87 protein-coding genes, 1 tRNA gene and 1 pseudogene (1 of these 89 running past the window's edge) are annotated in these 82,562 nt (G+C 71.3%); 38 read left to right on the top strand and 51 right to left on the bottom strand.

What is annotated here, in order from left to right; translation table 11 throughout:
• Nucleotides 1-402: 402 nt before the first annotated feature.
• Nucleotides 403-1,017 (top strand): molybdenum cofactor guanylyltransferase, encoded by a 615-nt coding sequence (locus tag ACGGCP_RS01510; RefSeq protein ID WP_392959495.1) that lies wholly within the window; start codon nt 403-405, stop codon nt 1,015-1,017.
• A 351-nt stretch (nt 1,018-1,368) separates the two neighbouring features.
• Here ACGGCP_RS01510 and ACGGCP_RS01505 read toward each other — a convergent pair whose 3' ends face one another.
• Together ACGGCP_RS01505 and ACGGCP_RS01500 are read right to left on the bottom strand one after the other, a co-directional pair.
• Nucleotides 1,369-2,295, bottom strand: a complete 927-nt coding sequence (locus ACGGCP_RS01505) for a rhomboid family intramembrane serine protease (protein WP_392959492.1) — start codon at nt 2,293-2,295, stop codon at nt 1,369-1,371.
• Between the two features lie 9 nt (nt 2,296-2,304).
• Nucleotides 2,305-2,817, bottom strand: coding sequence for a peptidylprolyl isomerase (locus ACGGCP_RS01500; protein WP_392959489.1), 513 nt, complete (start codon nt 2,815-2,817; stop codon nt 2,305-2,307).
• A gap of 158 nt (nt 2,818-2,975) precedes the next feature.
• Between ACGGCP_RS01500 and ACGGCP_RS01495 the strand changes: the two genes are divergently transcribed.
• Entirely contained in the window at nt 2,976-3,296 is a 321-nt protein-coding gene (locus ACGGCP_RS01495) for a hypothetical protein (RefSeq protein ID WP_392959487.1), read from the top strand.
• A 400-nt stretch (nt 3,297-3,696) separates the two neighbouring features.
• Here the strand turns inward: ACGGCP_RS01495 and ACGGCP_RS01490 are convergent, their stop codons facing one another.
• On the bottom strand, nt 3,697-4,818 hold the full coding sequence (locus ACGGCP_RS01490) for a PLP-dependent aminotransferase family protein (protein WP_392960418.1): 1,122 nt from the start codon (nt 4,816-4,818) through the stop codon (nt 3,697-3,699).
• Between the two features lie 353 nt (nt 4,819-5,171).
• On the opposite strand from ACGGCP_RS01490, the gene ACGGCP_RS01485 reads away from it, so the two are divergent.
• Together ACGGCP_RS01485 and ACGGCP_RS01480 are read left to right on the top strand one after the other, a co-directional pair.
• Nucleotides 5,172-5,690 carry a YbhB/YbcL family Raf kinase inhibitor-like protein gene (locus ACGGCP_RS01485; protein ID WP_392959484.1) on the top strand — a complete coding sequence of 173 codons (519 nt, stop codon included), beginning with the start codon at nt 5,172-5,174 and terminating at the stop codon, nt 5,688-5,690.
• Complete coding sequence (locus ACGGCP_RS01480; RefSeq protein ID WP_392959481.1) at nt 5,683-6,840, top strand: thiolase family protein; 1,158 nt, start codon at nt 5,683-5,685, stop codon at nt 6,838-6,840. Before ACGGCP_RS01485 ends, ACGGCP_RS01480 begins: the two co-directional genes overlap by 8 nt.
• A 141-nt stretch (nt 6,841-6,981) precedes the next feature.
• Here ACGGCP_RS01480 and ACGGCP_RS01475 read toward each other — a convergent pair whose 3' ends face one another.
• Nucleotides 6,982-7,245 carry a cell division protein CrgA gene (locus ACGGCP_RS01475; protein WP_392959479.1) on the bottom strand — a complete coding sequence of 88 codons (264 nt, stop codon included), beginning with the start codon at nt 7,243-7,245 and terminating at the stop codon, nt 6,982-6,984.
• 264 nt (nt 7,246-7,509) lie between these two features.
• Here ACGGCP_RS01475 and ACGGCP_RS01470 point away from each other — a divergent pair, with 264 nt between their 5' ends.
• The 5 genes from ACGGCP_RS01470 to ACGGCP_RS01450 all read left to right on the top strand — a co-directional run bounded on the left by ACGGCP_RS01470 (nt 7,510) and on the right by ACGGCP_RS01450 (nt 11,064).
• Entirely contained in the window at nt 7,510-8,571 is a 1,062-nt protein-coding gene (locus ACGGCP_RS01470; RefSeq protein WP_392959477.1) for a class E sortase, read from the top strand.
• A gap of 1 nt (nt 8,572) precedes the next feature.
• Nucleotides 8,573-8,860 (top strand): hypothetical protein, encoded by a 288-nt coding sequence (locus ACGGCP_RS01465; protein WP_392959474.1) that lies wholly within the window; start codon nt 8,573-8,575, stop codon nt 8,858-8,860.
• 40 nt (nt 8,861-8,900) lie between these two features.
• Nucleotides 8,901-9,482 carry an anthranilate synthase component II gene (locus ACGGCP_RS01460; protein WP_392959471.1) on the top strand — a complete coding sequence of 194 codons (582 nt, stop codon included), beginning with the start codon at nt 8,901-8,903 and terminating at the stop codon, nt 9,480-9,482.
• A gap of 230 nt (nt 9,483-9,712) precedes the next feature.
• Nucleotides 9,713-10,138: a hypothetical protein gene (locus tag ACGGCP_RS01455; RefSeq protein WP_392959469.1), complete on the top strand. Its 426-nt coding sequence runs from the start codon at nt 9,713-9,715 to the stop codon at nt 10,136-10,138.
• A gap of 59 nt (nt 10,139-10,197) precedes the next feature.
• The gene (locus ACGGCP_RS01450) at nt 10,198-11,064 is read left to right on the top strand and encodes a YihY/virulence factor BrkB family protein (protein ID WP_392959466.1); all 867 of its coding nucleotides are present in this window, start codon (nt 10,198-10,200) and stop codon (nt 11,062-11,064) included.
• On the opposite strand, the gene ACGGCP_RS01445 is transcribed toward ACGGCP_RS01450, so the two are convergent.
• Both ACGGCP_RS01445 and ACGGCP_RS01440 read right to left on the bottom strand, forming a co-directional pair.
• Entirely contained in the window at nt 11,061-11,720 is a 660-nt protein-coding gene (locus ACGGCP_RS01445; protein ID WP_392959463.1) for a response regulator, read from the bottom strand. The two genes, ACGGCP_RS01450 and ACGGCP_RS01445, sit on opposite strands and share 4 nt — an antisense overlap.
• Nucleotides 11,717-12,868, bottom strand: coding sequence for a sensor histidine kinase (locus ACGGCP_RS01440; RefSeq protein WP_392959460.1), 1,152 nt, complete (start codon nt 12,866-12,868; stop codon nt 11,717-11,719). The genes ACGGCP_RS01445 and ACGGCP_RS01440 overlap by 4 nt, the downstream gene beginning before the upstream one ends.
• A gap of 219 nt (nt 12,869-13,087) precedes the next feature.
• Between ACGGCP_RS01440 and ACGGCP_RS01435 the strand changes: the two genes are divergently transcribed.
• The 7 genes from ACGGCP_RS01435 to ACGGCP_RS01405 all read left to right on the top strand — a co-directional run bounded on the left by ACGGCP_RS01435 (nt 13,088) and on the right by ACGGCP_RS01405 (nt 17,702).
• Complete coding sequence (locus ACGGCP_RS01435; RefSeq protein ID WP_392959458.1) at nt 13,088-14,116, top strand: DNA-binding protein; 1,029 nt, start codon at nt 13,088-13,090, stop codon at nt 14,114-14,116.
• Nucleotides 14,116-14,535, top strand: coding sequence for a DUF6220 domain-containing protein (locus tag ACGGCP_RS01430; RefSeq protein ID WP_392959455.1), 420 nt, complete (start codon nt 14,116-14,118; stop codon nt 14,533-14,535). Before ACGGCP_RS01435 ends, ACGGCP_RS01430 begins: the two co-directional genes overlap by 1 nt.
• 126 nt (nt 14,536-14,661) lie before the next feature.
• Nucleotides 14,662-15,180, top strand: coding sequence for an NUDIX hydrolase (locus ACGGCP_RS01425; RefSeq protein ID WP_392959452.1), 519 nt, complete (start codon nt 14,662-14,664; stop codon nt 15,178-15,180).
• A 314-nt stretch (nt 15,181-15,494) separates the two neighbouring features.
• Nucleotides 15,495-16,031, top strand: a complete 537-nt coding sequence (locus tag ACGGCP_RS01420; protein WP_392959450.1) for a helix-turn-helix transcriptional regulator — start codon at nt 15,495-15,497, stop codon at nt 16,029-16,031.
• A 54-nt stretch (nt 16,032-16,085) separates the two neighbouring features.
• Entirely contained in the window at nt 16,086-16,658 is a 573-nt protein-coding gene (locus tag ACGGCP_RS01415) for an NUDIX hydrolase (protein WP_392959448.1), read from the top strand.
• Nucleotides 16,655-17,173: an NUDIX domain-containing protein gene (locus tag ACGGCP_RS01410; RefSeq protein ID WP_392959445.1), complete on the top strand. Its 519-nt coding sequence runs from the start codon at nt 16,655-16,657 to the stop codon at nt 17,171-17,173. Before ACGGCP_RS01415 ends, ACGGCP_RS01410 begins: the two co-directional genes overlap by 4 nt.
• A gap of 10 nt (nt 17,174-17,183) precedes the next feature.
• The gene (locus tag ACGGCP_RS01405) at nt 17,184-17,702 is read left to right on the top strand and encodes an NUDIX domain-containing protein (RefSeq protein ID WP_392959443.1); all 519 of its coding nucleotides are present in this window, start codon (nt 17,184-17,186) and stop codon (nt 17,700-17,702) included.
• Here the strand turns inward: ACGGCP_RS01405 and ACGGCP_RS01400 are convergent.
• The 3 genes from ACGGCP_RS01400 to gndA all read right to left on the bottom strand — a co-directional run bounded on the left by ACGGCP_RS01400 (nt 17,699) and on the right by gndA (nt 20,800).
• Nucleotides 17,699-18,331, bottom strand: coding sequence for a TetR/AcrR family transcriptional regulator (locus tag ACGGCP_RS01400; protein WP_392959441.1), 633 nt, complete (start codon nt 18,329-18,331; stop codon nt 17,699-17,701). The genes ACGGCP_RS01405 and ACGGCP_RS01400 overlap by 4 nt on opposite strands.
• 52 nt (nt 18,332-18,383) lie before the next feature.
• Entirely contained in the window at nt 18,384-19,181 is a 798-nt protein-coding gene (locus ACGGCP_RS01395; protein ID WP_392959438.1) for an alpha/beta fold hydrolase, read from the bottom strand.
• A 188-nt stretch (nt 19,182-19,369) separates the two neighbouring features.
• On the bottom strand, nt 19,370-20,800 hold the full coding sequence (gene gndA / locus ACGGCP_RS01390) for an NADP-dependent phosphogluconate dehydrogenase (RefSeq protein WP_392959436.1): 1,431 nt from the start codon (nt 20,798-20,800) through the stop codon (nt 19,370-19,372).
• A 192-nt stretch (nt 20,801-20,992) separates the two neighbouring features.
• On the opposite strand from gndA, the gene ACGGCP_RS01385 reads away from it, so the two are divergent.
• The 4 genes from ACGGCP_RS01385 (at nt 20,993) to ACGGCP_RS01370 (ending at nt 24,917) form a co-directional block, all read left to right on the top strand.
• A complete protein-coding gene (locus tag ACGGCP_RS01385) occupies nt 20,993-22,357 on the top strand; it encodes a cystathionine beta-synthase (RefSeq protein ID WP_392959433.1) in 1,365 nt (454 codons plus the stop codon).
• A 74-nt stretch (nt 22,358-22,431) separates the two neighbouring features.
• Nucleotides 22,432-23,079: an SRPBCC family protein gene (locus ACGGCP_RS01380; RefSeq protein ID WP_392959430.1), complete on the top strand. Its 648-nt coding sequence runs from the start codon at nt 22,432-22,434 to the stop codon at nt 23,077-23,079.
• 77 nt (nt 23,080-23,156) lie between these two features.
• Nucleotides 23,157-23,522 carry an ArsR/SmtB family transcription factor gene (locus ACGGCP_RS01375; RefSeq protein ID WP_392959428.1) on the top strand — a complete coding sequence of 122 codons (366 nt, stop codon included), beginning with the start codon at nt 23,157-23,159 and terminating at the stop codon, nt 23,520-23,522.
• Between the two features lie 165 nt (nt 23,523-23,687).
• The gene (locus ACGGCP_RS01370; protein ID WP_392959425.1) at nt 23,688-24,917 is read left to right on the top strand and encodes a glycosyl hydrolase family 18 protein; all 1,230 of its coding nucleotides are present in this window, start codon (nt 23,688-23,690) and stop codon (nt 24,915-24,917) included.
• 35 nt (nt 24,918-24,952) lie between these two features.
• Here ACGGCP_RS01370 and ACGGCP_RS01365 read toward each other — a convergent pair whose 3' ends face one another.
• Nucleotides 24,953-25,999, bottom strand: a complete 1,047-nt coding sequence (locus ACGGCP_RS01365) for a serine hydrolase domain-containing protein (RefSeq protein WP_392959422.1) — start codon at nt 25,997-25,999, stop codon at nt 24,953-24,955.
• A 111-nt stretch (nt 26,000-26,110) separates the two neighbouring features.
• Here ACGGCP_RS01365 and ACGGCP_RS01360 point away from each other — a divergent pair, with 111 nt between their 5' ends.
• A complete protein-coding gene (locus ACGGCP_RS01360) occupies nt 26,111-26,530 on the top strand; it encodes an ester cyclase (RefSeq protein WP_392959419.1) in 420 nt (139 codons plus the stop codon).
• Here the strand turns inward: ACGGCP_RS01360 and ACGGCP_RS01355 are convergent.
• The 3 genes from ACGGCP_RS01355 to ACGGCP_RS01345 all read right to left on the bottom strand — a co-directional run bounded on the left by ACGGCP_RS01355 (nt 26,527) and on the right by ACGGCP_RS01345 (nt 29,421).
• Nucleotides 26,527-27,312: an MHYT domain-containing protein gene (locus ACGGCP_RS01355; protein ID WP_392959417.1), complete on the bottom strand. Its 786-nt coding sequence runs from the start codon at nt 27,310-27,312 to the stop codon at nt 26,527-26,529. The genes ACGGCP_RS01360 and ACGGCP_RS01355 overlap by 4 nt on opposite strands.
• Nucleotides 27,313-27,488: 176 nt before the next feature.
• Complete coding sequence (locus ACGGCP_RS01350; protein ID WP_392959414.1) at nt 27,489-27,692, bottom strand: hypothetical protein; 204 nt, start codon at nt 27,690-27,692, stop codon at nt 27,489-27,491.
• A 67-nt stretch (nt 27,693-27,759) separates the two neighbouring features.
• A complete protein-coding gene (locus tag ACGGCP_RS01345) occupies nt 27,760-29,421 on the bottom strand; it encodes a fumarate hydratase (protein WP_392959411.1) in 1,662 nt (553 codons plus the stop codon).
• 268 nt (nt 29,422-29,689) lie between these two features.
• Between ACGGCP_RS01345 and rpsF the strand changes: the two genes are divergently transcribed.
• Genes rpsF through rplI form a run of 4 tightly spaced genes read left to right on the top strand, consistent with a single transcriptional unit; the run spans nt 29,690 to nt 31,293 of the window.
• Complete coding sequence (gene rpsF, locus ACGGCP_RS01340) at nt 29,690-29,980, top strand: 30S ribosomal protein S6 (protein WP_208497184.1); 291 nt, start codon at nt 29,690-29,692, stop codon at nt 29,978-29,980.
• A 39-nt stretch (nt 29,981-30,019) separates the two neighbouring features.
• Nucleotides 30,020-30,526 (top strand): single-stranded DNA-binding protein, encoded by a 507-nt coding sequence (locus ACGGCP_RS01335; protein ID WP_392959409.1) that lies wholly within the window; start codon nt 30,020-30,022, stop codon nt 30,524-30,526.
• Nucleotides 30,527-30,571: 45 nt separating this feature from the next.
• The gene (rpsR, locus tag ACGGCP_RS01330) at nt 30,572-30,817 is read left to right on the top strand and encodes a 30S ribosomal protein S18 (RefSeq protein ID WP_030160643.1); all 246 of its coding nucleotides are present in this window, start codon (nt 30,572-30,574) and stop codon (nt 30,815-30,817) included.
• A gap of 14 nt (nt 30,818-30,831) precedes the next feature.
• Nucleotides 30,832-31,293, top strand: coding sequence for a 50S ribosomal protein L9 (gene rplI, locus ACGGCP_RS01325; protein WP_270112402.1), 462 nt, complete (start codon nt 30,832-30,834; stop codon nt 31,291-31,293).
• Nucleotides 31,294-31,467: 174 nt separating this feature from the next.
• Here rplI and ACGGCP_RS01320 read toward each other — a convergent pair whose 3' ends face one another.
• Complete coding sequence (locus tag ACGGCP_RS01320) at nt 31,468-31,857, bottom strand: hypothetical protein (protein WP_392959406.1); 390 nt, start codon at nt 31,855-31,857, stop codon at nt 31,468-31,470.
• A 300-nt stretch (nt 31,858-32,157) separates the two neighbouring features.
• Here ACGGCP_RS01320 and dnaB point away from each other — a divergent pair, with 300 nt between their 5' ends.
• Nucleotides 32,158-33,642 carry a replicative DNA helicase gene (gene dnaB, locus ACGGCP_RS01315; protein WP_392959404.1) on the top strand — a complete coding sequence of 495 codons (1,485 nt, stop codon included), beginning with the start codon at nt 32,158-32,160 and terminating at the stop codon, nt 33,640-33,642.
• A 7-nt stretch (nt 33,643-33,649) separates the two neighbouring features.
• Here the strand turns inward: dnaB and ACGGCP_RS01310 are convergent, their stop codons facing one another.
• From ACGGCP_RS01310 to ACGGCP_RS01300, 3 genes are all read right to left on the bottom strand, one after another.
• Nucleotides 33,650-34,966 carry a glycosyltransferase 87 family protein gene (locus ACGGCP_RS01310; protein WP_392959400.1) on the bottom strand — a complete coding sequence of 439 codons (1,317 nt, stop codon included), beginning with the start codon at nt 34,964-34,966 and terminating at the stop codon, nt 33,650-33,652.
• 188 nt (nt 34,967-35,154) lie between these two features.
• Nucleotides 35,155-35,556, bottom strand: a complete 402-nt coding sequence (locus ACGGCP_RS01305) for an ATP-binding protein (RefSeq protein WP_392959397.1) — start codon at nt 35,554-35,556, stop codon at nt 35,155-35,157.
• A gap of 115 nt (nt 35,557-35,671) precedes the next feature.
• The gene (locus ACGGCP_RS01300) at nt 35,672-36,403 is read right to left on the bottom strand and encodes a glycerophosphodiester phosphodiesterase (protein ID WP_392959394.1); all 732 of its coding nucleotides are present in this window, start codon (nt 36,401-36,403) and stop codon (nt 35,672-35,674) included.
• A 172-nt stretch (nt 36,404-36,575) separates the two neighbouring features.
• Here ACGGCP_RS01300 and larB point away from each other — a divergent pair, with 172 nt between their 5' ends.
• Genes larB through ACGGCP_RS01285 form a run of 3 tightly spaced genes read left to right on the top strand, consistent with a single transcriptional unit; the run spans nt 36,576 to nt 39,239 of the window.
• Nucleotides 36,576-37,289 carry a nickel pincer cofactor biosynthesis protein LarB gene (gene larB, locus ACGGCP_RS01295; protein ID WP_392959391.1) on the top strand — a complete coding sequence of 238 codons (714 nt, stop codon included), beginning with the start codon at nt 36,576-36,578 and terminating at the stop codon, nt 37,287-37,289.
• 11 nt (nt 37,290-37,300) lie between these two features.
• Entirely contained in the window at nt 37,301-38,824 is a 1,524-nt protein-coding gene (locus ACGGCP_RS01290; RefSeq protein WP_392959388.1) for a LarC family nickel insertion protein, read from the top strand.
• 40 nt (nt 38,825-38,864) lie between these two features.
• Nucleotides 38,865-39,239, top strand: a complete 375-nt coding sequence (locus tag ACGGCP_RS01285) for a PH domain-containing protein (RefSeq protein ID WP_392959385.1) — start codon at nt 38,865-38,867, stop codon at nt 39,237-39,239.
• Between the two features lie 106 nt (nt 39,240-39,345).
• Here ACGGCP_RS01285 and ACGGCP_RS01280 read toward each other — a convergent pair whose 3' ends face one another.
• From ACGGCP_RS01280 to ACGGCP_RS01265, 4 genes are all read right to left on the bottom strand, one after another.
• Complete coding sequence (locus tag ACGGCP_RS01280; protein WP_392959382.1) at nt 39,346-40,884, bottom strand: multicopper oxidase family protein; 1,539 nt, start codon at nt 40,882-40,884, stop codon at nt 39,346-39,348.
• A gap of 404 nt (nt 40,885-41,288) precedes the next feature.
• Complete coding sequence (locus tag ACGGCP_RS01275; protein ID WP_392959380.1) at nt 41,289-44,462, bottom strand: AAA family ATPase; 3,174 nt, start codon at nt 44,460-44,462, stop codon at nt 41,289-41,291.
• Nucleotides 44,463-44,490: 28 nt separating this feature from the next.
• Nucleotides 44,491-44,730: a hypothetical protein gene (locus tag ACGGCP_RS01270; RefSeq protein WP_392959378.1), complete on the bottom strand. Its 240-nt coding sequence runs from the start codon at nt 44,728-44,730 to the stop codon at nt 44,491-44,493.
• Between the two features lie 142 nt (nt 44,731-44,872).
• Entirely contained in the window at nt 44,873-46,957 is a 2,085-nt protein-coding gene (locus tag ACGGCP_RS01265; protein WP_392960416.1) for an MMPL family transporter, read from the bottom strand.
• A 105-nt stretch (nt 46,958-47,062) separates the two neighbouring features.
• Here ACGGCP_RS01265 and ACGGCP_RS01260 point away from each other — a divergent pair, with 105 nt between their 5' ends.
• The gene (locus ACGGCP_RS01260) at nt 47,063-47,566 is read left to right on the top strand and encodes a MarR family winged helix-turn-helix transcriptional regulator (RefSeq protein WP_392959375.1); all 504 of its coding nucleotides are present in this window, start codon (nt 47,063-47,065) and stop codon (nt 47,564-47,566) included.
• Here the strand turns inward: ACGGCP_RS01260 and ACGGCP_RS01255 are convergent.
• From ACGGCP_RS01255 to msrA, 6 genes are all read right to left on the bottom strand, one after another.
• On the bottom strand, nt 47,539-48,732 hold the full coding sequence (locus ACGGCP_RS01255) for a cryptochrome/photolyase family protein (protein ID WP_392959373.1): 1,194 nt from the start codon (nt 48,730-48,732) through the stop codon (nt 47,539-47,541). The genes ACGGCP_RS01260 and ACGGCP_RS01255 overlap by 28 nt on opposite strands.
• 58 nt (nt 48,733-48,790) lie before the next feature.
• Complete coding sequence (locus tag ACGGCP_RS01250) at nt 48,791-49,420, bottom strand: fasciclin domain-containing protein (protein ID WP_392959371.1); 630 nt, start codon at nt 49,418-49,420, stop codon at nt 48,791-48,793.
• A 56-nt stretch (nt 49,421-49,476) separates the two neighbouring features.
• Entirely contained in the window at nt 49,477-50,967 is a 1,491-nt protein-coding gene (locus ACGGCP_RS01245; RefSeq protein ID WP_392959368.1) for a molybdopterin-dependent oxidoreductase, read from the bottom strand.
• A 132-nt stretch (nt 50,968-51,099) separates the two neighbouring features.
• The gene (locus tag ACGGCP_RS01240) at nt 51,100-51,834 is read right to left on the bottom strand and encodes an anti-sigma factor domain-containing protein (RefSeq protein WP_392959366.1); all 735 of its coding nucleotides are present in this window, start codon (nt 51,832-51,834) and stop codon (nt 51,100-51,102) included.
• A complete protein-coding gene (gene sigK, locus ACGGCP_RS01235; RefSeq protein WP_392959363.1) occupies nt 51,831-52,442 on the bottom strand; it encodes an ECF RNA polymerase sigma factor SigK in 612 nt (203 codons plus the stop codon). The genes ACGGCP_RS01240 and sigK overlap by 4 nt, the downstream gene beginning before the upstream one ends.
• Before the next feature lie 93 nt (nt 52,443-52,535).
• Nucleotides 52,536-53,138, bottom strand: coding sequence for a peptide-methionine (S)-S-oxide reductase MsrA (gene msrA, locus ACGGCP_RS01230; protein ID WP_392959360.1), 603 nt, complete (start codon nt 53,136-53,138; stop codon nt 52,536-52,538).
• Between the two features lie 65 nt (nt 53,139-53,203).
• Here msrA and ACGGCP_RS01225 point away from each other — a divergent pair, with 65 nt between their 5' ends.
• Entirely contained in the window at nt 53,204-53,590 is a 387-nt protein-coding gene (locus tag ACGGCP_RS01225) for a VOC family protein (protein ID WP_392959357.1), read from the top strand.
• 93 nt (nt 53,591-53,683) lie between these two features.
• Here ACGGCP_RS01225 and ACGGCP_RS01220 read toward each other — a convergent pair whose 3' ends face one another.
• Nucleotides 53,684-53,947, bottom strand: a complete 264-nt coding sequence (locus ACGGCP_RS01220; RefSeq protein WP_208497153.1) for a hypothetical protein — start codon at nt 53,945-53,947, stop codon at nt 53,684-53,686.
• 93 nt (nt 53,948-54,040) lie between these two features.
• Between ACGGCP_RS01220 and ACGGCP_RS01215 the strand changes: the two genes are divergently transcribed.
• From ACGGCP_RS01215 to ACGGCP_RS01205, 3 genes are all read left to right on the top strand, one after another.
• A complete protein-coding gene (locus ACGGCP_RS01215; RefSeq protein WP_392959354.1) occupies nt 54,041-55,186 on the top strand; it encodes a cystathionine gamma-synthase in 1,146 nt (381 codons plus the stop codon).
• A gap of 29 nt (nt 55,187-55,215) precedes the next feature.
• On the top strand, nt 55,216-56,583 hold the full coding sequence (locus ACGGCP_RS01210; RefSeq protein ID WP_392959350.1) for an amidase: 1,368 nt from the start codon (nt 55,216-55,218) through the stop codon (nt 56,581-56,583).
• 198 nt (nt 56,584-56,781) lie between these two features.
• Nucleotides 56,782-56,854 (top strand) — tRNA-Ala (locus tag ACGGCP_RS01205).
• Between the two features lie 178 nt (nt 56,855-57,032).
• On the opposite strand, the gene ACGGCP_RS01200 is transcribed toward ACGGCP_RS01205, so the two are convergent.
• From ACGGCP_RS01200 to ACGGCP_RS01140, 13 genes and pseudogenes are all read right to left on the bottom strand, one after another.
• Nucleotides 57,033-58,097, bottom strand: a complete 1,065-nt coding sequence (locus ACGGCP_RS01200) for a hypothetical protein (protein WP_392959347.1) — start codon at nt 58,095-58,097, stop codon at nt 57,033-57,035.
• A gap of 237 nt (nt 58,098-58,334) precedes the next feature.
• On the bottom strand, nt 58,335-59,051 hold the full coding sequence (locus ACGGCP_RS01195) for a hypothetical protein (protein ID WP_392959344.1): 717 nt from the start codon (nt 59,049-59,051) through the stop codon (nt 58,335-58,337).
• 119 nt (nt 59,052-59,170) lie between these two features.
• Nucleotides 59,171-59,311: a hypothetical protein gene (locus ACGGCP_RS01190; RefSeq protein WP_392959341.1), complete on the bottom strand. Its 141-nt coding sequence runs from the start codon at nt 59,309-59,311 to the stop codon at nt 59,171-59,173.
• Between the two features lie 146 nt (nt 59,312-59,457).
• Entirely contained in the window at nt 59,458-60,114 is a 657-nt protein-coding gene (locus tag ACGGCP_RS01185) for a response regulator (protein WP_392959339.1), read from the bottom strand.
• A complete protein-coding gene (locus ACGGCP_RS01180) occupies nt 60,111-61,256 on the bottom strand; it encodes a sensor histidine kinase (protein WP_392959337.1) in 1,146 nt (381 codons plus the stop codon). The genes ACGGCP_RS01185 and ACGGCP_RS01180 overlap by 4 nt, the downstream gene beginning before the upstream one ends.
• Before the next feature lie 12 nt (nt 61,257-61,268).
• Entirely contained in the window at nt 61,269-63,167 is a 1,899-nt protein-coding gene (locus tag ACGGCP_RS01175; protein ID WP_392959335.1) for a serine hydrolase, read from the bottom strand.
• A 220-nt stretch (nt 63,168-63,387) separates the two neighbouring features.
• The gene (locus tag ACGGCP_RS01170) at nt 63,388-64,857 is read right to left on the bottom strand and encodes a non-reducing end alpha-L-arabinofuranosidase family hydrolase (RefSeq protein ID WP_392960413.1); all 1,470 of its coding nucleotides are present in this window, start codon (nt 64,855-64,857) and stop codon (nt 63,388-63,390) included.
• A gap of 603 nt (nt 64,858-65,460) precedes the next feature.
• Nucleotides 65,461-66,060: a TetR/AcrR family transcriptional regulator gene (locus ACGGCP_RS01165; protein ID WP_392959333.1), complete on the bottom strand. Its 600-nt coding sequence runs from the start codon at nt 66,058-66,060 to the stop codon at nt 65,461-65,463.
• A 183-nt stretch (nt 66,061-66,243) separates the two neighbouring features.
• Entirely contained in the window at nt 66,244-67,038 is a 795-nt protein-coding gene (locus tag ACGGCP_RS01160; protein WP_392959330.1) for a strictosidine synthase, read from the bottom strand.
• Between the two features lie 12 nt (nt 67,039-67,050).
• A pseudogene (locus ACGGCP_RS01155) lies at nt 67,051-67,920 on the bottom strand (alpha/beta fold hydrolase).
• A 41-nt stretch (nt 67,921-67,961) separates the two neighbouring features.
• Nucleotides 67,962-68,957: an NADP-dependent oxidoreductase gene (locus ACGGCP_RS01150; RefSeq protein WP_392959327.1), complete on the bottom strand. Its 996-nt coding sequence runs from the start codon at nt 68,955-68,957 to the stop codon at nt 67,962-67,964.
• Between the two features lie 335 nt (nt 68,958-69,292).
• On the bottom strand, nt 69,293-70,420 hold the full coding sequence (locus ACGGCP_RS01145) for a sensor histidine kinase (protein ID WP_392959324.1): 1,128 nt from the start codon (nt 70,418-70,420) through the stop codon (nt 69,293-69,295).
• On the bottom strand, nt 70,417-71,076 hold the full coding sequence (locus ACGGCP_RS01140) for a response regulator (RefSeq protein ID WP_392959321.1): 660 nt from the start codon (nt 71,074-71,076) through the stop codon (nt 70,417-70,419). The genes ACGGCP_RS01145 and ACGGCP_RS01140 overlap by 4 nt, the downstream gene beginning before the upstream one ends.
• A gap of 215 nt (nt 71,077-71,291) precedes the next feature.
• On the opposite strand from ACGGCP_RS01140, the gene ACGGCP_RS01135 reads away from it, so the two are divergent.
• Nucleotides 71,292-72,554, top strand: a complete 1,263-nt coding sequence (locus ACGGCP_RS01135) for a DUF418 domain-containing protein (RefSeq protein ID WP_392959319.1) — start codon at nt 71,292-71,294, stop codon at nt 72,552-72,554.
• Here ACGGCP_RS01135 and ACGGCP_RS01130 read toward each other — a convergent pair.
• The 6 genes from ACGGCP_RS01130 to ACGGCP_RS01105 are packed head-to-tail and all read right to left on the bottom strand — an operon-like array spanning nt 72,547 to nt 76,861.
• Complete coding sequence (locus tag ACGGCP_RS01130) at nt 72,547-73,872, bottom strand: MATE family efflux transporter (protein WP_392959317.1); 1,326 nt, start codon at nt 73,870-73,872, stop codon at nt 72,547-72,549. The genes ACGGCP_RS01135 and ACGGCP_RS01130 overlap by 8 nt on opposite strands.
• A 2-nt stretch (nt 73,873-73,874) precedes the next feature.
• On the bottom strand, nt 73,875-74,858 hold the full coding sequence (locus ACGGCP_RS01125; protein ID WP_392959315.1) for a phosphotransferase family protein: 984 nt from the start codon (nt 74,856-74,858) through the stop codon (nt 73,875-73,877).
• 25 nt (nt 74,859-74,883) lie between these two features.
• Nucleotides 74,884-75,429, bottom strand: a complete 546-nt coding sequence (locus ACGGCP_RS01120) for a TetR/AcrR family transcriptional regulator (protein WP_392959312.1) — start codon at nt 75,427-75,429, stop codon at nt 74,884-74,886.
• Entirely contained in the window at nt 75,422-76,018 is a 597-nt protein-coding gene (locus tag ACGGCP_RS01115) for a sugar O-acetyltransferase (RefSeq protein WP_392960411.1), read from the bottom strand. The genes ACGGCP_RS01120 and ACGGCP_RS01115 overlap by 8 nt, the downstream gene beginning before the upstream one ends.
• 46 nt (nt 76,019-76,064) lie before the next feature.
• Complete coding sequence (locus ACGGCP_RS01110) at nt 76,065-76,535, bottom strand: SRPBCC domain-containing protein (protein WP_392959309.1); 471 nt, start codon at nt 76,533-76,535, stop codon at nt 76,065-76,067.
• Nucleotides 76,532-76,861 carry an ArsR/SmtB family transcription factor gene (locus ACGGCP_RS01105; protein ID WP_392959307.1) on the bottom strand — a complete coding sequence of 110 codons (330 nt, stop codon included), beginning with the start codon at nt 76,859-76,861 and terminating at the stop codon, nt 76,532-76,534. Before ACGGCP_RS01105 ends, ACGGCP_RS01110 begins: the two co-directional genes overlap by 4 nt.
• Nucleotides 76,862-76,971: 110 nt before the next feature.
• Here ACGGCP_RS01105 and ACGGCP_RS01100 point away from each other — a divergent pair, with 110 nt between their 5' ends.
• A complete protein-coding gene (locus tag ACGGCP_RS01100; protein WP_392959305.1) occupies nt 76,972-77,292 on the top strand; it encodes a helix-turn-helix domain-containing protein in 321 nt (106 codons plus the stop codon).
• On the opposite strand, the gene ACGGCP_RS01095 is transcribed toward ACGGCP_RS01100, so the two are convergent.
• Nucleotides 77,289-77,876, bottom strand: a complete 588-nt coding sequence (locus tag ACGGCP_RS01095; protein WP_392959302.1) for a ClpP family protease — start codon at nt 77,874-77,876, stop codon at nt 77,289-77,291. The two genes, ACGGCP_RS01100 and ACGGCP_RS01095, sit on opposite strands and share 4 nt — an antisense overlap.
• Nucleotides 77,873-78,499 (bottom strand): ClpP family protease, encoded by a 627-nt coding sequence (locus ACGGCP_RS01090; protein ID WP_392959299.1) that lies wholly within the window; start codon nt 78,497-78,499, stop codon nt 77,873-77,875. Before ACGGCP_RS01090 ends, ACGGCP_RS01095 begins: the two co-directional genes overlap by 4 nt.
• Before the next feature lie 119 nt (nt 78,500-78,618).
• On the opposite strand from ACGGCP_RS01090, the gene ACGGCP_RS01085 reads away from it, so the two are divergent.
• Entirely contained in the window at nt 78,619-79,149 is a 531-nt protein-coding gene (locus tag ACGGCP_RS01085) for a hypothetical protein (RefSeq protein ID WP_392959297.1), read from the top strand.
• Here ACGGCP_RS01085 and ACGGCP_RS01080 read toward each other — a convergent pair.
• Both ACGGCP_RS01080 and ACGGCP_RS01075 read right to left on the bottom strand, forming a co-directional pair.
• Complete coding sequence (locus ACGGCP_RS01080; RefSeq protein ID WP_392959294.1) at nt 79,146-79,835, bottom strand: response regulator; 690 nt, start codon at nt 79,833-79,835, stop codon at nt 79,146-79,148. The genes ACGGCP_RS01085 and ACGGCP_RS01080 overlap by 4 nt on opposite strands.
• Entirely contained in the window at nt 79,832-81,529 is a 1,698-nt protein-coding gene (locus tag ACGGCP_RS01075; RefSeq protein WP_392959292.1) for an ATP-binding protein, read from the bottom strand. Before ACGGCP_RS01075 ends, ACGGCP_RS01080 begins: the two co-directional genes overlap by 4 nt.
• 100 nt (nt 81,530-81,629) lie before the next feature.
• Here ACGGCP_RS01075 and ACGGCP_RS01070 point away from each other — a divergent pair, with 100 nt between their 5' ends.
• Nucleotides 81,630-82,562, top strand: partial view of a Bug family tripartite tricarboxylate transporter substrate binding protein gene (locus ACGGCP_RS01070; protein WP_392959290.1) — the 5' portion only. It continues 66 nt past the right edge of the window; the window shows 933 of its 999 coding nt (coding positions 1-933); it begins with the start codon at nt 81,630-81,632; the stop codon falls past the right edge of the window.

The raw sequence follows: 82,562 nt of genomic DNA, 5'->3' as shown, positions 1-82,562 counted from the left end.
TCGGCCCACGGCCCACGGCCCACGGCCCACGGCCCACGGCCCACGGCCCACGGCCCACGGCCCACGGCCCACGGCCCACGGCCCACGGCCCACGGCAACTGCATTGAAACCCGACCACTCGACGACCGAGGCACCGACGACGACGAACGACAAATGACAAGGCGGACAAGTCGGTAGAGCGGTAGGGCGGTCGAGCGGTAGGGCGGTCGAGCGGTTGGGCCGATCATCCCCAAGACCAAGACCGCCCATCGCAATCCGCCCCGACCGGCCCTCCCCGAAAAGGCCTCCGAAACCCACAGAGCGAGAAGGAGAACGCATGGCCAACCGCATCCGTAGGAAACCCGACCCGAGCGGACGCGCAGCAGCACCCCGCCACCGGAACGTGATCGCTACGCTGGGGGCATGGTTGAGCACCTGGGCGAGTTCGCGGCGATCATCCTCATCGGCGGTAAGGCCCGGCGGTTCGCCGGGTGTGCAAAGAGCGAACTGGTGGTGGCCGGTTCCACCATCCTGGAGCGGATGCTCGCCGCCACCGAGGACGCGGTGTCCCGCGTCGTGGTGGGCACGCGGCCCGCCGATGCCGGCCCCCTCCCACAGGGGGTGCCCCAGGTCCTGGAGGATCCGCCGGGTTCCGGCCCGGCCCGGTCGGTGCAAGCCGGTCTGGCTGCAGTGCCGGACAACTGCGACCGGGTGGCGATCCTCGGCGGCGACCTGCCGTTCCTGACCTCCGACGCGCTTCGTTTGCTCCACCAGCATGCGAGCGGGGCCGGTCCGGAGAGTGGAGCACTGTTCTGCGACAACGCAGGCCGACGGCAGTGGCTGTGCGGCCTATGGCCCACCGACCTGGTTCGCCGCAACGCGGCCGAAGTCGAGCCGGGAGCCCCGGCGCGGCTCCTGTTCACCGGCATCGAAGTCGAGACCGTCACCTGGGAGCATGCGAGTCCGCCCCCGTGGTTCGACTGCGACACACCGGAAGACCTCGACCAGGCCCGGACCTGGGCCGCCGACCTCAAATAGCGGCGAGAAGCCGCCTGGACGGTCAACGACGACCGTCGGCCAGTCGCCCATAGCGACGGCCTTCAAAACCTTGCACACCAACAATATCGGGGTGGGAGGGGCGGGGGCGGGGGGGGGGGAGGGGCCCCCGGGGATGGCGCTGCGAACCGTCGCCAGAGCCCGAGGCTCGGCTCAGGCCGGACCAGTAGGACCCGTTGCCCGGCAGGGCCGGGAAGGGCCGGGCCGGGCCGGGCCGGGCCGGGTCAATACGGGCCGGGGCGAGTCAAGACCGGCCGGGCCGAGTCAGGGTCGAACCGAGTCGGGCCGGGGCCCGGTCAGGTTGGGTCGGGATGGGTCGTTGGAGGCGTGGCGCTAGACGATGTCGTACTGGTTGTCGAGGACGCCGGTCTGGAAGAACGTGATCGCCGCGAGCGCCACCAGGAACAGGGCGAAGCCGACCCAGTGCAAGTACCGCCGCTCGCGCGGGGTGAAAGTGAGGATCGCGCCGCAGATCGCGCCACCGATCAGGCCGCCCACGTGGCCCGCGAAGCTGAAGCCCATGATGAGCGTCAGAACCAGGTTGAGCCCGAGCAGCACGTACAGCCCTTGGTTGTCGCGCTTGAGCTTGCGGTTGACGAGGATCATCAGGCCGAACATGCCGTACACGGCGCCAGAGGCGCCAGCGGTGAACGTGTCGTACGAGAACAGGTAGACCGCGACCGAACCAGCGAGGCCCGACAGCAGGTAGGCCGTGAGGTATCGCGCAGGCCCGAGGTCGCGTTCGAGGATGCGCCCGAGCAGCCACAGCACCACCATGTTGAACAGCAGGTGGATCACGCCGAAGTGCAGGAACATCGCCGTGAGCATGCGGAAGTAGCCGCCGGCTGCGACGACGGGCGCGGTGATCTCGGTGCCGAAGAGGTCCACGGAGACCAGCGGCTGATAGCCGGGGAGGAAGCCGATCTCGGCGCCGAGCAGGTGCAGCGGCGTCAGGCCAGAGCTGGTCGCCGCGGCGAGGCTGCCCGCCGAGATGACGGCGAGCACGAACACCGCGACGTTGAGGCCGATGAGGACCTTCGTGACGGTGCCCGCCGCGCCCGAGCGGGCGCCGCCGCCGAACGAGGAGCGCGCTTGGCGCATCGTCCGGCGGCCGGCGGCCACACAGTCAGGGCATTGGAACCCGACGGGAGCGTCGATGCGGCAGTCGGCGCAGATCGGCTTGTCGCAGCGGACGCACCGCAGGTACGTCTGGCGGTTCCGGTGGCGATAGCAGGTGGGGGCCGACTGCTCGTCGCTCATCGAGCCTCGTTACTTCTCGATGACGACGGACTCGATGACGACATCGTTGACCGGGCGGTCCATGGGACCGGTCGCGACCTTGCCGATGCGGTCGACGACGGACTGGGACTCCGGGTCCACGACCTTGCCGAAGATGGTGTGGCGGAAGTTCAGGTGCGGGGTCGGGCCCAGCGTGATGAAGAACTGCGAGCCGTTGGTGCCGGGCCCGGCGTTCGCCATGGCGAGCAGGTAGGGCTCGCCGAAGTGCAGGTCGGGGTGGAACTCGTCGGCGAACTGGTAGCCGGGGCCGCCGCGGCCGGTGCCGGTCGGGTCGCCGCCCTGGATCATGAAGCCGTCGATGATGCGGTGGAAGATGACACCGTCGTAGTACGGGCCCTGGCCGGGCTGGCCGGTCTCCGGGTTCTTGTACTCCTTGGTGCCCTCGGCCAGGCCCACGAAGTTCGCCACGGTCTTGGGCGCGTGGTTGTCGAGCAGCTCGATCACAATGTCGCCTGCGTTGGTCTTCAGCGTCGCCTTCGTCATGGCGTCTATGGTGCCAGACCGCCGAGGTTCGTCCAACTTTCTCCCCCGTTTCCCTCGACGGGTGTCACACGCCGGGGCACGATGAGACCTACAGGCACCTAGAGGAGGCATTCACTATGGGCTTCAGCCGACATGCCACGACTCCGACCAAGGAGGCCGTGGACCATTTCACGCAGGGTGTGACCTCGCTGAAGAACGCGGGCTTCGCTGCGGCCAGGGGGACAAGGGAGGCGGCCGCTCCCAAGGTCAACGTCGTGTTGACCAAGGTCGGGCTCCGCAAGCCGCCGGCCCCGAAGTGGCCGTGGGTCGTAGGGGCGATCGGCGCGGGTCTCGCGCTGGGGGGCGCCGCCGCGTACCTGTGGTACCGGCAGCGGACCGAGTCGATCGGGGAGGCGCTCCTCGCGGACGAGCTGCTCGACGACACGGAGCTCGACGACCGGGCCCTCACCGAGGAGCTCGTCGACAGCGTCACCCGCTGACGCCCGCAGTAGCGGCACGTGGCGGGGCCGGGGGCTCCGCCGCAGCGAACTGGATATGGGGGCCACCGGTCGGCGACGGCACCGGCCGGAGCCCGAGTGCGGCCGCGGGGCGGGACCCGCGGCGGCATGCAGATCGGGGATCCGCGGCGACGCGGGTCCCCGAAAGCGTGTGAAGACAACGCCGGACCGGTGCCTCGCCTCGGGGGGAGTGGGCGAGTCCACCGATCCGGCGTCAATGGGGGCGGGATAACGGCCGCACCGCGGCGAACCGCGGTCACGCACCGATCTTCGCTCCCCGTTTCCGTTCTGGGAAGGGCGGCGCGGTGGCGGTTATACGCCATGGCGCATAACCGCCATCCATTGTCGACGTTACGTTCAGAGTCGACTACGGATTGTGCGTCTAGTGGCCCTTCGAGGCCTCGACGGCGCGCGCGAGGCGGCGCACGCCCTCGTCGATCCGGTCGGCCTTCACGGCCGAGTAGGCCAGGCGCAGGCAGCTCTCACCGCCGTCGAGCACGAAGTCGGTGCCCTTGACGACCTGGACGCCCTCGTCGTTCGCGGCGGCCGCGACCTTCGCGCAGTCGACGCCCTCGCCGAGGTCGACCCACAGGAAGTAGCCGCCGTCAGGGACGATGAACTCGGCGTTCGGCAGGTGCGCGCGCAGCGACGCGGACAGCTGGTCGACGCGCTCTTCGAGGGCGGCCTTGACCGTGGCGATCGAGCGGTCCAGTGCCCCGGAGGCCGCGAACTGGTAGATCGTGGCCTGCGCGAACATGTTCGGCGCGATGTAGGTGTTGGTGGCGGCGCCGGCGATCGTCGCGATGATGTCGGCCGGGCCCACCAGGTAGCCGGTGCGCAGGCCCGGGCAGACGGTCTTGGAGAACGAGCACGCGTAGACGACGCGGCCGGACTCGTCCTGCTCGAGCATGGTCGGGAACTGCTCGCCGCGGAAGCGGATGTCGTAGTACGGGTCGTCCTCGAAGATCGTGAAGTCGTACTCGTCCGCGAGCTGGAGCAGGCGGGTGCGCTTCTCGCCCGAGAGCGTCACGCCCGCCGGGTTCTGGAAGTTCGGGATGATGTGCGCGAGGGTCGGGCGGACGCCGCCCTTGAGGATGCCCTCGAGCTCGTCGACGTCGAGGCCGTCGGCCTGGAGCCGCACCGGGTGCAGCTCGCCGCGGCGGTTCCGCAGGCCCAGGAGGGTGCGGTCGTAGGTGGGGCGTTCGACGATCACCGGCGAGTCGGGCTTGACGAGCTCGTCGAACAGGAACGCGTCGGCCTGCATGGAGCCGTTGGTGACCAGCACGTTCTCGGGCTTGACGCCGTGCTTCGCGGCGATCCACTCGCGCAGCGGGACGTAGCCCACGGACGTGCCGTAGCCGGTGACCCCGGCCGGATCGTTGTCGAGCGCGGCCACGGCGGCGGCCTTGAGGCCCTCGGTGTCGACGATGTCGAGCGACGGGGCGCCCCGGGAGAAAGAGATGACGTCGGTGTTCGGCATGACACCAGCGTAAGCGGCCCGCAGGGTGGACGTCGAGCGGCATATGGGCGGCCCCGGGCACACCTCACCGGCCGGCACGGCGGGTCAGGTTCGGGCACGTCGGCGCACGCGGCGGCAGGGCCCTGCCGGGGGCGGGTCCTTGGTGGGGACGGCCGGGGCCGGAGCGGCAGGCGTTTCAGACCGTGCCGGGCGGTTCGCCGCGCGGCCCGCTCGTGCCTGGGGCCGGACCGCGATACGGTGCAAGTGTGGGGCCTCGAAGCCCTGCAAGGCACTTGACGGTTCCGTCGGACATGCGGCCCCGCAAGCGAAAGCGATCCCGCCGTCCCGAACGGACGGGGAGGGCCGCCGCGGGCCGGGCCGAGAAGTTGAGGAGAACGATGACGTCGCTCGACCGCACCCGGGCCCCGTGGCCCTACGATTTCCTGCCCACGCTCCCGTCCTTCACCGTCGTCTCCGACGACGTCGCGGACAAGTCCACGCTCGACCCCGCCCAGGTCGCCGGGAACGACGTGTCCCCGCACCTGGCGTGGTCGGGCTTCCCGGCCGAGACCGCCGCGTTCGCCGTGACCTGCTTCGACCCGGACGCGCCCACCGGCTCGGGCTGGTGGCACTGGATGCTGCTCGGCCTCGACGCGTCCGTCACCGAACTGCCGACCGGAGCCGCCGCCGCGCCGCCCGCGGGGACGGTGCAGCTGCGCAACGACTCGGGCACCGTCGGCTACGCGGGCGCCGCGCCGCCTCCCGGCGACCCCGAGCACCGCTACCTGTTCGCCGTGCACGCCCTGAAGGCGCCGGTCGAGGTCGACCCGGGCGCTTCGATGGCAGTGGGCGCGTTCCACCTGACGTTCAACGCGATCGCGCGGGCCGTCGTCGCGCCGGTGTACCGCAATGACTGAGGCCGTCATCCTCGCCGCCGCCCGCACCCCGCTGGGACGGCGCGGCGGCGTGCTCGCGGGCGTGCACGCCGTGGACCTCGCCGCGCACGCGATGAACGCCGCCCTGGAGCGGTCGGGCCTCGGACCGGACGCCGTCGACGACGTGGTGCTCGGCTGCGTCTCGCAGGTCGGCGAGCAGTCCTGGAACGTCGCCCGCAACGCGGTCCTCGCGGCGGGCTGGCCCGAGGCGATTCCCGGGACCACTGTGGACCGCCAGTGCGGTTCGAGCCAGCAGGCGCTGTCGTTCGCGGCGGCGGCGGTCCTGGCCGGGCACGCGGACGTGGTCGTCGCGGGCGGGGTCGAGTCGATGACCCGTGTGCCGATGGGGTCGAGCGTCGGCTCCGGCGCGGGCGAGCCGTACGGGCCGGTCGTGCGCGAACGCTATGCGGCGCATGTCGACGCGACCGCACCGGTGCTGTTCAACCAGGGCCTCGCAGCTGAGCTGGTGGCCGAGCGGTACGGGATCGGGCGCGAGGCGATGGACGCGTTCGCGCTCGCGAGCCACGAGAAGGCCGCGGCGGCGAGCGACGGCGGGCTGTTCGCCGCCGAGATCGCGCCGCTGGCGGGCGTGGCGGCGGACGAGGGGATCCGGCGGGACACGAGCATGGCGAGGCTCGCCGGGTTGAAGCCCGCGTTCACGCCGGACGGCTCGGTGACGGCGGGGTCGTCGTCGCAGATCTCGGACGGGGCGGCGGCGCTGGTGGTGACCACGGACGAGTACGCGCGGCGGCTCGGCGTGCGGCCGCTGGCGCGGATCGCGGCGGCGTGCGCGGTCGGCTCGGACCCGGTGCTCATGCTCGACGGGCCGATCCCGGCGACGGCGAGGATCCTGAAGCGCGCGGGGCTGGACCTGGACGAGATCGACGTGTTCGAGGTGAACGAGGCGTTCGCGGCGATCCCGCTCGCGTGGCTGGCGGAGACCGGGGCGGACGAGGAGCGGCTCAACCCGCGCGGCGGCGCGATCGCGCTCGGGCACCCGCTGGGCGCTTCGGGGGCGCGGCTGGCCGCGACGATGCTGCACTACATGCGCGACACCGGGTCCCGGCGCGGCCTGCAGGTGATGTGCGAGGGCGGCGGGATGGCGAACGCGACCGTGCTTGAGCTCCTGTAATGGAGTCATCAATTTGGACGGATCACGATATTTCGTGATAAATCCGTCCTTAGGGACCCCTGGCACAAAAGTACGCCAGGGGTCTGACATTTTCTTCTCGAACAAGCTACGAGGGGTACTCGCATCAAGAGCAGGGCGGGGTCAGCGCCACTTCGAGAGGACGAGGAGCGCGGCGACCATGCAGGAGAAGCCGACCGCGAGGTTCCAGTAGCCCCAGGCCCCGACCGGGAACTCCATGCCGGAGAGGTAGAACAGGGTCAGCCAGCCGATGCCGATGACGATGAGGGCGACGGCGGTGATCGGCACCCACATCGGGCTCGGCTCGTAGCTCTCGCCCGAGGTCGAACTCGCACTCGCGCCCGAGCTCGAGTAGACCTTCTTCTTGCGCACACGTGACTTCGGCATCGACGACTCTCCAACTGAGGGACATGTCCGGCGTCCAGGGTACCGCCCGCCGGAGACGGGCCGTCCGCCCGGCATCGCGTAGCTCACACCCGCGGCCCCGCAGCGGTATTGTCCTGCGGGGTCGCACAGCGGAGGCGGACCGGAGCGCCTGGTGCGCACCGCGACACGCGCACGCCGCGCCCGGAACGCGCAGGCACTGCGCAGACCTGCCCGTTCGGTTGATATTCGGGTTCGCGGTACAACCCTAGGATTGCCTCGCGCGTTATGGTTACGAGATCCCCCTACGAAGAGAACACCGGCACTACGGAGGCGAAGTTCCAGGTGAGCGATCAGGACTGGTCCCCCTTCGCGAACGAGCCTCCGCCGCCCCGGCGGCCCTCCCCGGGGCCCGCCGCAGGGCAGGCGGCCGCGCCGCCGACCCCTGGCCGCGCCAGCGTCCCCGCCCCAGCCCCCGTGCCGATCCCCGCCGCCGAGGACCCCGACCGGACCACCGCGCTCCGCCCGCCCGGCCTCGCCAAGAAGTCACTCGTCCCCGAACCGGACGGGACCGCGATCCTCCCGGTCATCCCCGCCGCCGAGACGCCCGCGCCGCCCGGCGCCGACAGCGAGGCCCGCAAGAAGCGCTCGGTCAAGCGCCACCGCAACGACGGCGGCGTCCGCACCACCGTGCGCGGCCTCGGCGAAGTCCTCATCACCCTCGGCGCGGTCGTCCTCCTCTACGCCGGGTACGAGGTCTTCGGCGTGTCCGAGCAGATCAACAACGAGCAGGAGACGCTCTCGGGCGACCTCGACACGATCTGGGACGGCGCGGTCGAGGAGGAGGGCGTCGACGGCGCGCCCGTGCCCGAACTGGGCGACGCGTTCGCACGCATGTGGGCGCCCGACATCAGGGCCGAGTCGTGGACGCTCGTCGAAGGCACCGAGCCGGCCGACATCGAGTACGCGCCCGGCCGCTTCCTCGACGGCGCCTACCCCGGCGAGCAGGGCAACTTCACCCTCGCCGGGCACAACGTGCCCGCGATCTTCTCCGAGATCCGCTCCCTCGAACCCGGGGACAAGGTGGTCATCGAGACGAAGGAGAACTTCTACGTCTACGAGGTCACCGAGCACGAGGTCGTCAACGAGACCCAGGTCGACATCACCGCGCCGGTCCCCGGCGAGCCCGGCGTCGAGCCCGGCGACGAGGACTTCTGGCTGACCCTGTTCACCTGCCACCCCAGGTGGGACAACTACGAGCGGTACGTCGTCTACAGCCAGCTCGTCGAGACCGTCCCGCGCGACCCCGCGGGCGACCTGCCCGACGCTGCCATCGACCCGGAGGCCTGACGTGTACTCGTGGATCTGGCGGAAGCTCCCCGGCGGGCTGCCGGGTAAACTCATCGGCTCGGTCGCCTTGAGCGTCGGGGTCGTCGTACTGCTGTGGTTCGTCGTGTTCCCGGCGGTGCGCCCGCTCATGCCGTGGAGCAACGTCGACCCGGCCGGGCAGGTGAACGTCGAGAACGGCGAGAGCGGCTCGCCCGGCGAGGAGCAGACCTGCACGCCCGGCGTCGACTGCCAGGGCACGGGGTTCGACCCCGAGGACTGGCAGACCGCGGAGTCCCCGGACGGGGAGTAGCGCACGAACGCACAGGTGGGGGCAGTGATGGAAGACGTCGATGCGTAGCGTGCTGGTCGTCGACTTCCGCGACTCGTTCGTCCACACCATCGTCTCCTACCTGCGGGCGCTGGGCGCCCGGGTGGAGGTGCGCCGCTCGGACCGGACCGACGCGGACGAGGCCGTGAAGCTGCGTCCGGCCGGGGTGCTCCTCTCGCCCGGCCCGGGACGGCCCGACGAGGCCCGGCTCGGGCACGAGCTGCTCGACCGGTTCGCGGGCGAGGTGCCCGTGCTCGGCGTGTGCCTGGGGCACCAGGTGATCGCCGAGCACTGGGGCGCGGAGGTGACGCGCGCGGCGGAGCTGCGGCACGGCGAGACCTCCCCCATCCGCCACGACGGCGAGGGCGTCTTCGCCGGGCTCGCGAACCCGTTCACCGCGACCAGGTACCACTCGCTGGCCGTCGAGCCGTCCAGTGTGCGCGAGCCGCTGCGGGTGACGGCCACGAGCGACGACGGGACGGTCATGGGCCTGCGCCACCGCGACCTCGACGTCGAGGGCGTGCAGTTCCACCCCGAGTCGATCCTCACCGAGGACGGCAGCGCGCTCCTGGGGAACTGGCTGCGCCGCCTCGCGAAGGACTAGCAGCGAGCGGGCCGGACAGCGGCCGTCAGGGGTTCGCCAGCGCCCCCTGGCCCGCGCGGTCGCGTTGCGGCCCTTGCGCACCGGGCCCCGCCGAGTGGCAGCCGCGGTCTCTCTGCGGCGCTGCGTCCGGGCTTCAGTCCGGTTCGGGTGGCGCCGGGCGGCGGGCGGGCGCCTAAGCTGTGTGCGCAAGCGGCGCGACGGCGCCGAACGGCGCCCGGGGGACCGCACACATGGCACAAGAGGACTGGCTGCCTCGCCGCAGCGCGGGCGGCTCCGTGCTCGCCGGGGTCCTGCTGCTGGTCGTGGGCGCCTGGCAGGTCTTCATCGGGTACGCCGTCGCGGGCGGCGACGCGTTCGTGTTCACCGGCGGCGGCTACTGGTACCGGGGCGACAGCGCCGGCTGGGGCTGGGTGAACCTCGCGATCGGCCTGGCGGCGGTCGTCACTGGGCTGGGGCAGCTCGGCGCGGGACGGCGCCTGACGCGCTGGGCCGCGCATCCCGCCCCGGCGCTCGCGGTCGCGGCGGTCTCCGCGGTGAACCAGGTCCTCCTCGCCCCGCAGTATCCACTGTGGGCTGGACTGGTGATCGCGGTCGACGTGTTCGCGGTCTGGGAGCTCGCCACCCGCGGCCGGGGCACGGAGGCCGAACGCCTTTGAGGCGTGCCGAGTTGGCGCGAACCGCCCCGTCCCGCCGGGATGCCTGGCACGGTGGGGTCATGGGCGCCAGACTCTGGGAGGCCGCGAAACGGTACGGCGGAGGCAGCCGCGGCGACACCGCGGCGGCCCTGACGTACTACTCCGTGATGTCCCTGTTCCCCGCGATCCTCGTGGGCGCCTCCGTGATCGGCATGCTCGACGAGGACGCCACCGCCGCGCTCCTGGACGGCGTCGCGTCCCTCGCGCCGGGCGCGAGCCTCGACATCATCGAGGACGCGGTCGCCCGGCTCCAGATGAACCCGGCCGCGGCGGGCCTGCTCGCCCTGTTCGGCCTCCTCGCGGCGCTGTGGGCCGCGTCGAACTACGTCGCGGCGTTCTCGCGGGCCCTCAACACGGTCAACGGGACCGGCGAGACGCGCAAATGGTGGACGGTCCTCATCGTGCGGATCGTCCTCACCCTCGTCGTGGGCGCGTTGACGATCGTGTGCGGCCTGGTCGCCGCGACGGGCGGGTCGGTGGCGCGCGCGATCGGCGACGCGCTCGGGTCCAGCGGCACCGCGGTCACCGTGTGGGAGTGGGTGAAGTGGCCGGTCGTCGTCGTCCTCGTCGTGGTGATCGTGGCGCTGCTGTACTGGCTCGCGCCCGCGAAGCGCTCGCGGCTGCGCGAACGCGCGCCCGGGGCGGCGCTGGCGGTGGTCCTGTGGCTGGCGGCGTCGGCGGGGTTCGGGCTGTACGCGGCGAACTTCGGCAGCTACGACAAGACGTACGGGGCGCTGGGCGGCGTGATCGTGTTCCTGGTGTGGCTGTGGATCACGAACGCGGCGCTGGTGTTCGGCGCGGAGTTCAACGCGGCCGCCGACCCGGAGTCCGATACGGCGGGGACGGCCGAGGGCGAGGCCTCGGAGCCGAGCGCGGACAAGCCCTAGGCGCTCTTGGGCTGCACGAGGCCCGATTCGTAGGCGAAGACGACCAGGCCGGCGCGGTCGCGGACGGCGAGCTTCATCATGGCGCGGTGGACGTGCGTCTTCGCGGTCGCGGGGCTGATGAACAGGCGCTCGGCGATCTCGCCGTTGGTGAGGCCGCGCGCGACGAGCGCGACGATCTCGGTCTCGCGGGAGGTGAGGCCCTCGACCTGCCCGGCGAGGCGCGCGGGCGGGTGCGCGACGTACTCGGCGACGAGCTTCGCGGCGATCTGCGGGGACAGGAGCGTCTCTCCGGCGGCGGCCGCGCGGACGCAGCGCAGCAGCTCCTCCGGCTCGGTGTCCTTCACGAGGTACCCGGCGGCCCCGGCGCGGAGGGCGTCGAAGACGTACGCGTCGAAGGAGTAGTTGGTGAGCATGACGACGCGGAGGTCGGCGAGGCGCTCGTCGGCGGCGATGGAGCGGACGGCCGTGATGCCGTCGCCGCCGGGCATCTCGACGTCGAGGAGCGCGACGTCCGGGCGGTACTCCCCGGCGAGGCGGACTGCGGTCGGGCCGTCGGCGGCCTCGGCGACGACGGTCATGTCGTCCTCGGCGTCGATGAGGGCGCGGAAGCCGCCGCGCATGAGCGGCTGGTCGTCGGCGAGCAGGACGCGGATCATCGGTTCCTCGCGGGTTCGGCGGGGGCGGCCTGGGCGGGGACCGCGGGTTCGGGCAGGGGGAGGCGGGCGGTGACGGTGAAGCCGTGGTCGCCGGGGCCGATGTCGAGGGTGCCGCCGAGGGCGTCGACGCGTTCGCGCATGCCGGTGAGGCCGCGGCCGGGCGTGAAGTCGCGGGCGGGGCCGTTGTCGGCGACCTCGACGTGGAGGGCGTCGTCGCCGCGGCGGACGCGGACCCGGACGCGGTCGCCCGCGGAGTGGCGCACGGCGTTCGTCAGGGCCTCTTGGACGATCCGGTAGGCGGCGTGGTCGACCTCCTCGTCGAGCACGGCGGTCTCGTCCACTTCGCACTCGACGTCGATGTGGAAGCCGAGCCCGCTGTAGCGGTCGGCGAGCGGCTTGACGCGGGAGAGGCGGTGGCCCTCGTCGTCGCGGAGCATCGTGAGGGTCTCGCGCAGCTCGCGGGTGGCGTCCTTCGCGGCCGCCTCGACCGCGACGAGCGCGGGCGCGGGCTCCTCGCCCCGCTTGCGGGCCAGGTGGAGTGCGACGCCCGCCTGGACGCGGATGACCGAGATCGAGTGGGTGAGGGAGTCGTGGAGCTCGCGGGCGATGCGGACGCGCTCGTCGGCGGCCTTGCGCTTGACCGCCTCCTCGCGGGTGTGCTCGGCCTCGGCCATGTAGGCGTCGCGCTGGCGGCGGGACTCGCCGGAGATGAGGGCGACGTGGAGCCAGCCGATGACGAGCATGGACTGCTCCATGACCTCGCCGGTGAAGTGGAATCCGGCCCCCGCCCAGTTCCCGAGCATGGTCGTCGCGGAGACGACCATGACGAGGCTGACGGTGAGCTTGCGGTGGCCCCGGTACATCGAGACGGCGATCGCCACCAGCGCGGGGACGGCCGCGAGCGGGCCGACCTCGAGGTGGCCGACCGCGACGAGGGAGGCGACGGTGACGACCATGACCGCGCGCGGGTAGCGGCGCCACAGCGGGAACGCGAGGGGGCCGATCGCCAGGAGCGGCCAGCCGTACCAGGCGAGGCCGTCGCCGACCGCGACGGCCGCGCCCGAGATGAGCGTGTCGCCGAGCAGGATCGCGGCGACGACGAGGTCGAGGCGCAGGCCTGAGAGGCGGCTTCCGGGGGGATTCGGCATGGCTCCAATCCTAGGGCGGGGCCGTCACCTCGGCATCGGCCCGCGGTGCAGCCGTCCCGTACGGCGCAGGGTGTACGCCGGGAGGCCTGGATGCGGCGCTCGTCGCGGGCGGGAATGCCCGCTCGGGGACGACGCGCCGGGGGCCCGCGGCGGGGAGGCTGGAGGCATGACCCGCCGGGCCGGAACCGTTCGGCGGGAAGCGATTCGAGGAGGACCCCCATGCCCCAGATCAGATATGTGGACCCGGTCGACGCCAGACGGGCGGACGGCGTGGTCGCCGAGGTGTACGAGCAGGCGAAGCGGGAGCTGGGCGCGGTCGGCGCGCCGTTCCAGATGCTCTCGCCGGCGCCGGAGCTGCTCGCGTCCATGTGGTCGCTGCTGCGGGAGTCGCTCATGGTCGGCGGCCCCGAGGAGCGGCTCGCGAAGGAGGTCGTGGCGACCTCGATCGCGGTGCGCAACGGCTGCCGGTTCTGCACCGACGCGCACACGGTCCTGCTGCACGCCCTGGGCGAGTCGGCGCTGGCCGAGGGGCTGCGGGCGGGGACGCCGCCGAAGGAGTGGGCGCCGCTCGCGCAGTGGGCGCTGGCCCCGGGCCCGGAGGGGCCCTTCGAGGCGTCGGCCGCGCCGCGGTTCATCGGGACGGCGCTGGTGTTCGAGTTCATCACGCGGCTGGTGCAGGTGCTGGCGCACAACGAGTCGCCGCATCCGGTGACGGCCACGAAGCTGGGCCGGTCGGTGGCGTCGCGGACGCTGCGGACCGCCGTCATGGCCGATCTGGAGCCGGGGACGAGCCTGGCGCTGCTGGAGGACCGGCCCGGCTGGGCGCGGGGGCTGCGGATGCGCGAGCCGGTGTGGGCGGCGGGATCGCCGGTGGGCGTGGCGTACGGGCACCTGCGTGCGTACGCGGCGTCGGCGGGCCCGGGCCTGCTCGGCGGGGACGCGGCCGAGGCCGTGGCGCGCACCGTGGGCGTCCGCGAGGACACGGCCGGGGCGGGCCTGCCGGAGCTGGTGGACGGCGGCGGCCTGGAGGCCGGTGCGGCCCTGGGCGCGCGGCTCGCAGCCGCGGCGGCGATCAGCCCGGGCAGCGTGAATGAGACCTATGTGGACGAATGGCGGGGCGAGAAGCACTCGGACCACTGCGTGGTCCACCTGCTCGCCTACGGCACGATGACGGGCGTCGACGCCCTGCAGGACGAGATCGAGACGCGCGCCGCCGCTGCGGCGGGCATGACTGCTGGAGGGTTCTGATGCTGAAGTTCTACCGGGTGTGGATCGGGCTGCTGCACGTCCTGATCGGCCTCCAGTTCTTCCTGGCCGGGTACGGCGCGATCGGGTCCGGCTCGCCGGACGAGTCGTTCGCGCTGCACATCATGAACGGCCGGGCGATCGCCGCGGTCGCGCTGCTGGGCATCCTGTTCGCGGCGCTGTCGCGGGCGGGCGGCAAGCTCGTCGGCATGGCTGCGGGCGTGCTCGGCCTGGTCGTGCTGCAGTCGCTGATCGCGCTGGTGAGCGTGGCGGGCACGACGCCGGGCCAGATCATCTTCGGCTTCCACGCGATCAACGCGCTCATGATCATGGGCCTGGCGGAGGCCTCGGGGCGGCTCGCGAAGCAGCTGCTCGCCGACCGCAAGCACGCCGAGACGGACGCGGCTCCCGTGGCCGCCTGAGCTTGAAACCGGGAAACCCGGCCCGCGGCGACACCCCGCCGCGGGCCTTCCGCCTGCGCGGACCACGGTGTGCGCCAGCGGTTCTCGGGCCTGAAACGGCTTGCCGCCTGCTCTAGTGTGGGACGCATGGCGAACCCCTCACCCCCGGTCCGGCGGGTCTCCGCGCGCGTGATCCTCGTCGACGAGGACGACCGCGTGCTCCTGTTCTTCAACCGCGACTCGCCGGTGAGCGGCGCGGGCTACTACTTCACCGTGGGCGGCGGCGTCGACGAGGGCGAGTCGCTCGCCGAGGCTGCGGCGCGGGAGCTCTTCGAGGAGACGGGACTGCGGGTCGCGCCGGAGGCCCTCGGCCCGGTCGTGTGCCGCAGGGAGGGGCCCTGGACCACGAACGCGGGGCTCCGGCTCCACGCGGAGGAGTCGTACTTCTTCCTGCGCACCGCCCGTTTCGACCCCGATCTCGACGGCCTCGACGCAGGCGAGCGCAACGAGATCCTGCGCGCCGAGTGGCTCTCGCCCGCCGACCTCGACGCTACGGACGCGACGGTCTTCCCCGTCGGCCTCGCGGGCCTGCTCAAGCGCCTCCTCGCGGGCGAGCGCCCGGAGGACCCGATCGACCTGCCCTGGATCGACCTCACCGAAGACTGAACCTCGCGCGCCACACGGCGTGTCGTTGCGCGGAAACAGCCCTGAACTGTAGTGTTATTGATACATGCCGAGACACCCTAACAAGCACATCCGCGAGGTAGTCGAGCACATGGAAGCGCAGGGCTGGAAAGTCCAGACTTCCAACGGGCACGCATGGGGGCGAGCGTCTTGCCCCGGAGGCAGGAGCGGATGCCGCCCGTTCTCGATCGCATCGACGCCCGGGTCTCCAGAGATCCATGCGCGGCGACTGCGAAAGCTGGTGGATCAATGCCTCCACGAAGTGGAATCGGACTCCGAGAAAGGAGCTTGAGACAGTGACGGTGTACGCCTTCGAACTGCATTTCTCCGCCTCGCCTGGGGAGCACATCATCGACGCGCTCTACGAAGCCGGCTGGGACGACGCCGTTGTCGCGTTCGATCCCGACACCGGCGGTGAAGGGTCCGGGCACTTCGATCGAGAAGCTCCGTCTGCGCTCCAAGCGGTCGTCTCCGCGATCCGGCAAGGCCGGGCCGCGGGGGTCGAGCTCCTCGGCGTCACCGAGGACTACGTCTCGCTCAAGGAGATCGCCGAGCGCACCGGCCGGACACCCGCCGCCGTCGACCACTGGGTCACCGGGCGGCGCGGGCCGGGCGAGTTCCCCGAGCCGCGGGTGCCGCGCCCCCGGGTGAGCCTGTACTCGTGGGCCGAGGTGTCCATGTGGCTGGTCGCGAACGGGCTCGCCTCGCTGTCGCCCGCCGACGTGGAGATCGCGCGGATCTGTGAGATCGCCGACTCGACCCTCCGCACCCGACGGTTGCAGCAGCAGCTTTCGGCCGCTGAGCAGCAGGAACTCGACCGCGCGGTCGCGTAGCGCCGCCGCTGCCCGCCGACCCGCTGCGGCGTCGGCGGGCAGCATACTTGGCTGATGAGTGATGTCCCGGAGGCCGAGGTGGTGCGGCGCCGGTGCGCGCGGGTGCTGCTCGTGGACGAGGACGACCGGGTGCTGCTGTTCTACAGCCGCGACTACATGGGCCCGGGCGTGGAGTACTACGTGACGCCCGGCGGCGGGCTCGACGCGGGCGAGAGCCTGCGGGAGGGCGCGGCGCGGGAGGTGTTCGAGGAGACCGGGCTGCGGATCGACCCCGCCGGTCTCGGCCCCATCGTGGCCGAGACCGAGGGCGACTGGTCGGACAGCCCCGACCTGGTGATCCACTCCCGCGACTCGTACTTCTTCCTGCGCGTCCCGCACTTCGCCCCGGTCCGCGACCGGCTCGAGGAGATCGAGCGGGCCGAGTTCACCGCCGCCCGGTGGCTGACCCTCGCAGAGGTCGCCGAAGCGGACGCGCTCGTGTTCCCCGCACGGATCGCGGGCCTGCTCAAGGGACTCCTGGCCGGTTCGGTTCCCGTTGCGCCCGTTCAGGTCCCGTGGGGCGCTTGGCGATGGGACGCGGATAGGGGCTGGACGGTCACCGAGCGTGCCCCCATACTTGACCGGTGAGCCCGACGAACGAACCCACTCGAATCGACCGGCGAGGAGCCCGGGGCATCATCGTGGATGAACAGGACTGCGTCCTGTTCATCGGCGGATACGCGACCCCGGAGCGCCCCGCCCGCTGGATCCTCCCCGGCGGCGGCATCGACCCGGGCGAGTCCATGCGGGACGCGGCCGCGCGCGAACTCTACGAGGAGACCGGCCTGCGGGTCGCCCCCGAGGACCTCGTCGGCCCGGTCGCCCGCCAGCACTACCGCAAGGTCCGCCCCGACCGCACGTTCACGCAGGAGAACCACTTCTTCCTCGTCCGCGTCGAGCGCTTCGAGGCGAAGGTCACCGGCGGCGACGCCTACGAGCAGGACCTGCAGTTCAACTGGATCCCGGTGGACGAGTTCCTGTCCACCGACGGCTTCGAGCAGGTCGAGCCGCTCCTGCACCTGGTCAAGCGCCTGATCTCCGGTGACGTCCCCGCCGAGCCCGTGCAGCTCGACACCATCGGCCGCCAGCTCGACGCGGCGTGAGGAGCACCCTGTGAGCATCGAGTCCGAGACCGGCGCGGTCTTCCGCACCGCCGCCCGCATCCTCATCCTCGACCAGTACGACGCGGTCCTCCACGAGGGCGGCGACCAGTGCCTGGACGGCGTCACCCGCTGGATCACCCCCGGCGGCGGCGTCGAGGACGGCGAGGACCTGCACGCGGCGGCCGTCCGCGAGACCGCCGAGGAGACCGGTTACGCCGTCGACCCGGCCGCGCTCGTCGGCCCGGTCGCGTTCGGGGTGCTCACCGCGTTCCCCAAGGGCCGCCTGCTGGTCCAGAAGAACTGGTACTTCTTCCACCGCACCGAGCGCTTCACCCCGCGCATCACCGGCGGCGACGCCTACGAGCAGCACTTCGAGTTCGCTTGGCTGCCGATCGAGCAGTGCGGCGCGGCCGACGGGACGCTCCTGCCCGACCGCACCGTCCAGCTCGTCAAGCGCCTGCGCGACGGCGACATACCGGCCGAGCCGGTCGACCTCGGCGGCACCTACAACCCTCGCTGGAGCGATTAGGCCCCGTACAGGCGCAGGAACATCTTGACGCCTTCACTGGTCGTCGCGGCCAGCTCCTCCTCGGTGAACGGGAGCGCCCCGAAGAACGTCCGCTCCGCGACGGGCGTGAACGTCAGCAGCGTGTAGTGCGCCGAGGCCTTCTCCGCGTCGTCGAAGACCAAGTGGCCCTTGGCTTTCAGCGCCTCGAAGTGCCCGGCGACGACGCGCCGCGAGTGCAGCGGCCCGGACTCCATCCACGCGTCGAGGATCTCGCGCGGCAGGTGCGTGACCTCGGCGCGGATGGTCCGGGCGATCGCGGCGTGGTCGTCCCTGGTGAGCACCGCCCGCGTCCGGTCGACGCCGAACTCGACCAGCTCGGCCTCCAGGTCCACGATCTTGTGCAGGTGCCGGTCGGCCAGCGCGGTGATCTCCTCGGCGAGTTCCCGGGACGCTTCGAGGGCGCCGGTGAGGAAGAGGGCTTCCTTGTCGGCGAAGTGGTTGTAGATGGTCTTCTTCGAGACCCCGGCCTCGCGGGCGATGGCGTCCACGGTGGCGCGGGTGTAGCCGTCGCGGCCGAACACGAAGTTGGCGGCGCGCACGATGGCGCGCCGCTTGTCCGGGCGGCCGGTGCGGCCGGTGTCCGCGGTCATCTGGGGCCCTCTCGGTGGGTTCGGTGCGGGCCCCAGTGTATTGACCGGTGCGTCAGGCGAGGAACGTCAGGACCTCCTTGAGGGCGTGTTCGGGCTGTTCGGCGAAGCTGACGTGGCCGCTGTCGAGTTCGGTGTAGGCGCTGCCGGGGATGGCTCGGGCGAGTTCGCGGGTGAGGTCGACGGGGACGAGGGCGTCTTTGGCGTTGCCGACGACGAGGGTCGGGATGGTGATCTTCGGCAGGAGGTCGCGGATGTCGAGGCGCAGGTCGAGGTCGATGTGGCGGAGGGTGCCTTCGTCGGGTGCCATGCCGGCGTTGAGGAGCGCGAGGGTGTCGGCGTCGAGGGTGCCGAGGAAGGTGGGGCTGAACGCGACGGTGGCGGCGAACTGGCCGAAGCGCTGGGGGTCGTCGGCGAGGGACTGCCAGAGGCGGAGGGTCTGCTGGAAGCCGTGGTGGTCGGAGCGGGGGAAGGAGGCCATGCTGACGAGTCGGGCGATGCGGTCGGGGTGGAGGGCGGCGGTGGCGGCGGCGATGGCGCCGCCGAGGGAGAAGCCGATGAGGTCGACGGTGTCGCCTGGGGCGGTTTCGGCTTCGATGACGGCGGCGACTTGGGCGGCGAGGGTTTCGATGTGGAGGGGTGCGCCGTCGTCGGTGGTGCTGGTGGTGCCGGAGAGGTCGGGGACGACGACGCGGAACTGGTCGGTGAGGTAGGGCAGGAGTTGGCCCCAGACGAATTCGCCGCCGCCGGAGCCGGTGCCGTGGACGAGGACGAGGGTGGGGCCGGTGCCTGCGGTGCGGTAGTGGACGCGGGCGGTGCCGACGGTGACGTGGTGGGAGGTGGTGGCGGTCATGGCGTGCTCCTTGCAGGGGGTTTGGAAACCCGTTGGTTTCCTTGTTGCACCCGACAGTACACCAATGGGTTTCCAAAGGAAACCACTGAGTGTAAATATGAGCGGAGTCACGCTGTTCCGGCACGCGAAACGGCGCCGCCCCCGCTCGTTCCCGAGCAGGGGCGGCGCCGCTGAAAGCCTTGCGGCCCTTACAGTTCGATCTCGCTGCGGTCCCCGGACCAGTCCGTGTGGAACGTGCCCTCACGGTCGACGCGCTTGTACGTGTGCGCACCGAAGAAGTCCCGCTGCCCCTGGATCAGGGCCGCCGGGAGGCGGCGCGAACGCAGCCCGTCGTAGTACGCCAGCGCCGACGAGAAGCCCGGCGTCGGGATGCCCGCGAGCGCGGCGGTCGAGACGACCCGCCGCCACGCGTCCTGCGCGTCCGTCACGATCTTCGTGAACTCCGGCGCCGCCAGCAGCGTCGGCAGCTCCGGGTTCGAGCGCCACGCATCGGTGATGCGGTCGAGGAAGCGGGCCCGGATGATGCAGCCCGCGCGCCACAGGGCCGAGCAGGAGCCGAGGTCGATGTTCCAGTCGTACTCGGCGCTGGCGGCCGCGATCTGGTCGAAGCCCTGCGCGTACGCGACGATCTTGGAGGCGTAGAGCGCCTGGCGGACGTCCTCGACGAAGTCCGCCGGGAAGTCCACCTTGCCGGTGGGGCCGGTGAGGACGTCGACGGCGCCTTCGCGCTGCTTCACGCCCGAGGAGAGGGCGCGGGCGAAGGTGGCCTCGGCGATGCCGGTGACCGGGACGCCGAGGTCGAGGGCGATCTGGACGGTCCAGCGTCCGGTGCCCTTCTGGCCGGCCTGGTCGACGATGACGTCGACGAGCGGCTTTCCGGTGGCGGCGTCGGTGTGGCCGAGGACCTCGGCGGTGACCTCGATGAGGTACGAGTCGAGCTCGCCGGCGTTCCACTCCGAGAAGATCTTGGCGAGGTCGGCCGGTTCGATGCCGACGCCGCGGCGCAGCAGGTCGTAGGCCTCGCCGATGAGCTGCATGTCGGAGTACTCGATGCCGTTGTGCACCATCTTGACGAAGTGCCCGGCGCCGTCGGGGCCGAGGCGGGAGCAGCACGGGGTGCCGTCGGGGGCCTTGGCGCTGATGGCCTCGAGGATCGGGCCGAGGGACTCGTAGGACTCCTCGGAGCCGCCGGGCATGATCGCCGGGCCCAGGAGGGCGCCCTCCTCGCCGCCGGAGACGCCGGTGCCGACGAAGTGGAGGCCCTTCTCGCGCAGGGCCGCTTCGCGGCGGCGGGTGTTCTCGAAGTGGGCGTTGCCGCCGTCGATGATCATGTCGCCGGGCTCCATGAGCGCGGCGAGCTGGTCGATGACGGCGTCGGTGGCGTTCCCGGCCTGGACCATGATCATGGCCTTGCGGGGGCGCTTGAGCGAGGCCACGAAGTCCTCGAGCGCTTCGGAGGGGACGAAGTCGCCTTCATCGCCGTGGGCCTCGATCAGCTCGGTGGTCTTGGCGTGCGTGCGGTTGTAGACGGCGACGGTGAAGCCGTGGCGGGCGAAGTTCCTGGCGAGGTTCGAGCCCATGACGGCCAGCCCCACCACGCCGATGTCGGCGGTGCTCATTCGGTCTCCCAACGTTGCGTAAGAGGTGTGCGCCCTGATTCTCGCCGAGCGGTGCGGCGGGGGCGGTCCCACCGCCGATCGTATCCACGCAGCGGGATGAGCGTCAGGGTACGAGAGGGGGGAGGCGGGCCCCTCCCGTGACACGTCGGCGGACTGTCCGGGCCGCACCTGCTGCGGGCCTAGGCTGTGGGGATGCAGTACTACGAAACCGTGCTCGACCTCATCGGCAACACCCCGCTGGTGCGGCTGAACTCGGTCACCGAAGGCATCCAGGCCACCGTGCTCGCGAAGGTCGAGTACCTCAATCCGGGCGGTTCGATCAAGGACCGCATCGCCCAGCGCATGATCGACGAGGCCGAGGCGTCGGGCGCGCTGCGGCCGGGCGGGACGATCGTGGAGCCGACCAGCGGGAACACCGGCGTCGGGCTGGCGATGGTCGCGCAGCAGCGCGGCTACAAGTGCGTGTTCGTGTGCCCCGACAAGGTCTCAGAGGACAAGCGGAACGTCCTGAAGGCGTACGGCGCGGAGGTCGTCGTGTGCCCGACCGCGGTCGACCCGGAGGACCCGCGCTCCTACTACAAGGTCTCCGACCGGCTCATCCACGAGATCGAGGGCGCGTGGAAGCCCGACCAGTACTCGAACCCGGCGAACCCGGCCTCACACTACGCGCAGACCGGCCCGGAGCTGTGGAAGCAGACGGACGGGAGGATCACGCACCTGGTCGCCGGGGTCGGCACGGGCGGCACGATCACCGGGATCGGCAAGTACCTCAAGGAGGTCTCGGGCGGGAAGGTGCAGGTCGTGGGCGCCGACCCGGAGGGTTCGGTGTACTCGGGCGGCACCGGGCGGCCGTACCTGGTCGAGGGCGTGGGCGAGGACTTCTGGCCCGAGAACTACGACCGCGATCTGGCCGACCGGATCGTGGAGGTCACCGACGCCGAGTCGTTCGCGATGACGCGGCGGCTCGCCCGCGAGGAGGGCCTGCTCGTGGGCGGCTCCGCGGGGATGGCCGTGGTCGGGGCGCTCGCGGTGGCCCGCGACGCCGGGCCGGGCGACGTGGTCGTGGTGATCCTGCCCGACGGCGGGCGCGGGTACCTCTCGAAGATCTTCAACGACGCGTGGATGACCGAGTACGGGTTCATGGGCGGCTCCGGCGAGACCACCGTGGGCGAGGTGCTGGCGAGCAAGGGCGCTTCGATCCCCGAGCTCGTCCATGTGCACCCGCAGGACACGGTGCGCGAGGCGATCGACATCATGCGCCAGTACGGGGTGAGCCAGATGCCGGTGCTCAAGGCCGAGCCGCCGGTGACCAGCGGCGAGGTGGCCGGGGCCGTGGCCGAGCGGGATCTGATGGACGCCCTGTTCTCGGGGAAGGCGACGCTCCACGACCCGATCGAGCGGCACATCGGGGACGCGCTGCCGACGATCGGCTCGGGCGAGCAGGTCGAGCGGGCCGTCGCGGCGCTGCACGACCGGGACGCGCTCATGGTGTTCGCCGAGGGCAAGCCGGTCGGCGTGCTCACCCGGCAGGACCTGCTCAGTTACGTCGAGCACTGATTCCGGCCGTTCCCTGGACGCGGCCCGCCGCAACCTCCTAATATAAGTTGCAACTTATATTAGGAGGTTGTTCCATGTTCGATGCCGTGGACCCGATCGAGGCCGTCAACGCGGTCGCGCGGGAAGTCCGCACCGGCGAGCGCGACGGGAAGCCGACCAGGCTCGTCGTCGCCCGCCGCACCTACCGCGCCGACCGGGCCGACGTCTGGGACGCCCTCACCAGCCCCAAGCGCCTGCCGCGCTGGTTCCTGCCCGTCAGCGGGAACCTCGAGCCCGGCGGCACCTACCAGCTCGAGGGGAACGCCGGGGGCCGCATCGAACGCTGCGACGCGCCCTCGGACCTGTCCGTCACCTGGGAGTTCGGCGGCGGCCTGTCCTGGCTCGACGTGCACCTGAGCGACGACGGGGCCGGCACGCGGCTCGAACTCGTCCACGAGGCCCCGGTCGACCCGGAGTTCTGGGGCCAGTTCGGCCCCGGCGCGGTCGGCATCGGCTGGGACTCGGCCCTGTTCGGGCTCGACCTGCACGTCACCGGCGGCGAGGACGTCGACCAGGCCGAAGCCGAAAAGTGGGCGGTCGGACCGGTCGGCGTCAGGTTCTCCACCATCGCGGGCGAGGCCTGGGGCGCGGCCGCGATCGCCGACGGCGACGACCCCGAGGCCGCGAACGCCGCGGCGGCGAACGCGATCCGGTTCTTCACCGTGCCGCCCGAGAACGCGTAGCGGGACGGCATAATGGCGCGGTCCGCAGCCGCGCCCCGGCGGTGTCATGAAAGCACGGTGTCATGAAGGCGAGCCCGATGGCCGATACGGTGTTCGACGCCCTCGGCGACCCCGTGCGCCGCCGGATCCTGGAGGTCCTCGGCCAGGGCGAGCGCCCGGCCGGGGCCGTCGCCGAGGTCCTGCAGGCGCATTTCACCATCTCGCAGCCCGCCGTCTCGCAGCACCTGAAGGTGCTGCGCGAGGCCGGGCTGGTGACCGTGCGGGCTGAGGGGACGAGGCGGATCTACGCCGTCGACGCCGAAGGCCTCGACGCGGCGCGGGCCTGGCTGGAGCGGTTCGCGGACGCGTTCGCCGGGCCGCTCGACGCCCTGGAGACCGAGCTCGCGCGCGGCAAGCGCGAACGCCGCCTCGCGAAGGACCCCGCGCGCCGGAAGGCCGCCTAGCCGCTCCAAACAGGAAAGTATCCGACTCGTTCGATTGCGGGCCTTGCGAAAGCCGACCGCAAACCGGGCGAGTCGGATTTTTCTGCCTTGGGTTCCTTGACTTTCGCGTCGCGTCCGGACAACATGAGGAGGATATATTTAAGATTCTTTATCTTTGGAGGTCCCTTGGGACGCATCCGCAGAACGGCGCTCGTCGCCGCCACCGCCCTCGCCGCGGCGGGCACCGCGATCGCGGTGCCGATGGCCCTGGCGAACAACGCCTCCGCCGAGGCCGCCTGCACCGGGCCCGCCTGGGTGTCGAGCGAGATCTACGTCGGCGGCGACCTGGTCAGCCACGACGGCCGCGAGTACAAGGCCAAGTGGTGGACCACCGGTGAGACCCCCGGCACCACCGGCCAATGGGGCGTCTGGCAGGACCTCGGCGCCTGCGGCGGCGCCGAGCCGACCACCCCGCCCACCACCGGCGGGCCCACGCAGGAGCCCACCGAGCAGCCCACCGGCGAACCGGGCCAGAGCGACGCGCACCTCACCGGCTACTGGCACAACTTCGACAACGGCTCCGGCGTCATGGAGCTCAACGCGGTCCCCGCCGCGTACGACATCGTCGCGATCGCCTTCGCCGAGTCCACCGCCACTCCCGGGCAGGTCGACTTCGCGCTCGACGCGAGCCTCACCGCCGCCGGGTACACCGAGGCCGAGTTCAAGGCCGACATCACCGCGCTCAAGAACCAGGGCCGCCACGTCGTCATCTCGGTCGGCGGCGAGAAGGGCAACGTCACCGTCAACGACGCGGCCACCGCCTCCGCGTTCTCCAGCTCCGTCCTGGCGCTCATGGACGAGTACGGCTTCGACGGCGTCGACATCGACCTCGAGCACGGCATCAACGCCGGGGCCCTGGAGACCGCGCTGCGCGCCGTCAGCGCCGCGAAGCCCGGCTTCACGTACACGATGGCGCCGCAGACGATCGACTTCCAGTCCACTTCGGCCGGGTACTACCAGCTCGCGACGAGGACCAAGGACATCCTGACGATCGTCAACATGCAGTACTACAACTCCGGCTCGATGCTCGGCTGCGACGGCCAGGTGTACGCCCAGGGCGACGTCGACTTCCTCACCGCCCAGGCCTGCATCCAGCTCGAGGCGGGCCTCGCGCCCAGCCAGGTCGGCCTCGGCCTCCCCGCCGTGGCCAGCGCCGCCGGCTCGGGCTATGTGGACCCGTCGATGGTGAACAACGCCCTCGACTGCCTCGCGAAGCTCGCCAACTGCGGCGACTTCAAGCCCGACAAGGCGTACCCCGGCATCGGCGGGGCCATGACCTGGTCGATCAACTGGGACAAGACGAGCGGCTACCGGTTCGCCAACACCGTCGGCGGCCACCTCTCGACCCTGCCGTAGCGGTCAGGGGCGGGGCCTGGCGGTCCCGCCCCTGCTCACGCGTTGACGGCGTCCCGCAGGACCTGGTCGACGGTCCAGGCCGAGCCGTTCACGTTCGCGAGGACGACGGTGTTGACGCCGTGCCCGGGGTAGTGGCGGATGAGCGCTTCGGCGCCCGGGTCGCCGCCTTCGGAGCCGAGGGCGCGGCCGGGGCCGCCGCCGAGGAGGTAGACGCCGAGGCCCATGGCCTCGTGCTCGCCGCCGCGGGCGTGCTCGCGGGTCATCTCCGCCAGCAGCGGCGGCTTGACGATCTCCCCCGCGGCGAAGCGGGTCAGGAGGCGGTCGAGGTCGGCGGCGGTCGCGAACGCGCCGCCGTCCGGGCCGCCGACGACGGGGGCCGCGAACACGTTGGTGCGCCACGGCCCACCCGGTTCGCTCGGGCGAAGGTAGCCGGCGGCGACGTCGGGCCGCACCTCGTCGGCGGCGAAGAACCCGCTGTCGCCCATGCCGGCCGGGCCGAACACGCGCGCGCCGACCGCTTCGGTGTAGCCGGTCCCGGCGGCCTCCTCGATGACGAGGCCGAGCAGGATGTACCCGGCGTTGGAGTACTGGAAGCGCCCGCCGGGGGCGCGGTAGGGCGGCAGGTCGCCGAACAGGGCGAGGAAGTCGGCGGGTTCGCGCATGCGGTAGACGGGCCGGTCGCGCCACAGCGCCGCGTACTCCTCGGCCCACGCGGCGGTCGCGGTCTCCTCCTCGAAGTAGTCGGCGATGCCGGAGGTGTGGGCGAGCAGGTGGCGGACGGTGACGTCGTCGCGGAGGGTGGAGGGGCGGCGTTCGGGCGGCAGTATCTCGACGACCGGCGCGTCCAGTTCCAGTCTCCCGTCCGCGACGAGGGAGAGGACCGCGATCGCGGTGAACAGCTTCGTGACCGACCCGAGCGCGAAGCGGGTGCGGGGGCCGACCGGGACGCCTGCCGCGCGGTCGGCAAGGCCGACATGGGTTTCGAGGACCGTGCGGCCCTCCCGCGTGACGAGCACGGTCCCGGAGAAGTCCCGTTCGGCGTGGAGCCGGGCGAGCTCGGCTTCGATGTGGTCGGTCCGCATCCCCGAAGTATCGGCCCGGGGCGCGGGCGCGGCAACGGGTTTAGCCGGGCCGGATTCACATCCGGGCCCGGTTCGCGCCGCCCGTGTCCTCCTGGGGCGCATGATGCGGGGATGAACGACGCCAAGCCGATCGTGGCCGCCTTCCTCGACGAGGTCCGCTCCGGCGCGCACCCCGACCGCGCCGCGCGGTTCATGGCCCCGCGGGTCCTCGCCCACCAGGTCGTCTCCGAGGACGAGGTGACCGTGGAGCGCACGCCCGAGCAGTACGCCGGGCACGTCCGGGACATGCTGGAGGCGTACGGGCCCTTCGCGTTCCGCGTCGACGAGCTCATCGCCGAAGGCGACCGGGTGTACGCCCGCTGGACGCAGCACGGCCGCCACCTCGCCGAGGTCGACGGCGTCCCCGCCACGGGCGAACCGCTCACCGAGGTCGCGAGCGCGGTCTACCGGGTCGAGGACGGATTGATCGCCGAGTACTGGATCCAGATCGACCGGCACGGCCTGGCCGAGCAGCTGCGCCGCGGACGCTAGGCGGCCTTGGTCGGCTGCCGCAGCTGGCCTTCGAGGGAGGTCATGCGGGCCTCGGTGCGCATCTCGGCGTCCGTGGGGACGATGACGACCGTGTAGACGAGGACGAGCAGGACGATCGCGGTGAGCGTCGCCATCGGGAAGACGAGGTCGGCCGAGTGGACGCCGTGGGCCTCCACTGGGGACTCACCGGCGGTCCGGACGCCGAACATGGCCGTGTAGTGCATGAGGTTGACCGCCAGGGCCATGACGACCGCGGCGAGCCAGATCGACGCGGCCTTCTCGAGCCGCCACGACAGCCACAGCGCGGCGGTGGCCGCGAGGACGGCGATCGCGACTGCGGCGGCGACGTACGGGGGCGCGTGGGTGAGCGCGGCGTCGGCGCTGACCGCCGCCATCCCCAGGTAGTGCATGGCGGCGACGCCGCCGCCGGTGAGCAGGCCCGCGACCGCGAGCTTGAGCCCGGAGTAGCGGCCGAAGCCGATGGCGAGGAGCCCGCAGGCGACCACGGCGACGGCGACGAGGGCACTCAGGGTCGTCAGCAGCGGGTCGTAGAGGAGGGTCGCGCCGTCGATGTCGAAGCCGAGCATCGCGACGAAGTGCATGACCCAGATGCCGGTGCCGCCGATGGCGAACGCGGCCACGACGAGCCACAGGGCCCGGCGTCCGGGCCGGTCGGTGCGGCGGGCGTGCCGGGCGACGAGGAGGCCGAGGGCCGATCCGGTCATGGAGACCAGGAACGCGATCGGGAGGGTGAGGTAGCCGTAGTTGAAGTGCTCGATCATTGCCGGTCGTCCAGGGGGGAGAGGGGTCTCGTACTGGTGAGTACGTCGGGTGGATCGTAACCGGAAACCGGTGTCCCCTGTGTCCCCGCGAAACTCCCGGTATGCGGCTTACCTGGGCTTTCGCCGCCTTCCCCAGGCTCGCGGAAACGGACGAACCCCGCCAATGCGCCTGCCGCTCACGACAGGTCGGACCGACCGGTGAGCAGAATCCAGCCGATCAGACCGATCCGGGCAAAGGCCGCGCCTCGCGCGCCGCGCGGACCTCGTAACGGCGGGGGCATCGCGTCCGTCTCGGCCGCGACAGCCGCCCAGTCGACCCGCGCCGGTTCGCGCTCACGCATCTGGGCGCGCTCGGCGAGCGCGCGCAATCGGTCGTCCATGCCGTCCTCCGCAGACGATTGGGGCCGCCCGCTCTGTGAGCGGACGGCCCAATCTAGAAGTGCGGTGCTACCGGACGGTGAGCTTCGGCTTGCGGCCCACCGTCAGCACGGGCTTGCGGGTCTCGGCGTAGAAGTCGTTGCCCTTGTCGTCCACGACGATGAACGCCGGGAAGTCCTCGACCTCGATCTTCCAGACCGCCTCCATGCCCAGCTCCGGGTACTCCAGGACCTCCATCGACTTGATGTTGTCCTGCGCGAGCTTCGCGGCCGGGCCGCCGATCGAACCCAGGTAGAAGCCGCCGTGCGTCTTGCACGCGCTCGTCACCTGGTCGGAGCGGTTGCCCTTGGCGAGCATGACGAACGAGCCGCCCGCCGCCTGGAACTGCTCGACGTACGTGTCCATGCGCCCGGCCGTCGTCGGACCGAACGAGCCGGACGCGTACCCCTCGGGGGTCTTCGCCGGGCCCGCGTAGTAGACCGCGTGGTCCTTCAGGTACTGCGGCATCGGCTCGCCCGCGTCCAGGCGCTCCTTGATCTTGGCGTGCGCGATGTCGCGGGCGACCACGAGCGTGCCCGTCAGCGACACCCGGGTCTTCACCGGGTACTTCGACAGCTCCTCGCGGATCTCGCTCATCGGCCGGTTGAGGTCGACGCGCACGACGTCCTCGTCGAGGTCGTCCTCCTGCACGTCCGGCACGTACCGGCTCGGGTCGGTCTCCAGCTGCTCCAGGAACACGCCCTCCGCGGTGATCTTCGCCGTGGCCTGGCGGTCGGCCGAGCACGACACCGCGATCGCCACCGGCAGGGACGCGCCGTGGCGCGGCAGGCGGATGACGCGGACGTCGTGGCAGAAGTACTTGCCGCCGAACTGCGCGCCGATCCCGAACTGGCGGGTCAGCGCCAGCACCTCCTGCTCCAGCTCGACGTCGCGGAAGCCGCGGCCCAGCGGCGAGCCCTCGACCGGCATCCCGTCCAGGTACTTCGCGGAGGCGTACTTGGCGGCCTTGAGCGCGTACTCGGCGCTCGTGCCGCCGATGACGATCGCCAGGTGGTACGGCGGGCACGCGGACGTGCCGATGCCGCGCAGCTTCTCCTCCAGGAACCGCAGCATCGCGTCCGGGTTGAGGATCGCCTTCGTCTCCTGGAACAGGAACGACTTGTTCGCCGAGCCGCCGCCCTTGGCCATGAACAGGAACTTGTACGCGTCGCCGTCCTCGGCGTACAGCTCGATCTGCGCGGGCAGGTTCGAGCCGGTGTTCTTCTCGTCCCACATGGTCACCGGCGCCATCTGGCTGTACCGGAGGTTGAGGTCCCGGTAGGCCTGCCAGACGCCGCGCGACAGGTGCTCGGCGTCGCGGCCGTCGGTGAGGACGTGCTGCCCGCGCTTGCCCATGATGATCGCCGTGCCCGTGTCCTGGCACATCGGCAGGACCTCGCCGGAGGCGATGTTCGCGTTCTTGAGCAGGTCCATCGCCACGAACCGGTCGTTGCCGCTGGCCTCGGGGTCGTCGAGGATGGAGCGCAGCTGCGCGAGGTGCGCGGGGCGCAGGAAGTGGGAGATGTCCTTGACCGCTTCGGTGGCGAGCTGCGTGAGCGCCTCGGGCTCCACCGTCAGGAACCGCCGCCCGGCGGCCTCGACCGTGTTCACCCCGTCCTTGGTGATCAGGCGGTACTCGGCGGTGTCGGGGCCGAGGGGAATCTGTTCGGTGTACTGGAACTCCGATGTCACGCGTTCCAACTTAGCGCGCACGGTGCGCGGGCCGTGTGTGAGGCGAAGCTCAGTCGGGGCCCGGAGCGGCCGGTGTCCGCCCCTGGAATGTCGTACCCGGCCGGTAGCGTCACACTCAGGCGGCGCGACGCTGGCGCACCGCCTGTAAGCAGGTACGATTGCCCGGTTGTCCGTACCGGCCTCATTTCAGGGCGGGACGGCACGCGCAAGTGAATCCTCCTGCTGCGGAGAGACCGCAGCCGTTGAGACCAAAGGGGGTGGAGCGATCTTGCGGCACTACGAACTCATGGTGATCCTCGAACCGAACATCGAGGAAGCACAGGTCAGCCCGACGCTGGACAAGTTCCTGAAGGGCGTCAAGGACGCCGGAGGGACCGTCGACAAGATCGACGTCTGGGGCCGGCGCCGTCTCGCCTACGAGATCAACAAGAGCAACGAGGGCGTCTACGCCGTCATCGACCTGCAGTCCGAGCCCGGTCCCGTCGCTGAGATGGACCGTCAGCTCCGGCTCAACGAGTCGGTGCTGCGCACCAAGGTGCTGCGACCGGAGCTTCGGTAACCCGACCCTGTAACTGCGAGACCTTGAGGAGACCAGGTCATGGCAGGCGAAACAGTCATCACGGTTATCGGCAACCTCGTCGACGACCCCGAACTGCGTTACACGCCGTCCGGTGCCGCCGTCGCGAAGTTCCGAATCGCATCGACCCCGCGCACGTTCGACCGCGAGTCGAACGCGTGGAAAGACGGTGAGGCCCTGTTCCTCACCTGCAGCGTCTGGCGTCAGTACGCCGAGAACGTCGCCGAGTCGCTGTCGCGCGGTACCCGCGTGATCGTGCAGGGCAGGCTCAAGCAGCGCAGCTACGAGACCCGCGAGGGCGAGAAGCGCACTGTGTACGAGCTCGACGTCGAGGAAGTCGGCCCCGCGCTGCGTTTTTCCACCGCGAAGCTCAACAAGTCCGGCGCCGGTTCCGGCGGTGGTGGCGGTCGTTCCTTCGGGGGCGGCGGCAACTCCGGTGGTTCCGCACCTGACGACCCTTGGGCCTCGGCCGCCCCTGCCGGCGCTTCCGCCGGCGGTGGAGGCTTCGACGAGGACCCGCCGTTCTAACCGGAGCCATCCGGTAACGATCTCGAGTAAGAGGCAAGACAACACATGGCCAACCCGAAATCGGCTCCCCTGCGGAAGCCGAAGAAGAAGCCGAACCCGCTTGAAAAAGAGGGTATCGAGTACGTCGACTACAAGGACACGGCGCTGCTGCGGAAGTTCATCTCCGACCGCGGCAAGATCCGTGCCCGTCGTGTGACCGGCGTGACCACCCAGCAGCAGCGCCAGATCGCCGCGGCCGTCAAGAACGCCCGCGAGATGGCCCTGCTCCCGTACACCAGCCAGACCCGCTAAGGAAGGAGCGCAACATGAAGATCATCCTGACTCATGAGGTGCCCAACCTCGGCTCGGCCGGCGATGTGGTCGAGGTGAAGAACGGCTACGGCCGCAACTACCTCCTGCCGCAGGGCCTGGCGATCGCCTGGACCAAGGGCGGTCAGAAGGAAGTCGACGCGATCCAGCGCGCCCGTGCGGCCCGCCAGATCCACGACCTCGACCAGGCTCGCACCGTGGCCGAGCAGCTGAAGAAGACCGACGCCCACATCGTCGCCCGCACGGGCGACGGGGACCGTCTCTTCGGTTCGATCACCGCGGTCGACGTCGTCAAGGCCGTCGACGAGGCCGGGGGTCCGAAGATCGACCGCCGCCGCGTCGAGCTGCCCGCCGCGATCAAGTCGGTCGGCACCTACGACGTGTCGGTCAAGCTGCACCCGGAGGTGACCGCGAAGTTCAAGCTCCAGGTCACCCCGGCCAAGCGCCGCAAGAAGTAGGACGCGCAAGCGACCGGAGGGCCCGTGCCTGTTTTCGCAGGTCACGGGCCTTTGTCGTACCCGTATGGGAGAGTGTCCTTTTCACTGGTAGTGGTGAAGGTGGGATCGGGAGGGTACCCGGGGCCGCCCGTACGGCCTCAGGGCGACGGCCGCCGCCGGGCCGCCCGTACGGCCTCAGATCACCCAGCCCGCCGTCCGCAGCACCACCGTCACCAGGCCCGCCCCGAGGATCGCCGCCGCCGAGCCCGCGACCCCCGCCCGCCAGCCCGCGCGCGGCAGGCGCAGCAGCACCGCCACCAGGAGGCTCGCGGTGAGCGCCGAGAGCGTCCACGCCCAGCCGCCCGCGATCGCCGCCGAGAGCCGCCCGGCCACGGTGCACCCGTCGTCGGCGCACGTCGCGTCCACCGGCGGCTGCGAGAGCAGCCAGGCGAAGTAGATGCACAGCGGCACCGCGTACCAGGCGAGCGTCACGAGCAACGTCGGCGTGAACGCCCGCTCGCCCGGGCGGTCGTCGCCTTCGGGGTCGAGCCGCGGCCTGCGCTCGGGTTGCCGGGGGGCGTTCATGGGGTCTCGCTCCTCTGATCCGTGCCGGGGTCGCCCCTCACCTTAGCGGGAAGTTGGCACGAACGAATCTCCGTCCACAGGCGGTGGACGGCGTCGGCACAGGTGAACGCCGCGATTCGAGCCCGGATCACGTTCTTGTCCACAGGTTGTCCACAGGCCGGACCCGGTTATCCACAGGTTATCCACAGCTTTGTCCACAGGTTGTCCACAGCCCCGTTTGCAACCGTGCCCGGCGCGACATAGCGTCGTTGACGCCGCCGAACTGTCGTATGCGGGCGGTACATTCTCCATGAACGCACGGTGACCGAGGGGGTGGACGGCATGACCGACGTGTCGGCGGAAGGCGTCTACTCGCGGGGCGCCAACGGCTCCAGCAACTCCTATTTCGACACTCCCCCAGAGGACCCGTTCGGCGACGACGGCGGCGGCCGCGGCTCCGGCGGCGGAGGCGGCGCCCGCACCTACGAGCGCACCCCGCCCCAGGACACGCAGGCCGAGATGTCCGTCCTCGGCGGCATGCTCATGAGCAAGGACGCGATCGCCGACGTCATCGAGGTGCTCGGCCCGGGCGACTTCTACCAGCCCAAGCACGGCATGGTCTTCGACGCGATCATCGACAAGTTCGGCAACGGCGAGCCCGCCGACGCCGTCACGATCGCCGCGGCCCTCGCCGACACCGGCGACCTCGCCAAGATCGGCGGCGGCCCCTACCTCCACGACCTGCTCAACGCCGTGCCCACGGCCGCGAACGCCGGGTACTACGCGAAGATCGTCAAGGAGAAGGCGATCCTGCGCCGCCTCATCGAGGCCGGGACGAAGGTGGTCCAGTACGGCTACGGCGGCGGCCAGGGCGGGCGCGACATCGACGACCTCGTCGACCTCGCCCAGCAGGCCGTCTACGAGGTCACCGACAACCGCCAGAGCGAGGACTTCGCGGTCCTCTCCGACCTCCTCCAGCCCGCGATGGACGAGATCGAGGCGATCGGCGCGAGCCAGGGCCTCATGACCGGCATCCCCACCGGCTTCGCCGACCTCGACCGGCTCCTCTCGGGCCTCCAGGCCGGGCAGCTCATCATCGTCGCCGGGCGTCCCGGCGCCGGCAAGTCCACGGCCGCCATGGACTTCATGCGGCACGCCTCGCTCCACCACCGGCACGCCGCGGCCCTGTTCAGCCTCGAAATGAGCAAGCTCGAGATCGTGATGCGCCTGCTCAGCGCCGAGACGCGCGTGCCGATGCACGTCCTGCGGTCGGGCGACCTGTCCGACGACGACTGGACGCGCCTGGCCAAGCGCATGGGCGACATCTCCGAGGCGCCGCTGTTCGTCGACGACACGGCGTCGATGACGATGATGGAGATCCGGGCCAAGGCCCGGCGGCTCAAGCAGCGCCACGACCTCAAGCTCATCGTCGTCGACTACCTGCAGCTCATGACCTCGCCGAAGAAGACCGAGTCGCGCCAGCAGGAGGTCTCCGAGATCTCGCGCGGGCTCAAGCTCCTCGCGAAGGAGGTGCAGTGCCCGGTCATCGCGGTCGCGCAGCTGAACCGCGGTCCCGAGCAGCGCACCGACAAGCGCCCGCAGCTGTCCGACCTCCGCGAGTCCGGTTCGCTCGAGCAGGACGCCGACGTCGTCATCCTCCTGCACCGCGAGGACTACTACGACAAGGAGTCGCCGCGCGCGGGCGAGGCCGACTTCATCGTCGCCAAGCACCGCAACGGCGCGACGGACACGATCACCGTCGCGGCCCAGCTGCACCTGTCGCGCTTCGTCGACATGGCGGTCTGAGCGGGGCTCAGCGCCACCATTCGACGGCCAGCGACGGGCCGAGGCCGGTCTCCTCCTCGAGTTCGTCGACCGCTTCGTCGTCCTGGGCCAGGCCCTGGAAGAGCGTGCCGGTGACGGTGCCCGCCACGGCGTCCCGCAGCGGCAGCCACCAGCCGAGCAGGACCACCGGGTACAGCAGGTACCCGAACCGGGTCGAGGGCATGAGCAGGAACGCCGCCGAGAGGCCCGCCGCGCACCACAGCGCCGCCGACGCGGCCGTCACCGGCGGGCGCGTCCACAGCAGCCCGGCGATCACGAGCGCCGCGAGGCCGAGCAGGGCCGGGGCGATGAGCTCGCCGCCCGGGACGTACTTGGCGACGAGGAAGCCGGGCAGCGGCGACTGCGCGGGCGAGGTGACCACGCCGTGGCCGAGGCCGAAGGCGATCACGTTGTCGAAGAAGCCGCGGGCGTCGACGAGCAGGACCGGGAGCATCGTCGCGGCGACGGGGATGGCGAATCCGGCGGCGTACCGCCTCAGGCTGCCGTTCTGCCACAGCAGGAACGCGATGACGACGGCGGCGGGCCAGGCGAAGAGCTTGAGGGCGGCGGCCGCGCCGATCGCGAGACCGGCGGCGAAGCCGCGCTCGCGGTGGGCGAAGGCGAGCGCGAGGACCATGAGGGCGACGACGGGCATGTCGTCCCCGCCGGTCGCGAACGTCAAGGCGCACACGGGGAACACGAACGTGGCCTGGACGGCGCGCAGCAGCGGGCCCTTGCCGGCGCCCATGGCGTTGAGCGCGCTGCCGGGGCCGCCGCGCAGGAGCCGGACCGCGCCGACCGCGCACGCGGCGGCCGCGAGGAGGAAGTAGACGCGGGCGTCGGTCCACCAGTGCTCGCCGAAGACCGCCGCGGGGATGCCGAAGACGGCCATGCCGGGCTGGTACGGGTTGTAGCCGAGGAGCGGCTCGGGGAGGGCCGCGATCTGGTCGGCGTGCAGGTAGGGGCTGCCGGTGTCGAGGAGGCGCGCGCCGGAGGACTCGACGACGAGGACCTCCTCCTGGGCGCGGCCGCTCACTCCGGAGGCGCGTTCGACCGCCATGAGCGCCAAGGGGATCGCGGTGACGGCGAGGGCGGCGCCGACGGCGACGAACATGCGGCGGCGCCAGACCGGGCCCGGCTGGGCGAGGAGGATCGCGGCGCAGATCGCGGCGGGGAGGTAGCCGCCGAAGGCGATCGCGCCCCACTGGGCGTGGGAGTCGAGGGTGGTCCACAGCGCGGTGGCGCCCGCGAAGAGCGCGGCCAGGCCGTAGAAGGCGAGGTCGATGATGAGCGGACGGTTGGACACCCGGACAGCGTACGGGGGCGGCGCGAACGGGGTCGGTGTGCGGCCGTCCCCCGTGGTCGGGTGTGTCGGTGCCCGAGCGCCCCCGATTCGATTGTCGCGCGAGGGTACGACAGTGCGGCCGGACCGGGACCGCAGGAGCACTGGCTTGGCAACAGGGTGCGGCAGGCGGACCGGGTTCGGGCCCGCTTTCAGCGCACCGGGATGCGGGCCCAGACCTCCTGCGTGCCGTCGCCGAGGGAGCGGGCGCCCCAGTCGGTGGACAGCTTGGACACGATGAACATGCCGCGGCCGTGCGCGGAGTCGAGGTTGACCGCGCACACGTGCGGGTGGGTGCGGGAGCCGCCGTCGATGACGCGGACCTCGACGTCGGCGGGCCCGAGCTCGTAGCTGACGATCACGTCCCCGCCGGGGAGCGGGCGGGCGTGGCGGACGGCGTTGGAGACGAGCTCGGTCGCGCACACGAGGAGGTCGTCGCGGACTTCGTCGGGCAGGTCGGGAAGGGATTCGCGCAGCCACCGGCGGACCTGGCTGGCGGCCCCGGACTGGTGGGGGACGCGCAGCCGCTCGGGCGCCGGTATCGCAGCGGGCATCGCGGTCCCCTTCCTTCCTCCGTGCCGTGGGGAGGCTATACAGCAACCTACCCGTCTCATCGAGATGACGCCAGCATTACGGACGGACCCTGAGTCCGTCTTGAGGTGCGGCGCTTCAGCCCGCGAGCGTCTGCCGGATCGCGGCCGGGCGGTCGGTGAAAACGACGTCTACCTCGAGTCCCGCCATCCGGTGGGCGGTGTCGGCGTCGTTGACGGTCCAGGTGTACACCTGATAGCCCGCTTCGTGGCTGCGTTCGACGAATTCGGGGGTCGAGTCGAGATAGTCGACGCGCGAGCTGAGCACCTGGACGCCCTCTGGCGGGCGGCGGAACGGGTACTCGAAGATCCACACCAGCGGCGTGTCCGAGTCGAGGCTCCGCCAGGTCTTGAGGGCGGCGCGGGAGAAGGACATGACGGTGACGTCGAGCCCGGGCCATCGCCGCAGCGTCTCCCACAGGCGCAGCTCGAGGCGCGGACCGAACTTCGAGGGGTGCTTGGCCTCGATGAACAGTTTGAGGTCTTTGCCCGAGTCGACGACGAGGCCGAAGAGGTCCTCGAGGGTGGGGATGCGCTCGGCCTCGGGGTTGCCCGCGCAGTCGGGGAACAGGTGCGCGAAGTTCAGGTCCCGCAATTGGGCGAGGGTGAGATCCGCCACTGCGCCTTTGACTCCGGCGGTGCGCTTGACGGTGCGGTCGTGGTGGAGGACGAGCTGACCGTCGGCGGTGAGGCGGAGGTCGAACTCGAAGCCGTCGGCGCCCTCGACGATGGCCTGCCGGAACGCGGCGATCGAATGCTCCGGGAGGAACTCGTTCGCGCCTCGGTGGGCGGCGATCAACGGGTGCGACATTTCTTGACGATAGACCTTGGGTCCGACGTCGGGCCTGCTTGCCGGTGTCCTGACCGGGTTGGGGCGGTGAACGTCGCCCGGTGGGCGGGCCCGGGTGAACGGCGGGTCCCTGCGGCTGGGACGGGCACGGTTCCAGTGGCGGCCGGCGCGGGCCGGGAGGCAGGATGGGTGCGTGCAGAACGATCCTGAAACCGAGGCGGCGGCGTACGCCCGGGACGGCTACCGCGATCTGGGCTGGGCCAAGATCGACACGGACCGCCCGGCCCGGACGGGGACGGCCGAAGCGGTCTACGCCGCCGGGAAGACCCCCGCGCAGGTCGTGGGCGCGCTCGCCGCGCTGCGCGAGGCGCACCCCGGGCGCGTTGCGGTCGCGACCCGCTGCGACGACGCGTGCGCGGCGGCGGTCCTGGAGGCGTTCGGCGAGGACGTGCTGGTCGAGAGCGGGGTGTGCGCGGTCGGCGCGTTCCCCGAGGCCGAGGCGGGGCTGCTCGCTGTGGTGTGCGCGGGGACTTCGGACCTGCCGGTGGCGCGGGAGGCCGAGATCGTGGCGCGCGCCAACGGGATCGACACGCGGCTCGTCGCCGATGTCGGCGTCGCGGGGCTGCACCGGCTGCTCGACAAGGTCGCGGAGCTGCGCGAGGCTGCTTGCGTGATCGTGGTGGCGGGCATGGACGGGGCGCTGCCGTCGGTGGTGGCGGGCCTGGTGGCCGCGCCGGTCGTGGCGGTGCCGACGTCGGTCGGGTACGGGGCGGCGTTCGGCGGGCTCGCGCCGCTGCTGACGATGCTGAACTCCTGCTCGCCGGGGGTCACGGTGGTCAACATCGACAACGGGTTCGGGGCGGCGATGGCCGCGTCCCGGATGCTCGGCATGAAGACGGCACAGTGAAGGGCGCAGCGGTGGCGATCGCGTGGCTGGACTGCTCGGCGGGCGCGAGCGGCGACATGTTCCTGGGGGCCCTGGCGGACGCCGGGGCGGACCTGGCGGTGATGCAGGCGGCCGTGGACGCGCTCGGGACCGAGCCCGTCCGGCTGCGCGCCGAGCGGGTGACGCGGCACGGCCTCGTCGCGACGAAGGTGGCCGTGGAGGCTCCGGAGGTCGCGACGGACCGGCGCTGGCGCTCGATCCGGACGATGCTCGAAGGGGCCGCGCTCGACGAGCCGGTGCGGGCGCTGGCGCTCGCGGCGTTCAGGCGGCTCGCCGCCGCCGAGGCGGCCGCGCACGGGATCGACGAGGAGGACGTGCACTTCCACGAGGTGGGGGCGCTGGACTCGATCGCCGACATCGTGGGCGCGGCCGCAGGCCTGGCGGCGCTGGGCATCGAGCGGCTGACCGTTTCCACGGTGACCGTGGGCGGCGGTACGACGCGCGGTTCGCACGGCGCGATCCCGCTGCCCGCTCCGGCGGTCCTGCGGGTGCTCGCCGACGCGGGCGCGCCGGTCGTCGGCGCGGTGCCGTACGAGGCGTGCACCCCGACGGGCGCGGCGATCATCGCGGCCGCGGCCTCGGGGTACGGGTCGATGCCGGAGATGGTCGTCGAGCGGATCGGCGCGGGCGCGGGCGGTCGCGACCCGCAGGAGCGTGCGAACCTGCTGCGGCTCGTGGTCGGACGGGAGGTCGTGGCGGCCCGCAGAACCGGTACGGCCCATGTGCACCGCCACGGTCACGGCCACGACGGCGGGCACGATCACGCGCATGACCACGGGGCGGCCGGTCACGACCACCGGCATGACCACGACCACGCGCATGACCACGTTGCCGGTCATGGCCACCACGGCCACGACGCCCAGCACGACCACGGGCACGACCATGCCGCCGGGCACGGTCACGAGCACCATGCCGCCGACGCGGGGCGCGATCACGATGCCGCGCACGGTCGCAGCGGCGAAGGCGGGCACGGGCCTCACGGTCACGCGCCGGAGTCCTCGGCGCACGGACACATCTCCGCTGCGACGCAAGGCGACGCAGAGCGCTCCGAGCGTCCTGCGAGGCCCGTCGTCATCGAGACCAATGTGGACGATCTCGATCCGCGCCTGTGGCCCGCCGCGCTGGCGGCGCTGCTGGAGGCCGGGGCCTCGGACGCGTGGCTGACGCCGATCCTCATGAAGAAGGGCCGCCCGGCGCACACGGTCCACGTGCTGTGCAGGCCTGAAATGGTCGCGTCGGCCCGGTCGGCGCTCGTGCGGCACACGACCACGATCGGCATGCGCTCCTACGAGATCGACAAGTACGCGCTCGAACGCCGCTACACGCACGTCGAGGTCGACGGCCACAGCATCGGGGTGAAGATCGCGCTCGAGCAGGGCGAGGTCGTGAACGCGTCGGTCGAGTACGAGGACGCCGCCGCGGCCGCAGCGGCGCTGTCGCGTCCGCTCAAAGTGGTGATCGCGCAGGCCACTGCGCTTGCGGCCGAGCGGTATTAGCCGTACCGCGGCCGTGGGGCCGTACCGATATCCTGCCCGCATGATCGATTTCGAGAACGGTTCGCTTTTCAAGCTCAAGCTCACTGACGACCCCGGGTTCCGCGACGAGGTCCAGCCGCTGCTGGTCGACGGCGAGGAGGTCGCGCTCGCGTTCGAGGGCGTGCGCGACTTCGTGGTCTTCACGAACAAGCGGGTCATCGCCGTGAACGTGCAGGGCATGACCGGCCGCAAGAAGGACTACACCTCCTTGCCCTACAACAAGATCCAGGCGTACTCGGTCGAGACCGACGGCCTCATGGACAACGACGGCGAGCTCGACCTGTGGTTCAGCGGCCTCGGCCGGGTCCGCTTCGAGTTCAAGGAGAACGTGGACCTGCCCGCGATCGCCAAGCACATCGCGGCCTGCTCGCTGTAGAGCCGTTGCAGCGCAGGACCTCCCGTTCGTGGTGCCTACGGGTGGGAGGTCCTGCGCTGGGTCTTTTCGGGGCGCTGCGTCACCGGGCCCCGGAGCCCGGATCGGCTCAGTGCCCGCCGTGGGAGGCGGCGGAGGCGCTGACCGGGACCGTGCCGATCTCCTCGCCCTCGCCGAGGACCACGAACTGGCCCATCATCCCCGAGTCCTCGTGGGCGAGGATGTGGCAGTGGTACATGTACGGCAGGTTCGGGTCGGTGTAGTCCGCGAAGCGCATCGCCAGCCGGTACTTCTGCTGCGGGATCAGCTGGACGGTGTCCTTCCAGCCGCGCAGGCGCGGCGGCGGCTCCTCGCCGTCGACGGCGAGCACCTGGTACTGGACGTCGTGGACATGGAAGTTGTGCATGAAGCCGTCGGCGTTCTCGACCTCCCACACCTCGACGGTGCCCTCGCGGACGCCGAAGTCGATGCGCATGGGGTCCATGGAAACGCCGTTGATCTGGTTGAAGCCGGAGAGGGAGAAGGAGCGCTCGGCGGCGACGTCGGCGTCGGCGAGGTCCGGTGCGGCGCCCATGTTCTCGGGGATCTCGGTGGTGTCGGCGAGGGTGCCGGCGGCGCGGAACTGGCAGACGTCGAGGCGGTCGTCGCCGCCGTTGAAGCGCCCGAGGGGGCCGGAGTAGCCCTCGTCGGCCGGGTTGGAGCGCAGCGTCACCGTCTCGCCGGGTGCGAAGGCGACCACGATCTCGGCGCGCTCGCCCGGTGAGAGCTGGAGGCGGTCGGTCTCCCAGGCGGTCGGGAGGAGGCCGCCGTCGGTCGCGATGAGGCTGAAGGGCCGGTCGTCGCTGAACCCGAAGTTGTACAGGCGCGAGACGGAGCCGTTGAGCAGGCGCAGGCGCACCAGGCGGGTGCTGACGTCGAAGTAAGGGCCGAGGGTGCCGTTGACCATGATCGCGTCGCCGAGGATGCCCTGCATGCTCATGAACGAGCCGTTCTCGTCGAACTGGTTGTCGCCGTCGAACTTGCGGTCCTGCACGATCATCGGCACGTCGTCCACGCCGTACTCCGACGGGAGGTTGAGGCCCGCCGACTCGTCGTCGTCGACGATGAACATCCCGGCGAGGCCCCGGTAGACGTGGGCGCCGGTGCGGCCGTGGGGGTGCGGGTGGTACCAGAGGGTCGCGGCGGGCTGGTTCATCGTCCACTGGGGAGCCCAGACGCCGTCGGGTTCGACCTCCTGGTGGGGGCCGCCGTCCATGACCGAGGGCAGGTGCATGCCGTGCCAGTGGATCGAGGTGCCCTCGTCGAGGCCGTTGTGGACCGCGAAGGCGACCTCCTCGCCGCGCTTGGCGCGGATCGTCGGGCCGAGGAAGGGGCCGTTGACGCCCCAGGTCTCAGTTTCGCGGCCGTCCTTGAAGGCCACGGTGCCCGACTGGATCGCGAGGTCGAAGACGCGCGCACCCGAGGCGTCGAGGGTCGACTCCGCGAGCGGGGGCACGGCCAGGGGGGTGTCGAAGTCGACCGCGCCGACGGTCTCGAGCTTCGACTTGTTCCAGAAGTATCCGAGGGTGCCTGCTCCGCCGAGCACGACCGCCCCGACGCCGCCACCGACGCCGATGAGGGTCCACTTGAGTGCTTTACGCCGCTTCATGGTTGCAATACTCGTGCGGCGGGCCGCCCGGTACATCGGGCGTGGGAAGGCAATCCGCGTACCACTGCGGGACTACGCCGCGGGGCGGCGTCAACCTCCGGTAGCGATACGGGCGGTCCCGCGCTACACCTGCGGCGGCCGGGAGGCCGTACGGGTGGCCCCGGGTACCCTCCCGATCCCACCTTCACCACTACCAGTGAAAAGGACACCCTCCCATACGGGTACGACAAAAACCCGTGAGCTGCGGAAACGTTCGGCCGGTCGGCGGGAGGGATCGCGGAGGACACAGGTGCCGCGCATCGGGACCCGAGTCACGAACGAAAGAAGGCCGCGGACACGGCGAAGGCCCGCGACCGGAACGGTCGCGGGCCTCGCGCTCGCTTGGCGCCGTACTGCGCTGGGTGTCAGTCCTCGGTGAGGTAGCCGCGGAGGTGGGCGGCGTTGACCGCCGCGGCGCGGCCCGCGACTTCGAGCTTGGCCATCGCCCGGGAGAGGTGCACGCTGACGGTCTTCTCCGAGATGTACAGCTCCGCGCCGATCTGCTTGTTCGTGAGCCCGCGCGCGACCTGCCGCAGCACCGCGAGCTCGCGCGGGGTCAGCGGCGTCGAGGTCGGGGCCGCCACGTCGAGGCGCGCCCGCTCCGCCAGCGCGCACAGCGCCTCGGTGAGCGGGGCCGCGCCCAGGCGCATCGCGGTGGCCTTCGCCAGCGCCAGCACTTCGGCGGCCTCGGTGCGGGCCTCGGCTCCGCTGCCTGCGAGCAGGGCCTCCGCGAAGCGCCAGCGCGCGTAGGCCTGCCGGTACGGTTCGGCCCAGGTGCCGTCGTAGGGCGCGCATGCGGCCTTGTCCCGGCCGGCCTCCAGGAGGGCGAGGGTCTCGGAGGCGAGGGGGTCGTGGAGTGCAAGTTCGAGGCGTTCCTGCTCGTCGAGGCTGGTGGCGGGGCTTTCCGTTTGGGGCGCTTCGGGGTCGGCGGGTTGGAGGTTGCGGTAGTCGAAGGCCGCGGCGGCGGCGCGCCACAGTTCGGGGTCGCCGTCGCCGTACAGGCGGGACTCTTCGGCGTCGAGCTGGGCGATCCAGGCGAGGCCTTCGGGGCCGAGGGTGCCGGAGAGCGGGCGGCCGTGCTCGTTGAAGAAGCGGGCGCGTTCGGCGAGTCGTTCGCCTGCGGCGACGGCGTCTTTCGCGGCGGCGGTGTCGCCGTCGCGGCGGAGGCGCTGGGCGAGGTCGGCGGCGGCGCCGATGCCGGCGGCGCAGACGGAGACGCCGGCGAGGTAGTAGCCGCGCATGCGGGTCATGCGTTCGGTGGCGCGTTCGGCGCGGCGCAGGGCCGCTTCGGGGCGGTCGCGCCAGCGGTCGAGTTCGACGCCGCAGAGGGAGGCGAGGGCGAGGACCTGGCCGTCGAGCTGCCAGCGGTCGGCGAGGTAGTCGAGGCGGCGGTCGGCGGCTTCGAAGCGGCCGCGGGCGACGTCGACGAGGAGGACGGCGGCGGCGAGGCGGGTGAGGACGACGCCGGGGAGGACGCTGGAGGCCATCTCGCCGTTGGCGTCGACTTCGTCCCAGCGGCCGACCATGTAGTTGGAGATGACCTGGCGGACGGCGGTCTCGAGGCCGTAGCCGCTCCATTTGTCGCCGGTGCTGACGGCGAGGGCCATGCCGCGGTTGAAGTGGGTGAGGGCTTCGTGGATGCGGGCGGCTTCGACCATGACGAGGCCGTTGTTGAAGTGCCCGCGCAGTTCGACGTCGATCCAGCCGTTGCCGCGGATGAGCGCGAGGGCTTCTTCGTTGCGGGCGACGGTCTCTGCGAGGGTCTGGCTGCCGTTGCGGAAGGCGCCGATGCTGTGGGTGAGGATCGCGTCGGCTTTGGCCGCGAGGTGGCCGTCGCCCATGTTGGAGGCGAGGGTGCCTTGGGGTTCGTCGCAGGTGCCCGCGGCGGTGACGGCGTCGGCGGTGGCGATGGCGAGGAGGCACCATTCGGCGGCTTCGTCGTATTTGCGGGAGTGGTAGACGGTGCGGGCGACGACGGCTTGGGCCCAGGCTTTGACGGTGTGGGGTTCGTCGTCCTTGACCAGTTGCCATGCCTCCCAGGCGACCCGGTGGGCTTCTTGTTCGCCGCCTTCGATGGAGAGGAGGTGTTTGGCGTATTTGCGGCGGGTGTAGGCGCCTTGGAGGCGGTCGCCGGAGGCGTCCGCGAGCCGGACGGCTGCGGCTGAGTAGGACTGGGCGCGTTTGATCTCGCCGGAGGCTTCGGCGTTGGAGGCGGCCCTTACGGTGAGGCGCAGTTCGGTGAGGCCTTCGGGGCGCTGGTCGGCGGGGACCTTGCCGAAGAGGGTGAGGGCGCGTTCGAGGTGGAGGAGTGCTTCGGCGGGGGCGGCGAGTTCGACGGCTTCGTCGGCGGCGCGGACGGAGGCGGCGAGGGCGCAGCGGAGGTCGCCGGATTCGTGGGCGTGGTGGGCGAGTTCGGCTTCGGCGCCTTTGCCGTTGTCGTCGGCGAGGGAGGCGGCGATCTTCTGGTGGTAGCGGATGCGTTCGCCGGGGAGGAGGTCGGAGTAGACGGCTTCGCCGAGGAGGGCGTGGCGGAAGGCGTAGGTGTCGGCGCTCTTCTGGACGATGATGCCGTGGGAGATGGCGGCGCGCAGGGCCTGGTCGAGTTCGCGTTCGTGGCGGAGGCCGTTCTCGTCGAGCATCGACCAGGCGGCGGCGTTGAGGCGCCGGTAGGTGAAGCGGCGGCCCATGACGGAGGCGAGCTGGACGACCTGTTTGGCGGCGTCGGGGAGGCGTTCGAGCCGGGCGAGGAGGACTTCGGCGAGTTCGAAGGTGACGGTGTGGGTCTCGGCGGCGGCGAGTTCTTCGGCGAGGAACGCGTTGCCTTCGGAGGCGGCGGCGATCTTGGCGACGGTCTCTTCGTCGAGGCCGGTGTTGAGTTCGCGGACGAAGTCGGCGGCGTGCTGGGCGTCGAAGGGGTCGAGGTGGAGGCGCTGCACGGCGGGGAGGCGCACGAGTTCGGCGAGGAGGGGGCGGAGGGGGTGGGCGCGGTGGACGGCGTCGGCGCGGTAGGTGCCGAGGATGAGGACGCGCTGGCCGGTGAGGCGGGAGGTGAGGAAGGCGAGGAGGTCGCGGCTGGAGCGGTCGGCCCAGTGGAGGTCTTCGAGGGTGAGGACGAGGGGGCGCTCGGCGGAGAGGTCTGCGAGGGCGGCGTGGAAGGCCTCGAAGAGGCCGAGGCGGCCGAGGTCGCCTTCGGCGGGGGTGGGGTGGCCGGGGAGGAGGGGGCTGAGGCCGGGGTGGTTCGCGGCGAGGTCGGGGTTGTCGCGGGCGAGGGCGCCGACGATCTCGGCGAAGGGGAGGTAGGGGAGGGCGGAGTCGGCGGTGTCGAGGCAGTGGCCGGTGACGGTGAGGACACCGTCACCGGCGCTGGCGTTGAATTCGTGGAGGAGCCGGGTCTTTCCGACCCCCGCGTCGCCGGAGACGAGGACTGTCGCGGGGCGGCCTGCGCGGGCGGCGTCGAGCGTCTCGCGGAGCGAGGCGAGTTCGGCGTCGCGGGCGAACAGGGGGAGGTCGGAACCCAGGCGCGGCATGTCAGCAATCATGACACGGGCCTATGACGTTCCGCGCCTGTCATTTCGCTGGCTGGACGCGGGCGGAGCCCTGCCCGCCCGCGTGCTCGCCGGCCCGGTCGCCGCGGCCGAGGGCCTTGGCGACGCGGGCGGCGAGCCCCTCGTGGCGGACGTGCCCGCCGCCGCGGCGGGTGGCCTTGGCGGCCTTGACGAGCTCGCGGGCCTGGCGTTCGTTCTCGGCCTGCTTGATGAGCTCCTCGGAGCGGGCGTAGTGGAGGTAGTGGAGGTCGAAGTCGTTCATCTGAACTTCCTTTGGTGTCGTTGGCCGGGGTTTTCCGGCCTGACACCAATGCTCCGGCTGAGGCCGGCGAGGGGGCATCAGGCGTCCGCGTCGGGCGGGCCCTTACCCGCCTTAGTTTCCGGCCTGATGCCCCCTCAGTCCCTTACTTTCGGCTGAGGGGCCTTACCCGGGAGAGCCGGGAGGGCCACCAGACGGTCCGGCCGAGGTCGAAGGTGAGGGCCGGGACGAGGAGGGACCGGACGATCACGGTGTCGAGGAGCACCCCGAAGGCGACGACGAACGCGATCTGCGCGAGGAACAGGATCGGGAGGACGGCGAGCGCCGAGAACGTCGCCGCGAGCACGACCCCGGCGGAGGTGATGACCCCGCCGGTGGCGACCAGGCCCCGGAGCGTCCCGGCGCGTGTGCCGAGCCGCGCCGACTCCTCGCGGACCCGCGTCATCAGGAAGATGTTGTAGTCGATGCCGAGCGCCACCAGGAACACGAACCCGAAGAGGACGACCGTGGGGTCGGCCCCGGGGAACCCGAAGAGGTGGTTGAAGACGAGCGCGGAGACGCCCATGGTCGCGCCGAAGGACAGCACGACGGTGGCGGTGAGCAGCAGCGGCGCGAGGATCGACCGGAGCAGCAGCATGAGGACCGCGAGGATGACCGCGAGCACGATCGGGATGATCACTGCGCGGTCCCTTTCGGAGGTTTCGAGCGTGTCGAGCTGGATGGCGGTGGCGCCGCCCACCTTCGCGTCGGCGCCGTCGACGGCGTGCACCGCGTCCCGCAGCCGCTCCACAGTGTCCATCGCGGCGTCGCTGTCGGGCGCGTCCTCCAGGACGGCCTCGATCATCACGAGCCCTTCGGCTTCGAGCACCGCGCCCGAGGCGTCGGTCTTCGGGGCCGCCTCGGCGACGCCGTCCACTTCGGTCGCGGCGAGGACCGCGTCGAGCGAGTCGGCGTCGGCGACGACCACGGCGGGCGCGCCCGACCCGGCCGGGAAGTGCGCGGCGAGGACCTCCTGCCCGGCGACGGAGTCGACGTCGGTGAGGAACACGTCGGTCTGCGCGGTGCCGTCCGCCTTGAGCTGCAGCATGAACGCGGCGGCGACGGCCAGGCCCGCGGCGGTCGTCATCCACACGACGCGGGGGCGGCGGGCGACGAGCCCGGCCGCGGAGGACCACAGGCGGGAGCGGCGCGCGGCCTTCCCGGGCCTGACGCGGCGCGGCCAGAACGCGGCCCGCCCGAACAGCGCGAGCACCGCCGGGAGGAACGTGACCGCGGACAGGAACGCCGCGCCGATCCCGATGGCCGCCACCGGCCCCAGGCCCCGGTTCGACTCGAGCTGGCTGAACAGCAGGCACAGGACGCCGAGGACCACGGTCCCGGCCGAGGCGGCGATCGGCTCGATCGTGGCGCGCAGGGCCCGCCGGACGGCGGCGAACCGGTCGGCCCCGGCGAGGAGCTCCTCGCGGAACCGCGCCACCAGCAGCAGCGCGTAGTCGGTGGCCGCGCCGAACACGAGGATGAACAGGATGCCCTGGCTCTGCCCGTTGAGGTCGATCGCGCCCGCGTCGGCGAGGGCGTAGACGGCGGCGCTGGCGGCGGCGAGCGCGAACCCGCACGACAGCAGCACGAGCAGCGGCAGGAGCGGGGAGCGGTAGACGAGCACGAGGATGACCGCGACGACGGCGGCGGCCACGAGCAGGAGTAGCCCGTCGACGCCCGCGAAGGCCTCGCCGAGGTCGGCGCCGAGCGCGGCCTGGCCGGTGACGAGCACATCGAGGCCGTCGGGGCGGTCGGTCTCGAGGACCTCGCGGATCTCGGCGACGGCCTCGGACTCCTCGGCCCCGGCGTCGACGAGGACGACGAGCTGGGCCGCTTCGGGCGGGGTCTCGGCCGAGAGCTGCGGCGGGATCGGCGGTCCGGCGTTGAATTCGAGGTCCGCGAGCGCGGCGGCGGCGGTCTGGAGGTAGGCCTGGTCGGCTTCGGTGAGGCCGCCGGGGCGTTCGGCGACGACGATCGCGGGGGTGGCGCCGGTGTCGTCGAACGCGGCCCGCAGGTCGTTGACCTCGGTGGATTCGGCGGTGGACGGCAGGAACGCGGATCCGTCATTCGAGGCGACCTCGCTGAGCTTCCCGGCGAACGGGCCTGCGAAGGCGCCGATCGCGAGCCAGGCGAGGGCGAGCAGCGCGGGCAGGAGCCAGCGCAGTCGCGGTACGGGTCGGTCGGGGGCCATGGACTGGTCTCCTCGGTTCGTCACGGGTGTTTCCACGTCAGGATAGTTCGATGATCGAAGTATTAAACGGCGGCGTGGCCGGGATCATGGGGGATGATGGGTCGCATGACCCGCGAAACCGGCGGCGAGCAGGCGCTCACCGACCTCGACCTCACCCGCCTGCTGCAGACCCTGACCGTCGAGTCCGACCGGTACGCCGAGGCGTTCGGCTCCCGGCACGGCCTGCACCGCACCGACGTGAACGCGCTCGCGCTCATCCTCGACGCCGCCCGCCGCGGCGACCCGATGTCGCCCACGTCCCTCGCCCGCGAGCTGCGGCTCAGCCCGTCGGCGACGACCGCGCTCATCGACCGGCTCGAAGCGCTCGGCCACGTCGAGCGGACCCGCCCGGCCGGGGACCGCCGCCGCGTGGCGCTCGAGGTCCCCGAAGCGGCCCTCGACGAGGGGAGGCGCATGTTCGTGCCGCTCGCGGCGGCCTTCGCCGAGGCCTGGACCGGATTCGACGCGGCCGAGCGGGAGGTCGTCGCCCGCTTTCTGGCGGTGAGCACGGAGGCGATGCGCGAGGTCGGCGCCGAGTGGGGTCACGAGGGCCCCCAGCGCCGCCGGTAGGCCCCGTCGGGGTCGAAGCGCTCGGCCTGCCGGGCGTGGTTGAACCCGCGGTTGGGGCGGGTGTCGTTGCCGGTGCCCGCCGTCCACTGCCAGTTGCCCCAGTTGTTCGCCTCGTCGAGGTCGGCGAGGTGCCGCGCGAACATGGCGGCGCCGTCGCGCCAGTCGAGGCCGAGGGTCTTCACCAGGTATCCGGCGCAGATGAGCCTGGCGCGGTTGTGCATCCAGCCCTCCCGCACGAGCTGGCGCATCCCGGCGTCGACGATGCCGATCCCCGTGGAGGCCTCCTGCCACGCGCGCAGCGCGGTGAGGTCGGCGTCCCAGTCGTCGCGGGCGCCGGGCCGGTACGGGGTGTCGGCCAGGCGCGGGAACGCGGCCAGGACCTGCCGGTGGAAGTCGCGCCAACACAGCTGCCGCACGGCGGCCTCGGGGACGCGCGGGTCGGTCGCGAACGCGCGCGCGGAGAGGCAGCCGAGCGCGAGGTGCGGGCTGAGGCGTGAGGTGCGGTCCCCGGCGAGGTCGTCGTGGCGTTCGGCGTAGTCCCCCGCGTCCGGCGCCCACGCGTCCAGCCGGGCCAGGGCCGCGCGCTCGCCGCCCGCGGGCAGGTCCGGCGCGGCCCCTTCGGGTTCGGGCAGGTCGTCGCTCTTCGGGAAGTCCTCGGGGACGCGCAGCGCGTCGGGTTCGGCGGCCTCGTCGCGCCAGCGCGTCTGCGACCAGGCGCGCCAGTACGGGGTGAAGACCTTGTAGTGGTCGCCGCCGCCCGAAGGCAGGAGGCGGCCGGGCTCGACGACGGAGGGCCCTGCGGTGAGCGCGAACGGGACGCGTTCGGCGGCGCAGGCGGCGGCGAGGCGTTCGCGCATCCCCGTCTCGAACGGCCCGACGTCGGCGGCGCACACGACCGCGTCCGCGCCGGTCTCGGCACGGACGGCCATCGTGAGCTCTACAGTGTCCCCTCGGCGGACGGCGAGGTCGCCGCCGAGGTCGCGGAGCGAGGCGCGCAGGTCGGCGAGCGCGTCGAGCAGGAGGCGGCGGCGGTTCGGGTTGGACGCGCGGGCGGGGTCGTCGACGTACAGCGGCACGACCTGCTCGGCGCGGGCGGCCTCGGCCAGGGCCGGGTTGTCGTGGACGCGCAGGTCGGCCGTGAAGAGGAGCAGGGCGGTGGCGGGCATGGCGGCTCCAAGTGTCGTGGGGGCCGTCCATTGCGGACGACCCCCGGGAGCGTATCGGTCAGGGCATCAGCACTGCGTCGATCAGGTACACGGTGGCGTTGGCGGTCTGCACGTTGCCGCAGACCACGGTCGCCGAGTCGTTGACGGTGAAGTCCTCGCCGGAGCCGGTCACCGTGAGCGTTTCGCCCTGAAGGGTGGTGTGCTCGCCGGCCAGCTCCTCGGGGGCGAGCTCGCCCGCGACGACGTGGTAGGTGAGGATGCCGGTCAGCGTCTCCTGGTCGGCCAGGACGGCCTGCAGGTCGGCCTCGGGGATCGCGGCGAACGCACTGTTGACCGGCGCGAACACGGTGATGTCCTCAGCAGAGTTGAGCGTGTCGACCAGATCCGCCTCGGTCACAGCAGTGACCAATGTGGACAGTTCCGGGTTGTTGCTCGCGGCTGTGGCGACCGGGTCGTCGGCCATGCCGGTGAAGCTGCCCTCGCCGTCGGCCGGGACGGCCGAGCAGGCGGCGCCGAACTCGGCTGCTGCCATCTCCTCGGTGGTCTCCTCCTCCATGGTCTCCTCGGTGGAGGTGGTCTCGTCGGCGGCGTCGTCACTGCCGCCGTCGTCGGAGCAGGCGGACATGGCGATCGCGAATCCGGCGGCCGCGGCCAGTGCTCCGGCACGGGTCAGGAATCGAGTGTTCATCGGTCTTGCCTCTCTCATCGGGTGCCGGGAGCGGTCGCCCCCGGCGGTCGTGCGGTCTATGCGGCGGTGACGACCACCGAGTGCCAGCCGGTCGCGCCGTCCGGGAAGGGCGTGGCCCGTTCCGCGGTCTGGGTGTCGCCCTCGGCGTCGGTGGCGCGGACCTCCAGCTTGTGGCGGCCGGGTCCGGCGTCCCATTCCCACAGCCATTGGCGCCACGTGTCGGGGCCGATGACGGGGGCGAGTTCGGCGTCGGCCCAGGGGCCTTCGTCGACGCGGACCTCGACGCGCTCGATGCCGCGGTGCTGGGCCCAGGCGACGCCTGCGACGGCGGTGCGCCCGGCGGCGATGGTCTTGAGGGGCTTGGGGGTGTCGATGCGGGAGAACGTCTTGATCGGAGCCTCGGCGGCCCAGTCGCGGCGGACCCAGTACGGGTCGAAGTCGGCGAACGAGGCGAGCTCGATCTCCACGAGCCACTTGGTGGCCGACACGTACCCGTACAGGCCGGGGACGACCATGCGCGCGGGGAAGCCGTGCTCGATCGGCAGCGGTTCGCCGTTCATGCCGATCGCGACGAGCGCGTCGCGGCCGTCAGTGCAGGCGCTGGTGGGGGTCCCGGCGGTCCAGCCGTCGTGCGAGCGCCCGACGACCTGGTCCGCGCCGGGCTGGACGCCGGCCTCCTCGAGCAGTTCGGACAGGGGGACGCCGAGCCAGCGGGCGTTCCCGGCGAGGGTGCCGCCGACCTCGTTGGAGACGCAGGAGATCGTCATCTCTCGTTCCACGAGGTCACGGTCGAGAAGGTCCCGGTAGCTCAGCTCCAGCGGCCGGTCGACGCGTCCGGTGACGCGCAGGAGGTAGTCGTCGGGCAGGACCCGCGGGAGCACCAGAGCGGTGTCGACGCGGTAGAACTCGGCGTTCGGCGTCAGGTAGGAGGTGAGGCCTTCGACGTCGAGGCCTTCGCCGGCCGGGCCGGCGTCGACCGGTTCCGGCAGCCGGACGGCGCCGCGGGCGGTCTCGACTTCCCCCGTACCGCCCAGGCGCCATCCGGCCGCTCCCATCACGCCCGCCCCCGCGAGGGCGAGCAGGACACCTCTCCGGTCGACGGCGCGTCCGGGCGCTCCGGCCGTCAGGGGGCGGCGGTAGAGCAGCCCCAGCGTGAGCGCGCCGGCGGCGGCGCCGACCAGAGAGGGCAGGGCCCAGGCGGCTGTGCCCGCGGGCCGGGAGAGGGCGGCAGCCGCTCCCGCCGCGCCGAGCAGCGCCAGGGCCGTGTAGCCGACCGCGATCCGGCGGCGTGCGAGGACGCCGACGAGGGCCGCGGCGGCGGCGAGTGCGAGTCCGATCCCGATGAATAGCACCAGCTTGTCGTGGACGCCGAAGGTGCGGATCGCGAACGCCTTCACGGGTTCGGGCACGGCGTCGACCATGACCGCGCCCACAGCGGCGACGGGTGCGCTGCCGGGGGCGACCGCCGCGGCGGCCAGCTGTGCCGCCGCGAGGGCGACGGCCGCGCAGGCGATGCCCGCGAGCGCTCCGATCGTTCTGCCGTTCATGCCCCGTATTCGGGGCCGGGCGGGCCCCGGATGGGTCCCGGAGCGAGAAATTTCGGATTAATACCGCAAACAGGGAGAAAACGCAGCGAGGGCCGGGATCCCCCGGACCCGGCCCCCGCCCTCCCCAGGCGCCTACGCGGGCAGTGCCACGTCGGCGACCATCGGCAGGGTCGGGTCCGTCGACCCGCCCGCCGGCTCTTCGGTGACGCCGATGACCTCGGTGTCGCCCAGTCCTTCGATCCACATCGTGGCCGAGGAGTCGCCCGGGTCCATGACGCCCGCGGACTCCTGGCCGGCCGCGTCGACCAGCCACACCTGGTACGAGTGGTCGTCGTCGACCGCGGCCAGGTCCGAGACCACCACGACCGCCTCGTCGAGCGACGCGGAGGCGACCACGGTGACGCGCCCGCCCCCCTCGGCCGCCTGGACGGCGACCTCGGCGTCCGGGGCCTCCAGGACCGCGGCGATCCGATCGGCCTCCGGCGTCTCGCCCGGCTGCATGACGTTCCAGGTCACGAAGACCCCCAGGAGCGCCGCGGCGGCGGCGAGCGCGGCGGCTCCGAACGCGAGGCGCAGGCGCGGCAGCCGCCACGGGCGCCGCACGCGGCGCGGCGCGGGCTCGGGCTCGCTCGCGGCCGGGGCCTCCTGGCGGGTGCGGCGCACCTCGGCGAGGACGCGTTCGCGCAGGGCCGCAGGCGGTTCGGCCAGGGTCACGTCGGAGAGCCGCCAGACGGCCTCGCGCAGCTCGGCGGCCTCCTGGGCGCACGAGGCGCACTCGGTCATGTGCGCTTCGACCAGGCGGCGCTCCTCGGGTTCGACCGCGTCGAGGGCCCACGCGCCGATGAGGGTGTGGACGTCGGTGCTCATCGGGCCACCTCCAGGCAGTCGCGCAGCTTCGCGAGGCCGTCGCGGATGCGGGTCTTGACGGTGGGGACGGCGGTCTCCAGCAGGGTCGCGACCTGCCGGTACGTGTGCCCGCCGTAGTAGGCGAGGGTGACCGCCTGCCGCTGGAGCTCGGTGAGGGTCGTGAGGCAGCGGCGCACCTGCCGGTGCTCCAGGCGGCTCGCGGCGGCCTCGGCGACGGCGTCGTACGCGGGCTCGGCGCCGCTCGCGGCGGCGCGGCGCTCCCGGTCGCCCGCGGCCTGCGCGGAGCGGACCCGGTCGACGGCGCGCCGGTGGGCGATGGTGGTGATCCAGGCCCCGGCCGATCCGCGCCGCGCGTCGAACCGGGTGGCGGTGCGCCACACCTCGACCAGGACCTCCTGCGCGACCTCCTCGGCCTGGGCCGGGTCGCGCAGGACGCGCACGCACAGGCCGTAGACGCGCGGGGCCATCAGGTCGTAGAGCGCCGCGAAGGCCTCGTCCTCGCCGAGTGCGGTGCGGTGGAGCAGCGCCTCGGGGCTCTCGGGCTCGCCCGGGACGGCGGTCAGGCGCGGCTCCTTCCGGGGCTCGGCCCCGGCGCCGGTGTCGAACATCCCTCACACTCCCACGTCGGCGCTACTGGTCGCAGGGAGTTCGGAGCCGGAGTGCGGCCGGATGGGTACGCGCCCCGGAAATCTCGCGCCGGTTCAGGGACGCGGCGGCTCCACCTCGACCTGCGCCTTGACGACGCCGACGGGGCAGGAGAGGCCGTTCGGGCCGTGGTTGCAGTAGCCGTTCGGGTTGTGGTGCAGGTACTGCTGGTGGTATTCCTCGGCGAGCCAGTACGGCCCGGCGGGGACGATCGCGGTCGTGATCGGGCCGAGCCCGGCGGCGCGCACGATCGGGTCGAACACCTCCTTGCTCGCCTCGGCGGCCGCGGCCTGCGCGGGGGTGGTGGTGAACAGGACCGACCGGTACTGGGTGCCCACGTCGTTGCCCTGGCGCATGCCCTGCGTCGGGTCGTGGTTCTCCCAGAAGACCTTGAGCAGCTGCTCGTAGGCGACCGCGCCGGGCTCCCAGACGACCTTGACGACCTCGGCGTGGCCGGTCAGGCCCGTGCAGACCTCCTCGTAGGAGGGCTTCTGGGTGTTCCCGCCCATGTAGCCCACGGAGGTCGTCCACACGCCGGGGACGCGCCAGAACAGGCGTTCGGCGCCCCAGAAGCAGCCCATGCCGAAGTAGGCGGTCTCGGCGCCGGGGCCGGGGGAGCCTTCGATGTCGTGGTGCAGGATCGGGTGCTCGGTGCTCATCAGGCAAGTCTGTCACGCGCGAATAACGATCGCCAGCCGTCGACGCGGCACGTTAGCTTATGCGCATGGCTTCATCTATCAACCACATCACCTTCGACGCCCGCGACGGCTACAGCCTCTCGCTGTTCTGGACGAAGGTCACCGGCTACACCGAGAACCCCGACGACCCCAACCTGCCCGAGCACACCGAGTGCTTCATCGGCCCCGCCGGCGGCGGCACGGGCCTATTGTTCATCAACGTCCCGGACGGCAAGGCCGTGAAGAACCGCCTCCACCTCGACCTCACCCCCGAGACGACCCGCGACGAGGAGGTCGAGCGGCTGCTCGGCCTCGGCGCATCCGTCTACGAGGACCACCGCAGGCCCGACGGCACCGGCTGGGTCACCATGCTCGACCCCGAGGGCAACGAGTTCTGCGTCGAACGCTCCAAAGCCGAACGCGCCCAGGCGTAGAAAGCGACGCCGCGGGCGCCCCGCCGATGGGGCGCCCGCGGCGCGAAGTCTGCACGGCGTCGGCCGTGGGTCCTGCCGAGGAGAGCGGGGTCCTTACTTCTCGGCCACGGCGTCGAGCTCGCCGTCGCCGTCGGCGTCCACCACGGCCGCGTCGTACTTGCCGTCGCCGTCGTGGTCGAGCAGCACGTGGTCGATCACGCCGTCGCCGTCGACGTCCACGGCCTTCATGTCCGCGGTGCCGTCGCCGTCGATGTCCACGTGGTACTCGACGGATCCGTCCTCGTTGCGGCGCACGCCGACCGTCTCGTCGACGCCGTCACCGGTGATGTCCATCTTGTGTACTTCGTCGAAGCCCATGAGGCGCCCCTTAACTGAAGTGGGAAAGTGTTGACTGCACGATAGCGTGCCTATCCATAGGCAGTGGTACTCGCGTCGGTTAGCGTAGGGACCATGCATGAGGCTCAGGGGTTCTCCACACGCGCCATCCACGCCGGGCAGGAGCCCGACCCGCTCACCGGCGCGGTCGTCCCGCCCATCTACGCCACCTCGACCTACAAGCAGGACGGCGTCGGGGGCCTGCGCGGCGGCTACGAGTACTCCCGGTCGGGCAACCCGACCCGCACCGCCCTCGAAGCCTGCCTCGCCTCCATCGAAGGCGGCACCCGCGGCTTCGCGTTCGCGTCCGGCCTCGCCGCCGAGGACACCATCCTCAGGGCCCTCCTCGCCCCCGGCGACCACGTCGTCATCCCCGACGACGCCTACGGCGGCACGTTCCGCCTCTTCGACAAGGTCGCCAAGCGCTGGGGCGTCGAGTACACCGCCGCGCCCATCGCCGACACCGCCGCAGTCGCCGCGGCCATGAACGAGCGCACCAAGATGGTGTGGATCGAGACGCCCACCAACCCGCTGCTCAACATCGCCGACATCGAGCAGCTCGCCGACCTCGCCCGCAAGGGCGGCGCACTCACCGTCGTCGACAACACCTTCGCCAGCCCCTACCTGCAGCAGCCGCTCGCGCTCGGCGCCGACCTCGTCGTGCACTCCACGACCAAGTACATCGGCGGCCACTCCGATGTCGTCGGCGGTGCGATCGTCGTACAGGACAGCGAGATCGCCGACGCCATCGCGTTCCACCACAACTCGATGGGCGGCGTCGCCGGACCGTTCGACGCGTTCCTCACCCTGCGCGGCATCAAGACCCTCGCGGTGCGCATGGACCGCCACTGCGACAACGCCGAAGCCGTCGCCGAGTTCCTCGCCGGGCACGCCAAGGTCGCCGAGGTCCGCTACCCGGGCCTCTCCACCCACCCCGGGCACGACGTGGCGGGCAAGCAGATGAAGCGCTACGGCGGCATGATCTCCTTCCGCCACAAGGACGGCGAGCAGGCCGCCGTCGACCTGTGCGCCCGGACCGAGGTGTTCACGCTCGGCGAATCGCTCGGCGGCGTCGAATCCCTCATCGAGCACCCCGGACGCATGACCCACGCCTCCGCCGCAGGCAGCGCCCTCGAGGTCCCCGCGGACCTCGTGCGCCTGTCCGTCGGCATCGAGGACGCCGACGACCTCCTGGCCGACCTGCGCCAGGCCCTGGGCTAGATCTCCCCCGCGAGAAAGAAGGACGTGCAGTGAGCTGGTCGGGAACCACCGCGCAGCAGATAGCCAAGGCGGTCCGGCGCGGCGACGCCGACGCCGCGATCGTCGTCGACCACCACCTCCGCCGCATCGAGGACCACCGGGAGGCCGAAGGCGCCCTCACCAGCGTCCGCAAGATCGAGTCGCTCGCCGAGGCCGCGGCCGTCGACGAGATCGACAACCGCGACTCCCTGCCCGCGGCGGGGGTCCCTGTCGCCGTGTGCGAGCAGCTCGCCGTCACCGGGCACGCGCCCCGGCTCGGCTCCAACGCCGCCGTCCTGCCGATCGCCGACACCGACCACCAAGCGGTGCAGCGCATCCGCGGTGCGGGCGCCGTCGTCGTCGCGTTCGGGCGCTCCTCCGAGCTCGGGCTCTGGCCCGCCACCGACGACGACGGGAACGTCCCGGCCAACCCCTGGCGGCCCGACCGCGGCGTCGGCGGGCCCAGCGGCGGCACCGCGATCGCCGTCGCCACCGGGGCCGCGCCCATCGGCATCGGCCTCGACGGGCCCGGCTCGGCGGGCGGCGTGCGCACCGCCGCCGCCGCGTGCGGCATCGTCGCCTACAGCCCCGAGCACGTCCCCGCCGACATCAACACGGACCCCGAGCACTGGCTCGGCGCCCACACCGGGGTCATGGCGACCACCGTCGAGGACGCCGCGCTCGCCTATGCGGCGCTCACCCACCGCCACCCGCGCTCCACCGGCGACCCCGGCCGCCTGCGGATCGCCGCGACCAACGTCGCGCCGCTCCCCGCGCGCGTCGACGACGACGCCACGAAGTGGCTGCTCAAGGCCGTGCGCTCCCTCACCGACCTCGGCCACGACACGTTCCGCGCGAAGCCCCGCTTCGGCGCCCGCCTCACCCCGGCCTCCTCGGGGGCCTGGACCTGCGCGGCGTACCTGCGCAGCCTCAAGTGCGGCCCCGACGGGCTGCAGCGGCGCACCAAGCGGCTCGTGTCCGTGGGCGAGAAGACGTACCTGCGCGGCCTCTTCGGCGGCGTCCTCGGCGACGGCAACCGCGTCCGCCGCCATCTCGAGGACTGGTTCGACCTCGAGGACTACGACCTGCTGATCACCCCGGGCCTGCCCGCCGCGCCCCCTGCGGCCAAAGAATGGTCCAAGGAGACCCTGCGCGCCAACGTGACCCACCTCGCCAGCGCCGCCGCGTTCACCGCCCCGTTCGGCCTCGCCGGGCTCCCGGCCCTGGTCGTCCCGGTCGGCATGCGCAGCGACGGCGCCCCCGCGACGGTCCAGCTCGTCGGCCCGCCCGGCTCCACCGGCCGCCTCTTCGACGTCGCGGCGCAGCTCATCGCGAAGCTCCGCCCGCGCCGCTACGCCCCCGGCCTCAGCTGGGACTGACGTATAGAAAGGGCGGGCTCCTTCGGGAGCCCGCCCTTTCGAGCACCCCGGACCACTCCGCCGACCCGATTGACCAGGCCCGCAAACCCCCAGCTCACCAACGTGACCGCCGTCTCCAGCCCCTCTTGGGGCCCGCCTCGCGACACCGTGTAAAGTAGTGCCGGTTCCAAGGTCTACGGCCTTGAGAACGCCAATCAAGGGGCTTTGGCGCAGTTGGTAGCGCGTTTCCATGGCATGGAAAAGGTCAGGGGTTCGAATCCCCTAAGCTCCACAAACGGATATACAGAACAAGAGGGCCCTTCGTTTTGAAGGGCTCTTTTTCTTGCCTTGCGGCGCTGTGCACGTGCCTTGCGGCGTATTGTCCGCCGAACGCGACGTCAGGTCCGATATCCCTCGAATCGAGGTGCCATGCTGCGAGTGCGCCGGCCGCGCGAGCTGAAAATGCTTGCTTACTCGGGCCGGACTGCCATCCTCCACCAGCCGAGATAGCTGACGTTGATCTCGTCGCTGCGGATCGGCAACTCGGTCTCAGTGACCTGCTCGCCGGTCGCGCGGTCGAACACGTGGTAGGTGACTGGGCTCGCGTCATCGGTGTAGTCCTGATGGAACGCATGGACTTTGGTTGAGCCGAGCGCCCACAGCGAGGTGCCGTCGCCGCCGACCTCGTTGCCGATGCCGGTGTCGAACAAGAGGCGGGTCTTGCCTGTGCTGACATCGGTGGTGAGGAACCTCCCGTCTGGGGCGACCCATTCGAACTGTTCTCCGGTCAGGGACATCGCGTCGAAGTGCCCGTAGTCTATGGCGTCTGCTTCGAGGGCCGGGGTGCTCGAATAGGACAGCGGGACCGTTGTGTGCTCGCCGGTGCGGGTGTTCCACGTGACGACGGTGCCGCGCTCGGTTCCGTCTGCGGCGACGTCGTCGGACAGGAACGTCATGATGCCGTCCTCGCAAGGAACCTGCCCGGTGACGCCGGATGAGAACGAGGCGCGCCATGCGATGACGGTCTCGGGGCTGTCGGTGCCGCGCGGGTACAGCTGGGCGAGCATCTGCGGATGCTGCGACGGGTCGGCTTCCGATCGCATTCCGGTGAGGGTCGCGGACTCGTCAAGGTGTGCGCCGGGGTCGGCGGCGAGGCCGTATACCGTCCCGTCGCAGTCGGCCCCGCCGAAGTAGTTGCCTTCAATGTCGTACACGTCGCCGTGTCCGTTGGCGGACACGGCGACCTGGTTGACGTAGCCGTTCTCGGTGTGGCCATCGTTGTAGACGCCGACGGCCGCGCCGTCCGCGAGGGGGATCAGGAAGTTCTGGGCGGCGGCCTTCGGAATCTCGACCCGATCCAGCCCTGCGTCCGTGAGGGTGTAATCGGCTTTGCCGTCTGCGAAGTGGAGCCTGTCCGGAGCCCACGCGAGCGTCGCAAGGTCCATGCCGCCGGTCTTCACAGTGCGGATGGAGCCGTCCGGATCGACGAGAACCACGTAGCCGGGCAGATCCGTCTCGCCCAAGACTGAGGTCATCTCGTTGCTCGCGGGCCCGACTGTGAAAGCGGCTACTGCTCCGCCGAGGCTGGCCGACTCGGCTGCCACCAGGGCGTTCTCGTACACGGTTTGCGAGCTGGAGCATCCGGCCAGGGTTGCGCTTGCGAGGGCGAGGACCGAAAGGGAGCCGACTACCGCGCGTCGCCGAGTTTCAACCACCACGATGCCGATCGTAATGGTTTCAATACGTACAGTTCGGCGCGGTAGTCGCGCGCATCAACGGAGCGTCTCGTACGTATCGGTCAGGCTCGAATCGCGGATGTCAGCCGGGAAGACCGTCGTGCCCCCGTCGCCGTCCAAGTCCACGTCCACCGACCGCTTGTAGGCTTTCCACACCAGCTCGGAACAGTTGAGCCAATCGACGCTGTCGTCCTTGTTGAACGCGAACTTGAGGTCGTAGCTCTTCCCCGTGAGCGAGGCGTCCGCGTAGTCCGCAGCCTCGCTCCGATTTCCGCCGCTTGTGTCCACGGACATCTTCGAGATGGTCGCGCAGTAGCGGCGCCCGGCGGCTTCGAACGTGTCGCTCTTCTTGTTCGGGCCAGGGGCCTCCGTGATGTAGTTCGTCGCCCGGTACAGGCCGGTATGGCCGTGCTCGACGCCTGCCAGCGACGACGTCGAGTGGAAGACGTCGCCCTTGTTGCGTGCTTCACCGATGGCGCGTTTCGAGCAGTCACCGCCCGTGCTGGATTCCCCGAGTGCCGCTTCGGCTTCCGACCGGGCTCGGGCGAGTGCATCGGCGTAGGTGACGCCGTTCGCGGACGCCCAGTCACGCGCGGCCTCCTCGAGTTCGGCTGCGCTTACCCCAGGGTTGAGCTCGACCAACCGCGCCAAGTCGTTGTCAACGCTTGCGAACCCGGGCGTGGCGAACAGGAGACCGATCCCCGCTCCGATCGCTACAGCTGCGGTCCGCCAGCGTCTTCCAGTCCCGTCCATGGACGCCATCCTTCATCGCCGGTCGATCGAGTGTCGACGTTCGGGCGTGATCGTAAGGACTGCTAACCCTCAAGGCGTGCCATTCCGTATTTTCCGAGGACTGATGACGGTTACCCTCATCAGCTTGCGGAGCGGAGCAGCCGCTTGACGCTCGAGAGGCTGATGCCGTGGCGGTCCGCGAGGGTTTGCTGGCGGGTCCCGGCTTCGCAGCGGTGGTTGAGCTGGGGTGTTGGGTTCAAGTAGGCCGTTGCAAGCTCCACCAGACGGAAATATTGAGCGTGAGCGGCCATCCATTCGATGGCCACTTGGTCTATGCCCGGGTTTGGTGTTCTGGGAGTCGGCGGGGGGTCGGGGCGCGAAGGCCGTTCTTACTGGCTCGCCGTGCCTCTTGCGAGGGCGATGTCGGTCATTCGCCGGGGGTGATGAGGCCGGTCTCGTAGGCGGTGATGACCGCTTGGGTGCGATCGCGGAGGCGGAGTTTGGCGAGGACGTTGGAGACGTGGGTCTTGACGGTGTGATCGCTGACGACGAGGGTGCGGGCGATCTCGGGGTTGGACAGTCCGCGTCCGAGCAGGGTCAGGGTCTCGCGTTCGCGGGCGGTGAGGGCGTCGAGGATCGCGGCATCGGTGCGGGGCCGGACTCGGCGGCGGGCGACGTCGTCGATGATGCGGCGGGTCACCGCCGGGGCGAGAAGGGCTTCGCCGGCGTGGACGACGCGGACGGCGTGGACGAGGTCGTCTCGGCGGACGTCCTTGAGGAGGAAGCCGCTTGCGCCCGCCCGGAGGGATTCGTAGACGTAGTCGTCCTGGTCGAAGGTCGTCAGGATGACCACTTTCGCGTCCGTCTCGGCGCAGATGCGCCGAGTCGCCTCGATGCCGTCCATGATGGGCATCTGGACGTCGAGCAGGGCGATGTCGGGCGTGTGCTCCCGCACTGCGGCGACTGCCGCCGCGCCGTCGGCGGCTTCGGCGACGACGGCCAGGTCGGGCTGGGCGTCGAGGATCATGGTGAACCCCGAGCGCACCAGCTCCTGGTCGTCGGCGATGACGATGCGGATGGTCATGTGCGGCTCCTGGGCAGGCGGACGGTGACGAGGAAGCCGCGGCCGCCGGGGCCGGGGCCGAAGTCCGCGGTGCCGCCGCAGGCGCGGGCGCGCTCGCGGATGCCGATGAGGCCGCGACCGGCGCTTTCGGTCGCGGGTCGTCCGGCGCCGTCGTCGGCCACGGTGATCACGAGTCGATTTGGCTCCCAGTCGAGGTTGACGGCGGCCTTGCTCGCGTCGGCGTGCTTGAGCACGTTCGTGAGGGATTCCTGGACGACTCGGTAGGCCGAGACCTCGGCGTCCGGCGTCAGCGGGACCGGGTCGCCGGTCTCGGTGAGCGTCACGTCCGTGCCGGTGCGGTCGGCTCCGGCGACGAGGTCGGCGATGCTCGCGATCGAGGGCGGAGCAGTGTCGGACCTGTCGCGGTCTTCCCACAGCCCCAAGAGGGTACGGACCTGCGACATCGCGCCGCGTCCGGATTCGGCGATCGCGTCGAAAGCAGCTTCGGCCCGGTCCGGGTCGGTGCGGACCACGACCGGGCCGGCTTCGGCCTGGACGACCATGAGGCTGATCGCGTGGCCGAGGATGTCGTGCATGTCGCGGGCGATCAGGGCACGCTCGGCGGCCGCGGCCTGCCGGGCCTCGGCCTCCTTCTCGGCGCGGAGCCGCTCGGCGAGGGCCTTCCGGTTCGCGGTGAGGCGACCGAGGATCCACGCTGTGGCCATGAGGATCAGTCCTCTGGCGACGGTCTCACCGGAAGGGGTCCGCAGGAGCACCCCGAGGAGCTGGACGGCGCCCGCCGCTCCGAGCAGGGCGGCGGACCAGGCCCGGGATCGCCTGGAGCCGTAGGCTGCCGCGGTGTAGGTCCCGACCAGGACCGCGTACGGGACCTCTTGCGGCGCGATGTCGGGATCGAACATCGTGTAGGCGAATTGGGCGGCCAGGACCGCGGCGAGGACCGTGAACGGGGCCTGTCGCCGCCACAGCAGCGGCGCGGCGAGCGCGAGCACCGGCAGGTATTGCGGGAGCGTCCAGCCCGCGGCGGGGTCGGCGACTCGGGTGGAGAGCAGGAACGGCGCGGTGTGGGCGGCCAGGACCGCCAGTGCGACGGCGGCGTCGATCGCCAAGGGCGGCAGGGTGGACCAGCGGAGTTCGATTCGCATCGTGCATCGTTCTCAGGTGAAGGAGGGCCCGGTCATGTTATAGACCGTGGCGACGCAGGCGAAGGCGACCGTGGCCAGAGTGAGGACTGTGTAGCCGATCCGGCCGGGACCGCGCCACCGGCGCCGCGTCCATGCCATGGCGGTGGCGGCGGTCATGACGACGGCGAACGGCACGCTCAGGGAAGTCGCGGTGAGCATGACCGCCAGCGGGGCCGAGGCGGTGGCGACGGCGACCTGGAACGTCGCGGGGACGGCCGCGAGTGCGATGAGCAGCACGACCGCTGTGGTGATCGAGGCACAGGCCGTCCAGCCGATCCAGGCTGCGGCCCTTGCCGTTCGGGTCCGCTCAGCGCCACGGCGTCGCGCGATGAGCGCCGCGATCGGCAGTGCGAACAGGCCCGCCAGTGCGGTGACGACGGCGAATCCCAGGAGTGCCAGGTGGAGGTAGGGGTGGTCGAGCGGGCGGGTCGGTTCGAGGACTTCGGTCGCGCCGCTGACAGCGATCGTGCCGTCGGGGTCGAAGACGAGCTGGTCCCAGGTGCCGGGCCGCTGGAAGCGGCCGGGGGCCACTTGGACCCATTCGATGCCGTCCTCCCAGATGCCGTCGGTGACGATCCCGCCGTCTTCGACGGCGCGCACCCGGATCGGGGTTTCGAAGAGGGACTTGAGTTTGTAGAGGCTGTTCTCGCTGGTGCGGCTGGAGTGGTACCAACCCTCATAGGTGTCGGATTCGGCGTCGGGCACGGGCTCTGCAGCGGGCGCCGCCATCGCGGGGAGGAGGGCTTCGATCAAACGGTCGAGGAGCGCGTTGCCGTCGATGCCGGAGCCGCTGTAGCCGTCGCCGTTGGCGATGACGTGGAGCCCGATGCCGTGTTCGGGGAGCAGGAACATGGTGGAGTGGAAGCCGGGGAAGTCGCCGCCTTTGAACCAGGCGTCGTGGCCGCCGATGACGAGCTGCTCCCACTGGAATCCCATGCCGGGCAGGGCGTCGTCCTCGGTGTGTTGGCGCTGGAGCATCTGTTCCGCGACCCCGGGGCCGATGCGGGAGTCGTGTGCGAGGGAGGCGATCATGTAGCGGGCCATGTCCGCTGAGGTCGCGACCGGTCCGGCCCCGGCGGCCGGGAAGTCCGCCCAGGCGAGGTCTGCGGGTTCGTTCCGGCCCGAGTCGAGGGCGTATCCGGTTGCGAGTCCGGCGGTGATCGGCTCGGGGTAGGGGAGCGCGACCGTGGTGCCGTCCATGCCGAGCGGGGCGAGGACGTTCGCGGCGACGTATTCCTCGTACGGGACACCGGAGACGGTCTCGACCAGGTACCCGGCCAGGGCCACGCCGTAGTTCGAGTAGGTGACCGAGACTCCGGGGGTCCGCACCCGCTCGGGCTGGACCTCGGCGATCCGCTCACCGAAGTCGGGGATATCGGCGGGATCGGTGCCGCCGCTGCCGACCAGGAAGTCGTCGTCGAAGCCTGCCGTGTGGGTCAGCAAGTGCCGCAGGGTGACCGGGTGTCCGGGGAAGGCGTCCTCGATCTGGAAGTCGTCGAGGTAGGTGTTGACGTCGGCGTCGAGGTCGAGTTCGCCCGCTGCGACCAGTTGCAGCGCCGCCTGCGCGGTGAACAGCTTCGCCTGCGAGCCGATCAGGAAACCGGTCCGCTCAGGATCGACAGGGGTGCGCGAATCGAGATCGGCGACCCCGAAACCCTCGGAGTAGACCGTCTCGCCGTTCGCGACGAAGCTGACGGCCGCTCCCGGAATGTTCTCGGCGGCGAGTGCGTCGGCGATATACGGATCCACGATCGCAGCCACATCGGTGCCTTGCACTGCGGCTTCGGAGGCGGGATCGGCGGCGGCCGGCACCGGGAGCAGTGCGCCGAGCGCGGCTGCGGCGAGGGCTGGGACGACTGTTCTCTTCAACAACGCTGCTCCAAGGATCGAGGCGGGAACGTGCTCAATCTTCGGAGAAATCGGACCCGGCGGCATCGCCGAAGCAACCCATTTCCGGGCTCCCCCGCGAGAGGGAGCCACGGGCAGCGTGTCCAGGGCGTGCTCGTCGATGCCGACGGCGGTCTGTTGCGGGCGGGCTCGGTATGAGCCCGCCCGCTGCCCGGGGGCACCCGGCCGGGCCTGCGTTGTGCCGCTAGCGCTGCAGGGTCAGCAGACCCGGGCGGTAGGGCAGGAGGCCGTAGTCCATGCCGTCAGAGCTCGGGCTGCGTCCCTGGTAGAGGAACTGCAGGTTGCAGGGGTCGATGGTCTTGGTCTGGTCGGGGTTGGTGCGCACCAGGTCGCCGTGGCTGATGTCGTTGGTCCACGTGGCACCGCTGTTGGCCTTGCCCGCGAAGGGGTTGGACTCGGTAGCGGCCTGCGGCGTCCATGTGCCGTTCAGGCTGGTGGCCGTGAACGAGCGGAAATAGCGCCCACCGCTGCCCATGGCCTCGACGATCATGAGGTACTGGTTCTGGCCCTGGACCTTGTAGACCTCGACCGCCTCGAACAGGTTCGCCTTCGTGTCGCTCATGACGAGCTGGTAGCTGGTGCCGAAGCTGCTCGGGAAGTTGCCGAGAGGCATGCTGGCGCGGTAGATCTGGCCTTCGTCGTTGGCGAAGAACAGGTACATGTTCTGGTCGTCGGCGATGAGGGTCTGGTCGATGGGGTTGTTCACGGGAAGCTGCCCGTTGAAGAGCTCCTGGTGCGGGCCCCAGCTGTTGGGGTCGGCGGGGTTGGTCGACGTGCGGTAGGAGAACTTGTACGGCCAGCCCCACTGGTAGGCGAGCACCCAGATGTTCTTCGGGGCGAAGTAGATCAGCGTCGGGGCGACGGGGTTGAAGCTCGTCAGCCTGGTCTGGCTGGCCGAGGCCATGTCGGACCAGTTGGTGAACGGGCTGAAGACCACCGAGTTCCAGGCGTCTCCGGTGTCGTGCGTCGTCGCGTAGACGAGGTACTGGCCGTTGTGGCGGACGGCGGTGAAGTCCTTGAGCGAGACCTGCCCGTTCTTCGGCTCCGCGAGCGGGCCGGTCGATGTCCAGCGGTACGTCGCCGGAAGGGCGCAGGCGCCGCCGCCACCGCCGACGAGGGCGAGCTGCCATTGCTGGTTGGCGCCGCCCCAGTCGCTGTACTGCACGACGCTCGCGCCGTCGTTGGTCGCCGCGTTCTGGACTTCGACCGCCTTGTTGCTGTTGCGGTTGATCAGGCGGACGTAGCCGCCGGCGGAGTCGGCCAGCCGGAACTGCTGGTTGGCGCCGCCGTGGTCGGTCCACTGGTGAACGGCGGCACCGTCGGCGGTCGACCAGCCGGAGACGTCGAGCATCTTGCCCGAGTGCCGCGCCCTGATCCGGTAGTAGCCGCCGCCGGCGTCCACGAACTGGAACTGCTGGTTGTTGGCGTTCGTGCGGGTCCACTGCTGGAGCAGGGCCCCGTCTGCGGTGGACACGCCGCTGACGTCCAGGGCCTTGCCGCTGTTGCGGTTCACCAGCACATACCAGGCGGAGGTGTCGACCGTGGCGGCTGCAGCCGAGTTGGTGAACGGGTTGAGTACGGTCGCGGCGGCGGCCCCGGCGAGCACGCCGGCCCCGCCGAGGAGCATTCGCCTGCGGCTCTTGGGGTTTTCCATCCAGGCCATTGATGGCCTCCTTCTTCGAGGTTCGTCGGGTCTTGGAGGTGAGGGTCCGTTGCTACGGGTGGGCCCAGGCGATCGCGGACTGGCGGGTGCCGGATCGGCCAGTCAGCGAAGGCCGCCGCGAGCGCGGCGATGCCTCGGGTCCAGCGGGACGGGATCGAGAAGATCGGGCCCTCTCCGCCGGACGGAGGCATGGGAAATATCTGTTATCGCTCACATATCGCAGCTCGACTCCGAAACATCTGATGTCTTTCCGGCGCTTCGAACTATAGAGACGTATCGATGTTTCGTCAATGGCCGGACCGACCGCTCCTCTTGTCGTTGTCGCGCCGCCATGCGCCCGGCAGAGGAACGCGCGTTCACCGACGGGTCGTCGGGAATCCTCACCTCGCTCCGGCACTGCCAGGGCGAAGGGGTCGGGCACTACTGCGGCGTCCTGCTCGGCACTCACGGCACGAGGTCTCGACGGCACCCTTGGATTCATCGGACAAGCGCTGAGCTGGATTCTGAGCCGTCGTGTGCAAACCAAGCGCTGCCCGAGCGGCAGCCGCACCAGCCGGGCATCGGAGGCCGTCGCGGATCGCCCCGTCGCCTTGTTCAGTTCGGCAGGAGCGTACGAACCTGTTCGCGGATTTCCTGCAGGAGTTCATCGACGGTGCGGTCGGTGTTGTTCGGGGCGGCCATGGCGAGGTACATGATCGCGGAGACGATGTGGGCGAGGGTGGCGGCGCCGGGTTCGGCCTGCAGCTCGCGTTGCAGTACGGCGGTGATCGCCGCTTCGGTCTCGAATGCGAGTGCCAGCGCTGAGCGGCGGTGCGGTTCCTCGGGGTCCCCGAAGACCATTTCCCGCAGGTAGGTGCGGCCGTTGCCGACGTGCTTGCGATTGCATTCGACGACGGGGCGGACGATGGCCATGACGGCGTCGAGCGTGTCACCGGTGTGCTCGGCGTCCGCTTTGCCTCGGGCGAGCGCGTCGGCGTAGGTGGAGTTCTGTGCGAGCAGGAGCAGGTCGCCTTTGGTCTTGGCGTAGAGGAACAGCGTGCCGGTGCCGATGTCGGCCTTGTCGGCGATCTGCTGGGTGGTGACCTCGTCGACGCCGTGCTCGGCGAAGAGTTCGCGGGCGGCGGCGGTGATGCGGTCGAGCTTCTCCTGCTTGTTCCGCTCGCGCCGTCCGACCCGCTGCGAGGCGGCTGGCATGGTGTCCTCCGGAAGTCGAATATGACCCCAGTCGGTCATGACTGGTGTGTGAGCTCGGATCGCGATGCATTCTCCCACGGCGGCCCGAAGCGCTGCGGCCTGCGGCGATGACTTTCACGGCCGATCGACGCGCCGTGGCGAACGGGACTCGTTCGCCCTGGACGCCCCGTCGTGCTCGGTCGGTCATTCCTGGTAGTGCTGCAAGATCGTTCCCTCTTTGACGAAGGTGAGCGTCCCGGTCACGTCGTAGGCGTGTACCGCCGAGACGAACTCGCCGAGCCGGTTCGACAGCTTCGCGACCGCGTCGCCGGCGTAGAACGCCCGGCGGGCGTCGGCGTCGGCGAACCCCAGGATCAGCGAGGCGTGGAACCGCTGGTCGACGGGATTGTCGTGCGCGACATCGGGTGTGTCCCAGAGCCGCCGGTTCCAGGGCATGAACACCTGCGTGCGGAGTTCTTTCAGCACTCGCGTGTCCGCGAGGGCGGGCACGAACTCCTCGTGGAGGTACCGGCGGAAGGCGCCGGTGCCGACGCCGTCCTTCCTCCTGAGGTAGACCATGGCCCGGGCCCCGGCCGCATCGCCGGGTGCGGCGACGTGGTACCAGCGGGCCGAGTTCGGCGGCCCCATGTAGAGCAGCGTCCGGCGGAAGACGTTCACCTCGTCCTTGTAGGCCAGTTTCGTCTGCTTCCGGCCTCGCAGCGGGGACAGGACCGACTTGAAGGCGACCTCGGCGAGTCCGTCCATCCGGCGATCGGCCGGTATGGCCGTCTCGACGCCCGGAGTGGCCGGCCAACGTCCCGGGTTGTCCTCGGCCAGATGGATCTGGCGGTACTCGTCGAAGCCCGGCGTGACACGGATGATCTTCGAGTGCGGGCCCTTCCAGTAGTCCATGCCCTCCCGGCGGGGCCGATCGCCCCGGATCCACAGCGAGATCGAGCTGGAGAGCGGCTTCTTGGTGTAGCGCAGGCGGTAGACCATTGCCCTGCCTCCTTACTGTCCGAGGAACTTGACGGCGACGGGCGCGAACTCGTCGTGGAACTGGAAGATCCCGCCGTGTCCGGAGTCCGGGTAGATGACCAGCTCCGAGCCATCGATGCGGCGGTGCATGTCCTCGGAGAGGACAGAGGGCACCATGCGGTCGTTGTCGCCGTTGGCGATCAGGACCTGTTGCGTGAGCTTCGACAGGTCGTGCGGCGTGCCGCGGCCGTATTTCTTGATGGCCTTCAACTGCGTCCGGAAGCCCTTGAACGGCATCGGCGCGTCGCGGTCTTCGGTGCGTGCACCGGTCGTCCGCTCGACGTAGGCCTTCGCGGCCTTCTTGCCGGCGGCGTCGCGGTTGAAGAACAGGAACTCCCGCGGGTCCGAGCGGGTCAGCGTCGCCCGCAGGATGTCGAGGTAGGTGAGACCGGCGACCTTGTCGATGTCCTTGCCGCCCTTCGGCCCGGTGCCGGTCAGGGCCAGCTTGCGGACGAGGTCGGGGTGCTCGGCGATGAGCGCTTGGGCGATGAAGCCGCCCAGCGAGAACGAGAAGACATCGATCTTGTCGTAGCCGAGCGCCTTGATGAACGCGTAGGCGTCGTCGGCCATCGCCTCGATGCTGTCCGGGACCTCGCCGCTGGAGGCGCCGACGCCGCGCTGGTCGAAGGCGATGACATGGCGGTTCTCGGCGATCGCGTCGACGATCCGCGGGTCCCAGTAGTCGAGGGTCGCGGCCAGGTGGACGAAGAGGACGACCGGGATGCCGCCCTTCGGGCCCAGCTCGCGGTAGGCGAAGTCGACGCCGCCCGCGGTGACGGTGCGCGTGGGCGCTGCGACCTAGGAGGTGACGACGGTGTCGTCCGAGTGGTCTCGCGTGTCCATGTCTTGCTCCTTCTTACGGTGGTGACGGTCTGCTGATTCGGTCAGATTTCAGTGATGACGGCCTTGCCGCGGAAGCCGCCCCGCTCCAGCGCTCCGAGGGCCTCGGGGGTCTGGGCGAAGGTGACGGTCTTGCCGACGACAGGCCGGATCGCGCCCTTGTCGATGAGGGCGGTGATCTCGCGGAGCTGGTCGCCGCTGGCGCGCATGAACAGGAACTCGTACTGCACGCCGAGCCTGCGGGCCTGGCGGAGGATGCCGCTGCTGAGGGCGGCGACCGCCAGGCGCAGCACCGGATTCGCGCCGATCTCGCGGGCGAAGGCCGGGTCGGGGGGCCCGGCGATGCCGATCGCCTTGCCGCCCGGGCGCAGGACGCGCAGGGACTGCTCGAGGTTCTTCCCGCCGAGGCTGTCCAGCACCAGGTCGTATCCGGAGAGCAGCCTCTCGAAGTCCTGAGTGCGGTAGTCGATGACGACGTCCGCGCCGAGTCCGCGCACGAAGTCCGCGTTCGACGCGCTCGCGGTCGTCGCGACCGTGGCACCCAGGTGCTTGGCGAGCTGGATCGCGATCGACCCGACGCCCCCGGCCCCGGCATGGACGAGCACTCGCTGCCCGGGCCGCACATCGCCGCGTTCGACCAGGGCCTGCCAGGCGGTCAAGGCGACCAGCGGCAGCGAACCCGCCTCCTCCATGCTGATCGACGCGGGCTTGAGCGCCAGGTCGGCCTCGGGGACGGCGATGCGCTCGGCGAACGTGCCGATCCGGTCCTTGCCGGGGCGGGCGTACACCTCGTCGCCCGGTTCGAATCCGCTGACCTTGGCGCCGACGCGGAGGACGGTGCCCGCGAGGTCGTGGCCGAGGACGAGCGGCAGGTCGTACGGGAGGATCTGCTTGAACTCGCCCGCGCGGATCTTCTCGTCGAGCGGGTTGAGGCTCGCGGCCCGCACCTGCACGAGCACGTCGTGCTCGCCCACGGCGGGCTCGGGGACCTCCGCCAGCTCCAGCGGGGCCTTGTATTCCTTGACGACGTACGCCTTCATTGCTCGCTCCCTCGGTGACGCTCGCTCAATTTCTGACTTACCTCAATTATGACTCGACTCAGTTCTTTCGTCAAGCGGAACCGCTGCAACGACCGGGATCACATCGAGAGCAGGTGGCGGAGGCAGCGAGACTCCGCTGGCCGAGGCGGGCGGGCGTGCCGCTGGACCGCACCCGGCGAGCGGCACGGCGACGTCGTCGCCCGCGAGGCTGACCACAGGCGGGTGCGGTACGAGGAGGCCCTGTGCCGGATCGCGGTGCGGAGCTCCCGGCACGACCTCACGAACAGGAGGCAGGGGCAGTGTCCGCAATAGGCAGGGCATCCCGTCTTGCGGGCTCAGGTCGTCGGTTTCAGGGGCACGCGCAGTGCCACCCTCCAGCCTGCCGTGTTCGTCGGGCCCGCTTCGAAGGTGCCTCCGAGGAGTTCGGCGCGCTGCTTGAGGCCGATGAGGCCGTGCTTCGCGCTCGGCAGCGGCATCACCGGGCGGTTCGGGGCCGCGTTGACCACCTCGGCCACGACGGCGCCGTCGGCTCGGGCGACCCGGACGCGGACGGCGGCGCCGGGGGCGTGCTTGCGGGCGTTCGTCAGCGCTTCCTGCACCGTGCGGTAGATCGCCCGCTGCAGCGGGGGGCTGAGCTCCGGCAGCGGGCCCGTCTCGAGGTCCACCTGCATGCCGGCGTTGTCGACGAGCTCGCCGAGCTGGTCGAGGGTCGGCTGGGGCGCGAGGCCGTTGCCCTCGCCGCCTCCGGCGCGCAGCACGCTCACCATGTACCGCAGCTCGTCCAGCGTGCGCGCCGCGAGCGTGCGGATCGTGTCGGCGGCTTCCTGCGCGGCCGGCTCCCGGCTGCTCACCTGGAGCGCCCCGGCCCGCACCGCGATCAGGCTCACCTGGTGCGAGACGACGTCGTGCATCTCCCGGGCCAGGTGCGCGCGCTCCTGCGCCAGCACCTTCTGGGTCGCCAGCGCCTGCTCGTGCTCGCGGACCTCGCCGATCTCCTCAAGGCGCCGGGACAGCTCCTGCTTGGTCTGGAGCAGCTGTCCGAGGAAGACCGCCGCGCCCGCGGGCGCCAGCGAGTACACGCCCCACACCGGCCAGGCCGATTCGGCCAGGATGTCGCCGCCGCCCCACCAAGGGGCGATGGTCAGACCCGCGTAGACCAGGGCGCAGCCGCTGAGCAGCCACCGGTTCCGGGTCGTGCACGCGACCGTGAACAGGGCGATGAGCGACGCCGCGGACTGGCCCATGAGCAGCGGCATCGGGAGCGTGGCGATGAAGACCGCCAGCGGGAACCGGCGGCGCACGGCCAGCGCGGCCACCCCGGCCACGAGGACGGCGTCGTCCCACCAGTTCCCGGGCATGTGGTTGAACGCCAGGTCGGCTCCGGCCACGGCGACGAGGGCGGCGTCGAGGAGGACGGCGGGCCAGCGTGAGCCCGAGCGCCACCGGGCCGCGAGCGGTTTCAACGCTGCTCTCCGTGGTCGAGCAGGCCCGCGCGTTCGGCCAGGAGCGCGGCTTGGACACGGTTGGCGACCTGGAGTTTGGCGAGGATCGTCGAGACGTGGTCCTTGACGGTGCCGACGCCGAGGTAGAGGCGGGCGGCGATGTCGGCGTTGGAGAGTCCGTCGGCGAGGTGGACGAGGACGGCCCGCTCCCGGTCGGTCAGGGTGTCGACGAGGACGGTGTCGGCGGTCGGCCTGCGGGTCGACGCGAGGTAGCCGTCGACGACGGTGGAGGTGACCTTCGGGGAGAGGACCACCCCGTGGGCGGCGAGGGTGCGCACCTGCAGGGCCAGGTGGTCGGGGGCGGTGTCCTTGAGCAGGAACCCGGCCGCGCCCCGATGGAGGGCGGCGGCGACGTACTCGTCGTTGTCGAACGTGGTGAGCATGGCGACCACGGGCGGCGACGACTTCGCGAGGATGCGGTCGAGCACGGTGAGGCCGTCCACGTCGGGCATGCGGATGTCGAGCAGCACGATGTCGGGGTGCAGCCGTTCGGTCTCGGCGACCGCGCGGGAGCCGGTGACCGCGCCGACGACCTCGATGTCCGGCGCGGCGTTGAGGATGAGTTCGATGCCGCTGCGGATCAGCGCCTCGTCGTCGACGATCAGGACCCGGATCACGGCTGCTCCTCTGCTGTCGTTGCCACGGGTCGATTCGTAGCACGGCCGGGACGTTCCGCGGCGGTTCCGCGGCGATTTCCGCCGGTCGGCAGGGGTTTCCCGGTCGGTCGGCGGGCGGGCGGCCCCTGCCCGGGGGGATCGGTTCCCGCCGTCCGCGGCGGCGCGGCGGACCTTCGCCGGAGGCGGGCGCGCCCGCGCCAACGGAGGCTGGATCCATGACTCATTCGCAACCGCCGCACGAGAAGGCAGCGCGCGAGCACGCGCCCGGCCCGTCTCCCGATCCCGCGCTGACCGCTCCCCCCGCGAAAGGCGACGCGTCGATGGGACGCCTCGTCGGGGTGGACCTGGCCCGCGCGCTGGCCGTGTTCGGCATGTACATCGTCCACGTCGGGCCGATGCTCTCGACCACGAGCGGCGTCGGCACCTGGGTGCGGTACATGGCCGACGGGCACTCGTCGGTCCTGTTCGCGACCCTCGCGGGCTTCTCGCTGATGCTCATCGCGGGCCGCAGGGAGCCGAAGACCGGCCTGGCCGGGCGGAAGGCGAAGGCGCGCATCGCGATCCGCGCGGTCGTCCTGCTCGCCTTCGGCACGCTCCTGGCGAAGTTCTACGGGGACGTCATCATCATCGGCTTCTACGGGGTCTACTTCCTCGTCGCCATGCTGTTCCTCAGGCTGAGCGGGAAGGCGCTCGCGATCACCGCGGCCGCGCTCGCGGTCGCCGGGCCGCAGGCGGCGTTCCTCATGCGCCCGTTGCTGAGCGGTTCCGTCCAGCAGGCCGTGGACGCGTACGACCCGTTGGAGCGGCTCAGCGGCGTCGGCGTGATCGACCTCTTGTTCACCGGCTTCTACCCGACGGTCCCCTGGATCGCGTTCGTGGTCGCGGGCATGGCCCTGGGACGTGTGGACCTGTCCGCCCCCGCCAACCAGCGGCGTCTCGCCGCCCTCGGCGCCGGGCTCACGGCGGTCGCGTACGGCCTGTCGCTGCTGCTGGCGGGCAAGGACGCGCTGCGGAGCATGGCCGAGGACGGGTCGTCCGGCTCGGGTTCCGGCTCGTGGTCGGGCTCGTCGAAGCCGCCGATGGACAGCGGCTCGTTCGACTACCAGCCGTCGGTCCGCGAGCTGTTCGTCGCCGGGCCGCACAGCGGGACCACGTTCGACATCGTCGGCAGCGTCGGCGTCGCGATCCTGGTGATCGTGGGCGCGACGTTCCTGATGGACCGGCTGCCGCGCCTGCGCCGCCTCGCGGCGCCGCTCGTCGCGGTCGGCACGATGTCCCTGACGGCCTATGTGGGCCACTTCGCGGTCATGTCCTGGCTCTCGCTGCCCGGCGGCGGCGTCCGCGGTTCCTGGGTGCCGGTGCTGACGCTCATCGCCGGAGCGGTCGTCTTCGCCGCGGTCTGGTCGCGATTCTTCAGGCGCGGCCCGCTCGAGTACCTGCTCAACCTCGCGACCAAGCCCGCGAAGTACGTCAAGTAGCGCGCGGACGCTTGAGGAGGACCGCCGCCGCCGCGGCGGCGGCGAGTTCTCCTGCGGCGAGGCCGATCCAGACGCCGGTGGGTCCGAGGGCGCTGAAGGCGAGGACGGCGGGGATCTTGAGGGCCAGGAGCGTGCCGATCGACACGGCGTAGGAGGGCCGGGGGCGGCCGACTGCCTGGAAGTAGGCCGATACCAGGGGCGGGACGCCGGAGAACGCGAGTCCGGCGGCGATGATCCGCAGGGCGGTCGCGGCCTCGGGGGCGGGGGTGCCGAGGAGGAGCGTCGTCAGCTGCGGGGCGAAGAGGGCGGTGAGGAACGCGGCGGCGGCGCTGTAGGCGAGGGTGGCGCGCAGGGCGAGGGTGCGGGTGCGCAGGACGCGTCCGGCGTCGCCGCGTCCGGCGTTGAAGCCGACGATCGGCTGCATGCCCTGGCTGATGCCCAGTTGCGGCATGGTCGCGAACGTCTGGATGCGGGTGCAGGCGGCGTAGGCGGTGATCGCGGCGGCCGCGCCGAGCCCGGCGAGGGTGTTGTTGACGATGAGGGTCAGGGCGGTCGCGCCGAGGCCCGCGAGCATCGCCGGGGACCCGACGGCCAGGAGCGCGCGGACGGTGGGCCAGTGGGGGCGCAGGTGGTGGGCGCGGATGCGGTAGGGGCGCTCGCGTCTGCCGAAGAAGAACCAGAGGCTCATCGCGGCGGAGACGGCCTGGCCGCCCGCGGTGCCGAGGGCCGCGCCGCGCACGCCCATGTCGAGGCCGTAGATGAGGACCGGGTCGAGGGTGATCTGCACGAGGACCGGGACGACCCACAGCATGGTGGCGAAGCGGAGGCGTCCTTCGGCGCGCACGAGGCTGGAGAACCCGGTGCCGACCAGCGTGGACGCGAGGATGACCACCGCGTAGTCCCGGGCGTAGCCGCGCAGTTCGCCTTGGGCGCCGAGGACGTCCAGGAGCGGTTCGAGCAGCGCCAGGCCCGCGGCGGCGACGGCGGCGGCGCCGGCCCAGAACACCAGGAACGCGGCCCCGGCGGCCCGGGCCGCGCCCTCGCCGTCGCCCGCGCCGAGACGCCTGGAGACCAGGGACGCCCCTCCCGACCCCACGGTGGTCGACAGCGCGCCGACGACGAGGAGGACGGGCGCGACGAGGTTGACCGCGCCCATCGCGGCCGGTCCGACGCCGTGGGCGACGAACGCGGCGTTGGTGAGCGCGTAGATCCCGTATATGCCGACGGACATGGTCGCCTGCGCGGTGCCGTGCCGCAGCAGGCGGCCGACCGGGGCGGCGGCGAGCGCGCCGACGCCTTCGATTGTCCTGGCGGGCACGGCTATCCCTTGTGGGCGAACAGGGTCATGAGCTCGACCAATAGGCCTCGGGCCCAGTCGTACTGCTTGGTGTCGGTGTGGCCGCGGTAGTCCGTCTCGATGATCATGATCAGGATGAGGTGGAGGCCGTAGAGGCGGCGTCGGACGCGCTCGGTGTCGGTGAGGGGGCCGCGGCCCCAGCCGCGGGCGAACGCGTCGGCGTCGGACATCGCGGGCAGCTCGGCGCCGCAGAACCCGGCCTCCATGAGCGGGTCGCCCCAGAAGGCGCGCTCGTGGTCGATGATGCAGACGATCTTTCCGTCCTTGACCATGACGTTGCTGGGCCACAGGTCCCATTCGACGAAGCGGGGTTCGGTGACCTCGTCGAGGCTCGCTTCGTGCTCGGCGATGACGGCGCGGACCGTGCCGTAGTCGAAGCCGAGGTCGACGCCGCGGCGTTCGCCGTCGGCGAGGACGTCCTCGCACATCTGCGTGAAGGCGGCCCGCCAGGTGGGGAAGCGCGGGTCGAGGAACGGCCCGAAGCCGGTGCCCTTGATCGCGTTGAGTTCGGCGTTGCGGGCACCGAGCTGCTCCCAGTACGCGGCCAGCTCCTCTGGTGGAAGCGCTCCCTCGATGATGCCGATGTTGTCGGCGTCGATGTAGGGCATGAAGAAGTACGGCGCGTCGCACAGCTCCAGGCCCGTGTCGGCGAAGAGGACCTCGGGGACGGGGACGTCGGTGTGCTCGCGGATGAGGGCGAGGGAGGCCAGCTCGATGTCCATCGCGCCCCGCTCGTACGTCATGACCTCGACGCCCGGCGGCGGCGCGATCTTGAGGACGACCTCCCGGCCGCCGCGCAGCCGGATCCGGTAGGCGACGTTGAACCAGCCGTGGCCGAGCTCTGCGGCGAAGTCCTCGCCGACCGGGACCTCGTCCGGACCGAACGCCTTGGCCACCATGGCTTTGAGGGTCTCGGGGGTCTGGCGGTTCTTGGTGATGCTCTCCATTGCGGTGCTTTCTCCTAGGGGGACTTCAGATACCGGTGACGCGGCGGACGGCCTCGGCGACGATCCGCGGGTCGTGGGGCTCGGTGTCGAGGGCGCGGTGGATGGTCAGGCCCTCGATGAGCGCGTCGACCATCCGGGCGGTGGCGGGGTCGAAATGGCGTTCCAGGGCCGCGCGGGACCGGGCCATCCAGGCGTTGGTGAGCGCGCGGAAGGCGGGCTTGCGGGCCGCGAGGGTGTAGAGCTCGTGGGTGAGCACGAGGTCGCGCGGGGAGTCGAAGACGGTCTCGGTGATGATCGCGACGACCGCCGCCGCGGCCTCCTCGCGGTCGGCGGCGGCGGCCATGTGCCGCTCGAACTCGTCGCTGACCGAGGTCCCGAAGCGCGTGAACGCCTCCTGGAGCAGCTCGTCCATCCCGTTGAAGTGGTAGGTCATCGAGCCGAGCGGCACGCCCGCGGCGGCCGCGACCCTGCGGTGGGAGGTGCCGTCGACGCCCGCTTCGGCGATCACGTCGAGGCAGGCGTCGATGATGCGGTCGCGCCTGCCCGGGTCGGGGCGGCGGGGCTCAGCCACGTTCGGGCTCGAGGGTGCGGATCACCTTGGCGGGGTTGCCGACCGCGACGACGTTCGCGGGCAGGTCGCGCGTGACGACCGCGCCCGCGCCCACGACCGTGTTGTCACCGATCCGGACACCGGGGCAGACGATGACACCGCCGCCGAGCCACACGTTGTCGCCGATCGTGATCGGCTTGGCCGCTTCGAGCTTGTCGCGCCGCGGCCCGGGCTCGAGCGGGTGGGTGGGCGTCAAGAGCTGCACGTTCGGGCCGAACTGGCAGTCCTCGCCGATCGTGATCGCCGCGACGTCGAGCGCGACGAGCCCGAAGTTCGCGAACGACCGCGCCCCGATGCGCAGGTTCGAGCCGTAGTCGACGTACAGCGGCGGCCGGATGTACGCGTCCTCGCCGAGCTCCCCGAGCAGTTCGGCGAGGTGCCCGCGGGCGGTCGCGTAGTCCTCGGTGAACGCGGCCCGGTACCGCTCGGAGAGGACCGCCGCGCGCTGCATCAGGGCCTCGAGCTCGGGGTCGTCCGCCAGGTAGAAGTCCCCGGCCAGCATCCGCTCCCGCATGGTGCGGTCGTCGCCCGCGAAGTAGTCCTCGGCAATCATGTGTACGACCGTACACCTCCGGGGTACGGCCGTACACCGGCGTTCAGGACTCGGCTTCGGCGAGGGCCGCGAGTTGGCCGGTCACGGTGCCCCAGCCTTCGGCAAAGCCGAGCTTCTCGTGGAGGTCGCGGGCGGCGGGGTCGCCGTGGCGGACGAGGACCCGGTAGTCGGTGCCGTCCGGGTGCTCGCCGAACGTGATCTCGGCGGTCATCGCGACCGGCTGCGGACTCGAAGGGCGCCAAGCGCTGTCGAGGCCGTTGGTGAAGACGATGCGCTCGCGCTCGTCGGCGATGAGGAAGCACGCGTCCAGATGCGGGACGAAAGTCGCGCCGTCCTCGCTCATGCGGGTCACGAGCGCGCCGCCGGGGCGCGGCTCGAGGCGGTCGACGCGGCAGGCCATCGGCGCCGGGATCCACCACTGCGCGAAGCGGACCGGGTCGGTCCAGGCCCGCCAGACGCGGTCGCGCGGGGCGCGGATGACGCGCTGCAGCGCGAGGTCGAGTTCGGGATTCATTGCTCCTCCTCGGTGACCAGGCGTTCGAGCCTGTCGGTGCGGTCGTCCCAGATCCGGCGCTGCTCGGCGAGCCAGCCGTCGACGAGGTCGAGGCGTTCGCGCCGGAGCGCGCAGGTGCGCACCCTGCCGGACTTGGAAGTGCGGATGAGGCCGTTCGCCTCCAGGGTCCGCACGTGCTTCATGAACGAGGGCAGGGTGATCGGGAACGCGCGGGCGAGGTCGCCGACGCTCTGGGGGCCGCGCCCGAGGCGTCGCACGACCTCGCGCCTGGTGGGGTCGGCGAGGGCGACGAAGAGCCCGTCGAGCTCCTCCGAATACTGTGCCATAAGGCTAAGTATGCGCTCGAAGAATAGTTAGCGCAAGGGCTTAGTGTTCTCCGATCCGCTCACAGCGAAACGACCTGGTCCCGGGGCCTCCGGCGGCCTTACGATGAGGCATGGCCGACACTGCTGCACCCAAGCCTGACGGCGAGCCGCTCTGGCGCGACGCCCTCGGCGAATGCCTCCGCGACCTCCGCCACGACCGCGGCGAGAAGCTCACCGACACCGCCGGGCGGGCCGGGATCTCACCGCAGTACCTCTCCGAGATCGAACGCGGCATGAAGGACCCGTCGAGCGAGATGATCGCCGCCGTCGCCGGGGCCCTGGAACTCACGCTCACCGACTTGACGGTCGCCGTCGCCGAGCGGCTCTCGGTGCAGTTCACGGCATCCGTGACCGCCTACGTCCACCGCTCGGCGTACGCGCTGGCCGCCTAGCGCTCCTCCATGACCTGGTCGATGAGGCCGTAGTCCTTCGCCGCCTGGGCGGTGAAGACGCGGTCCCGGTCGGTGTCGGCGCGCAGCGTCTCGGGCGTCTGGCCGGTGTGCCGGGACAGGATCGCCTCGATGTCGGAGCGCACGCGCACGATCTCGTCCGCCGCGAGGATGAGGTCCGGGATCGCCCCGCGCCCCTGGGCGGCGGGCTGGTGGAGCACGACGCGCGCGTGCGGCAGCGCCGCCCGCATGCCTTCGGCCCCGGCGGCGAGGAGCACCGCGCCGACCGCGACGGCCTGGCCGACGCACGTGGTCGCGACCTTGGCCTTGATGTACCGGATCGTGTCGTAGACGCCGAGCATCGCGCTCGGGTCGCCGCCCTCGCAGTTGATGAAGAGGTTGATCGTGCGGTCGGGGTTCTCGGCGTCGAGGTGCAGCAGCTGCGCGACGAGCGCGTTCGCGACCCCGGCGTCGATGCCCGTGCCCAGGTAGATGATGCGTTCGCTGAGCAGGTACGAGTAGACGTCCATGATCCGCTCGCCGCGCTCGTTCTTGGTGATCACGTTCGGGATCGAGTAGGTGCTCATGAGGTGGCCCCTCCCTGGAGGCTCAGGCCGATGCTGCGGCGCGCGTGCGGTGCGATCTCGTCGAAGGACGACACGATCGCGTCGATGAAGCCGTAGTCGAGGGCTTCGGCGGCGGTGTACCAGCGGTCGTGGAGGGAGTCCTCGAAGATCTTCTCCAGCGGCTGGCCGGTGTCCTCGCTGATGAGGCCGAGGACGGTGTCGCGCGTGTGGCGCAGGTCGTTGGCCTGCAGTTCGATGTCGACGGCGACGCCGCCGATGCCCGCCGAGCCCTGGTGCATGAGGACGCGCGCGTGCGGCAGGGCGCGGCGCTTGCCCTTCGTGCCGGAGGACAGCAGGAACTGCCCTGCGCTGCAGGCCAACCCGAGCGCGAGCGTGGACACGTCGCAGGGGATGAGCCGCATGACGTCGCGGATCGCGAGCATCGAGGGGACCGATCCGCCCGGGGAGTGGATCCACAGTGCGATGTCGGCGGCGGGGTTCTCGGTGGCGAGGGACAGCATCTGCGTGGCGAGCAGGGTCCCGTTGTCGTCGTCCAGCGCGCCGTCGAGGACGAGCACGCGCTGCTGGAACAGCTCGCGCCTGGCCCGGTCGTCGAACAGCGGCGGTTTCCCGTTTTCACTCATGACTCCACGATGGCCGGGCGCGCCGCCGGGCCGCCACCGTTTCAGCCTGGGGCGGATCCGCTCTGAGCAGCGCGGCGGAAATCCCCCGGGCCGGGCCCTCGGCTGCTTAGGCTCCCGGCATGACCAGATGGATACGACACCAGCGCGCGTGCGCCGCCGCGGCGGCCGCGTTCGCCCTGCTCGGGGCCGCGGCGTGCGGCGACTCCGACGGCGGATCGGACGGCGGCCCGTACGGGGCCGACCCGACTTCGGCGTCCGAGTCGCCTTCGGAGTCGCCGACGGCCGCGGCCGACGCCTCGCTCGGGACGGCGACCGACGACGACCACGGCGAGTTCCTCGTCGACAGCGACGGTTTCGCGCTGTACCTGTTCACGACGGACACGCCGAACACCCCGACCTGCTACGACTCGTGCGCGACGGCGTGGCCGCCGATGATCGCGGGCGGCGACGTGGGCGCGAACGGCGCGGTCGACGCCGCGCTCATCGGCACCGTGGAGCGCACCGACGGCACCATGCAGGTCACCTACAACGGCTGGCCGCTGTACTACTACGCGCAGGACGACGAGCCGGGCGAGACGGAAGGCCAAGGCGTGCAGAACGTCTGGTACCTGGTGGGCCCGAACGGCGACGCGAACACCACTGACACCTAGGCCGGGCTGCCGTCCGGTCGGCGCCAGCGGTAGCGGCGCTCCGGGCGGCCCCGTCCCGCGTACTTCAGCGCGACTTCGGCGCGGCCGGTCTCGGCGAGCTGCTCGAGGTAACGGCGGGCGCTGACGCGGGAGACGCCGATCCGCTCGGCGCATTCGGCGGCCGAGAGCGAGTCGGGGGTCTCGCGCAGGGCGCCTTCCACGAGTTTCGCGGTCTCGTTGCTGAACCCCTTGGGCAGCAGGTTGATCGGGCCGGTGGCCGGGCGGTCGAAGGCGCGGTCGACGTCGGCCTGGTCGCGGACGGCGGCGGCCGCGAGCCCGGCGCGGCGGTTCGCGTACTGCTCCAGGCGTTCGGCGAAGTCCTCGTAGCCGAAGGGTTTCAGCAGGTAGGAGACGACGCCGAGCCGCACGGCGGCGCGGACGGCCTCGGCCTCGCGGGCCGCCGAGATGACCATGACGTCGCATTCGTGGCCTTCGGCGCGCATGCGCGGCAGGAGGTCGAGCCCGAACACGTCGGGCAGGTACAGGTCGAGGAGCACCAGGTCGGGCCGGTGCTCGGCGAGGGCCGCGAGGGTCTCCTCGCCGGTGCGGGCGCATGCGACGACGCGGAACCCCGGGGTGCGTTCGACGAAGCCGCGGTGGATGTTGACCAGCCGGAAGTCGTCGTCGACGACCAGCACATCGATCATGTCGGTTCCTTCACGGCGGGATGGTGGAGCAGCGGGAGGACCGCGGTGAAGCGGGCGCCCCGCTCGGTGTGCTCCAGGGCCACGGAGCCGCCGTGATGCTCGCACACGAGCCTGGTGAGCGCAAGTCCGATGCCGTGCTCGCCCGCGGCGGCCTTCGTCGTGTACCCGTGCTCGAAGACCTCCCCGGCGGTCTCGGGCGGGACGCCCGGGCCGGAGTCCTCGACGGTGATCCGAACGGCCCCTTCGACTCCGTTAAAGGGCTCAGTGAAGATGAGCACCGACACCCACGCGTCGGTGTCGGAGCGGCGCGGCAGGGGCGCGTCGCGGACGTGCCCGGCGGCGGCCTCGACGGCGTTGTCGACGAGGTTGCCCAGGACGGTGCCGACGTCGGCGGAGTCCTCGGCCGCGAGCGGCGCGAGGGCGCTCCCGTCGGCCATGTCGAGGCGGACGCGCCGCTCGGAGGCCTGCGCGGACTTCGCCATGAGGAGCGCCGCGATCGCCTTGTCGCGGATCGGCTCGGCGATGTGCAGGTCGAGGGACTGCCGGTGCCGGTTGAGCGCGTCGATGTAGCTGACGACCTCGTCGTGCTCGCCGATCTGGATGAGCCCGGAGATCGTGTGGAGCTTGTTGTCGAACTCGTGCGCCTGGGCGCGCAGGGCCTCGGCGGTCGACCGGAACGAGCCGAGGTCGCGTTCGAGCTGCGCGAGCTCGGTGCGGTCGCGGAGGGTGGCGACCGAGCCGAGCGGGCGGCCGTCCTTGGCGACGGGCATGCGGTTGACGACGAGGACGCGGTTGCCCTGCAGGACGACCTGGTCGGCGCCTTCGGCCGCGCCCGCGAGGACGTCCCGCAGCCGCGCGGAGAGGTCGAGCTCGCCCAGCGTGCGGCCCACGGCCGTGTCGGGGAGGTCGAGGAGGCGGCGGGCCACGTCGTTGACGAGGGTGACGCGGTGCTGCGGGTCGAGGGCGACGACGCCTTCGGCGATGCCGTAGAGCATCGCCTCGCGGTGCTCGGCGAGCCCGGCGATCTCGCGCGGCTCCATCCCGAACGTCTGGCGCTTGATGCGCCGCGCGAGCAGCCACGACCCGGCGACGCCGAGCGTGGAGGCGATCCCGAGGTAGAGCAGCAGGTCGGGGCTGTCCCCGGCGAGCATCGCGCCCGCCGAGGGCACTTCTTGGCCGACGACGGCGACGCCGAGCTGCACGATCGTGTCGTCGCCTTCGCCGTCGGCCTCACCGTCCGCCGGGCCGAGCACGGGCGCCTGCCCGACGAGCTCGGTGCGGCCGCCCAGTTCGATCTCCCCGCGCCAGCCGCGCCCGTCGAGGACGCCCGCGCCGAGCGGCAGTTCGGTGCCGATGAGCAGCGGGTTCGTGGAGGCGACGACCTCGCCTCGGGCGTCGGCGATCGTCACCGAGGAGACCTGCCAGCGCTCCAGGCTCGACTGGATCTCGGGCGCGAGCGTCTCCCTCGGCAGCGGCGCGGGCAGGCGGCCGCGCACCAGGTCGGAGGAGGCGAGGCTCTCGGCGAGCTGCGTGACGCGGCGGCCCTCCTCGATGGTGAACACCGCCTGCGACTGGGCGAGCGAGACGCCCGCGACGGCGGCGAGCACGAGGAGGACCACCGTCAGCTGGAACGCGAGGAGCTGTCCGGCGAGGGTCGGGCGGCGTGGAAGGAGGCGAAATCGCAGGCTGAACACAATGAACTCAATGATCGTTACGGACACAAGGCTGACGCCGGGGCCGCGTCGGGGTGACCATCGTCTCTCACAGCACCCTCGAAATGAAAGAGCAACGACGATGAAATTTCCCCGGAGGGCCCTCCTCAGCGCCGCGGCGGCCGTCCCCCTCGCCGCCACGGCCACGGCCTGCGGTCTGACCGCCGAAGACGGCGGCGGCGACGGCGGGCCGCTCACCGGTCTGCGGATCATGGTGCCCAACAGCCCCGGCGGCGGCTACGACACGACCGCCCGCTCGATCGCCCGCATCATGGAGGACGAGTCGATCGCGAAGGCGATCGAGGTGTTCAACCTGGAAGGCGCGGGCGGCACGGTCGGCCTGCAGCGGGTCGTCAGCGAAGAGGCGAACGGCAAGCTCGCCATGCAGATGGGCCTGGGCGTCGTGGGCGCCTCCTACACGCAGAACTCCGAGGCGAAGCTGACGGCGACCACGCCGCTCGCGAAGCTCGTCGAGGAGTCCGGGGCGATCGTCGTGCCCGCCGCGTCCCCGTTCCAGACGGTCCAGGACCTGGTCACGGCCTGGCAGGGCGACCTCAAGGGCGTCACCGTCGGCGGCGGCTCCTCCCCCGGCGGCCCCGACCACCTGCTGCCGATGCAGCTGGCGAAGGCCGTCGGGATCGACCCGACCGAGGTCAACTACGTGTCCTACGACGGCGGCGGGGAGCTCCTGCCCGCGCTGCTGGGCGAGAAGATCGCGTTCGGCGCGAGCGGCGTGGGCGAGTTCATCGACCAGATCGAGGCCGGTCAGCTGCGGGTCCTCGCGGTGTCGGGCGCCGACCGGGTCGACGTCGTCCCCGACGCCCCCACGTTCATCGAGTCCGGCATCGACCTGGAGTTCACGAACTGGCGCGGCTGGGTGGCCCCGCCCGGGATCGAGGACGCCGACCGGAAGGCGTGGATCGACGCGCTGACGGCGATGCACGACTCCGCCGCGTGGCAGGAGGAGCTGGAGAAGCAGGGCTGGACCGACGCGTTCATCACCGGCGACGAGTTC

Origin of the sequence: Glycomyces sp. NPDC048151 (assembly GCF_043202775.1) — a bacterium.
GTDB lineage: Bacteria > Actinomycetota > Actinomycetes > Mycobacteriales > Micromonosporaceae > Glycomyces.
This window is presented reverse-complemented; position numbering and strand designations above follow the sequence as displayed.

Excerpts from the sequence above, each read along its gene's own strand:
- ACGGCP_RS01485 (WP_392959484.1), top strand. The coding sequence starts at position 5,172 with ATGACGTCGCTCGACCGCACCCGGGCCCCGTGGCCCTACGATTTCCTG.
- ACGGCP_RS01180 (WP_392959337.1), bottom strand. The coding sequence starts at position 61,256 with ATGCGAATCGAACTCCGCTGGTCCACCCTGCCGCCCTTGGCGATCGAC.
- ACGGCP_RS01200 (WP_392959347.1), bottom strand. The coding sequence starts at position 58,097 with ATGACCTCAGTCTTGGGCGAGACGGATCTGCCCGGCTACGTGGTTCTC.
- ACGGCP_RS01440 (WP_392959460.1), bottom strand. The coding sequence starts at position 12,868 with ATGCCGAATCCCCCCGGAAGCCGCCTCTCAGGCCTGCGCCTCGACCTC.
- ACGGCP_RS01425 (WP_392959452.1), top strand. The coding sequence starts at position 14,662 with ATGGCGAACCCCTCACCCCCGGTCCGGCGGGTCTCCGCGCGCGTGATC.
- ACGGCP_RS01105 (WP_392959307.1), bottom strand. The coding sequence starts at position 76,861 with ATGGCACAGTATTCGGAGGAGCTCGACGGGCTCTTCGTCGCCCTCGCC.
- ACGGCP_RS01270 (WP_392959378.1), bottom strand. The coding sequence starts at position 44,730 with ATGAACGACTTCGACCTCCACTACCTCCACTACGCCCGCTCCGAGGAG.
- ACGGCP_RS01285 (WP_392959385.1), top strand. The coding sequence starts at position 38,865 with ATGATCGATTTCGAGAACGGTTCGCTTTTCAAGCTCAAGCTCACTGAC.
- ACGGCP_RS01500 (WP_392959489.1), bottom strand. The coding sequence starts at position 2,817 with ATGACGAAGGCGACGCTGAAGACCAACGCAGGCGACATTGTGATCGAG.
- ACGGCP_RS01450 (WP_392959466.1), top strand. The coding sequence starts at position 10,198 with ATGGGCGCCAGACTCTGGGAGGCCGCGAAACGGTACGGCGGAGGCAGC.
- ACGGCP_RS01375 (WP_392959428.1), top strand. The coding sequence starts at position 23,157 with ATGGCCGATACGGTGTTCGACGCCCTCGGCGACCCCGTGCGCCGCCGG.
- ACGGCP_RS01255 (WP_392959373.1), bottom strand. The coding sequence starts at position 48,732 with ATGCCCGCCACCGCCCTGCTCCTCTTCACGGCCGACCTGCGCGTCCAC.
- ACGGCP_RS01275 (WP_392959380.1), bottom strand. The coding sequence starts at position 44,462 with ATGATTGCTGACATGCCGCGCCTGGGTTCCGACCTCCCCCTGTTCGCC.
- ACGGCP_RS01245 (WP_392959368.1), bottom strand. The coding sequence starts at position 50,967 with ATGAACGGCAGAACGATCGGAGCGCTCGCGGGCATCGCCTGCGCGGCC.
- ACGGCP_RS01335 (WP_392959409.1), top strand. The coding sequence starts at position 30,020 with ATGGCAGGCGAAACAGTCATCACGGTTATCGGCAACCTCGTCGACGAC.
- ACGGCP_RS01135 (WP_392959319.1), top strand. The coding sequence starts at position 71,292 with ATGACTCATTCGCAACCGCCGCACGAGAAGGCAGCGCGCGAGCACGCG.
- ACGGCP_RS01265 (WP_392960416.1), bottom strand. The coding sequence starts at position 46,957 with ATGGCCCCCGACCGACCCGTACCGCGACTGCGCTGGCTCCTGCCCGCG.
- ACGGCP_RS01280 (WP_392959382.1), bottom strand. The coding sequence starts at position 40,884 with ATGAAGCGGCGTAAAGCACTCAAGTGGACCCTCATCGGCGTCGGTGGC.
- ACGGCP_RS01455 (WP_392959469.1), top strand. The coding sequence starts at position 9,713 with ATGGCACAAGAGGACTGGCTGCCTCGCCGCAGCGCGGGCGGCTCCGTG.
- ACGGCP_RS01110 (WP_392959309.1), bottom strand. The coding sequence starts at position 76,535 with ATGAATCCCGAACTCGACCTCGCGCTGCAGCGCGTCATCCGCGCCCCG.
- ACGGCP_RS01475 (WP_392959479.1), bottom strand. The coding sequence starts at position 7,245 with ATGCCGAAGTCACGTGTGCGCAAGAAGAAGGTCTACTCGAGCTCGGGC.
- ACGGCP_RS01365 (WP_392959422.1), bottom strand. The coding sequence starts at position 25,999 with ATGCGGACCGACCACATCGAAGCCGAGCTCGCCCGGCTCCACGCCGAA.
- ACGGCP_RS01165 (WP_392959333.1), bottom strand. The coding sequence starts at position 66,060 with ATGCCAGCCGCCTCGCAGCGGGTCGGACGGCGCGAGCGGAACAAGCAG.
- ACGGCP_RS01480 (WP_392959481.1), top strand. The coding sequence starts at position 5,683 with ATGACTGAGGCCGTCATCCTCGCCGCCGCCCGCACCCCGCTGGGACGG.
- ACGGCP_RS01350 (WP_392959414.1), bottom strand. The coding sequence starts at position 27,692 with ATGGACGACCGATTGCGCGCGCTCGCCGAGCGCGCCCAGATGCGTGAG.
- ACGGCP_RS01385 (WP_392959433.1), top strand. The coding sequence starts at position 20,993 with ATGCAGTACTACGAAACCGTGCTCGACCTCATCGGCAACACCCCGCTG.
- ACGGCP_RS01300 (WP_392959394.1), bottom strand. The coding sequence starts at position 36,403 with ATGTCGCACCCGTTGATCGCCGCCCACCGAGGCGCGAACGAGTTCCTC.
- ACGGCP_RS01125 (WP_392959315.1), bottom strand. The coding sequence starts at position 74,858 with ATGGAGAGCATCACCAAGAACCGCCAGACCCCCGAGACCCTCAAAGCC.
- ACGGCP_RS01250 (WP_392959371.1), bottom strand. The coding sequence starts at position 49,420 with ATGAACACTCGATTCCTGACCCGTGCCGGAGCACTGGCCGCGGCCGCC.
- ACGGCP_RS01435 (WP_392959458.1), top strand. The coding sequence starts at position 13,088 with ATGCCCCAGATCAGATATGTGGACCCGGTCGACGCCAGACGGGCGGAC.
- ACGGCP_RS01505 (WP_392959492.1), bottom strand. The coding sequence starts at position 2,295 with ATGAGCGACGAGCAGTCGGCCCCCACCTGCTATCGCCACCGGAACCGC.
- ACGGCP_RS01460 (WP_392959471.1), top strand. The coding sequence starts at position 8,901 with ATGCGTAGCGTGCTGGTCGTCGACTTCCGCGACTCGTTCGTCCACACC.
- ACGGCP_RS01215 (WP_392959354.1), top strand. The coding sequence starts at position 54,041 with ATGCATGAGGCTCAGGGGTTCTCCACACGCGCCATCCACGCCGGGCAG.
- ACGGCP_RS01470 (WP_392959477.1), top strand. The coding sequence starts at position 7,510 with ATGGTTACGAGATCCCCCTACGAAGAGAACACCGGCACTACGGAGGCG.
- ACGGCP_RS01395 (WP_392959438.1), bottom strand. The coding sequence starts at position 19,181 with ATGACCGCCACCACCTCCCACCACGTCACCGTCGGCACCGCCCGCGTC.
- ACGGCP_RS01185 (WP_392959339.1), bottom strand. The coding sequence starts at position 60,114 with ATGACCATCCGCATCGTCATCGCCGACGACCAGGAGCTGGTGCGCTCG.
- ACGGCP_RS01100 (WP_392959305.1), top strand. The coding sequence starts at position 76,972 with ATGGCCGACACTGCTGCACCCAAGCCTGACGGCGAGCCGCTCTGGCGC.
- ACGGCP_RS01380 (WP_392959430.1), top strand. The coding sequence starts at position 22,432 with ATGTTCGATGCCGTGGACCCGATCGAGGCCGTCAACGCGGTCGCGCGG.
- ACGGCP_RS01080 (WP_392959294.1), bottom strand. The coding sequence starts at position 79,835 with ATGATCGATGTGCTGGTCGTCGACGACGACTTCCGGCTGGTCAACATC.
- ACGGCP_RS01095 (WP_392959302.1), bottom strand. The coding sequence starts at position 77,876 with ATGAGCACCTACTCGATCCCGAACGTGATCACCAAGAACGAGCGCGGC.
- ACGGCP_RS01445 (WP_392959463.1), bottom strand. The coding sequence starts at position 11,720 with ATGATCCGCGTCCTGCTCGCCGACGACCAGCCGCTCATGCGCGGCGGC.
- msrA (WP_392959360.1), bottom strand. The coding sequence starts at position 53,138 with ATGAGCACCGAGCACCCGATCCTGCACCACGACATCGAAGGCTCCCCC.
- ACGGCP_RS01430 (WP_392959455.1), top strand. The coding sequence starts at position 14,116 with ATGCTGAAGTTCTACCGGGTGTGGATCGGGCTGCTGCACGTCCTGATC.
- ACGGCP_RS01415 (WP_392959448.1), top strand. The coding sequence starts at position 16,086 with ATGAGTGATGTCCCGGAGGCCGAGGTGGTGCGGCGCCGGTGCGCGCGG.
- ACGGCP_RS01260 (WP_392959375.1), top strand. The coding sequence starts at position 47,063 with ATGACCCGCGAAACCGGCGGCGAGCAGGCGCTCACCGACCTCGACCTC.
- ACGGCP_RS01160 (WP_392959330.1), bottom strand. The coding sequence starts at position 67,038 with ATGGTCTACCGCCTGCGCTACACCAAGAAGCCGCTCTCCAGCTCGATC.
- ACGGCP_RS01090 (WP_392959299.1), bottom strand. The coding sequence starts at position 78,499 with ATGAGTGAAAACGGGAAACCGCCGCTGTTCGACGACCGGGCCAGGCGC.
- ACGGCP_RS01195 (WP_392959344.1), bottom strand. The coding sequence starts at position 59,051 with ATGGACGGGACTGGAAGACGCTGGCGGACCGCAGCTGTAGCGATCGGA.
- ACGGCP_RS01240 (WP_392959366.1), bottom strand. The coding sequence starts at position 51,834 with ATGAGCACCGACGTCCACACCCTCATCGGCGCGTGGGCCCTCGACGCG.
- ACGGCP_RS01320 (WP_392959406.1), bottom strand. The coding sequence starts at position 31,857 with ATGAACGCCCCCCGGCAACCCGAGCGCAGGCCGCGGCTCGACCCCGAA.
- ACGGCP_RS01170 (WP_392960413.1), bottom strand. The coding sequence starts at position 64,857 with ATGGAAAACCCCAAGAGCCGCAGGCGAATGCTCCTCGGCGGGGCCGGC.
- ACGGCP_RS01510 (WP_392959495.1), top strand. The coding sequence starts at position 403 with ATGGTTGAGCACCTGGGCGAGTTCGCGGCGATCATCCTCATCGGCGGT.
- sigK (WP_392959363.1), bottom strand. The coding sequence starts at position 52,442 with ATGTTCGACACCGGCGCCGGGGCCGAGCCCCGGAAGGAGCCGCGCCTG.
- ACGGCP_RS01220 (WP_208497153.1), bottom strand. The coding sequence starts at position 53,947 with ATGGGCTTCGACGAAGTACACAAGATGGACATCACCGGTGACGGCGTC.
- ACGGCP_RS01305 (WP_392959397.1), bottom strand. The coding sequence starts at position 35,556 with ATGCCCGCTGCGATACCGGCGCCCGAGCGGCTGCGCGTCCCCCACCAG.
- ACGGCP_RS01150 (WP_392959327.1), bottom strand. The coding sequence starts at position 68,957 with ATGAAGGCGTACGTCGTCAAGGAATACAAGGCCCCGCTGGAGCTGGCG.
- rplI (WP_270112402.1), top strand. The coding sequence starts at position 30,832 with ATGAAGATCATCCTGACTCATGAGGTGCCCAACCTCGGCTCGGCCGGC.
- ACGGCP_RS01225 (WP_392959357.1), top strand. The coding sequence starts at position 53,204 with ATGGCTTCATCTATCAACCACATCACCTTCGACGCCCGCGACGGCTAC.
- ACGGCP_RS01360 (WP_392959419.1), top strand. The coding sequence starts at position 26,111 with ATGAACGACGCCAAGCCGATCGTGGCCGCCTTCCTCGACGAGGTCCGC.
- ACGGCP_RS01400 (WP_392959441.1), bottom strand. The coding sequence starts at position 18,331 with ATGACCGCGGACACCGGCCGCACCGGCCGCCCGGACAAGCGGCGCGCC.
- rpsR (WP_030160643.1), top strand. The coding sequence starts at position 30,572 with ATGGCCAACCCGAAATCGGCTCCCCTGCGGAAGCCGAAGAAGAAGCCG.
- ACGGCP_RS01355 (WP_392959417.1), bottom strand. The coding sequence starts at position 27,312 with ATGATCGAGCACTTCAACTACGGCTACCTCACCCTCCCGATCGCGTTC.
- ACGGCP_RS01085 (WP_392959297.1), top strand. The coding sequence starts at position 78,619 with ATGACCAGATGGATACGACACCAGCGCGCGTGCGCCGCCGCGGCGGCC.
- gndA (WP_392959436.1), bottom strand. The coding sequence starts at position 20,800 with ATGAGCACCGCCGACATCGGCGTGGTGGGGCTGGCCGTCATGGGCTCG.